Genomic DNA, 82,413 nt, shown 5'->3' on the forward strand with positions numbered 1-82,413 from the left:
CGCTGCGACACCCTCTTCGCCATGCTCCGCGATGGCAGCCTCTACCACCCCAAAACACCCCAAACCCCTTGACGAACAACATAGGGACACTCTCAGATCCTGCAGCAAAACGCCAAACGCTCTCTCACACGTCACCCCCACTGCGGGGCGGCGTGTGAGGGAGCGTCGGCAGGAGGTACGACGGCGTCACGCGGGGCAGCCTTTCGGCCCACCGCAGGCGCCCCTCCCCCGGGAAACCGGGCCGCCGCCGTCGTCCGCTCCCCAAAAGCGTGCCCTGCGTGACGCCGGCCGGGCCCTGCCCCGTGGTCGTCCTGCCGCTTAAACCGAAACGCTCTATCACTCTCCTAAAGAAAGTGATAGAGCGTTTCGGTTAAAGCGGCATTAAGTGAGAGCGTTTCTAGGGGAGGACGAGCTCGCCGTCCACGCGGCGCGGGATGCCCAGCGGGTTGCTTTCGCGCAGTGCCGGGTGCAGCACGGCTTCCGGGGCATCCTGGTAGGCGACGGGACGCTGGAAGCGGCGGACCGCCGTCGCCCCTACCGAGGTGAACAGGGACGTGGTGGCCGGGTACGGGCCGCCGTGCTGCTGGGCCCAGTTCACTGCCACGCCCGTGGGCCAGCCGTCGAAGAGGACCCTGCCGGCCAGGCCTGACAGCTGCTCCACAAGCTCCGCGACGTCCTCGCCCGGCTGGGCGTGGACGGTGGCGGTCAGGCTGCCGGGAACATTGGCCAGGACGGCTGAGAGTTCTTCCTGGTCCGTGTATTCGATCAGCAGTGTGGTGGGGCCGAAGCACTCCTCCAGCAATTCGTCCGGGCGTTCCAGGACGTTTGCGGCAGAGGTGGAGAACACCACGGGTGCGGCGCCGTCGCGGGTGGCATCCTGGTCCGCGGTGCCGCTGACGATGGTCACGTCGGGCAGCGAAGCCACGCTCCGCAGGCCGTCGGGGTAGGCGTCGGAAATCCGGCTTGTGAGCATGGCCGCCGTCGGCTTGTCCTTGCTGGCTTCCGCCAGCTCGGCGGCGAAATTGGTGCCTGCCGGGATGAAGACCAGGCCGGGCTTGGTGCAGAACTGGCCGGCTCCCATGGTGAACGAGGCTGCGAGGCCCGCCGCGAGCTGGCCGGAACGCTCGGCCAGGGCGGCCGCGGTGATGACCACCGGGTTCAGGCTGCCGAGCTCGCCGTAGAACGGGATGGGGTCCGGACGGGAAACCGCGAGGTCAAACAGTGCCCGGCCGCCGGGGATGGATCCGGTGAAGCCCACGGCCTTGATGGCGGGATCCTGCACGAGGGCAGTTCCCACCTCGCGGCCGCTCACCAGGGCAAACAGGCCTTCGGGGGCTCCTGCGGCCCGCAGGGCTTCGGTGACCACCTCGGCCGTCCGTTCGGACAATTTCAGGTGGCCCGAGTGGGCCTTGACGATGACGGACGAGCCAACCGCCAGGGCGGACGCGGTGTCGCCGCCGGCCACCGAGAATGCGAACGGGAAGTTGGAGGCGGAGAAGACGGCTACCGGACCGATCGGGCGAAGGATACGGCGCAGGTCCGGCTTGGGCGGCGTGGCGGACGGGTCAGCGTGGTCGATGACGGCTTCAAGGTAGGAGCCTTCGGTGATGACGCGGGCGAACAGCCGCAGCTGCCCGGACGTGCGGGCCACCTCGCCGGTCAGCCGGACGCTGCCGAGGCTGGTCTCCGAATCGGCGATCTCCACCAGTTCGGCCACATTGGCGTCCAGGGCGTCGGCGACGGCGTTAAGCCAGCCTGCGCGCTCGGCGTCGGACGCGGCGGCCGCGATGGAGGCGGCACGGGTGGCCGCCGCCGTGAGCTCGGAAAGTGAAAGGGTTGCAGTAGTCACTGGAGTACCTGTATTTCGTCGGGAGGTGTCGTATCTGCGGTCATAGGATCTGCATCAGGCTGGATCCATCAGGATGAGGGTGCGTCCGTGAAGCGGAAGCCAAGTCCCGGCTGGTCCGTGAGGGTCAGGCGGCTGTTGCTGAAGCGGACCGGTGACGGCCCGGCCAGGATGCCCAGCTGCCCGAAGGACGCGTCCTCCACGTCCTCCACCAGAGTGGGTTCCGCCAGCGTGAGGGCCAGCTGCCCGGACAGCTCCGGCAGCAGGTGCGGCATCACGCGGATGCTGTTGGTCCGCGCCAGCTCCACAATCCGCCGGAACGGCGTGATGCCGCCGACCCGGATGATGTTGGGCTGGATGATGTCCACCGCCTCCGCCTCAATGAAGTCGCGGAAGCGGTAGATGGTGTGCAGGTTTTCGCCCAGGGCGATGGGCACGGGTGAATGCTTCCGGAGCCTGCGGTAGGCCCAGAGGTCGTCGGCGCGGATGGGCTCTTCGAGCCATTCCAGCCCGTATTCCGCCAGGACGTCCAAGGCCTTGAAAGTGGTGGGCAGGTCCCAGCGCTGGTTGGCGTCGATCATCAGCTTGCGGTCCGGGCCGAGCACGGACCGGACGGCCGCCACGCGCGCGGCGTCCTCGCGGATGTCGGGCTTGCCCACCTTGATCTTGACTGACGTGTGCCCGGCGGCGACCCAGCGTTCGGTCTGGGCCACCAGCTCCTCCAGCGTGTAGTGCAGGTTCACGCCGGAACCGTACACCTCCGCGGACTCCTGCCGCTGGCCCAGCAACCCGGTGACGGACGTCTGCGCGCGGCGGGCCTGGAGGTCCCAGAGGGCGAGGTCGACGCCGGCCATGGCGATGGTGGTCAGTCCCCCGCCGCCGGCTTCATGCAGCCGCTTCCACAACGCATCCCACACCGTCTCGGGATGGGCGGGCAGCCCCGTAACGAACGGTGCGATGTCGTGGTCGAGGAGGGCCTTGACGGCCTGCGGGCCGATGGTGGGCGTCCACGAAAAACCGTGCCCCGCGCCGCCGTCGTCCGTCTGGATCTCCGTGACGATCACATGGTTTTCCGGCGCGTCCGCTCCCCAGCTGCGCCGCAGCGGCACAGTCAGGAGTCGGGTGGTGAGTCCGGTGATGCGCGGCGCGGTCCGGACGGCTTCGACGGCGGGCGCACTCATCAGCGGCCGGCCAGCTCGTAGCCCTTGGCCAGGATGGACTTCAGCTGGACCAGCTGGTCCTCGGTTGGGTCCACCAGCGGCGGGCGGACGCCCCCAACAGCCAGTCCGCCGAGCCGCAGGCCGGCCTTGATCAGCGAGACGCCGAAGCCGGGGGTCTGGTCCCGGAGCCGCACCAGCGGAGCGTAGAAGCCCTCCAGCAGGGCGTTGCGGCGCTCCTCGTCCCCGGACATGTAGGCGTCGTAGTACGCCTTGGCGATCTCCGGTGCCATGGCGAATGCCGCCGAGGAGTAGAGCGGGATGCCCAGTCCGCGGTAGGCGCCCTGGGTCAGTTCGGCGGTCAGCAGGCCGTTGAAGAAGGCGAAGTCCTCGCGTCCGGTGGCGCGGACGGCGGAGACGATCTCCTGGGCCAGGCCGACGTCGCCGAGTCCGTCCTTGAAGCCGATCACCTTGGGGTTGGCGGCGAGCCGTGCCATGGAAGCGGCGGTGAACTTGGCGTTGCCGCGGTGGTAGACGATCACGGGGAGGCTGCTGGCGTCCGCAATTGCCTCAATGTAGGCCACCAGTCCGTCAGTGGGTCCGGTGACCAGGTACGGCGGCAGGACGAGGAGTGCGTCGGCACCGGCTTCCTCGGCAACCCGGGCGGCCGCCAGGGCGTGGCCCAGCGGTCCGCCGGCTCCGGCCACCACGGGAACCTTGCCTGCCACAACCTCGACGGCGGCGGTCACCACGGTGCGCACCTCATCGATGCTCAGGGCGTGGAACTCGCCGGTGCCGCAGGCGGGGAACACGCCGCCGGGCCCGAACGGAAGCCGCGAATCAATGTGCTCCTTGAGGAGCTCCACATCCACGGCGCCTTCCGGCGTAAACGGGGTGACGGGGAAAAACAGTACGCCGTCGAATTTCATAGTGTCTCCTTGGATCCGGCTCCGGCTGTGACCAGTGCGGCGGATGTCTCGTCGTTGAGGTTGGTGTTGGTTTTCAGTTCGGTCCGCCAGCTGCGCTTGGGCTCCCAGCCCAGCAGTTCGCGGGCCTTGGCGATGGAGAAGGCCGGGCTGGTGCCGGTCAGTCCGGCGGCCAGGGCGTCGCTGCCGGGCAGGAAGCGCGGCATCAGTTCGGCCAACGGTGCCGTGGCCAGGGCGTCCGCGGCTCCGACGAAGAAGGTTTCCCCGTTGGGGATGGAGTCCATCTTCTGCAGGAGCACGTCCAGGAACTCGGCCACGTCACGGGCGTCCACGTAGTTGAACAGCGCCGGGGCTGACAGGGCAGGGTCGGCCAGGCGTTCGGCCACGGTGTGGCCCTGCTGGGTTGGCGCGCCTTCCCATTCCTCCGGCGAGATGACGTAGCAGGGCCGGAAGGCGGCGTAGCGGATCTTCTCCCCCTGCGCTGCGGCGAACATCTCCACGGTCTGTTCGGCGATCAGCTTGGACAGCGCGTAGGCATTCCACGGCTTCGGCGTGGTGCGCTCATCCAGCGGGAAACTGTCCGGCAGCCATCCGGCGGGGCAGCCGTAACCCAGTGCGGTGGGGCTGCTGGCCGTGACAATCTTGCCGATGCCCAGTTCCGTGGCGGCGCTGATGACAGCGAACGCCAGGCGGGTGTTGGTGCCGAAGATAATCTCTTCGGGGGCACTGAAGGGCACGGCGATCGCGGCGAGGTGGATGACGGCGTCGGGCTGGGTTTCGCGGAGGAGGCGCAAGGCCTCTCCCGGGGCCAGCAGGTCGCCGGTTTCCTGCACGACGCCGGCCGGCAGCTGGTCCGCCGGGATGGCGTCGCGGTCCACGGAGATGACCTCGTGGCCCGCCTGGGCGAGCCCGGCCACCACGCTGCGCCCCAGCCGGCCGGAGCCGCCGGTGACAAAGATCCTGCTCATGATTGGTCCTTTAGGTTTTCAGGGCCGCGGGCTATGCGCCGCGGCGAAGATCGGCGCCGAGGTCCAGGTCCTCGATGCGGACGGGCAGGGAAGATTCCAGCGAGCGGTTGCCGGCAATGCCCACGGACACGGAACGCAGGCCGTCGAGGTAGCCGGACGGCCGGCCCAGCGGGTCCTCGCCGGGACCGTTGAAGAGGTCGGAGAGAAGGAGCTCGTCGCCGCCGCCGTGCCCGCCTTCGCCGTTGACGATCGGCACCTCGTAGGCGGGCTCCCAGTGGCGCTGGACCACGAGGCGTTCGCCGTTGCGCCGGATGGCGTCTTCCTCTTCGATCGGCGTGGCGCTGGGGTCAACCACGGTCTTCTTGTCGGTGCTGCTCAGGACCGCGGCGCGTTCCACCACTTCCAGCTCGGCCCGGCCTTCGGTGCCGTTGACCGACACGCGGTAGCCTTCCCACGGGCTGTGTGCGTTCAGGGAGTAGCTCAGGCGCGGGCCGCCCTGGTACTCCACCACGAGTGCCAGGTTGTCCTCGATGGTGATGCCGCCGGTGAAGACGTCCTGGTCGCGGCGGTAGCCGTCGTAGTGCTCGTTGTCCAGGAAGAGGGCCTTGAGGCGCTCATCGTCACGGAGGTCCAGCGCAAAGGGGTCCTTTTCGGCACGTGCCGGAGTACCGGCGTCGGGCGTTCCGCGTTCCGGACGGGGGCCGAGGCCGCGCTCGGCGGCGTTCTTGTCGCCGTAGAACTTCAGGCCGCCGGAGGCGAAGACACGCTCGGGGACATCGTTGATCCACCAGTTGACCAGGTCGAAGTGGTGGGATGCCTTGTGGATCAGCAGGCCGCCGGAGTTCTTCTTTTCGCGGTGCCAGCGGCGGAAGTAGTCGGCACCGTGGACGGTGTCCAGGACCCAGCTGAAGTCGATGGAGGTGACCTTGCCGATCACGCCGCTCTGGATGATTTCCTTCAGGGCGCTGTTGCGCGGTGAGTAGCGGTAGTTGAAGGTGACCACGACGTTCCGGCCGGTCTCTTCCACGGCCTTGGTGATGCGGCGGCAGCCTTCGGCGTCGATGGTGAGGGGCTTTTCAACAACGACGTCGGCGCCCGCCTCGAGTGCCTCGACGATGTAGTCAGCGTGGGTGTAGTCCGGCGTGGTCACCACAACGCGGTCAATGTTGTTGCCCTGGATGAAGGCGGTGAGGCCTGCCGGGTCGAACGAGGCGACGGGGCCCGGGGCCCCGAGTTCCTGGATGAGCTTCTGGTAGAACTCCACGCGGCCGGGGTTGACGTCGGAGAAGGCCACCAGTTCCGCGGTGTCCGCGTGCTTGCCGAAGATGGCGCGGATGTACATCTCGGAGCGGCCGCCGGTGCCGATCAGTGCGATGCGTGCCTTGGTGCCCTTGCCCGGCTCCGGGGCGGCTGCGGTGCCGGGCAGCGGAGCGGACGTGAAGGCGGCGGTAGCAGAACTCGATTCGGCTGTGTTGACCATGAGGGTCCCTTTCGAAGGCTCAATACTCGGCCGGAGGGCGGCCGTTCGTGGTGGTGCATTGCGTAGTTTTCGGAACATCACCGAGAAAGCGTTTTCTCAGAAGCGTTATATGATTTGTACCAAGAGCATGCAGCCCGCGTCAACCATTATCCTTCTAATGAGAAAGCGTTTTCTAAGTTGGTGCCCGCAATGCCGTCCCTTCGGCGGCAGCGGATTGCCCTGCCGGCCATAGAAATCGCTTTCCGGGGGCGTTATATGCTTTTTCTCACGACACCGCCATCTGCCGGAATCATCGCCAGCCCTCTGGCGGCAGAATGGCCCGAGGGACCTACGAAAGGCAGACCATGGTCAGGAGATCGGCAACCGGCAGGATCGGCATCGCGGATGTTGCCGTCAAGGCCGGGGTTTCGCATGCCACGGTTTCGCGGGTGATGAACGGAAACTTCACCGTGGATCCGGAGATCGCCGCGCGCGTCCGCGCAGCGGCAGCGGAACTGAAGTACCAGCCCAACCCGGTGGGCCGCAGCCTCGCGCTGGGCAAGACGGACACTATCGGCATTGTGGTCCCGGACCTGGCCAACCCCACCTTCCAGGCCATCCTGCGCGGATTGAGCCGGGCGGCGGCGCAGGACGGCTACCGGGTGCTGATCGCCGATTCCTTCGAGGTCTCCAGCGAGGAAGCGATCCTGGCGGGTGAGGCCCGCCGCCGGTGCGACGGCCTGGTCCTCTGCGCGCCCCGCATGAGCGATGCCGAACTGGAAGAGATTGTGCCCTCCCTGCATCCGCTGGTGCTGATCAACAGGACCACCACCGCGGCCGACGTTCCGAGCCTCGTGGTGGACTACGGGCAGGGCGTCCAGGACCTCGCCGGGCACCTGGTGGACCTGGGCCATACGCGCCTGGCATTCCTCGCCGGCCCGCCCCGCAGCGCTTCCAACGGGCTCAGGCTCCAGGGCCTGGAGGCCTTCAAGGCCGGGCACCCGCACGTGGAGGTCCTGATGCTCGAAGGCGGCTCGGACTTCGATACCGGGCACGAAGCAGTGGACGCCGTGCTGGACAGCGGCGCCACGGGCATCCTCGCGTTCAACGACCTCGTGGCCATGGGCCTGATGAGCGGGCTCCACGAGCGGGGGGTGGACGTTCCCGGCGACATCTCCGTCACGGGCTTCGACGATATTCCGTTCGCCCGCTACACCACTCCCACGCTCACCACTGCCGCCGTGCCCATCACCGAGCTTGGCCAGCAGGCCTGGCGCCAGATGCGCGCCCTCATCCGCAAGGAAGAGAATGACGCCCCGGGCAGCCGCTACCAGCCGCGCCTGGAGATCCGGGCCAGCAGCGGGCCGGCCAAGGCGCCACGCACCGCCGCGCACGGCTGACACGCATCTAGGGGTGCCGCACGCCGGCCTCGCGGTAGTAGCCCTCGATGTGCGAGGCGACGAGCCTGGCTGCGCGTTCGCCGTCGTCGTTCCTGATGGCGTCCAGGATTTCGTGGTGCTCCGACCTTAGCCGCACCGCAGTCGCATCCCAGTCCGGGAGGTTGGCGGTCAGCCGGGACGCGTAGCCGGTGATGGATTCGCGCAGGGAGCCCATCATGGCGCTGACCACGGCATTGCCTGCGGCGTCGGCCAGGGCAAGGTGGAAGCGGACGTCCAGCGCGAGGAAATCATCCACCGCTATCCCGTCGGCGTCCATTTCCGCCAGGAGCCGGGCGGCCCCGGTGAGCTCCGGCGAATCGGGCCGGGCATGCGACGCCGCCCAGGATTCCAGCAGGACACGGGTCTGGACGATGTCGGACACCGGGAGGTGCTGGGTGGCCACGTGGAGCCGCAGCGCCGAGCCGAGCGCCGCCGTCGGATCTGAAATCACCACGGTTCCCGCCTCAGGGCCGGAGCCGACGCCGGCACGGACAACGCCCATGGCCTCCAGGATGCGGATCGCCTCGCGCACCGATGTACGGGAGACCTGCAGCTGCTCGGCAAGGGTCCGTTCGGCGGGCAGCCGTCCGCCAACTGCCAGCTTGCCTTCGGAGAGCTGGCCCTCGATCCAGTGCAGGACAAGCTGGTGGGTACGCATACCGCCATCCTACTTGATGTGGTTGGACCACATGCCCTAGAGTGTGGTTAGACCACAGGCGCGGACCCGTAGTTTCCGTGTCGAAAAGCTGTCCGGCCCACCAACGGAGGAAGCCATGACCCACACGATCCAGCCGAACAATCCCGAGACCACGCCGGCTCAGGACGCCACGGATGTTCCGGCCTCCGCCGCGTCCGCGCCGCGTCCCGCCGCTGCGTCGGCTGTGCCGGCTGCGCTGAAGCGCCGCATCCCGAAGTACGCGGACCTCGCCCCGCTGATGCAGTTCAAGAAGCCCGAGTTCAGCAAGGAAGCCCGGCTCAAGCGCGCCAGCACCATCTGGGAACTGCGCGACATCGCCAAGCGCCGCACCCCGCAGGCACCCTTCGACTACACCGACGGCGCCGCCGAAGCCGAAATCACCCTGCGCCGCGCCCGCGAAGCCTTCCTGGACATCGAATTCCGGCCCGGGATCCTGCGCAACGTCTCCCAGATCGACCTGACCACCGACATCCTGGGCAAGTCCTCCCGGCTGCCCGTGGGCATCGCCCCCACTGGCTTCACCCGCATGATGCAGTCCGAAGGAGAGTACGCCGGCTCGCAGGCGGCCGAAGCCGCCGGCATCCCCTACACGCTCTCCACCATGGGCACCGCCTCCATCGAGGACGTGGCCGCCGCCGCCCCGAACGGCCGCAACTGGTTCCAGCTGTACCTGTGGACGGACCGCGACCGCTCGCTGGAACTGATCGAGCGCGCCGCCAAAGCCGGCAACGACACCCTGATGGTCACCGTGGACACCGCCGTCGCCGGCGCCCGCCTCCGCGACGTCCGCAACGGCATGACCATCCCGCCGGCACTGACCATCAAGACCGTCCTGGATGCGTCCTACCGCCCCGCCTGGTGGTTCAACTTCCTCACCCACGAGCCGCTGACCTTCGCCTCGCTGTCCCGCTACACGGGCACTGTGGCCGACCTGATCAACTCGATGTTCGACCCCACCCTCACGTTCGAGGACCTCGACTGGCTGCGCGAAACCTGGAAGGGCAAGCTGGTGGTCAAGGGCATCCAGACCGTTGAGGACGCCCGCAAGGTGGTGGACCACGGCGCCGACGGTGTGGTGCTCTCCAACCACGGCGGCCGCCAGCTGGACCGCGCACCCATCCCGTTCCACCTGCTGCCCGACGTCAAGGAAGCCTTCACCAAGGACAACTCGGACGCAGCAATCATCCTGGACACCGGCATCATGAGCGGCGCGGACATCGTCGCAGCCCTGGCCCTCGGCGCCGACTTCACGCTGATCGGCCGCGCGTACCTGTACGGCCTCATGGCCGGCGGCCGCGCCGGCGTGGACCGCGCCATCCAGATCCTGGAGAAGGACATGGCCCGCACCATGGCACTGCTGGGCGTCAGCAAGATCTCCGAGCTGACCCCGGACCACGTGCGCCTGCTCAACAAGTAGCACCCACCCCAACCAGGTACTGCTAACAGTCGTTATGGACCCTTAGCGGTGCCTGGTTGGGTTTAACGGGGCTACTTCTTGCGGCCGAACTTCGGGAGGTTCGGGAGGTTGGCCAGAAGATCGGCGGCCTTGGTTGCTGCGCGGCCAACGGTCCGGCCGATCTGCTGCGGCACGGTGTCGTCGCTGAGCGGGGCCGCGGTGCCGCCGGGAATCACGACGGCCGGACTCAGCTCGGCGTCCTCGCGGGCCAGGACGGCGGCAACGGCTGCGTCGTCCGGCACCGGGGTAGCGGCGGCGCGTTCGCTGCCGGCTTCCGCGCCGGGAGCCCCGGCTGCCTTTGCGGCGGCTGCCGGGCCGATGTCGAACGTTTCCAGCCAGCTGACGATCCCTTCGAGCGGCTTGGGGTTGAGCGCGTAGTAGCGCTTCTGGCCCTGCGCGCGCATGCTGACCAGCTGCGCCTCACGCAGGACTTTGAGGTGCTTGGAAATGGTGGGCTGGCTCGCGTCCAGTTCCTCCACCAGCTCCCCTACGGCCTTGTCCCCGGCACGCAAGGATACGAGGATGTCGCGCCGGGTTGCTTCCGCAATGACGGCAAATACGTCGTCTGTCACCATGCCTCCCACCCTAGCGACATATACGCCGAAAGGCATCAACTATTTCGGCCCGTATCCGAACGCCATTGCCCCTCGTCCCGTGCGGTGCTAGAACGGTTTCACGGTTGCCCGGGCTGTCCGGCGGTGGCCGCTCAGAGGTGAGGGGTGGGTGGTTATGGATTTCCTGCGCCAGCAACTGTTCAACATCATCGCGTTCGTCTTCCTGGGCCTCTTTGTGGCGGTCTGGGGCTCCGTGCTGCTGCGCGTCGGATTCTGGGTGCCTGACGGACGGACCCTGGCGCCGCCCCTGAACGGAGCACTGGTCACAGCCGCCGGGGTGCTGGCCACATCACTCAGTTCACTCACCGCCTCTGCACTGGGGTTCACCATCGCCGAGGTCCGCCGCGACGAGCGCGACAAGGAGGCCCGGCGGCCCCAGGGATCCGGTGCGCCAGGCGCCGCCGTGGCATTCAATCCGTCCGAAGTTACCGCAAGGCTGTCCGGACGGATCGTCGCGGCCGTGGTGGTCTACCTCGCGGTGGGGCTGCTGGTGCTGCTGCTGTGGCTGGTCAAGGGAACGGCGTCCACGGACCTGATCGGGGCGTTCGCCCTATCGCTGCTGGGCTGGCTAATCGGTGCGGCCGGGGTGGTGTTCCAGACGGAGAAGCCCACCACCTGACCGGCAGCGGTGGCATTTCAGTCGAACCAGGGGTCCAGGCCGTGCAGCGGGAAAACGGCCTTGCGGGTGGCCATGACCGTGCGGTCCACGGCGTCGTTGGGGTCGAAGCCCACTTCCCAGGACCGCCACCAGAGCTCCACGTCATCGCCCATCAGCCCGGGCGTTGCTGCGCCGAATTTCTCGTCAACGTACGCGCGCCAGTCCTCCGGCACCGGGGTCCGCAGCGGTACCGGGCGGCCGGCGGCGATGGCGATCAGGTGGCTCCAGGACCGCGGCACCACGTCCATCACGTTGTACCCGCCGCCCCCGGTGGCGATCCAGCGGTTGGCGCAGTGGCGCGCGGCGAGGTTCCCGACGGCGGTGGCCGCCTCGCGCTGGCCGTCCACGCTGAGGTTCAGGTGCGTCAGCGGATCCGTGCGGTGTGAATCGCAGCCGTGCTGGCTCACGATCACCTCGGGCGCGAACGCACCGATCAGCTGCGGGACCACGGCATGGAACGCCCGCAGCCAGCCGGCATCCCCCGTGCCGGAGGGCAGCGCCACGTTGACGGCACTCCCCTCCGCCTGCGGGCCGCCGATCTCGTTCGCGAAGCCGGTTCCCGGGAACAGGGTCAGCCCGCTTTCGTGCAGGGAGATGGTGAGGACGCGGGGGTCGTCCCAGAAGATGCTTTCCGTCCCGTCGCCGTGGTGCGCGTCGACGTCGATGTACGCCACGCGCCGGATGCCGCCGTCGAGCAGTCTTTGGATGGCCAGGGCCGAGTCGTTGTAGATGCAGAAGCCGCTGGCCCGGTCGCGGGCCGCGTGGTGCATGCCGCCGCCGAAGTTCACCGCGTGCAGCGCGGACCCGTCCAGGATGGCAACAGCCGCAAGGAGCGAACCGCCGGCCAGGCGCGCGGCGGCCTCGTGCATGCCGGCGAAGGCGGGATCGTCCTCGGTGCCCAGTCCCCTGGATTCGTCAGGTGTGGCCGGGTCCTCGCTGACCCTGCGGACCGCTGCAACGAAGTCCGGCGAATGCACAGTCTCAAGTTCGGCATCGGATGCCACGTCCGGAGCTTCCACCGCTACATGCGGGAGGTCCAGCAGGCCAAGGCTGCGCGCGAGGCGGGCCGTCAGGTCCATCCGTTCGGGAGCCATGGGGTGGCCGGGGCCGAAGTTGTACGCGGTCATGGCGGAATTCCACACCACCGTCGTTGGCGGCGCGGGCTGGCTGAGACCGGGCAGGAATGTCATCAATCACAGGCTACCCGAGCACGCCGCCCGCCCGGCCCGGCCATTACGCGCGCATTAGTGGTTTACTACTGAAGGAAACAGTTTCAACCGAGGAAAAGCCACCCCATGACGCAACGCCAGTCGAGGCCCCGGAACCCGGCCAGCTGGCACCCCGCCGCACCGGAGCGCGAAGGCCTGTGGATCTTCACCAGGCTGCGGGACTTCATTGACGACATCGCCAACACCTCCCCTGCCCGTCTGGCCCTGAGCGCGTTCGCCGCCGTCTGCCTCGTCTTCACGTTCCTCCTGTCACTTCCGGTCTCGTCGGCCACGGGCGCGGCAACGCCGCTGCACCAGGCGCTGTTCACCGCGGTGTCCGCAGTGTGCGTCACGGGCCTGACGGTTGTGTCGACGGCGGTGCACTGGTCCTTCTTCGGCCAGCTGGTCATCCTGGTGGGCATCTTCGTGGGCGGCCTGGGAACCCTGACGCTCGCCTCGCTGCTGGCCCTGATGGTGAGCAAGAAGCTGGGGGTGCGCGGCAAGCTGATCGCCCAGGAAGCCATGAACAACGCCGGCCGCCTGGGCGAGGTGGGTACGCTGCTGCGGATCGTCATCACCACCTCCGTGGTGATCGAGGGCGTCCTTGCCCTGACGCTGATCCCCCGCTTTATGACCCTCGGCGAACCGTTCTGGCAGTCGGTATGGCACGGCATCTTCTACTCGATTTCGTCCTTCAACAACGCCGGTTTCACGCCGCACTCGGACGGCATCGTGCCCTACGAGACTGACCTGTGGATCCTCATTCCGCTGATGCTCGGCGTCTTCCTGGGCAGCCTGGGCTTCCCGGTGGTGATGGTGCTGCAGCAGAACGGGCTGAACTGGAAGAAATGGAACCTGCACACCAAGCTGACCATCCAGGTGTCGTTCATCCTGCTGGCGGCCGGGACCGTGCTGTGGGGACTGATGGAGTGGGACAACGCCCGGACCATCGGGCACATGGACCTGGGTGACAAGATCACCCACTCACTGTTCGCCTCAGTCATGACCCGGTCCGGCGGATTCAACCTCGTGGACCAGAACCACATGGAATCCACCACCATGCTGCTGACCGACGCCCTGATGTTCGCCGGCGGCGGCTCGGCCTCCACAGCCGGCGGCATCAAGGTCACCACCATCGCCGTCATGTTCCTTGCCATCGTGGCCGAGGCCCGCGGCGACGCGGACGTCAAGGTCTACGGCCGGACCATCCCGCAGGGCACCATGCGCGTGGCCATCTCCGTGATCGTGGCCGGCGCAACCTTGGTCTCCGTCTCCGCGTTCCTGCTCCTGCAGATCAGCGGCGCGTCCCTGGACCGTGTGCTCTTCGAAACCATTTCAGCCTTCGCCACCGTGGGGCTGAGCACCAACCTCAGTGCCGAGCTGCCGCCGTCGGGCGTTTATGTCCTCACTGCCCTGATGTTCGCGGGCCGCGTGGGCACCGTTACGCTTGCAGCTGGCCTGGCCCTGCGCCAGCGCAGCCAGCTGTACCACTACCCGGAAGAGAGGCCCATCATTGGCTAATTCCTCAGGCGCGCCCAACCGGCCCGCCCACAACGCGCCGGTCCTGGTGATCGGGCTGGGCCGGTTCGGCTCCTCCACCGCCGAGCAGCTGGTCAAGCAGGGCCGCGAAGTGCTCGCGATCGAACGCGACCGCTCCCTGGTCCAGAAGTGGGCTCCGCTCTTGACGCACGTGGTGGAAGCCGACGCCACCAACATCGATGCGCTGCGCCAGTTGGGCGCGCAGGAGTTCAGCTCCGCCGTTGTGGGCGTGGGCACATCCATTGAATCCTCGGTACTGATCACGGTGAACCTGGTGGACCTGGGCATCGAGCATCTGTGGGTGAAGGCGATCACGCCGTCGCACGGCAAGATCCTCACCCGGATCGGCGCCAACCACGTGATCTACCCCGAGGCCGACGCCGGCGTCCGCGCCGCGCACCTGGTCTCCGGGCGCATGCTCGACTTCATCGAGTTCGACGACGACTTCGCCATTGTGAAGATGTACCCGCCGCGCGAAACGGTGGGCTTCACGCTGGACGAGTCCAAGGTCCGGTCCAAGTACGGGGTCACGATTGTGGGCGTGAAGTCACCGGGCGAGGACTTCACGTATGCCCGGCCGGAGACCAAGGTTTCCGCGCGCGACATGCTGATCGTGTCCGGCCACGTGGACCTGCTGGAACGGTTCGCCGCGCGGCCGTAATCCCTAACTAGCTGAGCTGTTTGGTGATCTCCGCGGCACGGTCCGCGGCGGCCCGGGCACCGGCGGCGATGATTCCGGGAATGCCCCGGTCATCAAACGTGGCAATGGCGCGTTCCGTGGTGCCGTTGGGGCTGGTGACGGCCTTGCGCAGGGCTGAGGGATCGGCACCGGGCTCTGCGAGCATAAAGCCAGCCCCTGCCACGGTCTCCCGGGCCAGGAGCAGGGACAGTTCGGGGTCAAGGCCCAGCTCCACGCCCGCGGCTGCCATGGCCTCCGCAAGATAAAACGCATAGGCCGGCCCGGAGCCGCTGATGGCCGAGAGCGCGTCCACCTGGTCCTCGGGCACCTCCACCACTGTTCCGGCCGCCTTGAGGATGTCCTTGGCCAGCTGGAGCTGTTCTGGTGAGCAGTTGGTGCCCGGGGAGACGGACACGACGCCGCGGCCCAGTTTGGCAGGGGTGTTGGGCATGGTCCGGATGACCGGCTGGCCGGCCGGCAGGGCCGCTTCCAGCTGCGCGATCGACACCGCCGCCGCAACGCTCACAACGATGGTCGTCGGCGACAGTGAGCCGCTGATCTCCTTCGCGAGGTCGGCGATGCCCACCGGTTTGACGCCCAGGATGACGACGGCGGAGCCCTTCGCCGCCTGCTTGTTGTTGTCCGGTTCCTCTTCGCCGGCGATGGCCGTGATCCCGTGGTGGCGCGACGCCAGTTCGGCCGCGCGCTCTGCCCGCCGGACGGTGGCCACGATGTCGGCGGGGTCGGTGCCGCCGTCGATCAGGCCACCCAGGATGGCTTCGTTCATGGATCCACAGCCAAGGAAGGCGATTCGGTTGCTCATGGATCCATCATGGCAGTTCGAACGCGCGGCTGCCCAAACAGCCAGTGAACGGACGACGGCGGAACTCGCCCGCAGCGATTCACAGCGGACTCCCATGTTCGACGCAGGTCGCTCACAAGTTCGGGTCCTAACGTAGTTATTACCTCATTGAGGGTGCGAGTGATGCGGCAAGCATGGGGATGTTTGCCCGAGGCACCGGTGGTCCGCAGCAGGTTTTCCCCCATTTTCCTGCTGCGGGTGCCGGTGCTTTCGCGTTAAGCGCCGGCAGCCGCCGGCTGCGGCCCCAGGCTACGGTGCGGCCGCCGGCTGTGTCTCGGCGAGATGAGGCGCAGCGAGGTGGGGCGCGCCGACGTGCGGCGCCGGGTCCAGCGGGCCGGCGAAGACCAGCTGGTCCAGCCGGCGCAGGATCAGGCCCTCGCGAAGGGCCCACGGGCAGATCCTGATCTTCTTGAATTTGAACAGTTCCAGGGATGCCTCCGCCACGAGTGCACCGGCAAGCAGCTGGTTGGCGCGTGCTTCGGAGACGCCGGGCAGGTGCAGCCTGTCCTCGGTTTTCATGGCCGAAATACGCTGCGCCCAGACACCGAGGTCCGTCCCGTTGAGCTCACGTTTGACGTAGGGGCCGGCAATGCTGGGAGCGGCGCCGGCGATCCTGGCCAGCGACCGGAAGGTCTTGGAGGTTCCAGCGACGAGGTTGGCGCGCCCCAGGCCGTCGAACTGCCGGACCGCAGGCTTGAGGGTGGCGCGGATGTAGCGCCGCAGCTCCTTCACGCTCTTGGCCGACGGCGGGTCTTCCGCCAGCCAGTCCCGCGTGAGCCTGCTGGCACCCAAGGGCACGGACGTGGCCATCTCCGGAAGTTCATCCTGGCCGAACGCCATTTCAAAGGAGCCGCCGCCGATATCCAGGTTCAGGATGGGTCCTGCTCCCCAGCCGTACCAGCGGCGGACCGCGAAGAACGTCATGGACGCCTCCTCGCTGCCCGTCAGCTCCTCGAGGGTCACCGTGGTCTCGTGCTTGACCCGGGCCAGCACCTCGGGGCCGTTGGTGGCTTCACGGATGGCCGACGTACAGAATGCCAGGAGGTCCTCGGCCTTGTGCTTGGCCGCGAACTCCCAGGCCTCCAGGACAAAGTCCGTGAGCTCATGCTGCCCGGCATCGGAGATGTTGCCGTCCGCGTCCAGGTACTGGACCAGCGAGAGCGGCCGCTTATGGGAAGCAAAGGGCACAGGGCGCGCGCCGGGATGGGCGTCGACCAGGAGGAGGTGGACAGTATTGGACCCGATATCGAGGACGCCTAGCCGCATCCTGCCATTATTCACCCGCGCCGCTTGTCGGTCACAACCGGCGCGGGAACATGTCAGTTGGCGCTGGGATCCGCGGGGGCGCCGTCGGGCAGTTCGTCGGCACGTTTGAAGTCGCGCTTGATGTTGGCCACGCCTTCAGGGTTGATCTCGAAGCCGAAGGCCGCGCCGGGGTTGATCACCATGCCCAGTTCCTCGCCGATGTTGGCGATGATGGCCGCGCCCTGGGTTCCCAGGATGTTCGGGGCCGCCTCAAGGTACTGCTCGTCAACGCGGCTGGGGTGGGAGAAGACCGCCAGGACGGGGTCGCCGTCGGCGTTGGCCAGCACCAGGGGCTCCACCTGGGAGTCCTCGCCTTCAAGGCCCTCCGTGCTGACGACGTAGACCTCGCTGTTGAGGAAGGACAGGATGACGTCCACGGGGCTGCCGTCGGGCTGTCCGCCCTGGGCGAGCTTCTCTTCGAGGTCGTTGAGCGGCGTGGTGTCGGCGGTGCCGGGCTGTTCAGTCATGTATCTACTCGATCATGTTGTGCCCGGCACCGCAAACCACAGGTCGCTTACTTCTTGGCCGCGGCCTTCTTTTTCGCCGGGGCCTTGCGGGCCGTCGTCGTGCGCTTGACCGGGCCCTTGGCGCGTTTCTCGGCGAGCAGTTCGACTGCCTGCTCCCGGGTGAGCTCCTCCAAGGACGTGGCGCGCGGGACGGTGATGTTGGTGATGCCGTCGGTGATGTACGGGCCGAAGCGGCCTTCCTTCACCACGATGTTTTTCTCCGACACGGGGTCCGGGCCGAACTCGGCCAGCGGCGGCACGGCGGCGCGGGCGCCGCGCTGCTTGGGCTGGGAGTAGATCTCCAGTGCCTGCTCCAGCGTGATGGTGAAGATTTCCTCTTCGGACCCGATGGAGCGCGAGTCGGTGCCCTTTTTCAGGTACGGGCCGAAGCGGCCGTTTTGCACCGTGATGAGGTTGCCGTCGGCGTCCTCGCCCAAGGCCCGGGGCAGGCTCATGAGCTGCAGGGCCTCGTCCAGGCTGACGGAGTCCACCGTCATCGAGGCGAACAGCGAACCGGTGCGCGGCTTGGCCTTGACGGGCTTCTTCGGCGGCTTCGGCTTGCCGTTCTTGTAGTACTCGACGGGCTGGTTGGCCAGCTGTTCGTCGGTCATCTCCGGGATGACTTCGGTGACGTACGCGCCGTAGCGGCCGTTCTTCGCCACCACCGTGTGGCCGGTGTGCGGATCGGCACCCAGCACGCGTTCTTCCGGCGCTGCCGTCTCCATGAGCTCGATGGCCTTGGCGGCGGTCAGCTCGTCCGGGGCAAGGTCTTCGGGGACGTTGGCCCGCGAGGATTCAACGACTTCGCCGGTCTTGGCGTCCACCGTGGGGATGGAGCTTTCCAGGTAGGGGCCGAACTTGCCCACCCGCAGCGTTATGCCTTCGGTGATGGGCACGGAGTTGATCTCGCGGGCATCGATCTCACCGAGGTTGTTGACGATGCTCAGCAGGCCCGGATCGGAGTCTTCACCGTAGTAGAAGTGCTTCAGCCACGCTGACCCTACGGCCTGGCCGTTGGCGATCTTGTCCAGGTCGCCTTCCATGTCTGCGGTGAACTCGTAGTCCACGTAGTCCGTGAAGTGCTGTTCCAGCAGGCGGATCACGGAGAACGCGATCCAGCTGGGCACCAGGGCTGAGCCCTGCTTCCGGACGTACCCGCGGTCCTGGATGGTGGAGATGGTGGAGGCATAGGTCGACGGGCGCCCGATGCCTTTCTTCTCCAGTTCGGCCGTCAGGGACGCTTCCGTAAAGCGCGGCGGCGGCGAGGTCTCGTGGCCCACGGCCACGATTTCGGATGCCGAGAGGGAGTCGCCCTTGGCAACGTTGGGCAGGCGGCGGGCTTCTTCGCTGTCGTCGTCGCCGCGGCTTTCGTCCTTGCCTTCCTCGTAGGCGGCCAGGAAGCCGGGGAAGGTGATGACGGTGCCGGAAGCGGAGAATTCGGCGTCGCGGCCATCGGTGGCAACGGCACCCAGGCGGATGGTCGCCGTCGAGCCCTTGGCGTCACCCATCTGGGAGGCGACGGTGCGCTTCCAGATCAGTTCGTACAGGCGGAACTCGTCGCCGGAGAGCTGCTTGGCCACCTGCGCCGGCGTGCGGAAGGAGTCACCGGCGGGGCGGATGGCCTCGTGGGCTTCCTGCGCGTTCGCAGCCTTGCTGGTGTAGACGCGCGGCGACTGCGGGATGTACTCCGGGCCGTACAGCTCGGAGGCCTGCCGGCGGGCTGCCGTGACGGCTTCGTCGCTCAGCGCCGAGGAGTCGGTACGCATATAGGTGATGTAGCCGTTTTCATACAGCCGCTGGGCAATCTGCATGGTGCTCTTGGAGGAGAAGCGCAGCTTGCGGCCGGCCTCCTGCTGCAGCGTGGAGGTGGTGAACGGCGCGGCCGGACGGCGGGTGTACGGCTTGGTGTCAACGGACCGCACTGAGAAGGCGGCGTCCTGCAGGCCCGATGCCAGGGATGTGGCGAGTTCCTCGTTCAGGTGGACGGCGTTGCGGGCGGTCAGGACGCCGTCGTCGTTGAAGTCCCGGCCGCTGGCCACCTTGGCGCCGTCAACGGCGGCAAGCTTCGCCTTGAACGATGCAGACCCGGCGCCGAACTGGCCGGTCAGGTCCCAGTAGGAGGCGGCCTTGAACGCCATGCGTTCGCGTTCGCGGTCCACCACCATGCGGGTGACCACGGACTGCACACGGCCGGCGGACAGGCCGCGGGCAACCTTGCGCCAGAGGACGGGGGAAATCTCGTAGCCGTAGAGGCGGTCCAGCACGCGGCGGGTTTCCTGGGCGTCCACCAGTGCCGAGTCCACGTCGCGCAGGTTGTCCATGGCGCGGTGGATGGCTTCCTTGGTGATTTCGCCGAACGTCATCCGGTACACCGGAACCTTGGGCTTGAGCACTTCCAGCAGGTGCCACGCGATGGCCTCGCCCTCGCGGTCCCCATCGGTTGCGAGATAAAGAGCGTCAGCATCTTTGAGCTGGGCCTTGAGCTCGGCCACCTTTTTCTTCTTGTCGGCCGACACCACGTAGTACGGCTTGAAGTCGTTTTCGATGTCGACGGCGAACTTGCCCACCGAGGTCTTCTTCAGTTCTGCAGGGAGCTCAGACGGCTGCGGCAGGTCGCGGATGTGACCGATGGAGGCCTCTACGATGAAGCCCTCGCCGAGGTACTTGGCGATGGTCTTGCTCTTGGCCGGAGACTCCACAATCACGAGTTTCTTGCCGGTTTTGGCCTTGCTTGGCACGGTGCTCCTACAGAAAAAGGTTGCTCGGGCAGATGAGCCCATATTGGCCTAGTTCACCATATTTTCGACAATCGTGCGCATTCCTGTGGAAAACGTGCGGCCTTCCGGAGCGGCCAAGTGGGCCGGATTTCCTACGTTTCCGCAGGTCCGGACCGGTCTTCCCCGGCAGTTCCGGCCACGGTCCGGTCGTCCGGAATCAGCGACCACATGGCCGCCATCCGCTCGGCCCCGTCGGGGATCCGGTGCGGATCGTCGAGCTCGTATTCACTGAGCAAAGCAAACAGGCGCCGGTTCAGGTCCGCCTGCTGCTCGCGGGTGAGGTACAGCAGGTCGCTGGCCAGCACGACGGCGGTGGGGGCCTCCGCGGGTGCGCCCGCACGGCGGCGCTCGTCCCGGGTCCTCGCGTAGGCGGCAGCCCGGCGGCGGAAAGCATCCAGTTCGAGGTCGACGACCGGGTTGGCAGCTTCCCCGCCTGAGTTGATGGCGAAGTCCGTTCCGGCCGCCTTCCAGCGCCGCTCCCGCGCGTCGCCTGCCGTCGGGGCGGGGACCACGATGCCCCATTTTTGCAGGGCACGGAGGTGGTAGCTCATGGCGCTGGGCGTCAGCCCGGTCTGTGCTGCAAGTTCGGTGGCTGTCCGGCTGACCTGGGTGGAATACAGCTCGGAGATGACCTCCAGCCGGGCGGCGTGGGCCAGTGCCCGGATCGCCTTCGGATCGGTGATCTCCACTTTCTTCTCCGGGCGCTGCCGTCGGCTGGCAGCCGGCGGAACGGGCGACTCCGGCAGCGGGATTTCTGCATTCACAGACCCAGTGTAGCCACCACCAGCCAACTATGAAAGAAATGCTTGACACTTGGGATTGATCAGCACTAGCTTGCAATTTATGAAACAACCACTTCATAAGCAGCCGGAGCACGCAGCCGCCACACCTCCGCTCCGGCGCAACCGCGACTTCCTCCTCGCCGGCAGTGCCCGCTTCGTCGCCACCGCCGGCCTTGGCGCCGTCGTCGTCACCGTGATGCTCCACCTGCACGACCTGGGCGCCTCCGGCGTGGCACCGGTGGCAGGCCCGTGGCTGGTGGCCGCCTACCTGCTCTGCTCCGCGCTGCCACTGGTGCTGCTGGCACCGTGGGCCGGCCGGCTCGCGGACACGAGGGACTCCCGGACGCTTGCGACGGCGTCGTCCGTGGTCAGTGCCGCAGCCGTCGCCGGGATGGGCCTGGGCATGGCGTACCTTGACCACTACCTTCCCGTCCTGTTTGCGATGACCATCCTGCTGGACGCCGCACAGGCAGTGGCCGGGCCCACGTGGCAGGCCCTGCTGCCGAGGATCGTCGGCGAGGACCGCACGCCGCGGGCGATGGGCACCATGCAGGCCACCGTGATGATCGCCGGAATGGCGGGACCGGCCGCCGGCGGGCTGCTCAGCGGGTGGGGCGGTTCAACCCTGGTTTTCGCCGTTGCCAGTGGCTGCTACCTGGCCATGGGCGCCGGCGCCCTGCTCATCCGTACCCGCCGTGGCACCGCCGCCGAACTGGCGGGAACGGCGAAACCCGCCCTGCTGGATGGCCTTCGCCTGATCCGGCGGGACAGCCTGGTCTGGGCCATTGTCCTCGGCGCGCTCTTCTTCGTGACCGTGGCCGAGGCGGTGAGCGTCCTCGAGGTCTTCCTCGCCCGGGGCGAACTGGGTGCGACGGAAACGGAATACGGACTCCTGGCCGCGGCCTTCGCCCTGGGCATGGCGTCCGGGGCCGCACTCTCCAGCAGGATCAGGAACGGGATCCCGCGGCTCCGGGCACTGCTGGCCGCCATGGCCCTGACCGCTGTGTTCCTGGGAACGATGGGGCTGGTCCCCGATGTGGGAATGCTGTTCGCAGCCACCACCGCCATGGGTGTGGCGTGCGGGGCCATGAATGCCTGCTTCGGCACCATCGTGATCCTGCGTGTGCCGGAAGGCGGCCGCGGCCAGGCCCTGGCCATCATCGGCGGGCTGGCCCGGGCCGTGACCATCGCGGCGCTGGCGCTGGGAGGCGTCCTGGGTGCGCTGCTGCCGGTGCGGGCCGGGCTGCTGATGGTCGCGTCGGCCGGACTGCTCGTGGCGCTGGGCGTTGCGGCGTACGTGTGGCCGCGGTACGGACGGCCCGCGGCCGGCGCCGTGCGGCCGCAAGCACCGGCTGCCGGCGGGTCAGGCGGGCAGCAGGAACCCGTCGCGCACCAGGTTCGCCACGTCGGCGAGCAGCCCGCTCCGGAACGTGCCGCCGTCGAACCCGTCCTCCCCTGACAGGGTGCCGCCCAGCAGCGCCTCCAGGGCGCCGGCGATCTGCCCCACTGTCAGGTCGCCGTCGCACGCGGAGACGAAGCCTGCCAGTTCGGTGCTGAGCAGGTTGGTCCGGCGCAGCCCGGCGCCCTGGCGCAGCAGGATCACACCCGGGTGCTCGGCCCCGGGCCGCTGGTGCCGCTCCTCCGTGACGTCGTCCGCCACGAGCAGGTGCGTGTCTTCGAGATTGTTGGCCGCCAGCCAGTCTGAACGTTCGACGGCGGCGCCCAGGTGGGGACCTACTGGCTGTTCTATGGGGTAGGTGATTTCCTCGAACCGGCTGATGACGGGCCCGGCGCCGGCTGCGGGACGCCGCAGGTAGATCATGCCGAAGCCGATGCCCTCCACGTTCCGGGACGCGAAGTCCGCGAGGTAGGCGGCGTAGGCGTTTTGGTAGTGCTTCCGGTCGCGGGATTCGGAGGCGTCCTGCAGCCAGGTTTCGGCGTATTGCTCCGGGCCCACCTGTTCGCGCTGGATGAACCAGGCGTCCACGTCCGGACCGGCCCATTTTTGCGGCCGGTCCGACCATGACGTGCCCGCTGTGACTTCCCAGTTGCCCAAAAGCTGGGCTGTTCCGGCCGGCGCCAGGACCGACGGAAGCGCGGCCACCAGCGATGCCACGATGTCGTCCCCGGGCAGCCCGCCGTCCCGGTAGGTGAACTGTCCTGACGCGTCCTCGCCGAGGGTCCGCGGCGTGATGACGAACGGCGGGTTGGACACCACCAGTTCAAATTCCTCCCCGGCCACCGGATCCAGCAGCGATCCCAGCCGCAGGCTGACCCGGTCCTCGAGCCGGTCCGGGTCCAGGTGCAGCGCCCCGGCATTGAGGAGCAGGTTGAACCGGGTGAAGGCCAGGGCCCGCTCGGAGATGTCCGTGGCGGTGACATGCTCGGCATGGTGCAGGAGGTGGAAGGACTGGATTCCGCAGCCCGTTCCCAGGTCCAGGGCCTTGGCCACGTGGCGCCGGACGGTGGTCTGCACCAGCGTGGTGGACGCCTGCCCGATGCCCAGCACGTGGTCGTGCCGCAGCACGCCGGCCTGCTGGTGCGCGGCGAGGTCGCTGGCCACCCAGAGCTCGGCGCCGCCGCTGCCGTCCTCGTTGGAGTCCCAGCCGTACGGCCGCAGATCCGCCTTGGCCTGAAGCAGGGCCGCCTCCGTCCCCTCAGGGCCGGGCACGGGCTCAACCAGCCCCAGCTCCAGCAGGCCGTCGGCGCCGATCCCCGGCAGGGCGGCGTCGAGCGTTTCCCGCTGCTGCGGTTCGGCCAGGAGCCAGAGGCGCACGACGGCGGCGAGGGCCGCCGTCGAACCGTCACCCGGAGCCGCGTCCCCCAGTGCGCGCTCGGTGGCCAGCAGCGCAGGGATGACCTGGTCCCGGTTCAGAGCACGGTAGGCGGATTCGCCCAGGAGCCCGGCCACGCCGTCGAGCGTGTAGTCCACGCTCCGGAGGTCCGCGGCGAGCGCTGTCAGCAGTCCCGGGAGGTCGCTGCGCGGGGCGTCGGGGGTGTTGCCGGCCAGGAAAAGGGTGGAATCAGTCACCGGTCAAGTCTATTGGCGGGCCGCCCCGGCCCTGACGGTCAGAGGTTCTGCTCCGCATAGACCTTCAGCGCATCCCGGACGAAACCGGCGCCGTCAGCTCCGCCGTAGTTTTTGGCGAACCGGGGGTCGGCCACGTACATCTCGCCGAGGCCGGTGACGTAGCCCTTGACGTCGCTTTTACCCTCGGCACCCTTACCCCGGGCGTCCGCCGCAGGAGTGCCCGGGATGCCGGTGAGCCATTCGACGTGCCGCTTCGCGATGGCCTGGGCCTCTGGACTGTCGGGCGCGATACCGGCGGTGGCGGCGGCGATCCAGTCCTCGCCCAGCTGCTGCGAGCGCTGCTTCCACGCGGCCTTCTCGTCGGCGTTCATGCCGCGCCACCACGAGTCCCCCTTGGCGTAGGCGTCCTTGCCCCAGCGTTCCTCCACTTCGTCCTTGTACTGCGTGTGGTCGAAACCGTTGAACATGTCTTCTGCCATGATTTCGCCACCTCCTTTCACTGCCTCGATGGTTTGCGTGACCGACGCGATCTGCCGCGCCAGCCTGTCCTGTTCCTGCTTCAGCCATTCGAGATGGCCGGTGAGCGCCCTGGCGGCGTCCGCTTCGTCGTCGAGCACCTGGCTGATCACCGGCAGGCCCAGCCCCAGTCCGCGCAGGAGCAGGATGCGCTGGAGCTGCACCAGTGCGGCCTGGTTGTAGTACCGGTAGCCGTTGTGGCCGGTGCGGCTGGGCTTGAGCAGGCCGATGTCGTCGTAGTGGCGCAGCGTCCTGCTGGTGGTGCCGGCAATGCGGGCTATGTCCTGGATGGACCAGTCCATCGCGTCCTCCTTCCGTGGGTTCCGTAGCTGATACTTCGACGATAGATGTTGACGTAGCGTCAAGGTCAAGTGCGTGCTGAGGGTGCGGCGTATCATGGACGCATGCACACGCAGCAGCGATTTATCAGCCCTCGGCCGCTTCCCGGCCGCACGGGCTTCCCATCGCGCGCCTGACGCTGCCGGGGTCCGTCCGGCGCAGCGGCTGAGGGTGACCACCCCTCCCCGCCCCTGATGCACCCAAAGGACCCCCAACCATGAAGACGTACCTTTCCCATGCCCAGCTCAACGACGCCCTCTCCCTGCGCGACCTGTCCGATCCCGACGCCGGCCAGCACGCCATGCAGCTGCTCCTCGCCGACGTCGTGGCCGCTCTGGAGCGCCTCTGGGGCGTGCCGTCCCGGACCCACCGCCTCAACCCGCTGGTTGCCACCGCCGACAACTACGACAGGCTCGGCTATTCGCCCGACGACATCACGCGGGATTCGCGCTATTCCCGCCACGTGAGCCCCACGGTGATGCTTCGCAGCCACACGTCCGCAGGCATCCCGGCGCTGCTGGACCCGCTCCGCGGCGAGCTGGGCCGCTACGACGAACTGCAGGTGCTGCCGGGCCTGGTCTACCGCCGCGACGCGGTCGACCGCACCCATGTGGGCGCCCCGCACCAGGTGGATCTTTGGCGGCTTAAAGCGAGGGGGCTGCTGGGGCCTGCTGACCTGGACGCCATGATGGAAGCGGTGGTGGAGGCCGTGCTCCCGTCGTCGGAGTACCCGGATGTGCAGTGGCGGGCCACGCCGGCGCGGCACAGCTACACCGCGGCGGGCCGGCAGCTGGACGTGCTGGTGACGCTGCCGGACGGGCGCCGCGAGTGGCTGGAGCTGGCGGAGTGCGGGCTGGTGGCCGCCCCGGTCCTGCGCGGTTCAGGCCTGGACCCGCGGCGCTGGGCGGGCCTTGCCCTGGGCATGGGGCTGGACCGTGCGCTGATGCTGCGGAAAGGCATCACAGACATCCGGCTGCTGCGGTCGGGGCGTCCGGAGGTCCAGTCTCAGATGCTGGACCTTGCACCGTACCGTCCCGTTTCTGCCATGCCCGAGATCCGGCGGGACCTTTCGCTGGTGCTGGACTCCGGTGACGACGCCGACGTCGAACTCCTGGGCGACCTGGCCCGCACCGTCCTCGGGCCGGACGCCGACGTCCTGGCGGCGTTGGAGGTCCTCGCGGTGACCACGACGGCGGAGCTGCCGCCGGCCGCCGTCGAACGCCTCCGGATGCGGGCCGGGCAGGTGAACGCCTTGCTGCGGCTCGTGCTGCAGCCGCTGGACCGGACGCTGACCGACCGCGAGGCGAACGCGTTACGGGACAGGGTGTACGTTGCGCTGCACCGCGGCGACGTGCAGGAGCTGATCGCGGGGTGAAGACGGCCCCGGCCGCCGGGTAAGTTGGAGGCATGGCTGTTATTCCCCGTTCGTTTCCGCGCGCCCTTTCCGTGGCGGCCGCCGCTGCTGTCCTGCTGGGAGTTTCCGGCTGCGCCCAGCAGCTTTCCGTCGAAAACGCGGACGTGCCCTCGTGGAAAGCCACCGCACTGCCGTCGGCCAACGGCATCGTGGCCGAGGACGCCGGTAAGATCCTCAATGCCCAGCCGGTGGACCGCACGGAGAATGTGCCGGCCGGCAGCTACACGCTGACGCTGGTCTGCGAGGGCGGCGGGAAGGCCTTCCTCGCGGTGCGCTCCGGAGGCAAGGAACTGGCCGACCTCGGGGCCGCGTGCTATGGGACGAGGGAGTCCGTGAAGATCACCCTGCAGAATCCGGCATCGGTGGAAATCAGCGCCTCCAGCGTCGACGCCCCGCTGATTTACGCCTACCAGCTGGTGTCCGCCGGCTAGTTCGGGTTGGCTGTCATGGTGAGCAGGTCCAGGCATATGGCTTACGGGCCGGGGCGGGCCTAGAGTCAGAGTATGCCCGCGATGCCGGGGGCGCAGCCGCGCCGAGATGCGGTACCTGTTCCGGGTCCCCCACCGCCCCGGAAGTCCTCCGCGCGCACCCGGGCGAGGGCCGCCGTCGTGCTGTGGGCAACAGCGGGCCTGGTGGCTGCCGGGTCGCTCGCCGGCTGTGAATACACCTACGAGGAGGGCTGGCGGCCGCCGGAATCCGTTCCCGCGCCGGCCTTCACCGACCAGTCCTTCCCCAATGACCTGCTCCGCAACGAGCCCGTCACCGAGGCCGAACTGGAGGGCTGGGTGGAGGAGGAACTGCCGTTCACCGCCCGCCAGGTGGTGCACACCGGCTCCGGCATCCTCGCCGAGGGAGAGATCAAATCCGACGTTGCGGCGGGGCTGGCAGTGGGCACGTACGCCCTGGCCTTGGTGTGCCGGAGCCAGCGAAGGGTCACCTTCACCGTCCGCGACGACGCGTCCACCCTGGTGGATCTCAGCCTGCGCTGCGGGTCCACCCGGGAGACCGTAATCTACCTGTCCAAGGAGTCGGCGCTGAGCATCCGGGTTGAGCCGAGGTCGCTGGCCAATTATGCGTATCGGCTTACCCTGCTCTGAGTCTTAGGCAGTGCAGCCTTCGGGGCAGCGGAGCGTCTCCGGGCTGGAGGCGCAGTCGGCGCAGTACAGCGTCAGTGTGCGGCAGCTCGGGTTGGAACAGTTCTCGAACTTGCTCGTCGGGGCCGCGCAGCGGACGCATTCACCGATGGTCTTGGCGTCCTCGCTGAACTCCAGGTGCATGCGCTTGTCGAAGACGTAGAGCGAGCCTTCCCAGAGGCCCTGGTCCTTGAAGGTTTCGCCGTAGCGGACGATGCCGCCGTCGAGCTGGTAGACCTCTGTGAAGCCGCGGTTCACCATCAGGCTGGAGAGCACCTCGCAGCGGATGCCGCCGGTGCAGTAGGTGACCACAGGCTTGTCCTTGAGGGCGTCGTACTTGCCGGAGTCGAGTTCCTTGATGAAGTCGTGGGTGGTGGCCACATCGGGGACGATCGCGTCCTTGAACTTGCCGATCTGGGCCTCAAACGCGTTGCGGCCGTCGAAGAACACCACGTCTTCGCCGGCCTGCTTCCTGGCTTCGACGAGTTCGTGGAGTTCCTCCGGCTGGAGGTGCGTGCCGCCGCCCACCACGCCGTCGGCGTCGACCTTGAGCTCGCCGGGGGCGCCGAAGGAGACGATCTCGTCCCGGACCTTAACGCTGAGGCGGGGGAAGTCGTCAGCGCCGCCGTCGGACCACTTCACGTCGATGCCGTGGAAGCCTTTGTATTCGCGGGTGGTCTTCACATACTGCTTGACCGCGCCGATCTCGCCGCCCACGGTTGCGTTGATGCCGTCCTTGGAGATGAGGATGCGTCCGGTCAGCCCGAGCTTCTCGCAGAGGGCGCGCTGCCAGAGCCGCACAGCGTCCGGATCAGCGAGCGGGGTAAAGCCGTAAAAGAGCACAATTCGGTTCAAAGCCACGTATTTAAGGGTACTGGCTTCACCGTGCCGGGCCGGTCCCGCGGCTTAGGGGCCGGCCTGCCTCGCCGCCAGGGCGGCGTCGCGCCTGTTCAGCGCGGTTTCGGCGCCCCGGTAGCCGAGGACGACGGCGGCGAAGGCCACCACGGTTGCCGTCGGGGCGGTCACCATCGTGTGGGCGCCACTGTGTGCTGCGAGGGCGGCGGCGCCGTCTCCCGCAAGCCGCGGCAGCAGGAAGAGGACCAGCGCGGCCAGCAACCCGCCGAGCCCGGGCCGCCGCACACCGTCCGGTTCCGCGCGGGATCCCAGGAAGGCCAGCGGCCGCTTCGTTCTCCGGTGGATCAGGGCGCCGGCCGCCAGCGGCACGATCCCGCAGGCCAGCCAGACCCAGTAGCTGAGGCCAGTGGCCGCTTCCCAGTATCGGGCGCTGCCGACCGCCGCCACCGTCGCGGCGATGCAGACCAGCAAGGAGGGCGGGAGCGTGTACGGGGCTGAGCGGTCCTTTGCGGTGGGCATTCGGCCAGTCTCGCCGGATCACAATTGCGTAAGCAAGTCACATCGGGGTACCGCACCCCCTGTTGCTAGTGACAGTGCTGGAATACTCTCATCACATGAGTCCGGACGCCTTGGTTGGAGACATCACACACCTTCTTGAAGTCTGGGTGGCTGGCTGGGCCGGCTGCCGCGGCTACCAGACTGCCACCGAAGGGCGGTTCCCCGCGGCCCTGCGGAAAGACACCACCGGGGACTGGGAATACTTCGCCCACGATCCTTCGGACGACGAGTTTGCGGCTCTGGTGGCCAAGACTGCCGAGGCTCCGGCGAGGATCCTGACTGTCCTGACCAACGACGTCGCGCGCTACACAAATTTGGCCCAAAAGCACGGCCTGAATATCACCTCAGCATCACAGGCCATGATGATCGTGGACATGGCCACCCAGGATACGGAGGATCCGTGGCTCTCCGACGACGACCTCAACCTGGTCACCTCGGAACTCGACGGCGTCCACCACGCGGTGGTCCGTTCTGGTGACACGGTGGCGGCGAGCGGCCGGGTTTTTGTGGTGGGCGAGACTGCCATATTCGACAAGATTGTTGTCCAACCGACGTTCCAGCGCCGAGGCCTGGGCAGCTTCATTATGAAGGCCCTGGCCGCGCAGGCCATCGGACCGGATGTGGAGAACGGCCTGCTCCTGGCCTCCATCGACGGCCAGAAGCTGTATTCCCATCTGGGCTGGTCCACTGTGTGCCGGGTCCTGATGTTGTCCACGTCGGACGAAGGTGCTGACCTTTCCGTGGGGTGATTTTTCCCCGGGTGACAGAATGTTGGGGTGATCCCCCATGACTCCCTGATTCCCTTGCTGGGCCGCGGCCCTGACCCGGAACAGCTGCGTCATGTCCGCACGATTCCCGCCCGGAAGGCAGTCCACGCGCCCTGGCCGGGCTGGGCGCATCCTGACCTGGTGGCAGCCTACGGCTCGCTGGGCATCCATGAACCGTACCGGCACCAGATTGAGGCAGCAGACCTGGCCCACGGCGGCGAACACGTTGTCATCGCCACCGGTACAGCGTCCGGAAAATCCCTGGCGTACCAGTTGCCGGCGCTGGATGCCATCCACCGTTCCGAGGTCCGGGTCCTGTCCGAGCCCGGAAAAATCCACGACGACGGCGCTGTGACGCTTTATCTGTCCCCCACCAAGGCTCTGGCAGCAGACCAGTTGGCCGCCATCCGCGCGTTGAAGCTGCCCACGGTCCGGGCTGAGACGTACGACGGCGACACCGACCCCGCTTCCCGCCGCTGGATCCGCGACCACGCCAACGTCATTCTCGCCAACCCGGACATGCTCCACTTCGGGATCCTTCCCAACCACGCCTGGTGGGCAAGTTTTTTCCGGCGGCTCCGGTACGTCATCGTGGACGAAGCCCACAGCTATCGGGGCGTCTTCGGCTCCCATGTGGCCAACCTGATGCGGAGGCTCCGCCGCATCTGCGCCTATTACGGCGCGGGAACCTCCCGGCCGGAGCCGGTGTTCATTGCCGCCTCCGCCACCGCGTCCGAGCCCGGCACGTCCTTCGGGCGGCTGATCGGCGCCCCGGTCCGCGCCGTTTCCGAGGACTGTTCCCCGCACGGCGCCACCACCGTGGCCTTCTGGGAACCCGCGCTGACCGAACTCAAGGGTGAGAACGGCGCCAAGGAGCGGCGGACTGCGGTGGCGGAAACCGCTGACCTGCTGGCGAACCTGGTTTCCGCACGGATCCGGACCATCGCCTTCATCAAGTCCCGGCGCGGGGCGGAGACCATCTCTTCGATCACGAAACGCCTGCTCGATGAGGTGGACCCCAGCCTGCCGCAGCGGGTGGCGGCCTACCGCTCCGGTTACCTGCCGGAAGAACGCCGCGCCCTGGAGAAGGCCCTCCGGTCCGGCGAACTGCTGGGCGTATCCAGCACCTCGGCGCTGGAGCTCGGGATCGACATTTCGGGCCTGGATGCGGTGCTGGTGGCCGGCTGGCCCGGCACCAGGGCCTCCCTCTTCCAGCAGATCGGCCGGGCCGGCCGCGCGGGACAGGACGCCATCGCCGCGTTTGTGGCCAGCGATGACCCGCTGGACACCTATCTGGTGAACCATCCCGAGGCGATCTTTGATGTTTCCGTTGAGGCCACCGTTTTTGATCCCTCCAATCCGTACGTGCTGGGGCCGCACCTGTGCGCCGCGGCCGCTGAGCTGCCGCTCGGTGTGTCCGAGCTCGGCCTCTTTGGCAGCACCGCCGAGAAGCTGCTGGGACAGCTGGTGGCCCAGGGCTACCTGCGCCGCCGCCCCGCAGGGTGGTTCTGGACGCACTCCCAGAGTGCCGCCGCCATGGTGAACCTCCGAGCCGACGGCGGCGGCCCCGTGAGCATTGTTGACGCTGACACCGGCTCCCTGCTGGGGACCATGGACTCCCCGCAGACGCACTACCAGGCCCATACCGGGGCCGTCTACGTCCACCAGGGTGACAGCTACGTGGTGGAAGACCTGAACGAGGACGAACACTGCGTGGTTGTCCGGCGGGCAAATCCGGACTACTACACCACTGCCCGTGACGTGACCCAGATCGAAGTGCTGGACACTCTCCGCACAGCACAGTGGGGCGATGTCCGCGTCCACTTCGGTGACGTGAAGGTGACAACGCAGGTGGTCTCCTTTCAGCGCAAGGCCCTGATCTCCAATGAGATCCTGGGTGAGGAGCCGCTGGAGCTGGGTGCCAGGGACCTGTTCACCAAGGCCGTCTGGTTCGTGGTGGAAAACCGTTCCCTGACGGGTGCGGGGCTCATTGAGGCGCAGTTTCCCGGCGCCCTGCACGCGGCCGAACACGCCGCGATCGGGCTCCTGCCGTTGGTGGCTTCCAGCGACCGGTGGGACATTGGCGGTGTGTCGACTGCCATCCACGCCGACACCGGGGTGCCCACCATCTTTGTGTATGACGGGCACCCCGGCGGCGCAGGCTTCGCTGAGCGCGGCTTCGATAAGGCCAAGGTGTGGCTCACCGCGACCCGGGACGCCATCGAGGCCTGCGAGTGCGAAGCGGGCTGCCCGTCCTGCGTGCAGTCCCCCAAATGCGGGAACAAGAACAATCCGCTGGACAAGGCGGCTGCGATCACGCTCATCGATGTCCTGCTCAAGGACGCCAGCGAGGCATCTCCCGTCGCCCTGTAGCCCAGCCGCGGGCACTCCAGAGCGACAGAACGCCAGACCCGGAGCACGTCAGTGCTGTGAGTGTCCCAGACGTTGAGCGCTACGGCGGCGGGCCTGCCCTGGCGCGGCCGGTGGCTGTTCCCAGTACGGTCCTGGCTACGAGCTCGGTGCTGACCTCGATGGTCTGGCCCGAACCTGCGCTGCAGCTGACTACCCTAGCGGCGTGCTGGCCGGCCACGTCCGCGGCCACTGCGCACGGCTCCCCTAAGGTCAGGCCGCGGAGTGCGTCCGCCGCGGCGAGTGCCGCAAGATCCGCAGCTGCCGCCGCCCTGCTGGCCATCACGGCCGACTGGGCCAGCAACAGCACCAGTGACATGGCCACGATCACCACCAGCGCCAGTCCGGCGGCCAGGACGGTTCCGGATCCGCGCTCCCGGTGGTCCAGGAGACCGCCGCTCATGCCGCTGCCGCCATCACAAGGTGCCTCGTCCACGCTGGCTGAAGGGCCGTGGCGGCCTGGGCAGCCGTGCGTCGGGAAAGCGTGCTTAGGGCAGCCACGCCTTCGGCAGCCAGACGTTCGGCAGCCAGACGTTCGGCAGCCAGGCTCGGCGCATTTCGGCCGTGGGCCCGGGCGGTTTCATTTCGGGTGGAGGCTTTGGCAGTCAGGGTCCACGGCACCGTTGCCCCCAACGGCCCAGCCACCCTGTCTGCAACGGTGACGCTGACCCATTCGCCGTCGGCGGCGATGGCCGCGGTGGCGGAGGCTCCAGCCAGCCTGCCCACAATCGCTTCGGCCGCTGCCGGTCCTTCGCCCCGGGCGAGTGCCCTGGCGCTGGCCAGCGCTGCCTCTTCGAGCCGGAGCTGGGTGGCTCCCGCGGCGGCACCCGCCAGCAACAGCGCCAGGAGCAGGAGCACGGCAGGAAGTGCCACCGCAAACTCCGCAGTCACGGCTCCGCGGGCGTTCACCGGCCCGGGGCGGCCGCGCCGGCAGCAACCGGCCCGGCGATCGGGCCGGCAACCTGGCAGCACCCGGGTCATGGCAGGGCCAGCGCCGTGCGGATCAGGTTCAGGAGGAAGCCGCGCACCTCGTCGCTGCGAAGGATGAATACCAGCAGCCCTGCGAACCCCACGGCTGCGAGTGTGGCAATGGCGTATTCGGCGGTGGCCATGCCGGCTTCCGATCCGAGGCGGCGCATCCGGCCGCGGCGCTGCCCGCGTCCGGATGCGCCCGGGTACAGCTCCACAACGTTGCTGACCGCATCCGCGGCCGCACCCCGCTGCTGCGCTGCGGGGACTCCTTCGGCTCCGGCCCCGGCGGCTGTGGCCCGGTATTCCGTGGCGGCGACGGCGGTGCTTTGGTTCATCAACATGGTTTTTCCTTTCAGTGGTCCGGCCCGGTTGCCGGCACCTCCGACTCTTCCGGGCCGGCCCGGTGCCGGTAAGGGAGCGGTTGTCCTAAGTGGATAAGCTGTGGCCCGCCGCCGTTGTGGAGGAGTTGTGAGGAAAGAACCGGCGCGCGACCTGAGGCGCGGAGCCCGCCGCTGGTCAGGAGCAAGGCCCGGGCTGAGGCACGCGGCCCGGAGGACACCGGGGTTCAGGAGGACACCGGGGTTCAGGAGGGCACCGGGGTTCAGGAGGGCAGCGGTGGTTAGAAGGAGGCTTCCTGGGGTCAGGATGGCACCAGTGCAAGCAGCACGGGGACCACGCCGAGGCAGATGAAGGCCGGCAGCGAACACAGCCCCAAGGGAATCACCAGCTTCACTCCGAGGGACGCGGCGCGCTTCTCCGCCGCCCGGAACCTTTCACGACGGATCCTGGCGGCCTGGGCGTACAGGATGGCAGACGACGGGGCCCCGGTCAGGGCCGCGAAGCCCAGCGCGTCGCGCATTTCCAGTATTTCCGGCAGACGGACTTCGGAGCTGCGCCAGGCAGTCTCCCAGTCGGCCCCGATGGCCAGGGCAGAGACTACAGGCCGGAGCGACCGGCGGTACTCCGGGGAAGCGGTGGCTGCGACGAGCTCGAGTGAACGCCCGATCCCGGACCCGGCGTCCAGCATGGCGGCAACCAGTTCCAGCATCATCGCGGTGTCCCGCAGGCCGTCGAGACTTCCGAGCGATTCACCCGGCCGCTCACCCGGCGCCCGGTCCGGCCGCGAGCCTGCTCCTGGACCAAAATGCAGGCTCTTCAGCTGATGCCCCACCCGTCCCGGCCCGGCGAAAGCAAGGACCGCGGCGGCGGCCAGACATCCCAGCACGACGGCGGCAGGCAGCAGTGCGGTCATGGCACCCCCGCCCCGACGGCCCCGTGGACCAGCCGGGCCGACCAGATCCGGCCGGCGACGGTCAGGACGAGGCCGGCTGCGAGGGACGCCAGTCCAAGCGGGGTCCCGACCAGAATGGCCAACGGATCCACACCCAAAGCGATGCCCAGCCCAAGTCCCATCAGTGGCAGCCACGTCAGCAGGCTGACGGTGGCCCGGGGGCCGGCGAGGGCAGTCTGCCGCGCCGCTTCGGCGTCGTCCTCAACTTCCAGCTGGGCGGCGAACCGTGTCAGCACATCAGCGAGCGGGCAGCCGCTGGCCTCCGCGATGTCAAAGCATGCCGCCAACTGGACCCAGATCCGACGCTCCCGGCCGCCCGCTTGCCGAAAGGCCGCCGGGACCGCGCTCCCGATAGCGTCCGACACCGGCGCGCCCCGGAACGCGGCAGCCCGTGCCGCACCGAGCACCGCCACCGAGCCGAGGCTCAGGCGTGCCCCGGAGGTCTGGCCGGCAGGGGTGCCGTTGTTCCGGGCAGCCTCCGGCCGGTCGGAGTACAGGAACCACAATTCATCCCAGAGCCGCGCGGGGGTCCTGCCGCCCTTCAGCAGGGCCGCCAGCTGCTGAACGACCAGGGTCATGGAGATGTTGCCGGGACTCCTGCTTCCCCGCCGCAGGAGCCCCGCCAGCGCCGCTTGCCGTACGGAAATTCCACCAGCAGACTTTCCCCGGCCGAATGCGCCCGCCAAGCCTCCTTCGGAATCAGCCCCCACACCTGCAGCGCGCCCAACGGCATGGCGGAACCGGGCGGCCGCAGTCCGGGCCGGCCGCACGAAGAGCCAGACGGCCAGGCACAGGCAGCCGGCCAGGAGCGCAGTCACGCGGCTGTTCCGGTCAGGCGGTCATCGATTCCCAGCCGGTCGGCCAGTTGGCCCCAGGCCGGACCCGGAGTCAGCAGGTCCCGTCGCATCTCCAGGGCGGGAACGACAGCCAGGCCGCCGTGGCCTTCCTCCACCACACCAATGCATGCGACCCGGCGCCCGCTGGGCGGCCTGTCCACGTGGATGACAACGTCCAGCGCACTGGAGGCCTGCAGCCGTACAGCTTCCTGCCCCAGTCCGGCCAGCGCTCCCAGTGCCGTCAGGCGGGCGGGAACGGCCGTGGCCGTGTTCGCGTGGATGGTTCCTCCGCCTCCGGTGTGGCCGGTGTTCATGGCGGTCAGCAGTTCCCGCACCTCGGCGCCGCGGCATTCGCCCACCACCAGCCGGTCAGGCCGCATTCGCAGCGCCTGGCGGACCAATTCGCCCAGGTCCACTTCGCCGCCGCCCTCGAGGTTTCCATGCCGGGATTCCAGGGACACAACGTGCGGGTGGACGGGATTCAGTTCCGAAGCATCTTCGATCAGGACCATGCGCTCACGCGGGGAGCACAGGCTGAGCATCGTGGAGAGCAGTGTGGTTTTCCCTGATCCTGTGGCACCGCTGATGAGGAAACTCAGCCGGTGCCCGACGACGCGTTCCAGGACGTCCTGGACGGTCTCGCCGAACATCCCACCTGCGCGCAGCTCCTCCATGGTGAAAACCTGCTCCCGCCGGATGCGGACACTCAGAAGGGTGCCGGCAGTGGAAATCGGCGGAAGGACGGCGTGGATGCGGTAGCCGCCGTCGAGCCTCACGTCCACGCAGGGCGAGCCGTCGTCCAGGCGCCTCCCGCCGGCCGCGACGAGCCGGGCCGCCAGCGCCCGGACCTGGGGTTCGCCGGCGAAGGAGACTGCCGCGCGTTCGAGCCCGTTTCCCCGGTCCAGCCATACGGAGTCGGGTGCGTTGACGAAGATGTCAGTCACCGCCGGATCCCGGGTGAGCTCCTGAAGCGGCCCGAGGCCGTTGAGCTCGGCGCTGATCCGTTCCACGGCGGCGAGCGAGCCTGCCGTTCCGAGCATCTTCCCGGTGGCTTGGACGGCTGCGGCCACCCGTGAGGCCGTGACGGGTCCGGACTCAGCCATCACCGATTCGCGGACCGATTCCAGCAGCCCCGAGTCCAGGCCCGGGGAAGCGACAAACCGGGAATCCAGGACACGCGCCTGGCGGCGGCCGGCCCCTGCCGGCGGCGGTGGGGATGCCGGGGTGCGGGAAGCCCGGGCGCTCACGGCAATCCTCCGGCTTCCAGGTCGCCGTCGAGCAAATCCAGGACAGAAGCCGCAAAATGCCGCACGCTGCGGCGCTTCCCCAGTTCAAGGAGGCGTCCGCTCTCCGAAGCACCGGTCACGCCGCGCAGGTCAGGCACCCGGCCGTGGACCGGAAGCCCCACAGCATCGGCGATCAGGGCACTATCCAGCGCTGCGCCGGGCTTTCCCCGGACCAGCAATGCGGCCTCCACCGGCGGCAGCTCCTGGAGCAGCCGGGCCGAGGCCACCGCTGCCTTCAGCTGGGCGGGAACCACCACCAGGATCCGGTCGCAGTCCCAGGCGAAGGTGTGCAGCGGCTCGGCGCCACGCCCGATGTCCACCACAACGAGCTCATAGCCACGCCGGGCGGCATCAAGGACGCCGCCGGCCGCTGCTGCATCCACGGGTGCGGGGCGTTCCCGGCTCCCCGGCCACGACAGGAAGGAAAAGCCACCAGTGATCGGCAGGGAATCCGAGAGCTGATCAGGGTCGATGCTCCCGCTGGCCTCGGCCAGGTCCGGCCAGCGGAGGCCCGGGAGTTCCTCGGCGGCCAGCGCCAGCTCCAGGCCGCCGCCCCAGGGGTCACCGTCCACCAGCAGCACCCGGACGCCCATCCCGGCAGCCGCCTGGGCGATCCAGATAGCAGCGGTGGTGGCTCCCGCACCGCCGCATCCGCCGGTGACGCCCAGCACCAGGCCACCGGCCTGGGGCGAGCGTGACCGGCTGAGGTATTCGGCCAGCCACGCCGCAGCATCGGGCAGCACGGCTACCCGCTCCGCTCCGAGGGCGGCCGCGAGGTGCCACAGGCTGTCGCCCTCCCCGCTGAGGCCCACGAGCACGGCAGGGGCGCGGCGCCGGGGCGGCAGTTCACGAACATCGCTGCCCACGAGCACGGCGGACGAGGAGTCCCAGTACCTTGCGGCTTCCACGGAGTCGGCCGCCACACGCAGCCTGCCGCCTGCGGCCGCGACGATACGTTCCACCTCACCCTGCAGGAAGCCGGACCCGGTAACCAGCAGGACCTCGGCAGCCTCCTCCGGCAGCCATGCACCGGGATCAGGGCCGCGGGCATGGGCCGGTTCGCCCGCGAACGCGGCCCGCTCCCCCGGTGACGCACGCCGCGCTGGCATGGAAGCGCTGGCCGGGCCTGACGGTGACGGTGCTTGCTGGTGCCTGCTCATAGGGCAACACTGACCGGCCAAGGGCTCAACCGTAAGCGGTGATTTGTCCTATGTGGACAAAGGCGGGCAATAGCGGGATGACGATGCGTGTGGAGGACAGCCCGCCACGGCCCGCACGAACCGACCCCGGCGACAGGGCAGAATTGTCGTATGTACCTGCTGCTCGCCGCCCACCCCCAGGGCGCAGCTCTCCAGGAACTCACCCAGGCGGGAGACCCCCACCCCAACACCCCGGAACCGCACGTGGTCAGCACGGGCGAGCTTGCCGCCGTCGTACGCAACCTGGAAAGCCGGCCAAACGGCGGCCCGCCGCCGCGCTGGATCTGGCACCGTACCCAGGACTGGTACCCCACCCTGCTGGCGTCCGGAGTGGAACTGGACCGCTGTTACGACCTGGCGCTGTGCGGCAATATCCTGGCCTGTTCCGAGTTCACGGCCCATACCGACTACGCGCGGACTGCCGACAAGATCACGCTGGATGAGGATCTTCAGCCGCCGCGCGCCCTCCAGCCGCCCGCACCGCCCGCCGAGCAGGGCGCACTCTTCGAGGATCCGGGCCACGGGGCAGCGCCCCGCTACACGCCCGAGGAACTTCGGGCCGAATACGCCGCGCAACAGGTGGCCCTGGCGGCGGCGAGCCCCGGAGAGAACCGCCCCAAACGGCTCCATCTGCTCCTCGCCGCAGAATCGGCCGCCGCCATGATCGCCGCCGAAATGCAGCACGCCGGCGTCCCCTGGCGGGAAGACCTGCACGAAAAGATCCTCGCCGACTACTTAGGGCCGCGGCCGCCCGCCGGCCACCGTCCGGCAAAGCTCGAAGCCCTGAACACCGAACTGCGTGCCCTGCTCAGCTCACCGGGCCTGAACCCTGATTCACCGCAGGAACTGATGCGCGCCCTGCACCGCAACGGCATCGAGGTGAAGACCACCCGGCAGTGGGAGCTGAAGGAGTCCAGCCACCCCGCCATCGAACCGCTCCTGGCCTACAAGAAACTCTCCCGCCTGCACACGGCCAACGGCTGGGCATGGCTGGACGCGTGGGTGGACAAGGGACGGTTCCGCCCGGAGTACGTGGTGGGCGGCGTCGTCTCGGGCCGGTGGGCATCGCGCGGCGGCGGCGCACTGCAGATTCCGCGGCAGATCCGCGGCGCCGTGCACGCCGATCCGGGCTACAAGCTGATCGTGGCGGATGCCTCACAACTGGAGCCCCGCGTCCTGGTGGCGCTGGCACAGGACACCAAAATGGCCGAGGCCGCGCGGGACAAGGACCTGTACGCCGGCATCGCCGCCCAGGGTTTCGGCGGCGACCGTGCCAAGGCCAAGGTGGCCCTGCTCGGCGCCATCTACGGTGCCACCACGGGCGAATCCGGCCGCCTGATGCCGCAGCTGGCCAAGACGTATCCGCGCGCCGTTGGCTTTGTGGAGCAGGCCGCGCGGGACGGGGAGGCCGGCGGCACCGTCACCACCCGGCTGGGCCGCAGCAGCCCGCCGCCGTCACGGCAGTGGTTCCAGAGCCAGCAGTCGGCCACGGCCGAGGAGCAGCGCCGCGCCGAATCTATCGCCCGCTCCCGCGGCCGTTTCACCCGGAACTTCGTGGTGCAGGGTTCAGCGGCGGACTGGGCGGCGTGCTGGCTCGCGGAATTACGACGGCGGCTGCGGACCATGCGCGCGGAAGGTACCGGCGGCGCGGAGCTGGTGTTTTTCCTCCACGATGAGGTGATGGTCCACGCGCCGGAACCGCAGGTTGACGCGTGCATCGCGGCGATCGAAGATGCGGCCAGTGCGGCCAAGGAGCTGCTGTTCGGCCGGATCCCGGTGGAATTCCCCGTCAGCGTGGCCGTGGTGGACTCGTACGACAACGCCAAATAGCGGCGCACATCGGGGCGCCCGGGTACCCTAGCCATACTGCGGCGTCTCCTCCAGTCACAGGCCGGTGGACCGTCACAGCGCGCCCCGCGAAGTAACCTACCCGGGAGTAGCTGGCAGCCCGCTTGTGAGCGACGTTACAGTCGATTAACTGACTCAAGAAGCGGGTCAAGCACTACATGCAAAGATGCATACCCAGGGGAGGTCCGGCACATGGCGGGCAGGTTCGAAATACACCGCGTGGGTGACGAGGCCTACAGGCTCCGGCTCACCGACGCGGACGGCAACATCGTGGCGGTTTCGCCCAATTTCAAGCACGTCGGTGCGTTGCTCGAGGGCATCAAGGCCGTACGCGAAAATGCGGCGACCGGGATCGTGGTGGATCTCCGGCAGCAGCCGCAAGTCTAAGGGCCGATCCGGCGGGGCTCACACGCCGGCGTGGACACCGGTCAGATGCTGATGGTGTGCAGGCGGGACCGGTCCCAGGGCACGGCCCAGCCGAGCTGTTCAAAAAGTCCGGTGAGCACAATGCCCGTGAAACCCCAGACCACCACCCCGTTGACGGTAAAGGCAGGGCTGTTGAACGTCCGCCCGCCCCGGCTGACGGTGGACATGACCCGGTTGTCCGGGTCCAGCAGGTCGCGGACGGGTATCCGGAAAACCTGCGCGGATTCGCCATAGTCCACCACCCGCACCGGCGACGGCGAGGCCCACCAGCCCAGGACAGGCGTCACCAGGAAGTTGCTGCGGGCCAGCCCCAGTTCCTGGAGCGTGCCCAGGACCTCCACTCCCCCGGAGTCCAGTCCGGTTTCTTCCTCAGCTTCACGCAGCGCCGCCTCCACGGGTGTTTCGCCGGGATCGATGCTGCCGCCCGGAAATGCGACCTGGCCGGGGTGCGACTCCAGCGTGTGCGCACGCTCAAGCAGCAGGACGTCCAGGTCCGCGGGGGCGAGGGGCTTGCCGGACGAGGCGGGGACCGTGTCAAGGACACCGAAGAGCATCAGTACAGCGGCGCGGCGGGCGATGCTCTCGTCCACGGTCAGCGCCGCCCAGAGCGCATCGGGTTCGGGGGCGTGGCCGGACTCCGTCCTCTGCACGAGATCGAGCAGGTCCTGACGGGCGCTCACGGAAGCCGCTTCTGTGATTCCATCCGGATTTCCGCGGCGCGGTGCGTCTCGGCCAGCAACTGGGCGAGGAGCGGTTCGCTGCCGGGGGCCAGCTCGTATTTCAGCAGTTTGGCGGCCTTGGCGGGATCGGTTTCGCCCAGGCCGTAGCTGGGGCACCAGTTGGCCACCGGGCAGGCGCCGCAGGCGGGCTTCCGTGAATGGCAGACCCGCCGCCCGTGGAAAACCACCCGGTGCGAAAGCATGGTCCAGTCCCTGGGCTCGAAGAGCTCGGCGACGTCGAACTCGATCTGGACGGGATCCTCGGACAGGGTCCAGCCGAAGCGGCGCGCCAGCCGCCCGAAATGCGTGTCCACCGTGATGCCGGGGACGCCGAAGGCGTTGCCCAGCACCACGTTCGCCGTTTTGCGCCCCACCCCGGGCAGAGTGACCAGGTCCTCTATCCGGCCCGGCACCACACCGTTGTATTCATCCACCAGCCGCGTGCCCAAGGCGATCAGGCTCCGGGTTTTGGCCCGGAAGAACCCGGTCGGTTTGATGATTTCTTCGATCGCAGCCGGGTCGGCCTCGGCCATGGCGCGGGCGTCAGGGTAGCGGGCGAACAGCAGAGGCGTGATCTGGTTGACGGTGACGTCCGTGGTCTGCGCAGACAGGACGGTGGCCACCAGCAGCTCAAACGGGCTCCGGAAATCGAGCTCTGCATGGGCGTACGGATACTTCTCTGCGAGGGCCTTGTTGATGCGCCGTGCACGCCGCTTCAGGGCCAGCAGGGACTCGGAGGAAACCCTGGGACCGGGCGCGGGTGCCGCTGTCCGGGGTGTGGCTCCGGCAGCCCGGGCCGCGCCGGTCCTCGGAGTACGTGACGTGGCCACCGGCCTGGCTAGCCGCGCTCGATGTTGCTCAGGTCCCGCAGCACACCCACACGGCCGTCGGTGTGCTGGACCAGGAATTCGTGGCCCCGGTCCTCGAGGGCCAGGACCCAGCCGCCCGGTTCGATGACGAAGGCGGGGGCACCGGTCCGGGGGTCAACCGCGGTCCGGTGCTGGGCGACGGCGAACCAGAAGGCCTCGTGGACCGGCTGCTCGTCCGATTCCTCCGGGCGGCTGGCCGGATCCACCGTGGCGCCGATGGGTTCTTCCCGCCTGACTTGCTGGTGGACGGCGGTGGCCGCGATGGGCTCGGACGCCTGGCGGGCGGGTGTGGCTGCCGGGGTTTCGGCCGCCGGGGTTACGTCGGCTGCGGCCACCGCGGCGGGAGGCACGACGTCGGCTGCCTGGGTTGGCGGCCCAAAGTCACCATCGGCGGGCCATTCGGAGGCCTCCGGCGCAGAGGACACGGCGGCCGCCTCAGCCGGGGCGGGCTCGGCCGACGGGGCGGGCTGGGCCGACGGGGCGGGCTGGGCGGACGGGGCGTGCGTTTCCTCGGCCGGCTGTGAGTCCTGCACAGGCTGAGGCGCCCGGAAAGGCGTGGGCTCTGCGGCCTGCGGCGCAGGAGCCGGTTTCGCGTCTTCCGGGGCATGCGGGGAAGGCGCAAACGGCGACATTCCCGGCGTCGACCCTGCCGGCTGGAAGCTGGCGGAGGCACCGGAACCGGCGGCGGAGCCTGCGGCGACACCTGCCGGGCCGGCAGCGGAGGCCGTCACGGCGGCGCCATGGGCACCGGCCTGCGCCGGGCCGGACGCAGCGGGCTTGGGTTCCTTCGGGGCCTTGGGCGTGTGCGGCTTCGGCAGCGGAACAGCAGATTCACGCGCCACCACATGGGCGGGGGTCTCCGTGCGGCCCTCGAAGTCGCTGGCGAAGTAGGGAATGAACCGGCCCAGTACGGTGGCAGCGAACAGCACAATGGAGCCGATCAGACCTGCAAGGAGCGCGGGGTGGTAGTCGCCCGCCACGGAGAGGAAGAAGAAGGCCACCGCAAAAGACGCCACCACGGACGCAAACTGGTCGATGGACAGCGATCCGATCCGGACCTTCGTGCTTGGGGCGAGCCTGCGGGCTGCGAACAGTGCGCTGACGATGACGGGCAGGACGATTCCCAGGCCCAGGAAGAACAGGTTGCCTGCATTCCAGAGATTGAAGCGGGTCAAGAAGACCGGCAGCAGGGACGTGACGAAGAGAATGAGGGTGGCGGCGAAGACGGCGAGGTCGCGCACGGTGAAATGGCCCAGGACTGCCTGGTGGCGGGAGCCCGGCTTGCCTGTTGCCGGCGCCGGATGGCTTGTCCCCGCGCTGCTCCCGGACGGGCCATCAGGTCCGGCCGCTGTTGCACGGCCGGAATTCTGGCCGAAGCTTTGCTGGTTCATTCTGTTTCTCCTTAGCGTGGCGGCACCAAAAGACATTCCAGTCCCAAAATGCGTGCCGTCTGGAAGCTCCATCCGGCCGGGTCGCACGCAACGCGGTTACCCAGCCGGACGGCTCCGTCGAAAGTCACAATTCAATCTCAGCCTAGTCAACAGCATTGGCTATCACTAGCCGGAGGGGTGGCTGCGTGGCGTCCGGGGCTGGCCCGCAAAACCATTCACCGCTTAATAAACGCCGTTCACGGGCGCCTCTGTGACAGGGCGCACACAGCCGCCCGCTCAAGCATTAGTCTTGGTTTCGGAACAGCTCTTTGCGGAATGTCCGTGACCGGCCGCTGCCCAATGCCGTGCAAAAGCGGCGGAGCACGGCCCGGCAACGGTACAAGCCGCGCAACAAAGATCGATGAATGATGAGGTTCACCATGTCCCAGGACACTCCCGGCTCCACCGCCACCGCTCCCGCAGCTGCCGTGCAGGGCGACCAGCAGGGCGACGCCTTCGAAAACCTGCTGCACGAGAACCGCAAGTTTGCGCCGACCCCCGAGTTCGCTGCCGACGCCGTCGTCACCGCAGCCGACTACAAGGAGGCCGACGCCGACCGTCCCGCGTTCTGGGCCAGGCAGGCCCGTGAACTGCTCACCTGGTCCAAGGACTTCGACCAGGCACTGGACTGGTCCAACCCGCCGTTCGCCAAATGGTTCGTGGGCGGCGAGGTCAACGCCGCGTACAACGCCCTGGACCGGCACGTCGAGAACGGGCTCGGGGACCGGGTGGCCATCTACTTCGAAGGTGAACCAGGCGACACCCGCACCTACACCTACGCCCAGCTCACCGAGGAAGTGAAGAAGGCCGCGAACGCCTTCGAATCCCTCGGCGTTGCCAAGGGCGACCGGGTGGCCGTGTACCTGCCCATGATCCCCGAAGCCGTGATTACGCTGCTGGCCTGCGCCCGCATCGGCGCGGTGCACTCGGTGGTCTTCGGCGGGTTCTCCGCGGACGCCCTGCGCTCGAGGATCGACGACGCCGAAGCCAAGCTCGTGGTCACCGCCGACGGCACCTACCGCCGCGGCAAGCCCAGCGCGCTGAAGACCGCCGTCGACGACGCCCTGTCCCGCGAAGGCGGGCACACGGTCCAGAACGTCGTGGTGGTCAAGCGCAACGGCCAAAACGTGGACTGGCACGAAGGCCGGGACCACTGGTGGGACGACACCGTCGGGGCGGCATCCACCCAGCACACCGCCGTCGGGCATGACTCCGAGCACCCTTTGTTCATCCTCTACACCTCCGGGACCACCGGCAAGCCCAAGGGCATCCTGCACACCACCGGCGGCTACCTCACCCAGGGCGCCTACACCCACAAGGCCGTGTTCGACCTGCACCCGGAGACGGACGTCTACTGGTGCACCGCCGACGTCGGCTGGGTCACCGGCCACTCCTACGTCGCCTACGCCCCGCTCATCAACGGCGCCACCCAGGTCATGTACGAAGGCACCCCGGACTCCCCGCACCAGGGCCGCTGGTGGGAAATCATCGAAAAGTACAAGGTCTCCATCCTGTACACCGCCCCGACCGCGATCCGGACGTTCATGAAGTGGGGCCGGGACATCCCGGACAAGTACGACCTCTCCTCCCTCCGCGTGCTCGGTTCGGTGGGTGAGTCCATCAATCCGGAGGCCTGGATGTGGTACCGGGACGTCATCGGCGGCAACAAGGCACCCATCGTGGACACCTGGTGGCAGACCGAAACCGGCGCCCAGATGATCGCCCCGCTGCCCGGCGTCACCGCCACCAAGCCCGGCTCCGCCCAGGTCCCGCTGCCCGGCATCGCCGTGGATGTCGTGGACGAACTCGGCGAGTCCGTGCCCAACGGCCACGGCGGCTTCCTGGTGATCCGCGAACCCTGGCCCGCCATGCTCCGCGGCATCTGGGGCGACCCGGAACGGTTCAAGGACACCTACTGGTCCCGGTTCGAAACCATGTACTTCGCCGGTGACGGCGCCAAGAAGGACGAGGACGGCGACATCTGGCTCCTAGGCCGGGTGGATGACGTCATGAACGTCTCCGGGCACCGGCTCTCCACCACCGAGATCGAATCCGCCCTGGTCTCCCACCCGGCCGTGGCCGAAGCCGCCGTCGTGGGCGCCGCGGACGAAACCACCGGCCAGTCCGTCGTCGCGTTCGTCATCCTCCGCGGCGACGCCGTGGACACCGGCGACCAGATCATCCAGGACCTCCGCAACCACGTGGGCAAGGAGATCGGCCCGATCGCCAAACCCAAAACCATCCTCGTGGTCCCGGAACTGCCCAAGACCCGCTCCGGCAAGATCATGCGCCGCCTCCTCAAGGACGTCGCGGAAGGACGCGAAGTAGGCGACGCCACCACCCTGGCCGACAACACCGTCATGGCCCAGATCGCGGCGTCACTGCGGAAGTAGGCTCTTCTCCGACAGGGGAGGTCGGTCATCCTCCGCGTGCTGCTCGTACCGTCCCCACCGTCTCCCCTGACGGCGTGGGCCCACTGAGGACGCTTCCGGATAACTCCCGCTCCTCGTCGACGGCGCTTCCCACCACGGTGGGCGGCGCCGTCGCCGTATGCTGGGAGCAGTTCTGTCCCCCGGCTTTAAGGATGACTTTTAGATGCTCCCTGCTGCTCGACATCAAGCGATTGTGGACGCCGTCCAGCGCGATCGGGTTGTTCGTGTGTCCGACTTGGCCCAGCAGCTGGGCGTCTCGCTGATGACCGTGCGCCGTGACATCGAACTGCTGGAGGAGGGCGGCCGGCTGGAGCGCATCCACGGCGGGGCCAAAATCCCGGGCGACGTCAGCACCCACGAACCGGGCTTTGAGCTCAAGTCCACCCAGCTGACTGCCGAGAAGAAGGCGATCGCTCTGGAAGCGGCCAGCCTGGTACATGAAGGCATGGCCGTGGGCCTCAGCGCCGGGACCACCACGTGGGCCCTGGCCAAGGAACTGGTCAACGGTCCGCGCATCACCGTGGTCACCAACTCGGTGCGGATCGCCGATCTTTTCCATCACGGCGCCTCGGCCGGTTCAGGCAGGTACGGATCCACGGTGATCCTCATCGGCGGCGAACGCACGCCGTCGGACGCCTTGGTAGGACCGATCGCGACGGCGGCCCTGAAGCAGCTGCACCTGGACGTGCTGTTCCTGGGCGTGCACGGCATGGACGCCGACGCCGGGTTCACCACTCCCAACCTCCTGGAAGCCGAGACGGACCGCGCCTTCGTGGCAGCGGCGCGCAACGTCGTCGTGCTGGCAGACCACACCAAATGGGGGATGCTGGGGATCAGCACTATCGCCGCCCTGGACGAGGCGGACGAGGTCATCAGCGATGCCGGCCTCAGCCCCGAAGCCCAGCGGATCCTGGGCGAGCGGGCCGGCAAGGTCCGGATCGCCGGATAGCGAACGAACTCCCCCGGTTCAGGGGCACCCGCAGGACTGGCGTACGTGCAGCTTGGTGGAGAAGATCCTGTGCCGGGGCTCCTCCCCGCGGCGGGCGCCCACGAGAGCCGCCACGGCAGCTTCTGCCATGTCGGCCACCGGCTGCTCCACCGTGGTCAGCGGCGGCCACGCGTATTCGGCCTCAACGGAACCGTCGAAGGACGCCACCGCGATCTGGCCGGGCACTGCCAGGCCCGCCTCATGCACGGCCCGCAACAGGCCGATTGCCTGCATGTCCGAGGTGGCGAAAATTGCGGTGGGCCGGTTGACCGATGCCAGCAGGCGCTGCCCCGCAACATAACCGCCGGGCCTGGTGAATTCGCTGTACACGATGGGCCCTTCCGGGAGGCCCGCATGCTGCAGCGCCTCCCGCCAGCCCACCTCACGGCCGTCGGTGCTGCCGGAGACGTTGGTGCCCATGGCCAGGCCAATGTTGGTGTGGCCATGGCCAATCAGGTGCTCCACGGCCATCCGGGCGCCTGCCGCGAGGTCCACGCCGATGCTGTTGAAACCGGGGGCATCGCGTTCCTGGTTCAGCAGCACCGACGGGATGTCCGCCGTTTCCAGGACCTCCAGATCGGGTTCAAAGAGGACACTGGCCAGCAGCACCCCGTCGACTTGCCGGGCAGCAAGGTTGCGGATGTTCCGCCGCTCCTTGGCCACGTTCCCGTCCGAGTTGCTGAGCACCAGGGCGTAGCCGAGGGCTGCTGCAGCGTCCTCCACCGCATGGGAAAAGAGAGCGAAAAAGGGGTTGGAAATGTCCGGGACGACGAGCCCCAGCGTCTCACTGGACCCGAGTTTCAGGGCCCGGGCCGCGGCGTTCGGGCGGTAGCCCAGGACGCGGATGGCGTCCTGGACCTTCGCTTCGGTGGCGGGGGCAACTTTCTTGGGCCCGCCGTTGACCACGTAACTGACGACGGCGGTGCTGACACCGGCGTACCGGGCAACGTCCTTGCGGGTTACCGGGCCGCGCGGGGCCTGCACTGCTGGAGTCGTCATGGTGTACATGCTAGCTATCGGTTCCCCGGGGCGTCGCCAAAGTCGCGGATGGGCAGCCGTTCCCCGCCGCGGAGGGCAGACTCGTGCGCCACAATGCCCGGCAGCGTGAACCGGGCGGCAACCCAGGCGTTGACCGGAGGGAGTGTGCCGTTGTTGACCGCGATGACGAAGTCGTCCACCAGGAAGTGGTGGCTGCCCTCGTGGCCATTCGGTGCGCCGCGGAACTCCTCCGGCAGCCGGTCGGCGTCATGGACCGGCGAGAGTCCGGAGACGAATGCATCCCGTAGTTCCGGGGCCACGTTGGCCAGGGAGGGGTCGTCCAGGGACATGCTGGGCCGGGCTTCGAACTGCTCGGAAATGTCGTGGACGTTTTCCTTGTCCTGCCAGACCGTGACTTTGGCGAGCTGTTCAAAGCTGGCCTCCGTGCCGAAGAACCGGAACCGCGACTCCCTGATGTGGGACGGATAGCCCACGCGTCGCATCTCGTTGGTGCGCATCACGCCGCCGTCATTGAGTTCAAAGAGGGCAGTGGCGTTGGAGAAGTCGTTGCCGAACATGCTGACTTCCTTGTCGAAGACGCCGTCGTTGCGGTCATCCTTGACTCCGACGCAGCTGACGCTGACCGCATGGGCCGGAATGGCACCCAGTACGCCGCCGATCGCGTGCGTCGGGTACAGCATCGGCGGGTAGCTGGCGGTTTCCTTCCAGCGCTCGCCGCCGCTGTACTGGTAGGCGTCGTAGAAGCCCAGGTCCATGTCGTGGACGTAGTCCCCTTCGGAGTAGAAGATCCGCCCGAAGCTGCCGGCCGCGTGCTGCTTGCGCGCATAGACAGTGGCGGGGTTGTAGTAACTGGTCTCCCCCATCATGTAGACCAGGCCTGTTTCACGGACAGCGTCGATGATCCTGGCGATTTCCTCTTCGGAAATGGCCATGGGGACCGCTGAGTAGACGTGCTTTCCGGCCCGGAGCGCCTGCTCCACCAGCGGACCGTGCGTCCAGCGCTGGGTGAAGATGGCAACGGCGTCGACGTCGGAGGCCAGGAGGTCCTCGAAGCTCGCCTTCGACCCCGCCAGATCGTAGCGGTCTACGGCCTCGGCCGCCCGTTCCGGAAGCCCATCCACCACATATACGTCGCTGACGCCGGGGTGGAGGTTGAAGAGGTGCGCGAACTGGCCGCCGAACTGGCCGACTCCTACTACGCCGATTGAAAACGTCATTGTCTCTCTTTTCCGTGGGTGCTGTGCAGGAGCGCCGGGCAAGCGCTGTCCATTAGGCTCCCAGTGTTCCACCACGATCTACTCGAGTCAATGGCACAGCGACTGGATAAATGCCTTGAATTGCAACACGAAAAATAACACTTGCCACCCTCAATCTACTCGTGTAGATTTCTCATCAGTTGTTATCCACATCACAGTCAGGAAAGGGTCGACGATGACCACCCTTACCAAGCAGCAACGGGACCCGGCAGACCGGGCCGCAGGTTCCACGCCAGAAAAGTCCGGAGGCGTCCGAAAGAAGAGCCTCATGCACCGTATGGGCGATATGAGGATCGCGATGGTGTTTATCTTCCCGGCGATGATCGGCTTCGTGGCGTTCTTCCTGATCCCCACGATCCGGGGTGTTTACCTCAGTTTTACCGAGTACAGCATCCTGGGGGACCCGACCTGGATCGGGATCAAGAACTACACGGCGATTTTCGCTGATGAACTGTTCTGGAACGCGATGAGCGTGACCCTGCAGTACGTGGCACTGAACATCGGGTTCCAGACCGTCATTGCCCTTGGCCTGGCGCTGCTGATGCACCGGGTCGCGAAGTCAACGTTCATCCGGGGCGCGCTGCTGCTGCCCTTCCTGGTGGCCAACGTGATCGTTGCGCTGCTGTGGTTCTGGATGCTCGATTACCAGCTGGGCATCGTCAATGAAGTCATCTCCTGGCTGGGCGGGCAACGCATCGCCTTCTTCGGCTCCGAGCAATGGGCCATTCCCACCATCGCGTTCGTGAACGTCTGGCGCCACATGGGCTACACGGCCCTGCTGATCTTCGCCGGGCTGCAGTCGATCCCGAGCCACGTCTACGAGGTCGCCTCCCTGGACGGGGCCTCCCCGTCCCGCACGTTCTGGTCCATCACCATGCCGCTGCTGCGCCCGGTCCTGGTCCTGGTCCTGGTGGTCACCGTCATCGGTTCCTTCCAGGTCTTTGACACGGTGGCCGTCACCACCGCCGGCGGACCCATCAACGCCTCCCGCGTGATCCAGATGTACATCTACCAAAAAGCCTTCACCGAGTCGGACTTCGGGTACGCCTCCGCACTGTCCGTCATTCTCTTCGTCATCCTCGCCCTGGTCGCCTTCATTCAAATGAAGTTCCTCAAGGGCAACGAATCGGACCTGGACTAAGGACCCCGCCATGACTACTACGACCCCGTCCCGACACGGCGCTCCCGCCCCGTCCCGCACCGCCACCATCACCAAGGCCCGCAAGCCGTTCAACTGGCGCCGCGCCGGGGCCTGGGCCCTGGTGGCCATCGCCCTGGCCGTCACCGTTGCCCCGTTCCTCTGGATGCTCCGCACCGCCCTGTCCAGCAACCACTCCCTCGCCGCGAACGCCGGGAACCTCCTGCCCGCGGACTTCAGCTGGGGCGCCTTCAAACGCGTCCTGGGCCTGCAAACCCCCGAAGAAGCCATCGCCGAAGGCGGCTCCGGCGCGGCCATCAACTTCTGGATGTACCTGCGCAGCTCCATCATCGTCTCCACCCTGATCACCGCCGGACAGGTGTTCTTCAGCTCCATGGCCGCCTACGCCTTCTCCCGGCTCCGCTGGCCCGGCCGGGAAAAAGTCTTCGCCCTCTTCCTGGCCACCATGATGGTCCCGCCGATCTTCACGGCCCTGCCCAACTTCCTCATGATCAAGAACCTCGGACTCCTGAACACCTACGCCGGCATCATCCTGCCGTTCCTGTTCATGACCCCCTTCGCGATCTTCTTCCTGCGCCAGTTCTTCCTCTCCATGTCCCGCGAAGTTGAGGAAGCGGCCATGCTCGACGGCGCCAGCAAGTTCCGCATCTACTTCAAAATCGTGCTCCCCAACGCCGCGGCCCCCATGGCCACCCTGGCCCTGCTGACCTTCATCGGCACCTGGAACGAATACTTCTGGCCCCTGCTCGTCGGCCAGGACGAATCCGTCCGCGTCCTCACCGTCGGCCTGGGCGTCTTCAAATCCCAATCCCCCCAAGGCGCCCCCGACTGGTCCGGCCTCATGGCCGCCACCCTCATCGCCGCCCTGCCCGTCCTCCTGCTCTTCATCGCCTTCGGCAAGAAAGTCGTGAACTCCATCGGCTTCTCCGGCATCAAATGATTTCCCGCACTCCTTCACCCCTGCCCCGCAACACCCTCGAAAGGTCCACCATGAAGAAAACCATCGGCGCCGCAGCTGTCGCCGCAGCCATCGCCCTCTCCCTCTCCGCCTGTGGCGGAGGAAGCACCACCACGTCCACTGAGGCCAAGGGGGAAATCAACTACTGGCTCTGGGACTCAAACCAGCTCCCGGCCTACCAGCAGTGCGCCGACGACTTCACCAAGGCCAACCCTGACATCAAGGTCAAGGTCACCCAGCGCGGCTGGGACGACTACTGGACCACCCTGACCAACGGGTTCGTCGCCGGAACCGCCCCGGACGTTTTCACCGACCACCTCGCCAAATACCCCGAGTTCGCCTCCAAGAAGCAGCTCCTCGCTCTCGACGACGCCGTCAAGAACGACAAACTGGACCTGGACATCTACAACAAGGGCCTGACCGATCTGTGGGTCACCGAAGATGGCAAGCGCTACGGCCTGCCCAAGGACTGGGACACCGTCGCGATGTTCTACAACAAGAAACTGGTGGCTGATGCCGGCTACACCGAAGAGCAGCTCAAGGGCCTGGACTGGAATCCGAAGGATGGCGGCAGCTACGAAAAGGCCATCGCGCACCTGACCGTTGACAAGAACGGCGTCCGCGGCGACGAGGCAGGCTTCGACAAGAACAACGTCGCCACCTACGGCCTGGGCCTGGAAAACTCCGGCGCGGGCACGGGGCAGACGCAGTGGAGCTTCCTGTCCGCCACCATGGGCTGGACCCACACGGACAAGAACCCGTGGGGCAAGGAATTCAACTACGACGATCCCAAGTTCCAGGAAACCATCGCCTGGTGGACCGGGCTCGTGGACAAGGGCTACATGCCCAAGCTGGAAACCACCGTGGGAGCCAGCGTGACTGACAACTTCGGCGCCGGCAAGGCCGCGATCAACACCAACGGCTCGTGGATGATCGGCCAGTACACCAGCTACAAGGGAGTGGAAACAGGCATAGCCCCCACCCCCAAGGGACCGGACGGCAAGCGCGCGTCCATGTTCAACGGCCTGGCGGACTCCATCTGGGCCGGCACGAAGAACCCGGCAGCCTCCGTCAAATGGGTCGAATACCTCGCCTCGGCCAAATGCCAGGACGTAGTGGCCTCCAAGGCTGTCGTGTTCCCCGCCATCAGCACCTCTTCCGAGCTCGCGGCCAAGGCGTTCGAGGCCAAGGGCGTTGACGTCAGCGCCTTCACCACCCACGTCAAGGAGGACACCACCTTCCTCCTGCCGATCGCCGACAAGGCTGCCAAGGTCGAGGGCATCATGAAGCCGGCAATGGACGCCGTGCTCTCCGGCAAGAAGCCTGCCAGCTCGCTGACCGAAGCCAACGAACAGGTCAACGCCCTCTTCAAGTAGGCCTCGCCCACAAAAAAGCGTGACTGCGGGTGTGGCCGCAGTCACCCGCTCCGGATGCCGCCGTTCCCTCCTCGCGACGGCGGCATCCGGGCACCCACACTCCAAGACTCACCAACATGATTACTGAAAGAGACATACCTATGGATCCGCTCCACCTCCGTACCGCCGGCACCAGCCTGGTGATCAGCTTCAACAGCGGGGAGGCCGAGATTATCCATTGGGGCACCGATTTAGGCGGCGTCCCACTGCCGGACCTCGCCATCCTGGGCGAACCGATCCCGCACTCCGCCATTGACGCCACCGTTCCCGCCGGCCTCCTGCCGCAGGCTTCGTCCAGCTGGCGCGGCCGCCCCGCCCTCCGCGGGCACCGCCTCGCCGACGGCGTCTCGGGCCTGGACTTCTCGGCCCGCCTCCGCGTCGTCACAGCGGCCGCCGAGGGCAACTCCGCCGTCATCGTCCAGTCCGATCCCGACGCAGGCCTCACCGTCGCGTCCTCGCTGACACTGCACGACGGCGGCCTGCTGGAGCTCCGGCACACCGTCACCAACGACGGCACCACACCGTACCAGCTCGACGAACTGGCGACCGTCCTCCCGGTGGCGCCGGACGCCGTCGAACTCCTTGACCTGACCGGGCGCTGGTGCCGGGAACGCCACCCGCAGCGCCGCCCCATCCAGCAGGGCACCTGGGTCCGCACCGGACGGCACGGCCGCACCGGGCACGACTCGTCACTCCTCTTCGCCGCCGGCACCGCCGGATTCGGCAACCGCCACGGCAAGGTCTGGGCCACGCACCTGGCCTGGAGCGGCAACCACGAACAGTTCGCGGACAGCATCGGCGACGGCCGCACCATGATCGGCGGCTCGGAGCTCCTGGGCCCGGCCGAAGTCATCCTCGCACCCGGCGCCAGCTACACCACCCCTGCGCTGTTCGCCGCCTACTCCGACCGCGGCCTGGACGGCATCAGCGAAGCCTTCTACAGCTGGTTCCGGTCCCGCCCCCACCACGTGCTTCCGGCAGCGGGCGGCGGCAAGCCCCGCCCCGTGGTGCTGAACACCTGGGAAGCGGTCTACTTCGACCACAACCTGGACACGCTGATTGAGCTGGCCGACTCCGCCGCGGATCTCGGCGTGGAGCGTTTTGTGCTCGACGACGGCTGGTTCCGCGGCCGCCGCGACGACAACGCCGGCCTGGGCGACTGGTACGTCGACGAAACACTCTGGCCGGACGGCCTCACGCCCCTGATCAACGCCGTGACCTCCCGCCGCATGGAGTTCGGCCTCTGGGTGGAGCCCGAAATGGTGAACCTTGACTCCGACATCGCCCGCGCCCACCCCGAGTGGATCGTGGGCCCCGCCGCGAATTCGCACAAGGACGGCGGCCGCCTGCCGCTTGAATGGCGGTTCCAGCATGTGATCGACCTCGTGAACCCTGAAGCCTGGCAGTACATTTTCGACCGCGTGGACGCGCTCCTGCGGGAGAACAACATCAGCTACCTCAAGTGGGACCAGAACCGGGACCTGACCGAACACGGCCATGCCGGGCGGTCTTCCGTCCATGAGCAGACCCTGGCCGCCTACCGCCTCTTTGACGAACTCAAGAAGGCCCACCCCGGCGTCGAGATTGAAAGCTGCTCCTCCGGCGGGGCCCGCGTGGACCTGGGAATCCTGGAACGGACCGACCGCATCTGGGCCTCGGACTGCAACGATGCCCTGGAGCGGCAGACCATCCAGCGCTGGACCGGGCTGGTGGTCCCGCCGGAACTGGTCGGCGGCCACATTGGGCCCACGACCTCGCACACCACCGCACGCACGCATGACCTGTCTTTCCGCGCCATCACGGCCCTGTTCGGCCACTTCGGCATGGAATGGGACGTCCGTGAGGTCCAGGGCGCAGAACGCGAGGAACTCAAACGCTTCATCGGGCTCTACAAGGAACACCGGAACCTCATCCACTCCGGGCGGATGGTCCGCGCGGACCTTGCCGACGGTTCCCTCATGCTGCACGGCGTGGTGGCTCCGTCCATTGCCCCGGCGGGATCCGAACAGGGGACGACGGCGGCGCTGTTCTCCCTGGTCAGTACCCGCACCGCGTTCGCCGAACAGACCGGCCGGATCACCATCCCCGGGCTGGAGCCTGAGCGCACCTACCGTGTGGAAGCCATCTTCCCGGCACCCGGTGACGCTGACTACGCCCACACCTTCACGCAGGTCAAGCCGCCGGCATGGCTGGCGGACGGCGCCGTTGCCGGCGGCCGTTTCCTGGCCGAAGTCGGCCTGCCGATGCCCATCATCAACCCGGAACACGGCATCGTGCTGAGGTTCACCGCCCTGTAGCAACTGGAAAGCCTGCCCTGCCGTTCCCCCGCTCTCCCAGCGGCGGGAACGGCGGGGCAGCCCTCCGCTCAGATAAAGGACAGCTATGCGAATTCTGGTCACTGGTGGCGCCGGGTACATCGGCTCCCACACTGTTTTGTCCCTGCAGGAAGCCGGCCATGACGTGGTGGTGATCGACAACCTGGTCAATTCCGGCGAGGAGTCCCTGTGGCGGGTTGCCGAAATGAGCGGCAAGGCCGCCGAGTTCCACTACGTGGACCTGGTGGACGAGGCCGCCGTGGAAGCAGTGTTCGCCAACAGCGGGATCGACGCCGTCATCCACTTCGCCGGCCTCAAGGCAGTGGGCGAATCGGTCCGCGAACCGCTGAAGTACTACTACAACAACCTGGTGGGCACCCTGAACCTCATCCGGGTCATGGACCGGCACAACGTCCGGTCCCTCGTCTTCAGCTCCTCCGCCACCGTGTACGGCGAGCACAACCCCATCCCGTATGTGGAAAAGATGGAAATCGGCGCCAACAACCCCTACGGCCGCACCAAGGAACAGATCGAGGACATCCTCTCCGACCTCGGCGACGCCGACCCCCGCTGGCACATCGCCCTGCTGCGCTACTTCAACCCGGTCGGCGCACACCCCTCCGGGCGCATCGGCGAAGACCCCCAGGGCATCCCCAACAACCTCGTGCCCTTCATCGCCCAGGTCGCCGTCGGCCGCCGCGAAAAACTCATGGTCTTCGGCGGCGACTACGACACCCCCGACGGCACCTGCCTGCGCGACTACATCCACGTCGTCGACCTCGCCGAAGGCCACGTCGCAGCCCTGAACCACGTCGCAGACCGCACCGGAGTGTTCCGCTGGAACCTCGGATCCGGCAAAGGCTCCTCCGTGCTGGACGTCCTGCGCTCCTTCGAAAAAGCCGTCGGCCAGCCCATCCCCTACGAAATCACCGGCCGCCGCGCAGGCGACCTCCCCGCCTTCTGGGCCGACGCCACCTCAGCCCTGGCAGACCTCAGCTGGTCCACCACCAAAACCATCGACCAGATGTGCGCAGACCACTGGCGCTGGCAGAAAAACAACCCGCTCGGCTACAACAGCTAGCACCCACTGCTCCGTAAGAAATGCGCGGCAGGCCCTCCCAGGCGCTAGATTTGCATCCATGACTGAAGCCACCATCGCTGCCGGGCGCGGCACCATCCTCGTAATGAACGGGCCCAACCTTAATCTGCTGGGGACCCGCGAGCCCGAGAAATACGGCACGTCCACCCTCGCCGACGTCGAGCAGCTTGCCGCCACCGCTGCCGAGGCCCACGGCTTCACCGTGGAATGTGTCCAGTCCAACCACGAGGGTGTGCTCCTGGACGCCATCCACGCAGCCCGCGGCACCGCCGTCGGGATTGTGCTGAACGCCGGCGCGTTCACCCACACCTCTGTTGCCCTCCGCGACGCCCTGGCAGCGGTGCAGCTGCCCGCCGTCGAGGTCCACATCACCAACGTGCACCAGCGCGAGGAATTCCGCCACCATTCCTTCCTGTCACCTGTCTGTGCCGCGGTGATCGTGGGCGCCGGAGTGTTCGGCTACAAGCTCGCCATCGACTACCTGGCCGAAGCGCTGTAGCCATGCCGGCCGGGCAGGACCCGCAGCCCACACCTGGCGGGACGGCCGTACCGGCTGGGTCCCGCACTGCCGCGTGGTACCGGCACTTTGGCAGCGTGGAAGCGCCCGGCTCGTCGCCCTGCTACGCCGAGTGGACGCTTGGCATCGCGGACGACCCGCAGCTGATCGCCCGCATCGACCGGTGGCCGCACCATAAGCGCCAACCCAACCTCCTGCTGGCCGCCGCGCGGTTCCTCGGGGCCGAACCGGGCCCTTTTGCGCAGTTCCGCGATTTCCTTGAGGCCCGCTGGGACGACGTCAGCAGCACCGTCCTCACCCGTTCCACGCAGACCAACGAGGCCGGCCGCTGCGCCACCCTGCTGCCCTCGCTCGCGGCCATCTCCGTAGCCGAGGCGAAGCCACTGGCACTGCTGGAAGTGGGCGCCTCGGCGGGACTGGCGCTCTACCCGGACCGGTACGGCTACGAGTACGACGACGGCACAACCGTCTCCCGGTTATCTCCCGGTCCGGACGGGGCGGCCGCGGCCCCCGTCCTGAAGTGCGTCACGAGCGGCGCAGTGCCGGTGCCCGCGGCGCTCCCGCCGGTGGTGTGGCGGGCCGGGGTCGACCTGAACCCGCTGGACGTTGGCGATCCCGACGACGTCGCGTGGCTGGAGGCGCTCGTGTGGCCGGAGCAGGAGTTCCGGCGTGCGCGCCTCCGGCAAGCCGTGGCCATCGCACGGCAGGATCCGCCGCTGCTGGTTGCGGGCGACCTGAACGAGCAGCTCCTGGACCTTGCTGCCCAGGCACCGGCGGACACTGCGCTGGTGGTGTTCCACAGCGCCGTGATGGGCTACCTGACGGCCAGGGGCCGGGCCGAATTCCGGCAGACCATGCTGCATCTCGCAGCTACCAGAGGCGTCCACTGGCTCAGCAACGAGGGGCACATGGTCATCTACCAGGAGGACGGCTCAAATGTAGTCCCGGAAGTGGACCCGCAGCGGATCATGGGCAGGTTCCTGCTCACGCACAACGGCCATCCTGTGGCCATCACCGGACCCCACGGCCAAAGCCTCGAGTGGCTCTAAGCCCTAGGCCGTAAGCAACGGCGGACAGGGCTTTCGTCCGGACGACCTGCTACTTCTGGATGCACGGTTACTTCTGGATGCACTGACCGGACGATACGGGGGCGCTAAGCCCCGGCGCCTGGGATGCGACCGGGTTGAGGTCGTCCATGGTGATGGCGAAGCCCATTTCGGCGTCGGACGTTGCCTTGGCAAAAATCACGCCGGCCACCTGGCCCTCGGTGGTCAGCAGCGGCCCGCCCGAGTTGCCGGGCTGGATGTCGCCGGCGAGGCGGTAGATCTCCTCGGGTGCCGGGCTGTTTCCGTAGATGTCTGGAACCAGGACTGTGGTGATGTCCTGCACAGTGGCCGGTTTGGACTGGAACGGACCGCCGTGCGGATAGCCGGCGAAAGCAGCCGGACTGCCGTTGGGCAGGTCGGGGCTCAAGGCCAGTGGTTCCACGGGCAGACCGTCCACCGCCAGGACGGCGAGGTCGTGCCTGGTGTCGAAGTAGACGACGCGTCCGGGCATGGCGCTGCCGCCGGGAACCTCCACCACGGGCTGCGACACGCCCGCAACGACGTGGGCATTCGTCACAACCCGGCCGGGTGAGACCACGAAGCCGGTTCCGGTCTGGTTCTGGCCGCATTCAAAGGCGGTGCCGGCGATTTTCAGCACTGATTCGGCGGCGCGGTTCAGGGCTGGCGTGTCAGTGCTGGCGTTGGGAACCGCCACCGGCTGCCCCTGGTCGAGGCCTTCGAGGAGGGTGGGGATCCCGTTGCCGATCACGGTGGAACGCAGCTGGGCCATGGTGGCCTTCACCGGCGTGGGCGTCATCCCGTCGATGAACCGGATCACCTTCGATTCAGCCAACTGCTGGGACACCAGCGGGACGCCGAGGGAACTGACGCTGAAGGCGAGCATGGACATGACCAGCGCTGAGACAGCGACGTTCACTGCACCGCCCACCAGCCGGTCCACGGCGCGCAGCGGCCTGATCCGCACGGCACCGCGGATTTTGCGGCCGATCATGGTGCCCGTCCCGTGCCCCACGGCCATGAGGACGACGGCGGCCGCCACTATGGCGGTCAGCCTCCAGCCGGAATCATCGACAAAGCCGCTGACGAGGGGGACGGCAAAAAAGGCGGCCACGGCTCCGGCGGCGAAACCGGCAATGCCGCCCAATGTCACCAGGAACCCGTTACGCAGGCCATAGCCCAGGTACGACAGCAGGACAAGGATCAGTACCAGGTCCAGAACGGTCAAGCCAAACACCAAGGCTCCTTATAAACAGTTGAAAGCCAATTCTAGTGGCGCCGGCTGACAATATTCTGTGGGTCTCCACAGCCCCCGATTCCGGACCCGCAATTCTTGGAAGACCGCCGGGACAACGTCCTGAAGAATGCTTCCAAGGTTGCCCGGCGCGGTCCAAATGGGCTTCCGGGCCGCTGCTTCAGGGCGTTTCAGCTGCCAAGTACGTCACAGAACGTTGAAAATTCTGAAACAATGGCACAAGCGCCACAGCCGACACTTTTTATTCAGGAGATTTCATGGACATCGAGGTACTGCGCCGAGCACCCCTTTTCGCCACGCTCGACGACGAGGCATTCCGTCTGCTGACGGACGAGCTGACCGAGGTGGACCTTTCCCGCGGGGCTTCGGTTTTCCGCGAGGGCGACCAGGGTGACCAGCTCTACTTCATCGTCTCCGGCAAGGTAAAGCTGGGGCGCACGTCCCCGGACGGCAGGGAATCCCTCCTGGCTATCCTTGGCCCGGGCGAGCTCTTCGGCGAAATGGCCCTCTTCGACCCGAGCCCGCGTACCGCGACGGCCACGGCCGTCTCCGAAACCCGCCTGGCCGGGCTGAAGAACGAGAGCCTGAACACACTGCTCCGCACCCGCCCCGAGGTTTCGGCCCAGCTGCTGCAGGCCCTGGCCCGCCGCCTGCGCCGCACCAACGACTCCCTCTCGGACCTGGTGTTCTCGGACGTCCCCGGCCGCGTGGCCAAGGCGCTCCTGGACCTGGCAGACCGCTTCGGCCGCCCCGCCACCGACGGTGTCCTGGTGGCGCACGAGCTCACCCAGGAAGAACTGGCACAGCTGGTGGGCGCCTCCCGCGAGACCGTCAACAAGGCACTGGCCGAGTTCGTCCAGCGCGGCTGGCTCCGCCTGGAAGCCCGCGCCGTGGTGATCCTGGACATGCAGCGCCTACGCCAGCGCTCCCGCTAGACCAACTATCAAAAGCCGCTCCGGTTCTGAACCGGAGCGGCTTTTGTTGTTAACTCACGTACAGCGGAGGACGGCGCTTCGCCTCCATTAGGACCACAGCGCACCGGGAAGTCACCGAGCGGATCGGAAATGGGGATCCGGCAGCGTGCGTCAGAGCGACGAAGGAGCAGCACGCAGAGGATCTCCGTTTTCGGTCCGCGGGCGTCAGCGTTCCCTCTGAGGGTCTCCGGCTACGGTTTTGGCGGCCTCGACTTCGAGCATGAGCTTGCCGTCTTCCTCCACGAGCCGCGGCTGGTACACGTGGGCCTTGCGCTTGTAGCTGAGGTAGGCGATGCAGCCGTTGGCCGCGGCCATCTTCTCGAGCATGATCTCCGAACCGGGCACCAGGAGCTGGCCGAGGGTGAGGCCTGCGGTGTTCTCCACGCCCACTTCGTCGCCCAGCGCTGTGGTGTCGCGGTCGGCGATGACCTGGGAGGCGTTCACCCACCGGCCCCACACCCCTTTGCTTTCCAGGAGCGTGGGCTGCTGGTTCATCGGCACGGTCGCCGCAAAGTAGCGGGTGTCGAACCGGCGGTGCGCGAAGTCCGGGCTGCGCCAGTTCACCAGGGGTTTAAGGAGGTCGGTCCGCACCGAGAGCCCGCGTTTGGCCAGGACCTCAGTGAAGGATTTCTCCTGGTTGGCCACGAGTTCGCGGGCCCGCATCCATTCCGGCGTGGAGGTGCCCTCCACGGTGCTGGAAAGGTCGGGGCCCGCCAGGAGCACCCCGGTTTCCTCAAACAGCTCACGGATGGCGCCCACCACGTGCCGGCGCGCCAGCCCGACGTCGTCCGTCCCCATCTGCTCGGCCCAATGCTGGGGCGAGGGGCCCAGCCAGCCCAGTGCGTCGTCGTCGGACGCGTCGAGGGAACCTCCCGGGAAGGCGAGGACCCCCAGCGGCGAGGAACCCGGACGGTATCCGAGCCAGGTCTCCAGGCCGGTGGGGGAATCGCGCAGCAGGACGACGGACGAGGCGAGGCGGGCGGCGCGGGGCGTCCGCTCGCCGTGGTCGAGCCAGCTTTGTGCTGCCCCTTCAAGATCGGGGGGAAGGACAAACAGGCGTCGGGCGAGGTGAGGCAAAGAGGTGACCGGTCCTTAGCTGAATTCAGCGATCAGTTCGACTTCTACGGGAGAGTCGAGCGGCAGGACTGAAACCCCGACGGCGGAACGGGCGTGCTGGCCGGCGTCGCCCAGGACGCGTCCCAGCAGGTCGGACGCACCGTTGATGACACCCGGCTGGCCGGTAAAGGACGGGTCCGAAGCCACGAAGCCCACAACCTTCACGATCCGGGTGATGCGGTCAAGGTCGCCGATGACGCTCTTGACGGCGGCCAGGGCGTTGACGGCGCAGACGGCTGCGAACCGCTGGGCGTCCTCCGGGGACACCGTTGGCTCGTCGGCGTACCCTTCGGTGCCGGTGGACACTTTGCCCGTAGCTTCGAGTTTGCCGTTAATAAACGGCAGCTGGCCGGAGGTGTAAACGTGGTTGCCGGAGATGATTGCCGGCACGTAGCTGGCCACGGGGGCGGCCACTTCCGGAAGGGTCAGTCCGAGCTCGGCGAGGCGCTGCTCAACGGCTGAAACCGGCGCGGTTTCCGCGCCGGACGTGGTGTCTGCGGGGGTGCTCACGGCTACTGCTTCTCCCTCTTGAGGTAGGCAACAAGTCCGTTGCCGTCCGGTCCGGTGACTACCTGGACGAGCTCCCAGCCGTCCTCTCCCCACTGGTCCAGGATCTGCTTGGTGGCGTGAATAATGAGCGGAATCGTCGCGTACTCCCATTTGGTCATGAGAGAAAGACTAGTCCTTGCCGGTAAAGTGGAAAACATGGTGACTCGTAAGAACCCCATTTTCGACACAGCCACTACCCTCGGAAAGATTTTAGGTTTCCTTGGCGTGAGCGCTATTTGCGGTGTCCTGGTGGCTGGCCTGCTGGTCCCCGCTGCCGCCGTCTCGGGCAGCGCGGCAAGTGGTTCGATCGAGTTCTTCGACACTCTCCCGGCGGAGCTGAAGGTGGACCCGCCCAGCCAGTCGACAAAGATCCTGGCCGCGGACGGCAGCCTCATCGCCAACCTGTATGAAGAGAACCGGACCAAGGTCTCCCTGGACCAGATCTCCCCCTTCATGAAGGAAGCTGTCATCGCCGTTGAGGACAGCCGGTTCTACGACCACGGCGGCGTGGACACCACCGGTATCCTCCGGGCCCTGGTGAGCACAGCCCGCGGCAACAAGCAGGGTGCCTCCACCATCACCCAGCAGTACGTCAACAACGTCCTCAACGCCAACCTCGCCGCCGAGGGCAACGAGGACCAGATCAAGCTCAACGGCGTGAACAAGGGCGTGGGCGACAAGCTCCGCGAAATGAAGCTCGCCATCGCCCTGGAGAAGGAATTCACCAAGGAGCAGATCCTTGAGGGTTACCTCAACATCGTGTTCTTCAACCGGGACGCCTACGGCATTGAAGCCGCATCGAAGCTCTTCTTCAGCACCACCGCCAAGGACCTGACGCTTCCGCAGGCCGCCCTCCTCGCCGGCCTCGTCAACAGCCCCTCTGCCTTTGACCCCATCAGCAACCCTGAGAACTCCAAGCAGCGCCGCGACCTGGTCCTGGGCCTGATGCTGAGCCAGCACAAAATTACCCAGGCAGAGCATGACGCCGCCGTTGCCACTCCAGTGGAACCGAAGGTCACACCGGCACGCCAAGGTTGCGCCTACGCCTCCACGGCGCCGTACTTCTGCGACTACGTGCTGCACCTGTTGCTGAACAACCCGGCCTACGGCGCGGACGCCCAGGAGCGCATCAACAACGTCTTCCGCGGCGGCCTGACCATCACCACCACCCTTGATCCCAACGCCCAGAACGTCGCCCAGGCTGAGTCCGATGCGGCGGCCGGCGCCAACCCGGACAAGTGGGGCTCTGCCATCGTCTCGGTGCAGCCGAACACCGGCAAGATCATCAACATGGCCCAGAACACGTCGTTCCTGCCCGCGGACGGCAAGTTCGATTCGCAGGTCAACTTCAACGTGGACAAGCTGGACAAGGACGGCAACGACCTCAACGGCATGGGCGGTTTCCAGCCCGGCTCCACCATGAAGCCGTTCACGTTCGCGGAATGGCTCAACGAGGGCAAGTCCATGAACACGAACATCAACGCGGCGGTGCGGAAGTATCCGCAGAACTTCCCCTGGAAGAACACCTGCCCGGACCCCACCGTCGGCTGGTATGACGCCCGGATTCCAGGCAGCTTTGACCTGCAGAACTCGGACGAGGGCTACTACCGGAGCATGACGGTCCTGTACGGCCTGATGAACTCCATCAACACTGCCACGTTCGCCTCGGCGGCCCAGGTGGACCTCTGCGGCATCCAGAAGATCGTCGACGCCGTGGGCATCCACGGCGGCCTGCCCACGGCTGAAGATCCCAACCCGCAGGTCAAGATGACCACCCTGGGCAACCTGATTGGTTCCACCCAGACGGCCCCGCTGACCATGGCCTCCGCCTTTGCCACGTTCGCCAACGACGGCAAGTACTGCGAGCCCATCGCTATCACCTCCGTGACGGACCAGACCGGCGCCCAGCTTCCCGCGCAGTCCTCCAACTGCAAGGACGCCGTCAAACCCGAGGTGGCCCGCGGCGTCGCCTACGCCATGCAGGAAGTCCTGAACGCAGGCTCCGGTTCCCTGATCGTGCCCCGCCTGTCGACCAAGACCAACTTCCCGGTGGCCGCGAAGACCGGCACCAACGACACCAACGGCTCCACCTGGGTGGTGGGCTACACCACCGGCCTGGCCACGGCCGCCTGGTTCGGCGACCCGCTGGGTGACCAGCTGCGCCCGGGCCGGAACCTGACGGTGAACGGCAAGTTCTACCAGGCCATTGACGGCTATATGATTGCCGGGCCCATGTTCTCCAAGTACATGGCCCAGGTCGCCCCGGCGTACGGCACCACACCGTTCACGGCCCCGCCCACCAACATGGTGAACGGCACACCGGCCAAGACGACGCCCACTTCGCCGGCCACAACGGCGCCCGCGCCGCAGCCGTCCAGCCAGCCGTCCACCGACCCTGCACCCGGCAACAGCGACAAGAAGGGCTAGCCACCGATGGCAGTCAGCCCTGCAGTGGCCAGCCGCGTCCGGAACATCGGGCGCGGCTTCGCCGTCACAACTGCCGCCGGAGCCGCGGCCGGACTTGCCGCCGTCGGATACGGGTTGTGGGAGAAGAACCAGTTTGTCCTGCGCGAGGAGACCCTGCCCATCCTCCCTGCCGGCCAGCAGCCGTTCACCATCCTGCACCTGAGCGACATCCACTTCGTTCCCGGCCAGGACACCAAGGCGGCGTGGCTGCAGTCCCTGGCCTCGCTGAAGCCGGACCTCGTGGTCAACACCGGGGACAACCTCAGCCACGTCAAGGCCGTTGACCCGCTGCTGGCGGCACTCCGGCCGCTGCTGGAATTTCCCGGCGTCTTTGTCCCCGGCTCCAACGACTACTACGGACCCAGCTTCAAGAATCCGGCAACGTACCTGCTGGGCCCGTCCAAGATGAAGCGTGAAGCCACCGAACTGGACTGGCCGCGGCTGCGTGCCGGTTTCGGCATGGGCGGCTGGGTGGACCTGACCAACCGCAACCAGTCAGTGGTCCTGCGCGGGATGCGGTTCGACTTCTCCGGCGTGGACGATCCGCACCTGAACCGTGAACGCTACGCGGGCTGGCCCCGCGGCACCAAGGGCCAGGACGAGAACCCGCACCTCCGCGTGGCCGTCATCCACGCCCCCTACCAGCGGGTCCTGGACCACTTCACCGAAGACGGCGCGGACCTGCTGCTGGCCGGACACACCCACGGCGGACAGCTCTGCATCCCCGGCTACGGGGCCCTGGTTTCCAACTGTGACCTCCCAACGTGGCGGGCCAAGGGCCTGAACAACTGGGAGAGCAACGGATCCACGACGCCGGTCAACGTCTCGGGCGGCATCGGCACCTCCCGCTTCGCCCCGGTCCGGATCGCCTGCAAGCCCGAGGCTGTCCTGCTGACGCTCACCGCCCGCGAATAGGGTCTGCAGCCCTTCTGCCCATTGCGGATCGCGATAACTGGACAAGCACGCCCGGTGCCGCGGAATGCTGTGAATCGAATCACCCCATGGCATAAGGTAGTTGCTACGGGAAACTACATTCGTTTTAGAGCTTGAGAAGCGGGCATGGCCAAGCAGACTTCATTTTTCAGATCCATCAGCCGTCTTTATCCTCACGTCAGGCCGATCATCCCCCGGCTTATCATGGGGCTCCTCTGTGCACTTTTTGCCAGCGTTGTTGCGCTGACGATCCCCCAGGTTCTCCGGGTCCTGATCAATGACTCGCTCCAGGCCGGCGGTGCCCCGGACTCCGTCTGGATTGCCGCCGTCGTCATCCTGGTCCTCGGCATCGCAGAGGCGGTGCTCGTGGCCCTCCGCCGGCAGTTTGTCATCAACCCGGCCACCACCGTGGAAACCCGGATGCGGGTCTCCCTGTACGGTCACCTCCAGGACCTGACCGTGTCCTTCCACGACCGGTGGGGCTCCGGCCAGCTCCTCTCCCGCGCCATGACCGACCTGAACTTCCTGCGCCGGTGGATGGCCTTCGGCGCCATCATGCTGGTGGTCACCACCCTCACCGTGGTCATCGGCATCGCAGTGATGTTCTCGATGAGCTGGCAGCTGGCCCTGATCTTCCTCGCCGCGGCGGCGCCCATCATGGCGTACGGCTTCCGGTTCCGGACCCGCTTCAGCAAGGTGGCCCGGCGCAGCCAGGACCAGGCCGGCGACCTCGCCACCACCGTGGAGGAATCGGTGCACGGCATCCGGGTCCTGAAGGCGTTTGGCCGCAGCCGCGAGGCCCTGGAGAACTTCAATGAGCAGGCCGAGGAACTGCGCCAGACAGAGATCTCCAAGGCCCGGCACCAGGCCACGTTCACCATGGTGGTCACCTTGCTGCCCGAGCTTGCCCTGGGCGCAGGCCTGGTGGTGGGCGTGATGCTGTGCGCCAGCGGCCAGCTGAGCATCGGCGCCCTGGTGGCCTTCTTCGCCACCGCCGCCGTCATCGCGTCGCCTGTGGAGTTTTCCGGCATGCTGCTGGCGATGGCACTCACCGCCAAGACCGCCGTCGACCGTCACTACGAAGTGATGGATTCGGCCAACACCATCACCAGTCCCCCCGAACCCCGCCGGCCCTCCCAGCTGCGCGGCGCCCTGCGGTTCAACAACGCCACCTTTGCCTTCGAGGACGCACCGGACAAGCCCATCCTCAAGGAGATCAGCCTGGAGGTGCTGCCGGGCGAAACCATGGCCCTGGTGGGCATTACGGGAAGCGGCAAGAGCGCGCTCATCCAGCTGGTCCCCCGGCTGTACGACGTCACGGACGGCTCCATCACCATCGACGGCGTGGACCTGCGCGAGTTCGACGTCGAGGAGCTCCGCCGGGTGGTGGGTGTCGCGTTCGAGGACACCACCCTGTTCTCCAATTCCGTCCGGGACAACGTGCTGCTCGGCGCCCAGGACCGGACCGAGGAAGCGTTGGATGAGGCCCTGGACGTAGCCCAGGCCCACTTCGCTTACTCCCTTCCCGACGGGGTGGAAACCCTGATCGGCGAGGAAGGCCTGAGCCTGTCAGGCGGGCAACGCCAGCGGATTGCCCTGGCCCGCGCCATTGCTGCCCGGCCCCGCGTCCTGGTGCTCGACGATCCGCTGTCCGCCCTGGACGTACACACGGAGGAGCTCGTGGAAAACCGGCTCCGTTCGGTACTGAAGGACACCACCACGCTGATCGTCGCGCACCGGCCGTCCACCGTGGCACTGGCGGACCGGGTGGCCCTGCTCGAGGACGGCCACATCACCGCCGTCGGAACCCACACGGAACTGCTGGCGGAGAACCCGCACTACCGCTACGTCATCGCCAGCCTGGACCAGGAACCCCGGGACCTGGATTCGGAACTGTCGGAGCTTGAGGAAGCGGCCGACGCCGAGGCAAAGGAAACCATCCGATGAGCACCGCAACCTTCGGCACGGCCAACGAGGACAACGCCCACCTCAGCAAGAGCGACAGCAAAGCCGTACGACGGCGGTCGCTCGCCCTGCTGGGGTCCCTGATCCGTCCGGTGCGGCTCAGGTTCTGGCTGACCATCGCCACCGTGGTCCTGTCCCAGGCCGCCCGGGTGGCCGGCCCGGCGCTGATCGCCTTCGGGATCGACCACGCCCTCCCGGCCCTGCAGGCAGGCGACAACCTCCCGCTGGTGCTCACCGGCGTCGGCTACCTGGCGGCAGCCGTCGCGACGGCCGGGCTGACGGCGCTGTACGTCACCTCCACCGCCCGGCTCAGCCAGGCGATGCTCCTGGACCTCCGGGTCCGGGTCTTCCGGCACACCCAGCGCCTGAGCCTGGAATTCCATGAAAAGTACACGTCCGGCCGGATCATCGCCCGCCAGACCTCGGACCTGGAGGCGCTGCGCGAACTCCTCGATTCGGGCGTGAGTTCGCTGGCGTCGGGCATGCTTTTTATGGTCTTCACCGCTGCCACGGTGTTCGCGCTCGACTGGCGGAGCGGGCTGATTGTGCTGGCCGCCGGTGTGCCGATGTACTTCCTCTCGCGCTGGTACCAGAAGCATTCCCAGATCGCGTTCCGTGAATCCCGGGTGGTGTCGGCCCGGCTGATCGTGCACTTCGTGGAGACCATGACCGGAATCCGCGCCGTGAAGGCCTTCCGCAAGGAACGCGAAAACGCCGACCAGTACGGCCAGCTCTCCGAGGACTACCGGCGGGTCACGGTCCGCTCCATCAACCTCAACGGCATCTTCCAGCCCGGCCTGGTGCTGATCGGCAACATCTGCGTGGCGGCGGTCCTGCTGTTCGGCGGGTTCCGGGTCCTGGGCGGAGACCTCGCCGTGGGTGTGCTCCTGGCCCTCATCCTGTCCACCAAGCGCTTCTTCCAGCCGGTGGACCAGATGGCCATGTTCTACAACTCCTTCCAGAGTGCCCAGGCTGCCCTGGAAAAGGTGTCCGGCCTGCTGGAGGAGATCCCCACCGTCCGTCCGCCCAAGAACGCGGTGGCGCTGCGGGACGCGCGCGGCACGGTGGACTTCACGGGCGTGGAGTTCCGCTATGGCGACGGCCCCGTGGTCATCCCCACCATGGACCTGCACATCCCCGCCGGCCAGACCGTGGCTCTGGTGGGCCAGACGGGTGCCGGCAAGTCCACCCTGGCCAAGCTGATCGCCCGCTTCTACGACGTCTCCGCCGGTGCACTCACCCTGGACGGCGTGGACCTCCGCAGCCTCAGCACTACGGACCTGCGCCGGAACATCGTGATGGTCACCCAGGAGGCATTCCTGTTCAGCGGCTCCGTGGCGGACAACATCGCCCTGGGCAGGCCCGAGGCGTCCCGCGAGGAGATCGAAGAGGCCGCCAAGGCCGTCGGAGCCCACGAGTTCATCACCGAGCTCCCCGAAGGCTACGACACCGACGTCAACAAGCGCGGCGGCCGCGTCTCCTCCGGCCAGCGCCAGCTCATCAGCTTCGCCCGGGCGTTCCTGGCCCGGCCGGCGGTGCTGATCCTGGACGAAGCCACCTCCTCGCTGGACATCCCTTCCGAGCGGCTTGTCCAGAACGGCCTTGCGCGCCTCCTGCAGGCAACGGCCGACGCCGGCAATGCCGCAGGTGCCCCGGGTTCCGCTGCGGCAGGTGGCGGCCGCACCGCGCTGATCATCGCGCACCGGCTCTCCACCGTTGAAACTGCAGACCGCGTGCTGGTGGTCCACGACGGCCGGGTAGTGGAGGACGGCACCCCGGCGGACCTGATCGGCGGCGGCGGCCGGTTCGCCGAACTGCACGGCGCCTGGAAGGACTCCCTGGTCTGAGCCGCCCCGAACGCCCGACGCGCTGCATTGGCATTCCGGTGATCACGGCTGCGATAGCCTGAACCCCATGGCAGATGAGATGGAACACGGCGCGATTGAACTCCCCGCGGAGCCGTTGTCCGAGCGCGTCGCGGAGGTGCTGCGCGAGAGGATCATCTCCGGCCAGCTGCCGGCCGGCGGAAAGCTCAACGAGCGGGAACTCGCCGCCGACCTGGAAGTGTCCCGCATTCCCCTGCGCGAAGCACTGCCGCTGCTGGAGGCCGAGGGCTTCATCTCCACCGAACCGCGCCGCGGCGCCGTCGTCCATTCCTTCACGTACCGTGACGCCCAGGAGGTCTTTGACCTCCGGCTCCAGCTGGAACCCCTGGCCGCGTCATGCGCCGCGCGGCGGGTAGCCGAAGGCGCCGACCCGGCTGCCCTCCTGGAGGCCCTGGAAAGCGCCCGCACCGGTGTGGCCGGGGTCCAGGCATCAGGCCGCAACTCGGACCTGCACGAGGAAATCGTCAAGCTCGCGGACCACCACCTGCTCCGGCGCATGACAGGCCTGATGAACGGGCGCGTGCGCTGGCTCTTCCGCCTGACCCCCGAGCGCGACACCCCAAAGATGTGGCAGGAGCATGCCGAGCTGGTGCAGGCCATCGCGGAAGGCCAGCCTGCCCTGGCCGCAGCCCTTGCCTCTGCGCACGTGGAGCGGGGCCGCCACGATTCGTTGCCTGTCCTGGCAGAGCGCCTCCCCGCCAGCGCGGAAGCCACCTCACGGCGCCGCCGCCGCGCACGCTGACAGGGCGGCCCGCAGCCCGATTTCGCATCCGGACCCCGGATCGGCTATTCTTGTAAAGTTGCTTTTGCAGCGGATCGGGATGTAGCGCAGCTTGGTAGCGCGCTTCGTTCGGGACGAAGAGGTCGCAGGTTCAAATCCTGTCATCCCGACCAAACAAAGAGGGTCTCCCCCAGGGGAGGCCCTCTTTTGTGTTTCCGCGTGACAGCAAATTGCCGCCGCCTGTCACAAATATCTGGAGTACAGGAGCCGCACCATCAAAGCGGCCCCACGGGGAAAGTAACAGTTTGGCAACGGTCACTCCGTCCAAGGGGCAAAGGAATGGCCCCGGACCATGGTTCGCATGATCCGGGGCCTCGCCTCCTTTGGTGAGGAGTGATTACATCGGGTCTGGCCAGTTGCCAACGTACGTGGTGTAAGTGGTGTCACTGTCCTTGGTGTCCTTGACTTTCTTGGACATGGGATCGGGCCAGTTACCTACTGCTACAGATACACCGGTGGTATCAGCGATGGAACCTGCAGACAGGACGGCCGGAGCCGCCGCAGAAAACGCCAGGGCCCCAGCCAGAACGGCTGCGGCTGCAATCTTCTTCAACATATAAGTTCCTCAATACGAGTCGGATTCGTTACAAAGTCAGCACTGTCCTTGTTGACATACATTGTAAAATGTTTTCCACAGGGACTGTCAAGCATTGAGTACAAAGACTGTCCGGAATTAGGAGGAAATCCCGTGGGCAACGGATTCGGGGAGAAGCTCCGGGCGGAGCGTCTCGAACGTGGGCTGACACAGGCTGAACTGGGCAAGGACCTGTATTCCCCCAGCTATATCTCCCTTCTCGAGACCGGCCGGAGGGAACCCACGGCCGAAGTCATCGAGGAGCTGGCCCGCAGGCTGGAACTGGCGCCAAAGGCGCTGGAAGCCTGGAGCCAACCCATCTCGGTCAGCGACGCCGAGTACGTCCTCGCCGGACTCTACGCACGCCAGGCCTGGGACCTTCGGGATTACCCGCTCGCCGCCACACACGCTGCCACAGCCGCGCAGATAGCCCTTGAAGGCAAAAACACCAGCGCCTGGTGGAACATGACCTACATGCAGGCCGAGTGCCTGATCAAGCAGGGCAACTGGCAGGAATGCCAGAAGATCATGCAGCACCTGCTGGAGCACCCCATGGCCACCGAGTCGGTAGGCCTGGGCGTGCGCGCCCGCCAGATGCTCGCCGGCATCTGCCAGGGGCAGGGCCAGCTGAGCACCGCCGTGGATCACGCCATGGAAGCCGTGAAGCTCTGCGCGAAGCTGCCCAAGGGATCCACGCTGATCATCGGCGCCCACCGGGCCCTGATCGGAGCCCTGGCCGAGAGCGGACGGCTGGACGAGGCCTGGAAGTTCTGCCAGGACATGAACGACCAGGTGGATGAGCACTCGATGTCCCAGCTTGCGGGCGAGGTGGCTTGGGTGATCGGCAACGTGGCGTTTATGCGGCATGACTACGCCGAGGGCATCAAGTACCACGAGCGCGCCGCCAGGATGCTCTCCCCTGCCAACGACATCGAGCTCTGGGCGCGGTTCAACAAGGCTTCCGCCGCGGTGCGGCTGTCCTCCGGGATCGTGGAGCCGGAAACCCTGTCCTCCATCGAACGCGCCGAACTGGCCCTGTCCATCGTGGGCGGCAACAAAACGGACCAGCTGGAAGTGGCTTTCATCCGCGCCCGCTGGCTCTACCTCACCGGCGACATCGTGGCCGCCATCAACAAACTCCGGGAAATCCACGCCGAATCAGACGCGCTGGCCAAGCACACCGCCGGCGAGGTTTCCCTGCTCCTGGGCAAGTCGCTGAAGGCAGCCGGCGAGTCCGAGGAAGCCCTGGTCTACCTGGAGGAAGCGCAGAAGGCCTTCAGCGCCGCCGGCGCCTCGGACCGCGTCCAGCAGGCACTCGATGCAGTCCTGGAGATCAGGCTGGCGCAGCAGCGGGCCGCGAAAGCCAGCGAGGCCCAGGCCAGCTAGCCAAAGGCCCGTTAAACAGCAGCGGGCCCGGCCGGAGCCGGGCCCACCGCCAACGCGCTAGGCGAAGGCCTGGCCCGTGAGCTTCTCATAGGCCTCGACGTAGCGGCTGCGCGTCCGGTCAATAACGTCTGCCGGCAGGGCGGGCGGGGGCACGTCCGAGGACCGGTCCCATCCCGATTCGGCAGACGTCAGCCAGTCACGCACGTACTGCTTGTCATAGGACGGCTGCGCCTGCCCGGGCTGGTACGTAGCCGCATCCCAGAAGCGGGAGGAATCCGGGGTGAGTACCTCGTCACCGAGGACGATGCCGCCGGACACGACGTCGTAGCCGAACTCCACCTTCGTGTCGGCCAGGATGATGCCGCGTTCGCGGGCGATCTTCTCCGCGGCGGTATAGATCTTCAGCGTCAGCTCGCTCAACCGGCCCGCGATGTCATCGCCCACCATGCCCACAACGGCGTCGTAGGTGATGTTCTCGTCGTGTTCGCCCACCTCGGCCTTGGCCGACGGCGTGAAGATGGCGTGCTCCAGGCGCGACCCGTCCACCAGGCCCTCAGGCAGCGGGATGGCGCACACCGTGCCGGACGCCTTGTACTCGATGAGCCCGGACCCGGTGAGGTAGCCGCGGGCGATGCATTCCACCGGGAACATGTCCAGCTTCTTGCAGATCATGGCGCGGCCCTCCACCGCAGCGGGAACGCCGCCTTCCACGGTTGACGCCAGGACGTGGTGCTCCACGTCCAGCTGGTCGAACCACCACAGGCTGAGCTGGGTGAGGATCCGGCCCTTGTCCGGGATCTCGCTCGTCAGGACGTGGTCGTAGGCGCTGATGCGGTCGCTGGCCACTACCAGGACGCAGTCCTGGCCCACCTGTTCGCGGATGGACTCGTCCGCGGGCTCGTACAGGTCACGGACCTTGCCGGAGTAGACGTGCGTCCAGCCCGGCAGATCCAGGGTGGCCGTGCTCAGGCCGCGCTTCTGGTCCGCTTCCTTCGGGGAATTCTCGGTCATGCTATGCCTTCGCCTTCGTCACGGGCAGGGATCCGGTGGCGCTGGACGACACCTTGATCTCGCCGCGGGCGGCCTTGCGGCCGATGTCCGTCCGGAACTGGGAGCCTTCCAGCTGCACCAGCTCCACGCCGTCGTAGGCCCTCTCACGGGCCTCCACGAGGTCGCTGCCGAGTGCCACCACGGCGAGCACGCGGCCGCCTGCGGAGACCACTTTGCCTTCGTCGTCGAACGTGGTGCCGGCGTGGATCACGTGCACGCCGTCGAGCTCGTCCACCTTCTTCAGTCCCCGGATGCGGTCGCCGGTGCGCGGCGTGTCCGGGTAGTTCTCGGAGGCCACGACGACGGCGACAGCGGTGTCCTTGGACCAGCGCAGCTCTTCAGCCTTGTCCAGTTCGCCCTTGGCGGCTGCCAGCAGCAGCGCGCCGAGGGGGGTCTTGAGCCGGGCCAGGACGGCCTGCGTTTCGGGATCGCCGAAGCGGACGTTGAATTCAATGACGCGGGTTCCGCGGGACGTCAGGGCCAGGCCCACAAACAGCACACCCACAAACGGTGTGCCGCGGTGCGCCATCTCGTTGACCGTGGGCTGGGCCACGCGGTCGATCACTTCCTGCACCAGGCCTTCGGGTGCCCATTCCAGCGGGGTGTAAGCGCCCATGCCGCCGGTGTTGGGGCCTTCGTCGTTGTCGAAGATGCGCTTGAAGTCCTGGGCCGGGGACAGCGCCACCGTGTTGCGGCCGTCGCACAGGACAAAGAGGGAAACCTCGGGGCCATCCAGGAATTCCTCGATCACCACGGTGCCGCCGGCGTCGAAGCAGGTCTGGGCATGCGCGAGGGCTTCGTCGCGGTTCTTGGTGACCACCACGCCCTTGCCGGCGGCGAGGCCGTCGTCCTTGACCACGTAGGGTGCCCCGAAGGTGTCCAGGGCGGACGCTGCTTCCCCGGCGTTGGTGGCCACCATGGCCATGGCGGTGGGCACGCCGGCCTCAGCCATGATCTCCTTGGCGAACGCCTTGGAGGCCTCCAGCTGGGCTGCGGCCTTGCTGGGACCGAACACCGGAATGCCGGCTTCCCGGACGGCGTCGGACACGCCGGCGGCGAGGGGCGCTTCGGGGCCCACCACCACCAGGTCGACGGCCAGCTTGATGGCCAGGGCCGCGACGGCGTCCGGATCATTGCCGTTGATGTTGTGGGTGGGGACCAGCTTGCTGATGCCGGCGTTGCCGGGAGCTGCGTGGACCTCGGACACGTTGGGGTCGGCGAGCAGGGAGCGGACAATGGCGTGTTCGCGGCCTCCGGGGCCGATGACGAGTACCTTCACAGTCTCCAAGGGTACTTTGTGAACCCGGCTGGCTCCTAAGCTGTCTCGGCCCCCGGCCGCCCCCGGAACAATCCCCCGGGCCGTCCGCTCCGAACCATTGGCATGAAGAAGCTGATGAAGTGGCTCAAGGGTCCAACCGCCATGGCCGCGCTGGCCGGTGTGGTGGCGGCCGCCGTCGTGCTTGCCGTCGCAGAACTGATCGGTGCGTTCTTTACGGCGCGGGCCACCCCGGTGATCGCCCTGGGGTCCACGTTCATCGACTTCACGCCGCCGTGGATGAAGGACTTTGCGATCGCCACGTTCGGCACCAATGACAAGGCGGCGCTGTTTGTGGGGATGGGCCTGACCATCTTTCTGCTCGCCTGCGTGCTGGGCGTGGTGGCCTTCCGCAGCTGGGCCCTCGGTGTGGCCGGGGTGCTGCTGATGGGAACCGTGATCGTGGCCAGCGTGGTCACCCGGGCAAGCGTCAAGCCCCTGGACGCCATCCCCACCGTCCTCGGCACGCTGGCCGGGCTGGTGGTGCTGCGCCTCCTGATAGCTCCGTTATGGCGGTCCAGGGCCTGGCCCGATGCCCCGGCAGACACCGCGGCCAAGGAGCCGGAGCGTCCCGCCACCAGCCGCCGCAGGTTCTTCGCCGCAGCGGCCATCACCGCGGCGGCCGCAGGAATCGCCGCCACAGGCGGCCGGCTCCTCAGCGCGGCCCGCAGCAACATCGCCCAGGCCCGCGAATCCCTGACACTGCCCACACCGGTGAAGGCTGCCGCGGCCGTCCCTGCCGGCGTACAGTCACCCGTGGCCGGCGTGACGCCCTGGGTCACCCCCAACGGCGACTTCTACCGGATTGACACGGCCCTCAGCGTTCCCGAAATCAACGCCGACGACTGGGAACTGCGGGTCCATGGCCTGGTGGAGGAAGAGGTCCGCCTCACGTTCCAGGACCTGCTCGACGCCGACCTCATCGAATCGCACGTCACGCTCACCTGCGTTTCCAATCCCGTGGGCGGAAACCTCGCCGGCAACGCCAAATGGCTGGGGCTGCCCATCCGCGAAGTCCTTAAGCGGGCACGTCCCAAGGACGGCGCTGACATGGTGCTGTCCACCTCGATCGACGGTTTCAGCGCCTCCACGCCGCTGGAAGTGCTGCAGGACGACCGCGACGCGATACTGGCCATCGGCATGAACGGTGAGCCGCTCCCGCTGGAGCATGGCTATCCGGTTCGCATGGTGGTCCCGGGCCTGTACGGATTCGTCTCCGCCACCAAGTGGGTGGTGGATCTCGAAGTCACGCGTTTCGCTGACAGCAAGGCCTACTGGACCCAGCGCGGCTGGTCCGAGCGCGGCCCCATCAAGACCATGGCCCGGGTGGAGGTGCCCAAGTCGTTCGCCAAGGTTCCCGCCGGCCGAACGGCCATCGGAGGCACCGCCTGGGCCCAGACCCGCGGCATCACCAAGGTGGAGGTCCAGATCGACAATGCGGACTGGGCCGAGGCCACGCTGTCCGCGGAGGCGTCCGTCATCACGTGGCGGCAGTGGTCCTTCGAATGGGACGCCACCCCCGGCCCGCACTACATCAAAGTCCGCGCCACCGACGGAACCGGCGAGGTCCAGACGGACCGGCGCGCCGAGCCCGTACCCGACGGCGCGTCCGGCTGGCAGTCGGTCATGGTCACCGTGGAGTAGCCCGGCAATCCCCTGCCCCGCCCCTAGACTGGCACTATGCCGCACAACCCGCATGCCACCTTCACCGTGGACTCCGCTGTCGAACTGGCCGTCGTCGAACGAAGCGGCTTTGTGGAGTCCCGACACATCGGCTCGGCTGTCCTCCTGGCGGCCGACGGCACCGTGGTGACCGAGCTTGGCGATGTCACCACCCCCATCTACGCACGGTCAGCGCTCAAGCCATTGCAGGCCCTGGCGTCCATGCAGGCCGGCGTCCCGCTGCGCGGCGCGCAGGTGGCGCTTGCCTGCGCCAGCCACGTGGGGTCCCTGGACCACATGGACGTGGTGGAGGGGATGCTCAAGGCCGCGGGCGTCCGCGAGGACCAGCTCCAGTGCCCGGCCGCGTGGCCACAGGACGAGACCGCCCGCAACTGGCTGGTCCGCTCCGAGCGCGGCAAGTCCAGGCTCGCCTTCAACTGCTCCGGAAAACACGCAGCGTTCCTGTGGGCCTGCATGGAAAACGGCTGGGACACGCACAGCTACCTCGAACCCAACCATCCGCTGCAGCAGCGGGTCCGCAGCGTCATCGAGGAGTACACCGGGGAACAGATCGCCCACCTGGGGATCGACGGCTGCGGGGCCCCGGTGGCCGCCGTTTCGCTGACCGGACTGGCCCGCGCCTTTTCGCTGCTGGCCAAAGCCCCGAGTGACAAGAACTCCAATGCACGGGCCGCCACCATCACCACCTCCATGCTGGACTATCCGTGGGCCGTGCAGGGCCGCGGCGAGGCCAACACGATCGTGATGGACGAACTTCAGATCATCGCCAAGATCGGCGCCGAAGGCGTGCTGGCGATGGCCACACCGCAGGGCGTTGCGGTGGCCATCAAGGTACTGGACGGAAACCTGAGGGCCACGTCCCTGGTGGGCCTGACGCTGCTCGCCGCCGCCGGTGCTGTGGACATCCCGGGCGTCTCCAGCGTCCTGGAAAAAGTAGTCGACCCCGTACTGGGCGGTGGACGGCCCGTGGGCCGGATCCGGCTGGGACCGGCCGTCTCGGCGCTCCTGGACTGACCCTTTCCCCAACCCCGCTCTGAAGGAGGCCGGCCGCATGGCTGTAGCGCGCCGTCGTATTGGCATCGAAGAAGGCACAGCGGCGCTGGCCGCATGGCGTGAAGGTGCGGCCACGCCGTCGGACGTTCCAGTCCCCCGCACCGTCACTGCCACGGCCGTGCGGTACACGCTGGAGGAGGTCACCGCCCGGGCCCCGGGCAACTCGGTGGAAGTGCGCGTGCCGCCGTTCGGCGTCACGCAGTGCGTGGAAGGCCCGCGTCATACCCGCGGCACGCCGCCCAATGTGATTGAGTGCGACGCCGCCACCTGGCTGGGCATGGTCACCGGACAGTTGAGCTGGGCAGACGCCGTCGCGGCGGGCCGGGTGGAGGCGTCCGGCCTGAGGGCGGATTTGTCCGCCCTCCTGCCGCTCTAGGTGTGGCCTAGGACGTTTCGCTTGGAACTCTGTGCCGCCCGGCTGCTGGCACCGTGGCCGGGTACGGGACCCTGTCCTGGAGTTTGGTGGACAACGCTGCGACGATGGCGAATCCGAAGGCGGCCACCGCGATAAGCACCGACATCACCGCCACGGTGCCGTAGCCGGCTGCCCGCGGGTCCAGGAACGGGTAGGGATACCAGTCCACAATGGGGCCGCGGATCAGGCTGTAGACCAGGTACAGCAGGGGGAAGGCGAGCCACAGCAGCGAGGTCCTGATGGAGATCCGCGTCCGGGGAAGGTCCACGAGCCAGTCGATGACGATGACGGTGGGCACGGTGTAGTGCAGCACCACGTTGATCCACGGGATGGGCGTGTTCACGTCAATGTCGCTTAGCAGCAGGCTGTAAGTGATTCCCGTGATGGTCATGTATACGGTGGCGGCCCCTCGGAGCAGCTCCAGCCAGCGCGGGCTCCCGCCCTTCCAGGCAAACCACCCGGCGATGCCCAGGGTGACGAAGGCGATGATGTTGGACTCGATGGTGAAATAGCTGAAGTAGTTTCCGGCTTTGGCGCCCGGGACGTTCTGCATCAGGTGCAGGAACTGGAACAGCACCGCCACGAAACCCAGCAGCGCGAACCAGAAGCGGAATAGTGCAAGTCCCCTGTTTGCAGTCATGGTGCGATCCTAGGCGAGATTCGGGCCCTGGCGTGCAACGCGAGGACCCCGCCCCCGGTGTGTTCCGGGGGCGGGGCCTTCGGCGGTGGCTGGGTGCCGCCGCTAGTCGTGGACTGCGGGGGCAGGGCTCTCCTGCGCCGGGGCGGCGTGCGTGCCGGCGGGCCGGCTCATCTGGAAGCCGGGGATGTCGCCCGGGTTGGGGCCGCCGCGGAACTTGGGGGACGGCTCCTGGCCGCCGCTGATCCGCTGAAGTTCCTGGTCCTCGAAGTCGTCCTCCACGCCGAGCATGATGGCGGAGTCGTGGTTGGTGATTTCGCCGCGGAATGCGCGGACCATGACGCTGCGGTCGAACTGGCCCTCCCATTTGGAGACCACGAAGGTGGCCACGCAGTTGCCCAGCAGGTTGACCACCACGCGCATGGAGTCCATGAGCCGGTCAGCGCCGAGGAGGAGGGCGACGCCGGCCACCGGGAAGATGCCGAGGGCTGCGGCGGTGGCGGACAGTGCCAGGAACGACGACCCGGGAACGCCGGCCATGCCCTTGGACGTCAGCAGCAGCACACCGAGTGCGGCCAGCTGCTGGCCGAGGTCCAGGTTGTGCCCGAAGGCCTGGGCCAGGAAGAGCAGGGAGATCGAAAGGTAGATCGCGGCGCCGTCGAGGTTGAACGAGTAGCCGGTGGGGACCACGAGGCCCGTCGTTGCACGGGAGCAGCCGGCGTTGGTCAGCTTGGTCATGATGCGCGGCATCACGGCCTCCGTGGAGGCGGTGCCGAGGGCCAGCAGGAATTCCTCGCGGGTGTACTTCAGGAACTGCCACAGCGGAACCCGGGCGAAGCTCCAGGCCACCAGGAACAGCAGGGCGATGAAGACGACGGCCGCGCCGTAGCAGGCGGCGATGAGCTTCGCGTACGTGCTGAGGGTTCCGAGTCCGTACTGGCCGATGATGAACGCCATGGCACCGAAGGCACCGATCGGCGCCACCTTCATGATCCAGGACATGATCTTGAAGATGAGCTCCAGGACCGTCTCCATGAGGCTGATGACCGGCATGCAGCGCTCACGTCCAATAACCACGATCGCGGCACCGAAGAACACCGAGAAGAACAGGACCTGCAGCAGGCTGTTGCTCGCGAAGGCGCCGATGACGCTGGTGGGGATAATGTCCAGGATGAAGTGGGCCGCGTCCTTGGGGGGCGTGGTGCCGGTCTTGGCGTTCAGCGCATCCTGGGACAGAGTGGTGGGATCGATGTTCAACCCGGCACCGGGCTGGACGATGTTGCCTACGATCAGGCCGAAGACCAGCGCGAAGAGCGTGGCCGCGGTGAAGTACAGAAGGGCTTTGACTCCGACCCTTCCGACCGCCTTGACGTCGCCTACGGCCGAGATGCCGGTGACGATCACCAGGAAAATCAGCGGCGCGATGATCATTTTGATGAGCTGGATGAAACCATCACCGAGCGGCCTCAGCTGCGAGCCGAGGTCCGGCCAGAAATGTCCGATAAGGACACCTGCCACGACGGCGATCAGAATTTGGAAGAAGAGCGACCTATACAGGGGCTTCTTCTTCTGCGGGGCCGAACTCGCCTTCAGCGCCGCGGAATCTGGGATCTTCATTGATCTGTACCTATCAATCGGGAACAGCCCCGGAGATCGGGGTCTGTTTCCAACGTAACCCCGGTCACACAATTCCGCAAGAGGAAAATGAATTTCCACAGTGCGGAATTATTGGAACGCGGTGGAGGCACGCCAAAGTCGCCACGTCATCGCGGATCCGGGCCGGGAAGCCCCGGCCCGGATCTCCGAAAACGCAGCGGAAAAGTCAGGGTGATGCCGCTAGCCGCGGCCGATGAAGGGCATGCCCGCGGCCGTGATGACCACGGAACCCACGCTGGCCGACGCCGGCATGCCAGCCATCAGCAGCACGGCCCGGGCGGCGTCCTCAACAGGGAACATGGGCTCGACGCGGCGGCTGCCGTCAGCCTGGAGGGCTCCCGTGCCCACCCCGATGGTGTCCATGATTTCCGTGGCGGTGTTGCCGATGTCGATCTGGCCGCAGGTGATGCCAAAACCGCGGCCGTCCAGCTCGATGCTCTTGGTCAGTCCGGTCATGGCATGTTTGGTCACGGCGTAGGCCACGGTCCGGGGCCGGGGTGAGTGCGCTGAAATGGAGCCGTTGTTGATGATCCGGCCGCCCTGCGGCTGCTGGGCCTTCATGGCCCGGACCGCGGCCGCAGCGCAGAGCATGGAGCCGGTGAGGTTCACGGCCACCGTGGCATTCCAGTCGGCCAGGCTGATCTCATCAACGGAGGCGGCGGGCCCGAAGACGCCGGCGTTGTTGAAGAGCACATCCACTCTCCCCCACTGCCGGCGGGTGGCCCCGAAAAGCCGCTCGACGTCGTCGGGCGCCGTGACGTCGCAGGGCACCGCCAGCGCGTTCGGGTGTCCGTCCGCCGTTTGGAGGAGTTGCGCTTCCCGCCGTCCGGCCAGGGCCACCCGGTAGCCGTCGGCCAGCATCAGCCGGGCCACCGCCCGGCCAATGCCGGATCCGGCCCCGGTGACGACGGAGACCCGGGAGTCTGCGGACGGGCTGGAGTCAGTCATGGACGCGCCTTTCAACATGGGGGTTGCCGTCAGCGCGCACCCTCGGGTACAGCGGCCGCGGCGGACAAGGGCCAGCCTATGACAGTCTTCGGCCGCGGTGCCGCGTACGTGCGGACCTTGGAGGTGGACAGCCCCATGCGGACCAGGCCTTCGGCGATGGTCACCGCCGAGGCCACGCCGTCCACCACAGGCACGCCCGCGCGCCGCCGGATCGCCTCGTCCAGCCCGGCCATGCCGCCGCAGCCCAGGACAATGACCTCCGCCTTGTCGTCGCGGACCGCGATCAGTGCCTGCCCGATGATGGCTTCAACGGCCCGCTCCGGCTCCTCCTCGAGTTCCAGCACCGCCATCCCGCTCGCCCGCACGGACGCGCATCTCGCGTCGAGGCCTGCCAGCTTCAGCCGGTCCTCGATCAGCGGCACCGCCCGGTCCAGGGTGGTGATGACCGAGTACTTGTGGCCCAGGAACATGGCCGTGGACGCGGCCGCCTCGGTGATGTCGACGACGGGCACGTCCAGGAGCTCCTGCAGGCCCTCCCGGCCGTGCTCGCCGTAGCCGGCCTGAATGACGGCGTCGAACGGTTCCGGGTAGGTGGCCACCCGGTCCATCACGGCGATCGCCGCCAGGTAGCTTTCGAAGTTTCCCTCGCAGGAATCCGCACCGAACCTGGGCGTGAGCCCCACAATCTCCGTCCCGGGCGCGGCGATGCTCCGGGCCTGGGCAGCGATGGAATCGGTCATGGACTGGGTGGTGTTCACATTGGCAACGAGGATGCGCATGGTTTCCTTTTGGTGGTTCAGTGCGTCGGTGCGGGGCAGCGTGTCAGTGCGTGCTGGCGACGGCGATGGCCTCGCCGTCGACGTCGTCGAACTGCTGTGTGCGGTCGGCGATCAGGTAGTAGGTCAGGGCGGCCAGGCCGGCGCCGAAGAACCAGGCAAACGGGGCGGCCGGCTCCAGGGCGGGCACGAAGGCGATGAGGATCGCGACAGCGGATGCCGGTAGCAGCGCGATGATCGCCTTGGGATTGACTCCCTTTGTGTAGAAGTACGCTCCGGCCGGGCTGTCGCTGTACAGCTCGGGGACGTTGACCCTGCCGCGGCGGAGCAGCCAGTAGTCGGCCATGACCACGCCGAACAGCGGTCCCAGCAGGGCGCCGAGCCCGCCAAGGAAGTACACAATGACCAGCGGATTGTTGTAGAGGTTCCACGGCAGGATGACCAGGCCGATGGTGCCGCTGACCCAGGCGGCTTTCCGGAAGTCGAGGCGCTTGGGGAACAGGTTGGTCAGGGCGTAGACCGGAGCCACGAAATTGGCCATCAGGTTCACGGCGATGGTCAGGATGAGGATGGCGAGGCACGCGAGGACCAGGAACAGCGTGTTCGGGATGCTCTCCACGATGTCTGACGGAGTTTCGATGATGGTGCCGTTGATCTTGTACTGCCCGCCGGCGAGGACCACAACGATGGCGCCGAACAGCAGCATGTTGATGGGGATGCCCCAGAAGTTGCCCCGGACGATCGACTTTTTGGACACGGCCGAGCGGGTGAAGTCGCAGAAGTTCAGGACGAACGTGCCGTAGATGGATACCCACAGGGCGCCGCCGGCGAAAATAGTCCGCCACATCTCGCCGCCTTCGAGCCCGCGGATGCCGGTCCACTGGATGGCGCCCTTGGCCTCGATGAAGACCCAGGCTGCGAGCAGCACCATGGTGAGGAGGATGACGGGTCCGGCGAACGCCTCGTACTTGCGGATCATTTCCATGCCGAAGCTGACGATCACCAGCTGGACGATCCAGAGTGACACGAATGCGATCCAGCCCAGCGTGGACAGGCCAAGGATGGAGTTGGTGTCCAGCTCATGCAGCGACGGAACCATGGCCACGAGCATGACCCGCAGCACCACCGAGGCAAGGAAGGTCTGGATCCCGAACCAGGCCACGGCCACGGCGCCGCGCAGCAGGCTGGCGAGCTGGGCTCCCCGGATGCCGAAGCTGATCCGGCTCATGACGGGGAACGGCACGCCGGTCTTTTGGCCCATAAACCCGGAGAAGCTGAGCAGCGCAAAGAGCAGGACAGCGCCAATGGCGAGGGCTGCGAGGATCTGCCAGCCGCCAAGGCCCAACGAGAAGAGGCCGACGGCGAACGCGTAGTTGCCGAGGCTGTGTACGTCATTCGCCCACAGGGTGAAGATGCTGTACCCGGTCCAGCGGCGGCCCTGCCGCTTCGTCGGGGCGAGGTCTACGTTGTAGAGGCTGGGGCTGATGGCCTGGCTGGCGGCGGTGCTTGCTGTTTCGCACAGGGCGTCGATGCCCGAGGCGGGGTGGATCGGCTGGCCCGACAGCGCTGTCGGGGCGGGAGCCGGTTCGACGCCGACTGGTGGAGTCGTATGCATCTGGATCTCCAGTTCTGGGATTTCCGCGGTGGTGAGCCCTATCAAACGTTCTCTGCTGTTATTCCACATCGCGAAATTAAGTTATTGAATAGTGAAATAAGGGTATGAGGTGGATCACCCGGAGGTCAAGGTCCGGCAGCTCGGATGGCGGTCACAAACGGTCCGCAGCGCGGCCCGTGACGCGGGTTGGCCCAGGGCGGGCTGGTCATGTTGACCGCGATGCCTGCCGGTCGATAATCTCGAATGGCAAAATTGTTTTCTCACAATACGAAAACAAGAGCCCAACATTCAAAGATGAAACGAGGCTGACGTGGCTGCAGGAGAAGATACCTCCCATATCCTCAGCGGGTTGACTAACCAGCTGCCTGATCGTGATCCGGAAGAGACCGCCGAGTGGGTTGA

Annotated in this window: 73 protein-coding genes and 1 tRNA gene; 33 read left to right on the forward strand and 41 right to left on the reverse strand. The window is 67.3% G+C overall.

The annotated features are described in order from the left end of the window. Nucleotides 1–397: 397 nt before the first annotated feature. The 5 genes from J2X42_RS21445 to J2X42_RS21465 all read right to left on the reverse strand — a co-directional run bounded on the left by J2X42_RS21445 (nucleotide 398) and on the right by J2X42_RS21465 (nucleotide 6,377). Nucleotides 398–1,849, reverse strand: a complete 1,452-nt coding sequence (locus J2X42_RS21445) for an aldehyde dehydrogenase (NADP(+)) (RefSeq protein WP_310167984.1) — start codon at nucleotides 1,847–1,849, stop codon at nucleotides 398–400. Between the two features lie 68 nt (nucleotides 1,850–1,917). Beyond that, on the reverse strand, nucleotides 1,918–3,027 hold the full coding sequence (locus J2X42_RS21450) for a mandelate racemase/muconate lactonizing enzyme family protein (RefSeq protein WP_310167985.1): 1,110 nt from the start codon (nucleotides 3,025–3,027) through the stop codon (nucleotides 1,918–1,920). After that, a complete protein-coding gene (locus tag J2X42_RS21455) occupies nucleotides 3,027–3,932 on the reverse strand; it encodes a 5-dehydro-4-deoxyglucarate dehydratase (protein WP_310167986.1) in 906 nt (301 codons plus the stop codon). The genes J2X42_RS21450 and J2X42_RS21455 overlap by 1 nt, the downstream gene beginning before the upstream one ends. Then, nucleotides 3,929–4,897, reverse strand: coding sequence for an NAD(P)-dependent oxidoreductase (locus J2X42_RS21460; RefSeq protein WP_310167988.1), 969 nt, complete (start codon nucleotides 4,895–4,897; stop codon nucleotides 3,929–3,931). Before J2X42_RS21460 ends, J2X42_RS21455 begins: the two co-directional genes overlap by 4 nt. Nucleotides 4,898–4,928: 31 nt before the next feature. Further along, complete coding sequence (locus J2X42_RS21465) at nucleotides 4,929–6,377, reverse strand: Gfo/Idh/MocA family oxidoreductase (RefSeq protein ID WP_310167989.1); 1,449 nt, start codon at nucleotides 6,375–6,377, stop codon at nucleotides 4,929–4,931. A 344-nt stretch (nucleotides 6,378–6,721) separates the two neighbouring features. On the opposite strand from J2X42_RS21465, the gene J2X42_RS21470 reads away from it, so the two are divergent. After that, the gene (locus J2X42_RS21470) at nucleotides 6,722–7,756 is read left to right on the forward strand and encodes a LacI family DNA-binding transcriptional regulator (protein WP_310167990.1); all 1,035 of its coding nucleotides are present in this window, start codon (nucleotides 6,722–6,724) and stop codon (nucleotides 7,754–7,756) included. 7 nt (nucleotides 7,757–7,763) lie between these two features. Here the strand turns inward: J2X42_RS21470 and J2X42_RS21475 are convergent, their stop codons facing one another. Further along, nucleotides 7,764–8,453 carry an FCD domain-containing protein gene (locus tag J2X42_RS21475; protein WP_310167991.1) on the reverse strand — a complete coding sequence of 230 codons (690 nt, stop codon included), beginning with the start codon at nucleotides 8,451–8,453 and terminating at the stop codon, nucleotides 7,764–7,766. Nucleotides 8,454–8,568: 115 nt separating this feature from the next. On the opposite strand from J2X42_RS21475, the gene J2X42_RS21480 reads away from it, so the two are divergent. After that, entirely contained in the window at nucleotides 8,569–9,909 is a 1,341-nt protein-coding gene (locus J2X42_RS21480) for an alpha-hydroxy acid oxidase (RefSeq protein WP_310167992.1), read from the forward strand. 71 nt (nucleotides 9,910–9,980) lie between these two features. On the opposite strand, the gene J2X42_RS21485 is transcribed toward J2X42_RS21480, so the two are convergent. After that, the gene (locus tag J2X42_RS21485) at nucleotides 9,981–10,523 is read right to left on the reverse strand and encodes a metalloregulator ArsR/SmtB family transcription factor (RefSeq protein ID WP_310167993.1); all 543 of its coding nucleotides are present in this window, start codon (nucleotides 10,521–10,523) and stop codon (nucleotides 9,981–9,983) included. Nucleotides 10,524–10,677: 154 nt separating this feature from the next. Here J2X42_RS21485 and J2X42_RS21490 point away from each other — a divergent pair, with 154 nt between their 5' ends. Continuing rightward, a complete protein-coding gene (locus J2X42_RS21490; RefSeq protein ID WP_310168061.1) occupies nucleotides 10,678–11,181 on the forward strand; it encodes a hypothetical protein in 504 nt (167 codons plus the stop codon). A 17-nt stretch (nucleotides 11,182–11,198) separates the two neighbouring features. Here the strand turns inward: J2X42_RS21490 and J2X42_RS21495 are convergent, their stop codons facing one another. Beyond that, complete coding sequence (locus J2X42_RS21495; RefSeq protein WP_310167994.1) at nucleotides 11,199–12,410, reverse strand: acetoin utilization protein AcuC; 1,212 nt, start codon at nucleotides 12,408–12,410, stop codon at nucleotides 11,199–11,201. Between the two features lie 105 nt (nucleotides 12,411–12,515). On the opposite strand from J2X42_RS21495, the gene J2X42_RS21500 reads away from it, so the two are divergent. Together J2X42_RS21500 and J2X42_RS21505 are read left to right on the forward strand one after the other, a co-directional pair. After that, on the forward strand, nucleotides 12,516–13,949 hold the full coding sequence (locus J2X42_RS21500) for a potassium transporter TrkG (RefSeq protein ID WP_310167995.1): 1,434 nt from the start codon (nucleotides 12,516–12,518) through the stop codon (nucleotides 13,947–13,949). Next, the gene (locus J2X42_RS21505; protein ID WP_310167996.1) at nucleotides 13,942–14,628 is read left to right on the forward strand and encodes a TrkA family potassium uptake protein; all 687 of its coding nucleotides are present in this window, start codon (nucleotides 13,942–13,944) and stop codon (nucleotides 14,626–14,628) included. The genes J2X42_RS21500 and J2X42_RS21505 overlap by 8 nt, the downstream gene beginning before the upstream one ends. Nucleotides 14,629–14,635: 7 nt before the next feature. Here the strand turns inward: J2X42_RS21505 and proC are convergent, their stop codons facing one another. The 5 genes from proC to J2X42_RS21530 form a co-directional block, all read right to left on the reverse strand. Beyond that, the gene (gene proC / locus J2X42_RS21510) at nucleotides 14,636–15,469 is read right to left on the reverse strand and encodes a pyrroline-5-carboxylate reductase (RefSeq protein WP_310167997.1); all 834 of its coding nucleotides are present in this window, start codon (nucleotides 15,467–15,469) and stop codon (nucleotides 14,636–14,638) included. A 288-nt stretch (nucleotides 15,470–15,757) separates the two neighbouring features. Further along, nucleotides 15,758–16,774 (reverse strand): Ppx/GppA phosphatase family protein, encoded by a 1,017-nt coding sequence (locus tag J2X42_RS21515; protein WP_310167998.1) that lies wholly within the window; start codon nucleotides 16,772–16,774, stop codon nucleotides 15,758–15,760. Nucleotides 16,775–16,827: 53 nt separating this feature from the next. Next, a complete protein-coding gene (locus J2X42_RS21520) occupies nucleotides 16,828–17,280 on the reverse strand; it encodes an SseB family protein (protein ID WP_131135091.1) in 453 nt (150 codons plus the stop codon). 47 nt (nucleotides 17,281–17,327) lie between these two features. Then, nucleotides 17,328–20,057, reverse strand: a complete 2,730-nt coding sequence (gene topA, locus J2X42_RS21525) for a type I DNA topoisomerase (protein ID WP_310167999.1) — start codon at nucleotides 20,055–20,057, stop codon at nucleotides 17,328–17,330. Nucleotides 20,058–20,188: 131 nt separating this feature from the next. Further along, the gene (locus J2X42_RS21530) at nucleotides 20,189–20,860 is read right to left on the reverse strand and encodes a winged helix-turn-helix domain-containing protein (protein ID WP_310168000.1); all 672 of its coding nucleotides are present in this window, start codon (nucleotides 20,858–20,860) and stop codon (nucleotides 20,189–20,191) included. A 79-nt stretch (nucleotides 20,861–20,939) separates the two neighbouring features. Between J2X42_RS21530 and J2X42_RS21535 the strand changes: the two genes are divergently transcribed. After that, nucleotides 20,940–22,337 (forward strand): MFS transporter, encoded by a 1,398-nt coding sequence (locus J2X42_RS21535; protein WP_310168001.1) that lies wholly within the window; start codon nucleotides 20,940–20,942, stop codon nucleotides 22,335–22,337. On the opposite strand, the gene J2X42_RS21540 is transcribed toward J2X42_RS21535, so the two are convergent. Next, complete coding sequence (locus J2X42_RS21540) at nucleotides 22,242–23,909, reverse strand: methyltransferase (protein ID WP_310168003.1); 1,668 nt, start codon at nucleotides 23,907–23,909, stop codon at nucleotides 22,242–22,244. The two genes, J2X42_RS21535 and J2X42_RS21540, sit on opposite strands and share 96 nt — an antisense overlap. Nucleotides 23,910–23,947: 38 nt before the next feature. Beyond that, the gene (locus tag J2X42_RS21545; protein WP_310168004.1) at nucleotides 23,948–24,727 is read right to left on the reverse strand and encodes a MerR family transcriptional regulator; all 780 of its coding nucleotides are present in this window, start codon (nucleotides 24,725–24,727) and stop codon (nucleotides 23,948–23,950) included. 254 nt (nucleotides 24,728–24,981) lie between these two features. Here J2X42_RS21545 and J2X42_RS21550 point away from each other — a divergent pair, with 254 nt between their 5' ends. The 3 genes from J2X42_RS21550 (at nucleotide 24,982) to J2X42_RS21560 (ending at nucleotide 27,275) form a co-directional block, all read left to right on the forward strand. Beyond that, on the forward strand, nucleotides 24,982–26,139 hold the full coding sequence (locus J2X42_RS21550) for a hypothetical protein (RefSeq protein ID WP_310168005.1): 1,158 nt from the start codon (nucleotides 24,982–24,984) through the stop codon (nucleotides 26,137–26,139). Between the two features lie 32 nt (nucleotides 26,140–26,171). After that, a complete protein-coding gene (locus J2X42_RS21555) occupies nucleotides 26,172–26,609 on the forward strand; it encodes a hypothetical protein (protein ID WP_310168006.1) in 438 nt (145 codons plus the stop codon). A 72-nt stretch (nucleotides 26,610–26,681) separates the two neighbouring features. Continuing rightward, nucleotides 26,682–27,275, forward strand: coding sequence for a hypothetical protein (locus tag J2X42_RS21560; RefSeq protein ID WP_310168008.1), 594 nt, complete (start codon nucleotides 26,682–26,684; stop codon nucleotides 27,273–27,275). Between the two features lie 3 nt (nucleotides 27,276–27,278). Here J2X42_RS21560 and J2X42_RS21565 read toward each other — a convergent pair whose 3' ends face one another. Beyond that, complete coding sequence (locus tag J2X42_RS21565) at nucleotides 27,279–28,172, reverse strand: rhodanese-related sulfurtransferase (RefSeq protein ID WP_310168010.1); 894 nt, start codon at nucleotides 28,170–28,172, stop codon at nucleotides 27,279–27,281. Nucleotides 28,173–28,217: 45 nt separating this feature from the next. Further along, the gene (locus J2X42_RS21570) at nucleotides 28,218–28,685 is read right to left on the reverse strand and encodes a hypothetical protein (protein ID WP_310168012.1); all 468 of its coding nucleotides are present in this window, start codon (nucleotides 28,683–28,685) and stop codon (nucleotides 28,218–28,220) included. A gap of 95 nt (nucleotides 28,686–28,780) precedes the next feature. On the opposite strand from J2X42_RS21570, the gene J2X42_RS21575 reads away from it, so the two are divergent. Beyond that, nucleotides 28,781–29,473, forward strand: coding sequence for a GNAT family N-acetyltransferase (locus J2X42_RS21575; protein WP_310168013.1), 693 nt, complete (start codon nucleotides 28,781–28,783; stop codon nucleotides 29,471–29,473). Between the two features lie 27 nt (nucleotides 29,474–29,500). Further along, complete coding sequence (locus J2X42_RS21580) at nucleotides 29,501–31,864, forward strand: DEAD/DEAH box helicase (RefSeq protein WP_310168014.1); 2,364 nt, start codon at nucleotides 29,501–29,503, stop codon at nucleotides 31,862–31,864. 79 nt (nucleotides 31,865–31,943) lie between these two features. On the opposite strand, the gene J2X42_RS21585 is transcribed toward J2X42_RS21580, so the two are convergent. The 7 genes from J2X42_RS21585 to ssd form a co-directional block, all read right to left on the reverse strand. Beyond that, a complete protein-coding gene (locus tag J2X42_RS21585) occupies nucleotides 31,944–32,303 on the reverse strand; it encodes an Rv3654c family TadE-like protein (protein ID WP_310168015.1) in 360 nt (119 codons plus the stop codon). Next, a complete protein-coding gene (locus J2X42_RS21590; RefSeq protein ID WP_310168017.1) occupies nucleotides 32,300–32,791 on the reverse strand; it encodes a TadE family type IV pilus minor pilin in 492 nt (163 codons plus the stop codon). Before J2X42_RS21590 ends, J2X42_RS21585 begins: the two co-directional genes overlap by 4 nt. A gap of 86 nt (nucleotides 32,792–32,877) precedes the next feature. Further along, nucleotides 32,878–33,213 (reverse strand): DUF4244 domain-containing protein, encoded by a 336-nt coding sequence (locus tag J2X42_RS21595; protein WP_310168018.1) that lies wholly within the window; start codon nucleotides 33,211–33,213, stop codon nucleotides 32,878–32,880. A gap of 299 nt (nucleotides 33,214–33,512) precedes the next feature. Continuing rightward, complete coding sequence (locus J2X42_RS21600; protein ID WP_310168019.1) at nucleotides 33,513–34,124, reverse strand: type II secretion system F family protein; 612 nt, start codon at nucleotides 34,122–34,124, stop codon at nucleotides 33,513–33,515. Beyond that, nucleotides 34,121–34,981 (reverse strand): type II secretion system F family protein, encoded by an 861-nt coding sequence (locus J2X42_RS21605; RefSeq protein ID WP_396134124.1) that lies wholly within the window; start codon nucleotides 34,979–34,981, stop codon nucleotides 34,121–34,123. The genes J2X42_RS21600 and J2X42_RS21605 overlap by 4 nt, the downstream gene beginning before the upstream one ends. Continuing rightward, nucleotides 34,978–36,246 (reverse strand): TadA family conjugal transfer-associated ATPase, encoded by a 1,269-nt coding sequence (locus tag J2X42_RS21610; protein ID WP_396134125.1) that lies wholly within the window; start codon nucleotides 36,244–36,246, stop codon nucleotides 34,978–34,980. The genes J2X42_RS21605 and J2X42_RS21610 overlap by 4 nt, the downstream gene beginning before the upstream one ends. Then, nucleotides 36,243–37,445, reverse strand: coding sequence for a septum site-determining protein Ssd (gene ssd, locus J2X42_RS21615; protein ID WP_310168022.1), 1,203 nt, complete (start codon nucleotides 37,443–37,445; stop codon nucleotides 36,243–36,245). The genes J2X42_RS21610 and ssd overlap by 4 nt, the downstream gene beginning before the upstream one ends. Nucleotides 37,446–37,595: 150 nt before the next feature. On the opposite strand from ssd, the gene J2X42_RS21620 reads away from it, so the two are divergent. Further along, a complete protein-coding gene (locus J2X42_RS21620) occupies nucleotides 37,596–39,314 on the forward strand; it encodes a bifunctional 3'-5' exonuclease/DNA polymerase (protein WP_310168024.1) in 1,719 nt (572 codons plus the stop codon). A gap of 210 nt (nucleotides 39,315–39,524) precedes the next feature. After that, the gene (locus J2X42_RS21625) at nucleotides 39,525–39,719 is read left to right on the forward strand and encodes a DUF1508 domain-containing protein (RefSeq protein ID WP_310168025.1); all 195 of its coding nucleotides are present in this window, start codon (nucleotides 39,525–39,527) and stop codon (nucleotides 39,717–39,719) included. 41 nt (nucleotides 39,720–39,760) lie between these two features. Here J2X42_RS21625 and J2X42_RS21630 read toward each other — a convergent pair whose 3' ends face one another. From J2X42_RS21630 to J2X42_RS21640, 3 genes are all read right to left on the reverse strand, one after another. Continuing rightward, nucleotides 39,761–40,438 carry a CoA pyrophosphatase gene (locus J2X42_RS21630; RefSeq protein ID WP_310168026.1) on the reverse strand — a complete coding sequence of 226 codons (678 nt, stop codon included), beginning with the start codon at nucleotides 40,436–40,438 and terminating at the stop codon, nucleotides 39,761–39,763. After that, entirely contained in the window at nucleotides 40,435–41,205 is a 771-nt protein-coding gene (gene nth, locus J2X42_RS21635) for an endonuclease III (RefSeq protein ID WP_310168063.1), read from the reverse strand. The genes J2X42_RS21630 and nth overlap by 4 nt, the downstream gene beginning before the upstream one ends. Nucleotides 41,206–41,315: 110 nt before the next feature. Next, nucleotides 41,316–42,737, reverse strand: coding sequence for a hypothetical protein (locus J2X42_RS21640; protein WP_310168028.1), 1,422 nt, complete (start codon nucleotides 42,735–42,737; stop codon nucleotides 41,316–41,318). A 419-nt stretch (nucleotides 42,738–43,156) separates the two neighbouring features. Here J2X42_RS21640 and acs point away from each other — a divergent pair, with 419 nt between their 5' ends. Both acs and J2X42_RS21650 read left to right on the forward strand, forming a co-directional pair. Then, nucleotides 43,157–45,169, forward strand: coding sequence for an acetate--CoA ligase (gene acs / locus J2X42_RS21645; RefSeq protein WP_310168064.1), 2,013 nt, complete (start codon nucleotides 43,157–43,159; stop codon nucleotides 45,167–45,169). Nucleotides 45,170–45,371: 202 nt separating this feature from the next. Further along, nucleotides 45,372–46,157, forward strand: coding sequence for a DeoR/GlpR family DNA-binding transcription regulator (locus tag J2X42_RS21650; protein ID WP_310168029.1), 786 nt, complete (start codon nucleotides 45,372–45,374; stop codon nucleotides 46,155–46,157). A gap of 18 nt (nucleotides 46,158–46,175) precedes the next feature. Here the strand turns inward: J2X42_RS21650 and J2X42_RS21655 are convergent, their stop codons facing one another. Both J2X42_RS21655 and J2X42_RS21660 read right to left on the reverse strand, forming a co-directional pair. Continuing rightward, a complete protein-coding gene (locus tag J2X42_RS21655; RefSeq protein WP_310168030.1) occupies nucleotides 46,176–47,195 on the reverse strand; it encodes a LacI family DNA-binding transcriptional regulator in 1,020 nt (339 codons plus the stop codon). Between the two features lie 14 nt (nucleotides 47,196–47,209). Beyond that, a complete protein-coding gene (locus tag J2X42_RS21660) occupies nucleotides 47,210–48,412 on the reverse strand; it encodes a Gfo/Idh/MocA family oxidoreductase (protein ID WP_310168031.1) in 1,203 nt (400 codons plus the stop codon). A 214-nt stretch (nucleotides 48,413–48,626) separates the two neighbouring features. Between J2X42_RS21660 and J2X42_RS21665 the strand changes: the two genes are divergently transcribed. From J2X42_RS21665 to J2X42_RS21695, 7 genes are all read left to right on the forward strand, one after another. Next, on the forward strand, nucleotides 48,627–49,592 hold the full coding sequence (locus J2X42_RS21665) for a carbohydrate ABC transporter permease (RefSeq protein WP_396134126.1): 966 nt from the start codon (nucleotides 48,627–48,629) through the stop codon (nucleotides 49,590–49,592). Nucleotides 49,593–49,602: 10 nt separating this feature from the next. Then, entirely contained in the window at nucleotides 49,603–50,550 is a 948-nt protein-coding gene (locus J2X42_RS21670; protein ID WP_310168032.1) for a carbohydrate ABC transporter permease, read from the forward strand. Nucleotides 50,551–50,600: 50 nt separating this feature from the next. Beyond that, nucleotides 50,601–51,944: a sugar ABC transporter substrate-binding protein gene (locus J2X42_RS21675; protein ID WP_310168033.1), complete on the forward strand. Its 1,344-nt coding sequence runs from the start codon at nucleotides 50,601–50,603 to the stop codon at nucleotides 51,942–51,944. Between the two features lie 140 nt (nucleotides 51,945–52,084). Continuing rightward, nucleotides 52,085–54,280, forward strand: coding sequence for an alpha-galactosidase (locus J2X42_RS21680; protein ID WP_310168066.1), 2,196 nt, complete (start codon nucleotides 52,085–52,087; stop codon nucleotides 54,278–54,280). Between the two features lie 85 nt (nucleotides 54,281–54,365). After that, nucleotides 54,366–55,379, forward strand: coding sequence for a UDP-glucose 4-epimerase GalE (gene galE, locus J2X42_RS21685; protein WP_310168034.1), 1,014 nt, complete (start codon nucleotides 54,366–54,368; stop codon nucleotides 55,377–55,379). Nucleotides 55,380–55,437: 58 nt separating this feature from the next. Further along, nucleotides 55,438–55,896: a type II 3-dehydroquinate dehydratase gene (gene aroQ / locus J2X42_RS21690; RefSeq protein ID WP_310168035.1), complete on the forward strand. Its 459-nt coding sequence runs from the start codon at nucleotides 55,438–55,440 to the stop codon at nucleotides 55,894–55,896. Between the two features lie 2 nt (nucleotides 55,897–55,898). Then, nucleotides 55,899–56,963: a DUF2332 domain-containing protein gene (locus tag J2X42_RS21695; RefSeq protein ID WP_310168036.1), complete on the forward strand. Its 1,065-nt coding sequence runs from the start codon at nucleotides 55,899–55,901 to the stop codon at nucleotides 56,961–56,963. 67 nt (nucleotides 56,964–57,030) lie between these two features. Here J2X42_RS21695 and J2X42_RS21700 read toward each other — a convergent pair whose 3' ends face one another. Next, nucleotides 57,031–58,215, reverse strand: a complete 1,185-nt coding sequence (locus J2X42_RS21700) for a MarP family serine protease (protein ID WP_310168037.1) — start codon at nucleotides 58,213–58,215, stop codon at nucleotides 57,031–57,033. A gap of 275 nt (nucleotides 58,216–58,490) precedes the next feature. Between J2X42_RS21700 and J2X42_RS21705 the strand changes: the two genes are divergently transcribed. Further along, nucleotides 58,491–59,168: a Crp/Fnr family transcriptional regulator gene (locus tag J2X42_RS21705; RefSeq protein WP_131135058.1), complete on the forward strand. Its 678-nt coding sequence runs from the start codon at nucleotides 58,491–58,493 to the stop codon at nucleotides 59,166–59,168. Nucleotides 59,169–59,372: 204 nt separating this feature from the next. Here J2X42_RS21705 and J2X42_RS21710 read toward each other — a convergent pair whose 3' ends face one another. From J2X42_RS21710 to J2X42_RS21720, 3 genes are read right to left on the reverse strand one after another with little or no spacing between them, the layout of a single operon-like run. Beyond that, nucleotides 59,373–60,284, reverse strand: a complete 912-nt coding sequence (locus J2X42_RS21710; protein ID WP_310168038.1) for an NUDIX hydrolase — start codon at nucleotides 60,282–60,284, stop codon at nucleotides 59,373–59,375. A 15-nt stretch (nucleotides 60,285–60,299) separates the two neighbouring features. Next, a complete protein-coding gene (locus tag J2X42_RS21715; protein WP_310168039.1) occupies nucleotides 60,300–60,833 on the reverse strand; it encodes a RidA family protein in 534 nt (177 codons plus the stop codon). 2 nt (nucleotides 60,834–60,835) lie between these two features. Continuing rightward, a complete protein-coding gene (locus J2X42_RS21720) occupies nucleotides 60,836–60,991 on the reverse strand; it encodes a DUF4177 domain-containing protein (RefSeq protein WP_011693223.1) in 156 nt (51 codons plus the stop codon). 37 nt (nucleotides 60,992–61,028) lie between these two features. Here J2X42_RS21720 and J2X42_RS21725 point away from each other — a divergent pair, with 37 nt between their 5' ends. The 6 genes from J2X42_RS21725 to J2X42_RS21750 all read left to right on the forward strand — a co-directional run bounded on the left by J2X42_RS21725 (nucleotide 61,029) and on the right by J2X42_RS21750 (nucleotide 69,016). Beyond that, nucleotides 61,029–63,299, forward strand: coding sequence for a transglycosylase domain-containing protein (locus J2X42_RS21725; RefSeq protein ID WP_310168041.1), 2,271 nt, complete (start codon nucleotides 61,029–61,031; stop codon nucleotides 63,297–63,299). A 6-nt stretch (nucleotides 63,300–63,305) separates the two neighbouring features. Continuing rightward, nucleotides 63,306–64,253, forward strand: a complete 948-nt coding sequence (locus J2X42_RS21730) for a metallophosphoesterase (RefSeq protein WP_310168042.1) — start codon at nucleotides 63,306–63,308, stop codon at nucleotides 64,251–64,253. A gap of 144 nt (nucleotides 64,254–64,397) precedes the next feature. Beyond that, nucleotides 64,398–66,218, forward strand: a complete 1,821-nt coding sequence (locus J2X42_RS21735) for an ABC transporter ATP-binding protein (protein WP_310168043.1) — start codon at nucleotides 64,398–64,400, stop codon at nucleotides 66,216–66,218. Further along, entirely contained in the window at nucleotides 66,215–68,083 is a 1,869-nt protein-coding gene (locus J2X42_RS21740) for an ABC transporter ATP-binding protein (protein WP_310168044.1), read from the forward strand. The genes J2X42_RS21735 and J2X42_RS21740 overlap by 4 nt, the downstream gene beginning before the upstream one ends. Before the next feature lie 67 nt (nucleotides 68,084–68,150). Continuing rightward, on the forward strand, nucleotides 68,151–68,864 hold the full coding sequence (locus J2X42_RS21745) for a GntR family transcriptional regulator (RefSeq protein WP_310168045.1): 714 nt from the start codon (nucleotides 68,151–68,153) through the stop codon (nucleotides 68,862–68,864). 75 nt (nucleotides 68,865–68,939) lie between these two features. Further along, nucleotides 68,940–69,016 (forward strand) — tRNA-Pro (locus J2X42_RS21750). 224 nt (nucleotides 69,017–69,240) lie between these two features. On the opposite strand, the gene J2X42_RS21755 is transcribed toward J2X42_RS21750, so the two are convergent. Further along, the gene (locus J2X42_RS21755) at nucleotides 69,241–69,459 is read right to left on the reverse strand and encodes a hypothetical protein (RefSeq protein WP_131135050.1); all 219 of its coding nucleotides are present in this window, start codon (nucleotides 69,457–69,459) and stop codon (nucleotides 69,241–69,243) included. A 132-nt stretch (nucleotides 69,460–69,591) separates the two neighbouring features. Between J2X42_RS21755 and J2X42_RS21760 the strand changes: the two genes are divergently transcribed. After that, complete coding sequence (locus tag J2X42_RS21760) at nucleotides 69,592–70,863, forward strand: helix-turn-helix transcriptional regulator (protein WP_310168046.1); 1,272 nt, start codon at nucleotides 69,592–69,594, stop codon at nucleotides 70,861–70,863. A 57-nt stretch (nucleotides 70,864–70,920) separates the two neighbouring features. Here the strand turns inward: J2X42_RS21760 and J2X42_RS21765 are convergent, their stop codons facing one another. Continuing rightward, complete coding sequence (locus J2X42_RS21765) at nucleotides 70,921–71,874, reverse strand: phosphoribosylaminoimidazolesuccinocarboxamide synthase (RefSeq protein WP_310168047.1); 954 nt, start codon at nucleotides 71,872–71,874, stop codon at nucleotides 70,921–70,923. Between the two features lies 1 nt (nucleotide 71,875). Further along, entirely contained in the window at nucleotides 71,876–73,192 is a 1,317-nt protein-coding gene (purD, locus tag J2X42_RS21770) for a phosphoribosylamine--glycine ligase (protein ID WP_310168068.1), read from the reverse strand. A gap of 102 nt (nucleotides 73,193–73,294) precedes the next feature. Between purD and J2X42_RS21775 the strand changes: the two genes are divergently transcribed. Genes J2X42_RS21775 through J2X42_RS21785 form a run of 3 tightly spaced genes read left to right on the forward strand, consistent with a single transcriptional unit; the run spans nucleotide 73,295 to nucleotide 76,340 of the window. Beyond that, nucleotides 73,295–74,872: a molybdopterin-dependent oxidoreductase gene (locus tag J2X42_RS21775; RefSeq protein ID WP_310168048.1), complete on the forward strand. Its 1,578-nt coding sequence runs from the start codon at nucleotides 73,295–73,297 to the stop codon at nucleotides 74,870–74,872. 36 nt (nucleotides 74,873–74,908) lie between these two features. Beyond that, on the forward strand, nucleotides 74,909–75,925 hold the full coding sequence (locus J2X42_RS21780) for an asparaginase (protein WP_310168050.1): 1,017 nt from the start codon (nucleotides 74,909–74,911) through the stop codon (nucleotides 75,923–75,925). Nucleotides 75,926–75,962: 37 nt separating this feature from the next. Beyond that, nucleotides 75,963–76,340, forward strand: a complete 378-nt coding sequence (locus J2X42_RS21785; RefSeq protein ID WP_310168051.1) for a sterol carrier family protein — start codon at nucleotides 75,963–75,965, stop codon at nucleotides 76,338–76,340. A 7-nt stretch (nucleotides 76,341–76,347) separates the two neighbouring features. Here J2X42_RS21785 and J2X42_RS21790 read toward each other — a convergent pair whose 3' ends face one another. The 5 genes from J2X42_RS21790 to J2X42_RS21810 form a co-directional block, all read right to left on the reverse strand. After that, nucleotides 76,348–77,019 carry a Pr6Pr family membrane protein gene (locus J2X42_RS21790; protein ID WP_310168052.1) on the reverse strand — a complete coding sequence of 224 codons (672 nt, stop codon included), beginning with the start codon at nucleotides 77,017–77,019 and terminating at the stop codon, nucleotides 76,348–76,350. 102 nt (nucleotides 77,020–77,121) lie between these two features. Next, entirely contained in the window at nucleotides 77,122–78,633 is a 1,512-nt protein-coding gene (gene dctA / locus J2X42_RS21795) for a C4-dicarboxylate transporter DctA (protein ID WP_310168053.1), read from the reverse strand. A 219-nt stretch (nucleotides 78,634–78,852) separates the two neighbouring features. Then, complete coding sequence (locus J2X42_RS21800; RefSeq protein WP_310168056.1) at nucleotides 78,853–79,620, reverse strand: SDR family oxidoreductase; 768 nt, start codon at nucleotides 79,618–79,620, stop codon at nucleotides 78,853–78,855. Between the two features lie 29 nt (nucleotides 79,621–79,649). Beyond that, nucleotides 79,650–80,399, reverse strand: coding sequence for an aspartate/glutamate racemase family protein (locus tag J2X42_RS21805; RefSeq protein WP_310168058.1), 750 nt, complete (start codon nucleotides 80,397–80,399; stop codon nucleotides 79,650–79,652). Nucleotides 80,400–80,442: 43 nt separating this feature from the next. Next, entirely contained in the window at nucleotides 80,443–82,011 is a 1,569-nt protein-coding gene (locus J2X42_RS21810; protein WP_310168059.1) for an NCS1 family nucleobase:cation symporter-1, read from the reverse strand. Between the last annotated feature and the right edge of the window lie 402 nt (nucleotides 82,012–82,413).

Source organism: Arthrobacter sp. BE255, assembly GCF_031457335.1.
Taxonomy (GTDB): Bacteria; Actinomycetota; Actinomycetes; order Actinomycetales; family Micrococcaceae; genus Arthrobacter.

Coding starts and splice junctions, on each gene's coding strand:
- J2X42_RS21450 (WP_310167985.1), bottom strand. CDS start 3,027: ATGAGTGCGCCCGCCGTCGAAGCCGTCCGGACCGCGCCGCGCATCACC.
- J2X42_RS21455 (WP_310167986.1), bottom strand. CDS start 3,932: ATGAAATTCGACGGCGTACTGTTTTTCCCCGTCACCCCGTTTACGCCG.
- J2X42_RS21460 (WP_310167988.1), bottom strand. CDS start 4,897: ATGAGCAGGATCTTTGTCACCGGCGGCTCCGGCCGGCTGGGGCGCAGC.
- J2X42_RS21465 (WP_310167989.1), bottom strand. CDS start 6,377: ATGGTCAACACAGCCGAATCGAGTTCTGCTACCGCCGCCTTCACGTCC.
- J2X42_RS21470 (WP_310167990.1), top strand. CDS start 6,722: ATGGTCAGGAGATCGGCAACCGGCAGGATCGGCATCGCGGATGTTGCC.
- J2X42_RS21475 (WP_310167991.1), bottom strand. CDS start 8,453: ATGCGTACCCACCAGCTTGTCCTGCACTGGATCGAGGGCCAGCTCTCC.
- J2X42_RS21480 (WP_310167992.1), top strand. CDS start 8,569: ATGACCCACACGATCCAGCCGAACAATCCCGAGACCACGCCGGCTCAG.
- J2X42_RS21485 (WP_310167993.1), bottom strand. CDS start 10,523: ATGGTGACAGACGACGTATTTGCCGTCATTGCGGAAGCAACCCGGCGC.
- J2X42_RS21490 (WP_310168061.1), top strand. CDS start 10,678: ATGGATTTCCTGCGCCAGCAACTGTTCAACATCATCGCGTTCGTCTTC.
- J2X42_RS21495 (WP_310167994.1), bottom strand. CDS start 12,410: ATGACATTCCTGCCCGGTCTCAGCCAGCCCGCGCCGCCAACGACGGTG.
- J2X42_RS21500 (WP_310167995.1), top strand. CDS start 12,516: ATGACGCAACGCCAGTCGAGGCCCCGGAACCCGGCCAGCTGGCACCCC.
- proC (WP_310167997.1), bottom strand. CDS start 15,469: ATGAGCAACCGAATCGCCTTCCTTGGCTGTGGATCCATGAACGAAGCC.
- J2X42_RS21515 (WP_310167998.1), bottom strand. CDS start 16,774: ATGCGGCTAGGCGTCCTCGATATCGGGTCCAATACTGTCCACCTCCTC.
- J2X42_RS21520 (WP_131135091.1), bottom strand. CDS start 17,280: ATGACTGAACAGCCCGGCACCGCCGACACCACGCCGCTCAACGACCTC.
- J2X42_RS21535 (WP_310168001.1), top strand. CDS start 20,940: ATGAAACAACCACTTCATAAGCAGCCGGAGCACGCAGCCGCCACACCT.
- J2X42_RS21545 (WP_310168004.1), bottom strand. CDS start 24,727: ATGGACTGGTCCATCCAGGACATAGCCCGCATTGCCGGCACCACCAGC.
- J2X42_RS21550 (WP_310168005.1), top strand. CDS start 24,982: ATGAAGACGTACCTTTCCCATGCCCAGCTCAACGACGCCCTCTCCCTG.
- J2X42_RS21555 (WP_310168006.1), top strand. CDS start 26,172: ATGGCTGTTATTCCCCGTTCGTTTCCGCGCGCCCTTTCCGTGGCGGCC.
- J2X42_RS21560 (WP_310168008.1), top strand. CDS start 26,682: ATGCCCGCGATGCCGGGGGCGCAGCCGCGCCGAGATGCGGTACCTGTT.
- J2X42_RS21570 (WP_310168012.1), bottom strand. CDS start 28,685: ATGCCCACCGCAAAGGACCGCTCAGCCCCGTACACGCTCCCGCCCTCC.
- J2X42_RS21575 (WP_310168013.1), top strand. CDS start 28,781: ATGAGTCCGGACGCCTTGGTTGGAGACATCACACACCTTCTTGAAGTC.
- J2X42_RS21585 (WP_310168015.1), bottom strand. CDS start 32,303: ATGAGCGGCGGTCTCCTGGACCACCGGGAGCGCGGATCCGGAACCGTC.
- J2X42_RS21595 (WP_310168018.1), bottom strand. CDS start 33,213: ATGTTGATGAACCAAAGCACCGCCGTCGCCGCCACGGAATACCGGGCC.
- J2X42_RS21600 (WP_310168019.1), bottom strand. CDS start 34,124: ATGACCGCACTGCTGCCTGCCGCCGTCGTGCTGGGATGTCTGGCCGCC.
- ssd (WP_310168022.1), bottom strand. CDS start 37,445: ATGAGCAGGCACCAGCAAGCACCGTCACCGTCAGGCCCGGCCAGCGCT.
- J2X42_RS21620 (WP_310168024.1), top strand. CDS start 37,596: ATGTACCTGCTGCTCGCCGCCCACCCCCAGGGCGCAGCTCTCCAGGAA.
- J2X42_RS21625 (WP_310168025.1), top strand. CDS start 39,525: ATGGCGGGCAGGTTCGAAATACACCGCGTGGGTGACGAGGCCTACAGG.
- J2X42_RS21640 (WP_310168028.1), bottom strand. CDS start 42,737: ATGAACCAGCAAAGCTTCGGCCAGAATTCCGGCCGTGCAACAGCGGCC.
- acs (WP_310168064.1), top strand. CDS start 43,157: ATGTCCCAGGACACTCCCGGCTCCACCGCCACCGCTCCCGCAGCTGCC.
- J2X42_RS21650 (WP_310168029.1), top strand. CDS start 45,372: ATGCTCCCTGCTGCTCGACATCAAGCGATTGTGGACGCCGTCCAGCGC.
- J2X42_RS21655 (WP_310168030.1), bottom strand. CDS start 47,195: ATGACGACTCCAGCAGTGCAGGCCCCGCGCGGCCCGGTAACCCGCAAG.
- J2X42_RS21660 (WP_310168031.1), bottom strand. CDS start 48,412: ATGACGTTTTCAATCGGCGTAGTAGGAGTCGGCCAGTTCGGCGGCCAG.
- J2X42_RS21665 (WP_396134126.1), top strand. CDS start 48,627: ATGACCACCCTTACCAAGCAGCAACGGGACCCGGCAGACCGGGCCGCA.
- J2X42_RS21670 (WP_310168032.1), top strand. CDS start 49,603: ATGACTACTACGACCCCGTCCCGACACGGCGCTCCCGCCCCGTCCCGC.
- J2X42_RS21675 (WP_310168033.1), top strand. CDS start 50,601: ATGAAGAAAACCATCGGCGCCGCAGCTGTCGCCGCAGCCATCGCCCTC.
- J2X42_RS21680 (WP_310168066.1), top strand. CDS start 52,085: ATGGATCCGCTCCACCTCCGTACCGCCGGCACCAGCCTGGTGATCAGC.
- galE (WP_310168034.1), top strand. CDS start 54,366: ATGCGAATTCTGGTCACTGGTGGCGCCGGGTACATCGGCTCCCACACT.
- aroQ (WP_310168035.1), top strand. CDS start 55,438: ATGACTGAAGCCACCATCGCTGCCGGGCGCGGCACCATCCTCGTAATG.
- J2X42_RS21695 (WP_310168036.1), top strand. CDS start 55,899: ATGCCGGCCGGGCAGGACCCGCAGCCCACACCTGGCGGGACGGCCGTA.
- J2X42_RS21705 (WP_131135058.1), top strand. CDS start 58,491: ATGGACATCGAGGTACTGCGCCGAGCACCCCTTTTCGCCACGCTCGAC.
- J2X42_RS21720 (WP_011693223.1), bottom strand. CDS start 60,991: ATGACCAAATGGGAGTACGCGACGATTCCGCTCATTATTCACGCCACC.
- J2X42_RS21725 (WP_310168041.1), top strand. CDS start 61,029: ATGGTGACTCGTAAGAACCCCATTTTCGACACAGCCACTACCCTCGGA.
- J2X42_RS21730 (WP_310168042.1), top strand. CDS start 63,306: ATGGCAGTCAGCCCTGCAGTGGCCAGCCGCGTCCGGAACATCGGGCGC.
- J2X42_RS21735 (WP_310168043.1), top strand. CDS start 64,398: ATGGCCAAGCAGACTTCATTTTTCAGATCCATCAGCCGTCTTTATCCT.
- J2X42_RS21740 (WP_310168044.1), top strand. CDS start 66,215: ATGAGCACCGCAACCTTCGGCACGGCCAACGAGGACAACGCCCACCTC.
- J2X42_RS21745 (WP_310168045.1), top strand. CDS start 68,151: ATGGCAGATGAGATGGAACACGGCGCGATTGAACTCCCCGCGGAGCCG.
- J2X42_RS21755 (WP_131135050.1), bottom strand. CDS start 69,459: ATGTTGAAGAAGATTGCAGCCGCAGCCGTTCTGGCTGGGGCCCTGGCG.
- J2X42_RS21765 (WP_310168047.1), bottom strand. CDS start 71,874: ATGACCGAGAATTCCCCGAAGGAAGCGGACCAGAAGCGCGGCCTGAGC.
- J2X42_RS21775 (WP_310168048.1), top strand. CDS start 73,295: ATGAAGAAGCTGATGAAGTGGCTCAAGGGTCCAACCGCCATGGCCGCG.
- J2X42_RS21780 (WP_310168050.1), top strand. CDS start 74,909: ATGCCGCACAACCCGCATGCCACCTTCACCGTGGACTCCGCTGTCGAA.
- J2X42_RS21785 (WP_310168051.1), top strand. CDS start 75,963: ATGGCTGTAGCGCGCCGTCGTATTGGCATCGAAGAAGGCACAGCGGCG.
- J2X42_RS21790 (WP_310168052.1), bottom strand. CDS start 77,019: ATGACTGCAAACAGGGGACTTGCACTATTCCGCTTCTGGTTCGCGCTG.
- dctA (WP_310168053.1), bottom strand. CDS start 78,633: ATGAAGATCCCAGATTCCGCGGCGCTGAAGGCGAGTTCGGCCCCGCAG.
- J2X42_RS21800 (WP_310168056.1), bottom strand. CDS start 79,620: ATGACTGACTCCAGCCCGTCCGCAGACTCCCGGGTCTCCGTCGTCACC.
- J2X42_RS21805 (WP_310168058.1), bottom strand. CDS start 80,399: ATGCGCATCCTCGTTGCCAATGTGAACACCACCCAGTCCATGACCGAT.
- J2X42_RS21810 (WP_310168059.1), bottom strand. CDS start 82,011: ATGCATACGACTCCACCAGTCGGCGTCGAACCGGCTCCCGCCCCGACA.